The organism is Rathayibacter sp. VKM Ac-2754 (assembly GCF_009807095.1).
GTDB lineage: Bacteria > Actinomycetota > Actinomycetes > Actinomycetales > Microbacteriaceae > Rathayibacter.
The window spans coordinates 389,771-500,040 of the sequence record NZ_WUCC01000001.1 but is presented as its reverse complement, the minus strand read 5'-3'; the positions used below and the strand labels follow the sequence as shown (position 1 = coordinate 500,040).

Genomic DNA, 110,270 nt, shown 5'->3' with positions numbered 1-110,270 from the left:
TGGCTCCGCTGATCGACGGGGTCGAGGCGGTGCTCGCCACCGCGACCGCATCCCTCCTGCCGGCCGACGCCTCCTCCGCCGCGGCCGCCGCCCTGACCACCGCCGTCTGGGGTGCGGTGCACGGTCTGGCCGAGCTCGTCGTCGCGGGCCACATCACCGAGGCGGAGGTGGAGCCGGCGCTGCTCGCGCTCCTCGACCGCCGCTGACGTCGATCCGCCCGCGGATCATCAGCTGAGCGGCAGGGGTCTCCGCTGTGGGGCGAGGGACCGAGCTCCTGGCTGATGCTCTGCCGCCGTCACTGCCCGACGCGGCCGTCGACGCACTCGCGGAGCAGGTCGGCGTGCCCGCAGTGCCGCGCGTACTCCTCGATGCGGTGCACCAGCAGCTCGCGGATCGCGATGCCGTCGCGCCCGACCCGCTCGCCGAGATCGGGGTGCTGGGCGATCGCGGCGTCGGTGTCCCGCTGCTCCCGCTGCAGCGACGCGAGCGCCTCGTCCACGACCGCCTGCTCGCCGATCGCGCCGTCGAAGTCGTCGTCCCGGCCTCCGTAGAGCTTCGAGGGAGGCGCGTCCGTGCTCAGCCAGCCGCGCCAGTCCCGCTCGACCTCGGCCAGATGGCGGAGGAGTCCGAGCAGCGACATCGTCGACGGCGGGACCGAGCGCCGGGCCAGCTGCTCCGGAGTGAGTCCGTCGCACTTCATGATCAGCGTGTGGCGGTAGGCCGAGAGGTAGTCCTCGAGGGTCGCCGGCTCGCCGTCGGGGCTCGTCCCCTCGCGAGGGTCGTCCTCCGGGTCGGTCCACATGTCGGGCTGCGTCGTCGCGCGGGTCCACCGCTCGGGCTGGTCGCTCATGCGTCCATCCTGCGCCTCCGGACGGGAGCTGAGACGGCCCAGCGCCCGGTGGGCGCCCACTCGCGGCACGGTCCGACGCGACTGGACGCCCACCGGGCGCGGCGGGCCGTCGGAGACCCGTCCGGCGTCCACTCGGGCACCGAGCCAGCCGGGCCGACCGCAGGGCTCAGCCCACCGTCGACAGCACACCGCTGATGATCACGGCGATGATCGTCGTCCACGCGACGATCGCGATGCCCTGCCAGACCAGGATCCGCCCGCGGCCGACGCCCGCCGCCGCGAGCATCGAGGCGGTGAACTGCGTCGGCAGCAGCAGCGGCCCGAGCAGGCTCACCCCGGGGACCCCGTAGCGCTCGAACGCCCGCTGGAACTTGGCCTTGCGCGGCGAGACCGCCGGCCGCTCCGGTGCCCCGCCCGCCATGGCCGGCACCCGCGTGCGGTTGACGACCGCCTGCCGTGCTCCCGAGCTCAGCAGCACCACGAGGGCGACGCAGGCGAAGTTGCCGACGATCGCCGCGAGGACCGCGATGACCGGGTTCACCCCGCCGATGATGCCGATGGTCGCGGCGCCCTCGCCCTCGACGAACGGGACGGCTCCGGCCGCCGCGACGATGAGGGGCTGCACGATGTCGGGCACCTCGGCGACGAGGTCCTGGAAGGTGGTGATGACGCTCATGACGTTCTCCTGCTGGTCGGGGACCGGGTGGTCCGTCTCGTGAGTGACTCCAGTCCACCGGGGTCGCGGATCCGCGGGAAGTGCCCGTCCGTCACCGCCTCCCGGGTGCTTCGCACCTCGGACCCGTGACTTCTCTCACGCCCGTAGGGTGGCCTCGTGATCACCCGGACCGAGCCCGTGAGCGATGCCGAGCGGACGGCGCGCGGCACCCTGCAGCTGACCCGCAGCATCACCGCGACCTGGTGGTACACCGCCGGCGGCATCCTCTTCTTCGGCGTGATCCTGGTGCTCGTCTGGGTGCCGGCGCTCATCCTCTCGAGCCGGGGGACCGCCGCCGTGCTCGTGGTGGGCGTCGGAGGCGTCGTCTGGACCCTCGCGCAGGTCCCGCTGCTGCTCGACTACCGCAACCGGCGCGGAGAGCCGCTCTCGGTGCGCCGGCGCACTGCGTGGGCGCCGCTCGCCGTCGCCGTCGTCTACGGCGTCCTCGGCGGGGTCGCCTCGGGGATGTGGACCATCGCGGTCCTCCCGGTCGTGCAGATGCTCGTGCTGCTGCCCTGGGCCCCCGGCCTCCGCCGCCGGATCGTGCTCGCCGGGACGCTGCTGCTCGCCGCCCTCTGGTTCATCGATCTGCACGTCGCGCCGCTGACCGACGAGGGCGTGAGCAGCGCGCTCGTCGGCTTCTACTCGATCGCGCTGCCGTGGATGTCGGTGCTCTCGCTGTGGTGGTGGGACGTGCTGGTCTCGCTCGATCAGGCCCGTGCCTCCGAAGCGCGGCTCGGCGCCACGCAGGAGCGGCTGAGGGTCGCGACCGATGTGCACGACCTGCAGGGGCACCACCTGCAGGTGATCGCCCTGCAGCTCGAGCTCGCCGAGCGCCTGATGGCGCACGATCAGGAGGCGGCGCTCGCCCAGCTGCGCGCCGCCCGCACCAGCGTCGACGAGGCGCGGCAGGGTACGCGCGACCTGGCCACCCGGTTCCGCTCCGTCCCGCTCGGCGACGAGCTGGCCAACGCGGTCGATCTGCTGCGCGCGGCCGGAGTCGCGGCGGAGGCGGCCGTCGACCCCTCCGCCGATCTCGCCCCGGCCGACGTCCTCGGGCCGGTGGTGCGCGAGACGACCACGAACGTCCTCCGCCACGGCGGCGGCAAGTGGGCGCGGCTGTCGCTGCGACCGGAGGCGGGGGCCTGGCGGTTCACGATCGAGAACGACGCCGAGGCGGCGCCCGTCGAGGCCGACAACGGCGGCGGGGCGGGGCTCGAGGGCATCGGCCGCCGGGTCGCCGAAGCCGACGGCTCGCTGGAGGTGCAGCACGGGGCCCGGTCGTTCACCGTCGTCGTGACGGTGCCGGTGGCGGGGGCCGCACGATGATCCGCGTGCTGATCGCCGACGACGAGGCGATGATCCGCTCGGCTCTGGCGTCCCTCCTGGGGCTCGAGGACGACATCGAGGTCGTCGCGCAGTGCGCCGACGGCGAGGAGGCGCTCGTCGAGGCCGCCCGCCTCACCCCCGACATCTGCCTGCTCGACCTCGAGATGCCGGGGCTCGACGGCGTCGACGTCGCCGAGCGCCTGGTGCGCACGGTCGCGACGCGCTGCATCGTGGTCACCCGCCACGCTCGGCCGGGAGTGCTGCGGCGGGCGCTGGCCTCGGGGGTCTCTGGGTTCCTCCCCAAGTCGCGGGATGCGCACGAGGTCGCCGAGGTGATCCGCCGGGTCGCGGCGGGCGGCCGCTACGTCGACCCGGAGGTCGCGGCCGACGCGCTCAGCGACCAGCGCTGCCCGCTCACCGATCGCGAGCTCGACGTGCTCCGCGCGGGCCGCCGCGGCGAGACCACCGGCCAGATCGCGCGCGCCCTGTCGCTCGCCCCCGGCACTGTGCGCAACCACGTCTCGGCCGTGCTGGCGAAGCTCGCCGTCCGCACCCGCCAGCAGGCCGTCCTGCTCGCGGAGGAGCGCGGCTGGCTCTGACCGCGGCCTCCCGTCCGCTCGCACGACGCGAGGGAACCCGATCCGTCGAGGTGGCCACGGAGTACTGGCCCCCTCGACGGTCTGGGGATCCCGCGGTGGAGCCGCCGCCCTACTTCTTCTTCAGCGACGACTCCTTGTGCGCGGCCTTCGCGTCGGTCTTGTCGCTCTGGACGATCCAGTACGGCTCGTCGTCCGAGGCCTTGAACGTCTGGCCCTCGAACTGGAACTCCTTCGTCCTCTTCTCGACGAGCTTCCCGTGGGTCTCGCCCTGCGAGGTGTTCCAGCTGATCTTGTCGCCCTTCTTCATGAGGAGCGTCCCTTCTCTCAGTGCCGCGGAAACGCGGTCGTGGCATCGCGCGGGAGCGCGATCGTGGTGGTGACGTCGACGATCGCCGGGGCGGCCGGCGCCGAAGAGAAGCCGAAGCGCACGGGAGGCGACAGCGGCCGGAGCGACCCGAGGGCGACCCCGTCGAGCGACGCGTCGACCCCGAGCACGCGGCGGATCGTCCGCACTCCGTAGTACTCGCGGCGGCCGTTCCCGGCCGATCCGGCCGTGCTCACTCCGCGCACGAGCAGCGAGGCGGCCGGCGAGATCGCGGTCAGCCACGCGGGGTGCTCGGCGATCGCGCCCGGCACGATCCGCAGCAGGCGCCCGAGCGGAGTGAGCCCCCCGAGCCGCAGCGCCGCATGCAGCGGGCCGGCCGAGACCGACAGTCCGCCGTCGACCCGCCGCCACGAGACCGGTGCCACCCGCACGTCGTCGAAGGAGTAGGTCGAGGCGATGAACTCGGCGACGTCGTCCGAGGGGGCGATCAGCATCCGGTGCCCGTCGCCCCGCTCGATCATCGCGTCCGCGAAGGCGCCGTACGGAGTCGACTCCCAGAGCCCGAGCACCACGCGGGTGCCCGAGGCCGTGCCGAACCCCGCGATGCGCCCGCTGAAGCGCAGCCGCCGCGAGGCTCGGCCGGGCATCAGGCGGCCGAGCGCAGCAGCGTGAACGAGCCGTCGCGCACGATGAGCGTCGTGACCTCGCCCTCGACGACCTGGCCGGGATCGCTCGAGGACGCGAGCACCCACTCCTTGCCCGGCGCCTCCGGGACGGTGAACTCGACCCCGTTCTCGGCCGCGTTCATCAGCAGGGCGAAGGAGTCGCTGCCCTCGTGGGTGAACACGAAGGTGATGGAGCGCGCGTCGGGGTTGTCCCAGTCCTCGTCGGCGAAGCCGTTGGCATCCGAGCGGAGGATGTCGACCGCGTCGGGGCCACCCTCGCCCGGAGCGCGCCGGAACCACTTCGGGCGCAGGGCGGGCTCGGCCTTGCGCAGCGCGATCAGCTCGCGGGTGAAGGCCAGCAGCTCGCGGTCGGCGTTCTCCCAGTCGAACCACGAGATCTCGTCGTCCTGGCAGTAGGCGTTGTTGTTGCCGCCCTGGGTGCGGGCGATCTCGTCGCCGCCGAGGATCATCGGCACGCCCGCCGAGAGCAGGAGCGTCGCGAGGAAGTTCCGGCGCATCCGATCGCGGCGCTCGTTGACCGCCTCGTTCTCGGTCGGTCCCTCCGCACCGTTGTTGGAGGAGCGGTTGTCGCTCTCGCCGTCGTTGTTGTCCTCGCCGTTGGCCGCGTTGTGCTTGCGCGAGTAGGCGGTGAGGTCGGCGAGGGTGAAGCCGTCGTGCGCGGTGACGAAGTTGACGCTCGAGACGGGGGAGCGCTTGTCGGCCTCGTACACGTCGGGCGAGCCGAGGATCCGCTGCGCCGTCGTGCCGAGCACCGAGTCGGCGCCGTGCCAGAAGTCGCGCACGTCGTCGCGGAACTTCCCGTTCCACTCCGACCAGTCGGCCGGGAACCCGCCGACCTGGTAGCCGGCGGTGTCCCACGGCTCGGCGATCATCTTGACCGGTGCGAGCACCGGGTCCTGCGCGATCAGGTCGAGGAACGCGCTGTGCACCTCCGCCTCGCCGGTCTGACGGGTCAGCGTCGTGGCGAGGTCGAAGCGGAAGCCGTCGATGTGCATCTCGGTGACCCAGTAGCGCAGCGAGTCCATGATCAGACCGAGCGCAGCGGGGTGCGCGACGTTGAGGCTGTTGCCGGTGCCCGTGGTGTCGAAGTAGTTCGCGCGGTCCTCCTCGACGAGGCGGTAGTAGGAGCCGTTGTCGATGCCCTTGAATGAGAGGGTCGGCCCCTTGTCGTTGCCCTCGGCGGTGTGGTTGTAGACCACGTCGAGGATGACCTCGAGGCCCGCGTCGTGGAACGCCTTGACCATGGCCTTGAACTCGTCGACCTGCGAGCCGTCGTCGCCGGCGTGCGAGTACTCGTTGTGCGGCGCGAAGAAGCCGAGGGAGTTGTAGCCCCAGTAGTTGCGCAGCCCCTTCTCCTCGAGGTGCGAGTCCTGCACGAACTGGTGCACGGGCAGCAGCTCGACCGAGGTCACGCCGAGGTCGGTGAAGTGCTTGATCGCGGCGGGGTGGCCGAGCGCGCGGTAGGTGCCGCGGATGTCCTCGGGGATGTCGGGGTGCAGCTTCGTGAAGCCCTTCACGTGCACCTCGTAGATCACGGTCTCCTCGAGCGGGATGCGCGGCGCGACGTCGCCGCTCCAGTCGAAGGAGGTCGGGTCGGTGACGACGCAGCGCGGCACCGCCGCGGCGTCGTCGGCGTCGTTGCGCTTCTCGGCGTCCTCGTAGAACTGCCCGAAGACGTCCTCGGACCAGGTGTAGGAGCCCTCGATCGCGGTCGCGTGCGGGTCGAGCAGCAGCTTCGCGGCGTTGTGGCGGAGGCCGTTGGCGGGGTCCCAGGGGCCGTCGACGCGCAGGCCGTAGCGGGTGCCGACCGTCATGCCCTGGACGATGCCGTGGAAGACGTGGCCGGTGCGCTCGGTGAGCGTGACGCGGGTCTCGGCTCCGGAGTCGTCGAAGAGGCAGACCTCGACGCTGTCCGCGGTCTCGGAGTAGAGGGCGACGTTGGCGGACTCGCCGTCGCCGCGGAGGGAGACGCCGAGCGGATAGGGGAAGGAGCGGGGAGTAGCGGGCATGCGACCATCCTGACGGGGCGCCTCCGGGCGCTTCGCATCCTTGCCCGCACGGCTCGCGCCCGGTAACCTTCCGGACCCCTTCCGTGGAGGGATCTGTCCGGTGTCCGGGACTCTGCGGAGCGAGGGGGTCCGACGGGATCCGCTGCTTCGCCTCTGCGGTGGGGGCGAGAAGTGCCGGATGCCGGCGCTGGCCTCGCATCGGTTCGACGGAATCCGCCGCTTCGCAGCCGTGATGGGGGCGAGGAGCGTCCAGCGGAGGCGACCTCGCGGCCACAGCGGGTTCGCGGATGCCCTCCACTGGCGTCCACGCGCCCCGAGGGCATATAGTCAGCCGGCTGACTAAATCGAGGAGAGGCTCCGGCATGCGCAATCGCAGGTGGATCGGACTGGTCGTCATCAGTCTCGGCGTAGCGACGATCATCGTCGACTCGACCATCGTGAACGTCGCGATCCCGTCGATCGTCGCCGATCTCGGCATCACCTCGACGCAGGTGCAATGGGTGCAGGAGTCGTACACCCTCGTGTTCGCGGCCCTCCTGCTCGCCTTCGGCACCCTGGCCGACCGGTGGGGCCGACGCCGGATGCTGATCATCGGCATCTCGCTGTTCGCCCTGTCCTCGATCGCCGCGGCGTTCGCTCCCACCGGCGACCTGCTGATCCTCTCGCGGGTGGTGCAGGGCATCGGCGGCGCGATGGTGCTGCCGACCACGCTGTCGCTGATCAACGCGACCTTCCGCGGACGCGAGCGCGCCGTGGCCTTCGCCGTCTGGGGCTCGACCATCGGAGGCATGACCGCCGTCGGTCCGCTGCTCGGCGGCTGGCTCACGACCGACTTCTCGTGGCGCTGGGCTTTCGGCATCAACATCCCGCTCGGCATCGTCATCGTCGTCGGCGCGCTGCTCTTCGTCGACGAGTCGCGTCAGGCCGACGGCCGCCGGGTCGACCTCGTGGGCGCCCTGCTGTCGGTCGTCGCCTCCGCCGCGCTCGTCTTCGCGCTGATCGAGGGCCGCACGCTCGGCTGGTGGGGCGTCGACGAGCGCCTCTCGGCCGGCGACTGGAGCTGGCCGCTCGATCTCTCGCCGGTGCCGATCGCCTTCGCCGTCGCCGTGCTCGCCGGAGTCGCCTTCGTGCTCTGGGCCCGGGCGCGCGAGCGGGCGGGCCGCTCGGCGATGCTCTCGCTCGAGCTCTTCCGCCTCCCGTCGTTCCGCAACGGCAACGTGGCCGCGATGATCGTCTCGCTGGGCGAGTTCGGCATCATCCTCGCCCTGCCGATCTGGCTGCAGAACGTGCTCGGCTACTCGGCGGTGCAGACGGGGCTGGTGCTGATCGCCCTCGCGCTCGGCTCGTTCGTCGCCTCCGGGTTCGCGGGCGCCTACGGCAACCGGGTCTCGCCCGTGCTGATCGTGCGGGTGGGCCTCGCGGCCGAGATCGTCGGAGTCGCGGGCATCGGTGCCGTGATCTCCGACTCGACGCCGTGGTGGGCGCTCGTGCCGTTCCTCGCCGTCTACGGCTTCGGCGTCGGCCTGGCGACCGCACAGCTGACCGGAGTCGTGCTGCGCGACGTGCCGGTCGAGCGGAGCGGCCAGGGCTCGGGCACGCAGTCGACGGCGCGCCAGATCGGCTCGGCGCTCGGCATCGCAGTGCTCGGGACGGTCCTCTACGCCTCGACCGCCGCGACGCTCACGGCGTCGCTCGAGGAGCAGGGTCTGCCGGCCGCGCAGGTCTCGAGCACCGTCGACGCGGTCGTCGACTCCTCGGGCGCCGCCATCGCCGGGCTGGCCGCCTCCGACGCGACGGCCGACGTCGCCCGGGCGGCCGAGGAGGCGTTCTCGGACGGCACCCGATACGCCGCATTCGCCGCGGCGGGCTTCCTCGCGATCGGCTTCGCCGCGACCCTCTCCCTCGGGAGCGGTCGACCCGAGGAGGTCTAGGCCGTGTCGAACAAGATCCCGCGTGCTCCGCTCGTCCTCATCGCACGATCTGCGGCGTCGGGAATCTCGACCACTGCACCGCAGTGGCCTTCGATTCCCTCCTTGCAGCTCGCACGACCAGGCCGTGCTCGCGACGGCGGTCTCGTGCTCAACACGACCTGTCAGCTCAGCTGCGCCGAGTCGTCGGCCGTGAACACGATCTTCCCGTGGGTGCGGTCGGTGCCGGCGGCCCGGCGCTTCAGCACCTCGACGACGTCCTCGAGCGGATGCACGGCACCGGTCTCGGGCCGCAGGTCGCCGGAGGCGGCGAGCGAGACCGCGCGTCCGATCCGCTCGGCCGTCGCCGTGACGATCAGGTTCTGCACGCGCGGGCGGTCGCGGAGCACGACGCCCGCCGCCTGGGCGCCGAGTGCGGCGCCGCTGGGCACGAGGGTCGCGTAGCGGCCGCCGTCGGCCAGGAGCAGCGCCGCGTCGGACGCCGGCAGATGCCCGGAGACGTCGACCACGACGTCGAAGCGGCCCGCGAGCACGCCGAGGTCGAGCGCCCGGTAGTCGTGCGGCTCGGCGCCGAGGCCCCGCAGCAGGTCGGCGGAGGAGGCGGAGCCGGTCGCGGCGACCGTGCACCCCGCGCGCACCAGCAGCTGCACCGTCGGGTCGCCTATCGCGCCGGAGCCGCCGCCGACGAGCACCCGCTCGCCCGCGTGGACCCGGAGCGCATCGACGAGGCCGATGGCCGTGCCTCCCGACATCGCGAGCGTCACGCCCTGGACGAAGTCGAGGGAGTCGGGCAGCCGGACGAGCGCGGTGCTCTTCGCGATCGAGGCGTCGGCGAAGGCGTCGCCGTCGCGGGTCATCCCGACGACACGGTCGCCGATCGAGACGCCGTGGGCACCCGGGCCGAGCGCCTCCACGGTGCCGGCGATGTCGAGTCCGAAGCCGAACGGGCGCCGCCGGCCGACCTTCATGATGCGCGCGCTGCCCGAGAGGATCTTCTCGTCGGTCGCGTTGATGCTCGCCGCGCGGGTGCGGACGAGGACCTCGCCGCGGCCCGGCATCGGCAGCGCCGCGGTCCGCCACGAGAGGACGTCGGGCCCGCCGAAACGTTCGTAACCGAGTCGTCGCATGGTGCTCCCGTTCGCCTGGGCCGCCGTCGCGGCTCCGCGCTGCTCGTCCGGCCTGCGCCGCTGTCACGGCTCCGGACAAGCCTAGGCGGTGGCGTGGGAGAGGCGCTTGAGCTCCGTGTCGACCCCTCGGGGCGGAGGGATCGCCGGTGCTACCGTGCCCCCATGAGCGCAGACACGAGTCCCGAGTTCTCCGGCTGGAACGGCGAGGGCCTGAGCGGTGCCGACCCGAGCGGCGCGGGCGGCGCCAGGGCCCCCGACGACGTGCAGCCCGCCGACGCCGAGGTCGAGGAGAGCACGACTCCCGACGAGAGCCGCGACCCCGATCACGGCTACGACCCGATGGCCGAGAGCGGCTCCGAGAACGCGGCAGAGGACGAGGTGACCGACTCCGAGGACGAGGAGGGACTGCTCGCCCCCGGCAGCACCGCGGAGGGCAGCGGCACCTCCCTGGGCGCCGTCCCCTCGGAGCACGCCGAGCCGCTCCGAGCCGAGGGCTCCGCCGGCCAGCTCGCCGACGAGCGCTGGCGCGACAACGGCGTCGACCCGCTCGGCTGACCCGGATCCCCCTGTCGAGGGGCTGCCCGATGTCCAGGAACTACCCCGGTGGCTCGGAGGAGTCCCTCCGGCGCGCCCCGTAGCGTGCCGGGAGCGCGGCCGGACCGGTCGCGCGGACAGGGAGTGCCATGTCGTTGTTCCTGAACCGCACCCGGGAGGTCCGCTGGACCCCGGATGAACGTCGGGCCCTCGCCGAGGCCGTCGCCGAGGACCGCGCGGAGCTGTGGCGCGGGATCGGCGAGCTCGACCGCACCGTCGTCGTCTCGACCGAGGATCCCGGAGTCCGCGGCGGCGCCCGATGGCCCACCGATCACCGGGCGTTCCTCCGCGTCGATCGCGGCGCCTCCGTCGTCCTCGCCACCGACGGCCTGAGCGACCCGTTCGACCGGCTCGCCCGCCCCGGCACCGGTCTGGGTCTCGAGCTGTGCCTCGAGACGTCCGCCCTGCGCGGAGTGCCGACGGCCGAGCTCTCGAATCACTGGCAGTTCCATCTGCTCTACGAGTCGGCCCGGCTCGCGGCGCTGCAGGGCATCTGCTGCCGCGCCGGGATCGGCACCAGCCGGCTGACCGGCGTGGCCGCCCCCGGCTCCTGGACCGACGAGACCGGCGGTGTCGGGGTGCTCCTCGGTCTGCGCAGTGCGTGCCTCCCCGAGCGGATGGAGCTCGCGACGGGCCAGGCCGAGCTCGTGACCCTCACTCCGCTGTGGCCGGAGGAGTACGCGGTGGCGAGCGTCGACGCGGCGGCGTCCGCCGAGATCGCGGCGAGGCTCGGTGCGCTGCCGTGCGACGAGCTCGTGCACACCGCGCGACCCCGCGTGGTCTGAGCCGGGCCAGGGCTCAGTCGCCCTCGGGCTCCGGCCCGACGATCATCTCTCCCGTGTTGTTCGCGCTCGCGACGAACTGCTCGATCCAGACACGGTTGAGGCCGGGGCGCTTGCCCACCTGGAAGCGGAAGTGCAGCGGAGTCGTCGGGTGGATCCACACCGAGCTCCGGCCGAAGCCGGTCGCCTCGGGCTCCGACCACGAGAGGCTGAACGACTCGTTGCGGCGCATCTTGGTGAACATCGCGACCTTGAGATGCGCCAGAAGGCGGTCGTCGAAGTCGATCTCGAGTGATTGCGGCCCGTAGATCAGTCGTCCCATGCTGCCGAGCCTACCGATTCGGTTCGGCGCCGAGGGACACGGGCCCGGTGAACGCGGTCCGGTGAGTCGGGCCGTCACCGAGGAGAGACGACGAACGCCCCGCCGGCCGGATCCTGGGATCACGGCCGACGGGGCGTTCGCTGAGCTGGAGGGCTCGAAGTCGGAGAATTACTCGCCGACGCCGCGGATGTTCGCGGCCTGCGGGCCCTTGCGGCCCTGCTCGACGTCGTACTCGACGTGCTGGTTCTCGACGAGCTCGCGGTAGCCCTGCTTCGCGATGGCGGAGAAGTGCGCGAACACGTCGGCGCCTCCGTCGTCGGGAGCGATGAAGCCGAAGCCCTTTTCGGAGTTGAACCACTTAACGGTGCCAGTAGGCATGTCTTTTCCTTACGTGATGGTGACGCGGCCGGGGCCGACGTCGTCTAGATTCCGCACGAGTGTGCGGCACCCGACCGGCTCCGCCTCTGCGCGGATGAATCACGCGTCGGGAGGGAGTCGTTCGGGTAGTCATGGGGGCGGAGTGCGCTGCTCCCGAGGGAGGCAGGGACTCTGCGGGGGAGAACGTCCCGCGAGCCGACGGAGTCGGTGGGGCGGGGGTCGAACGAGGAACGGCGCGGCTTCCGCGGCGTCCTGTGAAGGGCGGTACCCGCGTGCGAGGCGGGCGTTCGAACCGTGCGATCAAGGCCTGAGCAGCAAGGCTCTGCGCCGTCGATCGCGGCGGTCTCTATCAGGGGCTGAGTCTCTTCGTCTTGCGACTTCTCAGCCGTGGAATTCGGGCGAATGCCCAGGAGATGTCTCCAGCCTACGCGATGGGAGCGGCCGAGCGCGACCGGGGGCCGCAACTCGGCGTCACGCGCCGCTCCGATGGTCCGGCTGGAGAAGGAGGAGTCAGCCCTACCGGAGAAGAGGAGTCGGCCCTGCCGGCGAAGAGGACTCGGCCCTCCCGGCGCGGAGGACTCGAGCCGTCCGTGCCGTCGTCCTCGGCGATGTGCCACGATGATCCCCCGTCCACCGTCTCCGTGCCGCTGCACCGCAGGGAGCCTTCCTCGCCGAGGTCTCCGTTGCCCGCTCCGAGAACCCGCGGCCGATCGTCCGGCACCGCGCTCCGCCGCGAGCAGGCCGACGTCGGGATCGTCTGCGCCCGGCTGGCGGGCGGGATCTTCACCGCCGCCTCCGCCCTGCACCTGCCCACGCTCGCCCCGCCCGGTCTGGCCGCCGCCGCGCCGATGCTGATCCTGCTCGCGCTCGCGACCGCCGTCCTCCTCGTCGGGCGCCGCCCGGGCCGCGCCGGCGCCCGCGCTCTGGTCGCCGGCACCGTCCTCGGCTTCGCGGGTCTCGTGGCCGCGCTCGCTCCGGGGATCGACGGCACCGTGCCCGCCGTGATCGGGAGCGTCACGATGATCGCGTCGATGGCGGTGCCGTCGGCGCTCTTCGCGATCGGATCGGCACGGCGCCTCCCGCTGATCGCCCTCGCGGGCATCGCGCCCGTCCTCGTCCTGGCCCTCGCCGCCACCTGGGAGTCGGGCCGCGGGTTCTTCGTCGCCCTCTCGGTCGTCGTCTGCTGGGCGGTGCTCGCGGCCGCGTCGCGCTGGCTCGCCGCGAGCGTCGAGCGCGCGCACACCGGCACGGAGCAGCTGCGCACGGCGCACGCCGCCGAGCGCCGCTCCAGCGAGAGCGAGGCCCGGCGCCGGTACGACGCGCGACTGCTGCACGACACGATCCTCAGCACCCTCACCCTCGTCGCGCACCGCGGCGAGGGGGTCGCTCCCGACACCATGAGGTCTCAGGCCGCCGCCGATCTCGAGCTGCTCCGGCGCCTGGACCGGCCGGGAGCGCACGAGGCCGCCCCGGCCGGCTCGGAGCCCGTCCCGCTGCCCGGGGCGTTCTCCGCGCTCGGGCGGCGCTACGAGGCGGTCGGACTCGAGATCACCTGGCACTCGGTGAGCGGGGCGGGCGCCTCGGAACCCGCGTCGCTCGCCGGTCCGGCGCTCTCGGGCCCCGCGCTCGACGCGCTCGTGCGCGCCACGGGGGAGTGCCTCGAGAACGTGCGGCGGCACGCCGGAGTGCTCGCCGTCGACGTCACCGTCGCGGAGGACCCGCGGAGCGTCCGGGTCGCCGTCTCGGATGCGGGGAGCGGCTTCTCGCCCGGCGAGGTCGCCTCCGACAGGCTCGGGCTCGCCGAGTCGGTCGCCGCCCGCATCGAGGCCGTCGGCGGCAGCGTCCGGGTGTTCTCGGCTCCGGGGGCGGGCACGACCGTGCTGCTGAGCGTGCCGCGATGAGCCGGCGCGAGCATCCGGCCGAGGAGGGCACGCTCCTCGAGCTCGTCCGTGCGGCCGAGACCGGGTCGCGGACGCTCGAGTCGGTCCGCGACCGGATCAGGCGGACGCACCGGCTCACCGCGAGCTACTTCGGACTCGGCTTCGTCGGGATGGCGGTGCTCATCGTGATCCGGGGGCTGGCCTCGTTCCTCTGGGCCCTCAGCTCGTTCGCGGTCACGTGGCTGAGCGGTCTCGCCTGGCTGATGGTGATCGCGGGGCTCGTGATCGGAGTGACGATCGCGCTCCTCCGGCGGGGCGAGCTGCCGAAGGGGGTGCTCGCCCTCGTCCTCGCGCTCGACACGGCCGCGCTGCTCCTCGAGTTCTCCGACTTCGGTCTGGGGGACCCGTCGCGGACGTACTACCCCACGGTCTGCGTGGGCATCGGAGCGACGGTGATGGCGCTGATCTCGTTCCAGCCGCTCTCGCGCACCTGGGTGGCGACGGGCCTCCTGGTGGGTCTGAGCGGGATCGGGATGCTCCTGCAGGCGCTGGTCGACCACCGCGGTCCCGGTCTGGCCGTCACCACCGTCCTGCTCGCGCTCGCCCCCGTCGTCGTGTGCGTCTCGCTGATCGCGACCCTCGATCGCCGCGTGGACCGCGCTCTCGACCGCTCCATCGCCGACAGCGTGGTGGACGGGCCGGGCACCGGGCCCGGCAGCATCGCCTCCTCCGAGATCTCGAGGGTCGACGCGCGGATCGGCGACCTGCTCGGGCAGGTGCGGACCCGGCCGATCGACGACGACCTCGGCGAGCGGGCCCGGCGACTCGGCGACGAGCTGCGCACCGCGCTGGCCCGCAGCCACGACCAGACCTGGCTGGGCATCGCGATCGAGGAGTCGGCGCACCTGTCCGAGACGGTGTCGCTCGAGGATCCCGGGAAGCTCGCCGCGGCGCTCGGCCCTCCCGCTCGCGGGCGGCTGCTGTCGGTGCTCTGGCTGCTCTCGGCGCCGTCGGCCTCGTCGAGGCGCCCCGCGATCGGGCTCACCGTCTCGGGGGCCGAGGGCGCGTCGGCCGTGACCCTCGTTCTGGAGGCACGCGGCGTGCGGTCGCGCGACCTGGACGCGGCGATCTGGGGCATCCTGAGCGAGCTGGGCGACTATCGGGTCGCCGCGGTCGGCGAACGCACCACACTCCGCCTCGACCACGCCGTCGGACGGAGGACCTCGCCATGAGCGACGCCGAGGCGACGGGCGCGGCAGACGTCGCGGATCCGGCCGAGATCGCCGTCGCGATCCTCGACGACCACCCGATCCTCCTGACCGCCCTGACCGACTGGATCCACCGCTCGGAGTCGCGCATCAGCGTCGTCGCGACGGCGAGCCGCTGGATCGACCTGCTCGCGCATCCCGCTTTCCCCACCGACGTCGTCCTGCTCGACATCGACCTGGGCGACGACCTCGACCTCGCGATGAAGATCCGCACCCTGACCACCGCGGGCGCCGCGACGATCATCATCAGCACGCACTCGCACCCCGAGGTGATCGCCCGCGCTCTCGACGCCGGGGCCTGCGGCTACCTCGTCAAGAGCGAGCCGACCGAGGTCATCATCGACGCCATCCGCAGGGCCGCGGCGGGAGAGCGGGTGCCGACCTCCGGGGCGCAGGCGGCGGTGACCGGAGGCGGCGCGGGTCTCCTCAGCGCGCGCGAGCGGCGGATCGTCGGCCTCTTCGTCGACGGGATGTCGCTGAAGCAGGTCGCGAGCGCCCTCGGGATCACGCAGGACGCCGCGCGGAGCTCGCTCCGCAGTGCGCGCGCCAAGTACCGGATCGACGGCAGGAGCGTCAGCACGAAGATCGCGCTGCGCGCTCAGGCGCTGCGCGACGGCATCATCCGCAAGCACTGACGGCGCAGGGGCTTCGGTGGCCGCGCACGGGATGCGCGGTGGACAGGGCAGGTCTCCGGCCGGAGGGCCTGTGCGGCGTATCGGGTCCGTCGCACGAGTGATGCTGCCACGCCTCCGTCCCCATTTCGAGGGTCCGGCATTAACGGGGGGCAGATGCCACCCTTGCGGGTGTCAGACGGTCTCGCGCCGCTTCTGCCGGGCGGGCTCGGCCGGCTGATCGGGCCCGTTCCAGATCGAGACGATGCCCCAGGCCACCGCCGCGATCGGCACGGCGAGCACGGCTCCGACGATGCCGGCCAGGACGGTGCCGATGGTCAGCGCGATCAGCACGATCAGCGGGTGCAGCTTGAGCGAGCGGGCCATCACGACGGGCTGGAGGAAGTTGCCCTCGAGCTGGTTGACCACGATGACGACGATGATCACGATCAGCGCGGGGCCTGGTCCGCCGTCGACGAGTGCGACGAGTGCGGCGAGGATCCCGGCGGCCGTGGCTCCGACGATCGGGATGAAGGCCGTGATGAAGACGATGACGGCGAGCGGGATCGCCAGCGGCACCTGGAGGATCGCGAGGGCGACTCCGATCCCGATCGCGTCGACGGCGGCGATGGTCGCCGTGCCGCGGACGTAGCCGCCCAGGACGTCGACCGCCTTGCCGCCGACGCGCTGGGCGCGGTCGTAGCTCGAGCCTGTGAAGGGGCGGAGGAGGAACTCCCAGATCTTGGGGCCGTCCTTCATGAAGAAGAAGAGGACGACGATCATCAGCACGAGGCCGGTGACGAAGTTCGCCGCAGCTGCTGCGCCCGCCAGAGCACCGGAGCCGAAGCTGCTCGAGGTGAGGAAGTCCACGACGCTCTGGCGCGCGTCCTCGATCTGCTGCTCGTCGATCTGGAACGGCAGGTGCTGCACGTAGTCCTGCAGCGACGAGATGCCGTCGGAGGCGCTGCTGACCAGCTCGTCCCACTGGTTGCGCACGGCGACGGTGATCAGCCAGCCGACGGCGCCGAGGATCGCGAGGAGGCCGAGGAGCGCGATCCAGGTGGCGAGGATCGACGGGACGCCCTTCCGGCGCATCCAGGCCAGCAACGGGTGGATCGCCGAGGCGAGGATGATCGCGATCATCACCGGGATGAGCACGATCGTGAGCTGCGTCATCGCGAAGACCAGCACGGTCGCGAGGGCCAGGACGATGATCACCTGGAGGCAGCGGAGCGCGAAGCGGCCCGCTCCGTCCCTCCACACCGTCGGTGCCGGTACCGGTGCCGGCGCCGGAGTCGGCTCGGGACGCGGCTCACGGTCGGGGGTCGCGGGTCGGACGGTGCGGTCGAAGAAGCCCATGGGGTGAAACGTAGTGGAGCGGGGGATCGGCCGCCGCGGGTTGACGGGGCGGACCGGGGCTGCGGGGCCGCATCCCGCCCAGCCGTCCGACGAGTCAGGACCTGTGCTGGATCCGTCGTCTCGACGACGTATCGCCGATGAATAACACCCCAGAGCGGGGCGATCGCACCGATCCGGTGCCGGATCAGTTGCTCTCGCGACGGAATGCGCACTATGGTCGCGATGTCCATGCAAGCGTATGGGGTGCGGCACCCGAAGCCGCACCGCAGCACTGCGCCTGCTCGCGATCGCCTCGACGGCCGGGGACCCGAAACTCCCGTCCGCACCGAGAACACCGCCCGCGTCGAGAACCCGAAGCTCTCGCGCAGCACGACAGGGAACCCGAAACTCCCGGTCGCGTCACGGCGGATCCCACCCCGGAACACCCGCACACCCTGGAGCTCTACCCCTATGTCCACCACCCCTCCGCGGGGTGACTCCGGCACGCCTGCGCGCCTGCCTGAGTCCTCCGCCGTGCCCGCAGGCACCCCGTCCACCGATCGCCGATCCCTCGTCCGCGCCGCGCTCTGGAGCACCCCTGTGGTCGCGATCGCGCTCGCCGCACCCGCTGCCGCCACCTCCGCCGCTCCCGAGCCGCCCGTGAGCCGCACGACGTCGACCCTCGTCTTCGACACCTGGCAGAACAACGCGCACTGGGACGGCTCCGGTCACCGCACCGGCATCGACACCCGCATCCAGGTGCAGAACCGGTACTGGTCGGGCTCCGACCACCCGATGGTGGGGGCGCCGGTGCCGACGCTGTCGGTCCGCGTGCGCTACCCGGCGTCGGCGCGGGTCGGCGCTCGCCCGGTCGCCCTCGCGGGCGAGGGCTGGAGCTGGACCACCGCGACGGCCGATGCCAGAGGCGCCGTCGAGTACGTCTTCACCTGGTCGGGGGCGGCGCTCGCAGCGTCGCGCTCGACTCCCGAGCTGACGTACACGCTCAGCGCCGACGTCCCCGGTCAGGTGCGGCTCTCGGCCACGGCCTCCGCGCCGAACGCCGAGACGGTCGCCGCCCCCTCCTGGGGCGACACCGCCTACTGATCCGTCGAGAGGCCGGTCCGGTACGCCGCGCGCGGCGTGTCGCGTACCGGAGCGGCCTCTCGCGGAGGGCAGCCCGGAGTCAGGCCGGAACGCGCACCGTGAGCCCGCCGGGCTCGATCCAGGTGCGGAACGCCGAGGTCGAGCCGAAGGGATCGCCGTCGAGCTCGATCTCCTGCTCGCGCTCGAGGCGCACGACGAGCTCGCGGCCCTTCACGTAGCGGAGGGCCGCGACCTCCTTCGTCAGACCCATCAGCTTCTGGCCGACCACGCCGGTGCGGCGCAGGACGCCGTTCTCCCAGACCACCTTGAAGATGATCTGGACCCAGCCGAAGAACCCCTCGGGCCGCAGCAGCACGATGTCGAACTCTCCGTCGTCGACCGCCGCGTCGGGCAGCAGCAGGATGTTCGCCGGCAGCGAGCCGCAGTTGCCCACGATGATCGTGTGCGCGCGCACCTTGCGGGTCTTCGAGCCGTCGAGGCGGTAGCGGAACTCGAGCTGGTTCTTGTCCAGCAGCGCCTTCCGCAGTGCGTCGACGTAGGCGAGCCAGCCGGCGCGCTTCTTGAGGTCGTCGTCGGTGTTCGCGAGCATCTTCGCGTCGATGCCGAGTCCGGCCATGACGACGAAGGCGCGCCGCTCGCGGCCGCCCCCGCTCACCTCGATGTCGATCATCCCGACGTCGATCGGGCGGTCCTTGCCGGTGAAGGCCACGGTCAGCGCGTTGTCGACGTCGTCGAGCGTGAGATCGAGGTTGCGCGCCAGCAGGTTGCCGGTGCCCGAGGGCAGCAGCGCGAGCGAGGTGTCGGAGCCGCGCAGCGCCTCGGCGACCACGCGGACCGTGCCGTCGCCTCCGGCCGCGATCACCATGTCGACGCCGGCCTCGAGGGCCTCGCGGGTCTGGCCCGCGCCCGGGTCCTCGACCGAGGTCTCGAACCAGAGCGTCTCGTCCCACTCCGCGAGCTGCTCGGCGCGGGCGACCGCGGCCTCGACGGCCTCGAGGTCGACCTTCACCGGGTTGTAGATCATCGCGGCACGGCGGCGCTCAGTCATCCGATCCGTCCTCGTCCTCGATGCGGCCCGGCCGCACGGCGGCGTCGTCGCGGATCTCGATGTGCGTGTCGCCCGCATCGGTCGTCGAGACGTCGATGCGGGGAGCGGCATCGGCCTCGGTCGCCTTCGGCGCACTGGTCAATTGGTCTCGGCGATCATCCGCCATCTGGTCGCTCATCCCTGGACGGTAGCAGTGCGCTCGCCGTGCCCGCGTGGGGTTGCGCGGGGCCCTCAGCGCTCGGAGCCGCGGGCCGCCTCGAGCCCCCAGAGCACGAGCGGGATCTGCAGCGGGAGGCGCAGGAGCGTGATCGCGCGGGTGCGCGGGCGCCGGGCGTCCCGGGCCATCTGCACGTTGCCGGGGAACACGGCGGCCATCAGCGCGGCGGAGGCGAGACCGCCCGCCGCCCGCGTCGGCGGCCACATCATCGCGGCGGCGCAGGCGATCTCGGCGACTCCGGAGACGAGCACCCAGCCCCGCGCGGAGCCGGGCATCCCTCGCGGCACGACCGCGTCGATGGTGCTCGGGTGCGCCAGGTGCACGACTCCCGATACGGCCATGGCCGAGGCGAGCACCAGGGGGCCGGTGCCGAGCGGCTCGCGGGTCACCGGTCCTCCGCGCCGCGCTCGAGAGGAGCGACGTGGTCGAGGATCCGCCGCCACTCGCGCACCACGGCGAGTCGGCCCGTGCCGTCGACGCTCGCCGTGCGGGCATCGGCGAGGCGGCCGCGGTACCAGCGGCCGTCCTCGGCACTCGCGACCGGGTCGGCGTCGCCGTGCACGATCAGGGCGGAGGCGGTCACCCGGTCGAGCTCGTCGGCCCACGATCCGTCGCGCAGCGCGGCGAGGTCGGTCGCCGCTCCGCTCGGACCCTGCCGCCAGCCCTCGCCGAGCATCCGCTGCAGGCGGTTGCGCAGCCCGCCGTGGCTCGCGAGGACGGGGTCGTCGGAGTCCACCCCCAGTGCGTCGAGGCCGGGCTCGCCGTCGGGGAGGCCGGCGGCGATCATCGTCGAGTCCTCGCCTTCGAGGATCTCGCGCCGCTCCCAGGCGTCGGTCGGGCGCACCAGCACGCCGGCCTGCGGAGGCGCGGGGGTGCCGATGATCGCGAGCCGGTCGACGAGATCGGGGTGCCGGGCCGCCAGCGAGAGGGCGAACGCGCCTCCCGAGCCCCAGCCGACCACGCCGACGCTGCCGAACCGGGCGCCGTCGACCATGCGCGCGGTGCGCTCCGACCGCCGCAGGTACTCCGCGAGGTCGTCGGCGCGGTCCTGCACGGTCGCCTGCGCGGCGCTGACCGGGTCGGAGGCGCCGTAGCCGGGCCGGTCGAGGATCAGCAGGTGCAGGCCCCACGGCCCGGTGACCAGCGGATCGGGGTCGAAGCCGCCGGCACCCGGGGTGGGGTGGCAGAAGACGACCAGCCGGTCGGCGATCGGATCACCCGCCGCCGAGACGCCGATCCCGCGGCCGGACCGCAGCTCGAAACGGTGGTTCGCCATGTCGCCTCCGTACGCGCCGCCGTCGATCGGCGGAGCAGCCCCCAGTCAAGCGGACTGCGGCGCCCCACGAGAGGGCCTTGTGCGAGGGGTGGACGGTGCGCGGGGTGGGCGGTACCTCCTCCGACGCCCCCGGCGTATCGTGACGGCATGGCTGATCAACGACCGATCGGATACTGGCTGACCCTCGTCGACCGCTTGATCGAGGAGCGCTTCGCGCTGACGCTCGAGGAGCACGGCGTGACCCGGATGCAGTGGCAGCTGCTCGAACTGCTGCGCCGCGCCCCCGCCGCGGTGGACGAGCTCGACAGGGCGCTCGCGCCCTTCCTGCGGTCGGCGCCGGCGGAGGAGCCCGCGAGCGTCGTCGAGCACCTCGCCGAGCTCGTCGAGAGCGGCTGGGTGACCGCCGAGGGCGAGCGCTTCGCGCTGACCGAGCGCGGCGGAGTCGCGACCGCCCGCCTCGAGGAGGTGGTCGGCGCGGCGCGGACCGCGGTGACCGAGGGCGTGAGCGAGGAGGACTACGAGCGCACCGTGGCGACCCTCCGCCGCATCGCCGAGAACCTGGGCGACGCCTCCTGACACCCGGCGCGCTCCTCCGCTACCCCCTTGCCCGGGCCGGTGGGGTCGGGAGGAGAGTGGGGGAGCCGGCAGGTCGCCGGCCGGAAGGAGAAGGCGCCATGGATCAGAACGACCGCACCACCGGTGAGGACATCGAGAAGACCGAGGAGCTGCCCGACGGCACGGGGACCGACACCTCGCCCGGTGGCGGCGACACGGACACGGTCTCGGGCGGCGACGCGGACGAGTAGCGCCCGCGCACGAAGAAGGGCGGGGCGGCGAACGCCCCGCCCTTTCTCGGTCCTCAGACCAGCGGTCCGTCGCTCTCGCTCGTGCGGCGGGTGACCTGCTCGCCGCTGGCCGGGTCGACGGCCGAGCGCGTGGTCGCCACGGACTGGCGGCGCCGGGTCATCAGCACGAGGCCGAGCACCAGGCCGATGGCGCCCGCCGCCATCAGGATGTAGCCGATCAGCTTCAGGTCGACACCCGACAGCTGCACGTCCACGGCGAACGCGAGGACCGCGCCGACGACGAGGAGGAAGATTCCTGCTCCGATGCTCATACGTGCTCCTTCTGCGAACGCCGGCGTGCGCGCGAGGGCGTGCATCCGCACCGGCGCCCCCACGGTAGACCCGGGCAGCGACGCCGCGGAGGCCCTATCGGAGGCCACCCGCCGCGGTGTAGGGCTCAGCGGTCGGAGAGACGCAGCATCACGCGCGTGCGGTCGCCGCGGGTCACGATCCCCTCGATGAAGAGGAAGACGCGGTACTCGAGCCGGTACTTGCGCGCGAAGACGCGGCCGAGCCGCTCGACGGTCTCCTCGTCCGAGACGATGCGGGCCGACGCCTCGACCACCGGCGCGCCCTCCTTCACGCGTCCCCGGCGGTCGCAGGGGACGAGCGTCACCCGCGGATCGTTCCGCAGCCGCTTCACCTTGCCGCTCTTCCGGGGCGTGGTGATGATCAGCTCTGCGCCGTCGCGGGCGATCCAGACCGGCGTCGAGACGCCGGCACCCGTCTTGCGGAAGGTGGTCAGCGAGACGAACGACTCGTCGGCGAGCGCGGCGAGGGCGGGGGAGAGGGTCATGTCTCGAAGCGTGAGCGACGCGGGAGGGCCACCGCAAGCCTCCTCGCCGCGAGTCTGCTCCCGCTTAGGGTGGGAGCATGACCGTTCCGACGCCTCTGATCGGCCGGACCGAGGCGCCCGAGCTGCACGCGATGACCTACAACATCCGTCGGCGCATGCCCCGGCTCACCGCCCGCGCGGTCGACCAGTGGGAGCACCGCCGCCCGCTGATCCGCCGGCTGCTCGAGGCCGAGCAGCCCTCGATCCTCGCGATCCAGGAGGCGCTGCCTGATCAGGCCGCGTTCGTGCAGGACGTGCTCGGCTCGTCGTTCGAGGGCATGGGCTTCGGCCGCGACCCCGATCGGGGCGGCGAGCGCGTGATGCTCTTCGTCGACCGCAGCCGGTTCGCCGTGCGCGACTGGTCGCAGATCGCGCTTTCCGCGACTCCCGACGTCGCCGGCTCGCGGAGCTGGGGCAACCGGATCCCGCGCACGGCCGTGATCGCCGAGCTGACCGATCACGCCACCCACCGCGACCTGACCGTCGTCTCGACCCACTTCGACCACCTCTCGCAGCGGTCGCGCCTGTGCTCGGCCGAGCTGCTCGCCCGGCGGGTGCTCGCTCTCGGGCAGCCCGCGATCGTGATGGGGGACGCGAACACCGACGCCGGGACGGCTCCGTACCGGGCGCTGCTCGACGAGGCCGGCCTGGCCGACTCGTGGGTGGTCGCCGGTCGCCACCTCAGCCACTCCTGGAGCACCTTCTCGAACTACCGACCGCCGAAGCCGGGCCGCCGCATCGACTGGCTGGTCGCGACAGCGAACGCCTTCGAGGTCGTCGCCGCCGGGATCAACGCGGTGCGCTACGACGGCGCGGCCGCCTCCGACCACGAGCCGGTGCAGGCGCTGCTCCGCTTCACGTCGCCGTGAGAGGCGTCGTCCTCGTCGAGACCTTCCTGGTGCCGCCGCGCACCAGGGGCGAGTGGTTCGCCGATGTGGTCCGCCTGGCCGGTGTGGCGAGCATGGTGGCGGCGGGGATCGGCTGGGGCTTCGTCGACGTGATGGTCTTCGCGCTGTCCGCGATCGGGCTCGTGATCCCGCGCTTCCTCGGCATCCGTCCCGCGCTCGACGCGGCGTTCGGCGTCGCGCTGCTGGTCGCCTCCTGGAGCAGCGTGCTCGACCTGTACCAGGCGTGGGCGTCGTGGGACGTGGTCGTGCACTTCGTGCTGAACGGCCTTGTCGCGGCGGTCGCGTACATCGTCGCGGCGCGGGCCGGAGTCGTGCCTGCCGTCGCCGGCGACCGCGGTCCGCTCGCCCCGGCGATCGTGCTCTGCGCCTGCTTCGGGACGACGGCGGGCGTGCTGTGGGAGTGGGGCGAGTGGGCGGGCCACCGCTTCGTCGACTCGTCGATCTTCGTCGGCTACGAGGACACGCTCGGCGACCTGGCCGCGGGCGCGGTGGGATCGCTGCTGGCGGGCGCGCTGATGCGCTTCTGGTCGGCGAAGTCGCGCGCGGCGGCACCGGTCGACGCCGGCGCCGGCGCGACTCGACGGGGTGCGTGACTGCACACCGCTACCGCACCGACACCGCAGGGTCCTCGGAGCGGCCTGTGCTGCAGATCGATAGCCGTGCGATGTTCATCGAGATCGCCTCTGCCGTCCACCCGGAAGGGGTGAGCGCGGGGTGTGCTTGAGGTGGGCCCGTCCGGGCCTCCGATCTCCAAGGAGAACACGACGTGTCACGACTTCTCAGCCCCGCTCGTCGCGGGCGCACCGCGGTGACCCTCGCGGCCATCGCACTGATCTCGGGAGCGGCCCTCGCCGCTCCGAGCATCGCCACCGCAGTCGGCTCCGCCGACCTCAGCGCCACCGGAGGCGCCGCGCGCATCTCCCCGGTCGACGCCGACCTCTCCGACGAGCTGCGCGCCGAGGTGAAGGAGCAGGACGCGAAGAACGTCATCCTCCTCATCGGCGACGGCATGGGCGACTCCGAGATCACCGTCGCCCGCAACTACACGTACGGCGCGGCCGGCCGCTTCCCCGGCATCGACGCCCTCCCCATCACGGGCCAGTACACGACGTACTCGCTGTACCGCGCCGACGATCCCGCCACCGGCGCCGTCAAGGGCGCTCCGGACTACGTCCCCGACTCCGCCGCCACCGGCAGCGCCTGGGCGACCGGCACCAAGACGTACGACAACGCGGTGTCGGTCGACATCGACCAGAACCGCGAGGACACGCTGCTGGAGATCGCGAAGGCGAACGGCCTGAAGACCGGCAACGTCACGACCTCCGAGATCCAGGACGCGACGCCCGCCGTGCAGGCGGCCCACGTCGACGCCCGCAGCTGCTACGGACCCGACAGCCCCACCTGCGGCAACGACGCGCTCGAGAACGGCGGACTCGGCTCGATCAGCGAGCAGATCCTCGGCACCCGCGCCGACCTCACCCTCGGTGGCGGCTCCGCCACCTTCGCGCAGACCGCGAAGGCCGGCGACTGGAGCGGCCGGACCCTGTTCCAGCAGGCCGACGACCGCGGCTACCAGGTGCTCGGCGACGCGACCACCGCCGGCACCGCCGCGGAGCTCGAGGCCCTGACCGTGGCCGACCAGGACGCCCCCGTCCTCGGCCTCTTCGGCTCGGGCAACCTGCCCGTCCGCTACGCACCGACCCCCGCGACGGTCGGAGGCGGCGACGCCGCTCCCCAGACCTGTGTCGCCAACCCGGCCCGTCCCGCTGACCAGCCCACCCTCCGCGCCATGACCGAGAAGGCGATCGACCTCCTCGACACCGGCGACAAGGGCTTCTTCCTCCAGGTCGAGGGCGCCAGCATCGACAAGCAGGACCACGCCGCGAACGCCTGCGGTCAGATCGGTGAGACCGTCGACCTCGACGAGGCCGTCCAGGCCGCTCTCGCCTTCGCGAAGGCCGACGGCAACACGCTCGTCATCGTCACCGCCGACCACGCCCACACCAGCCAGATCGTGGACAGCACGCCCCCCACGTCGCTCAGCACCGCGCTGAAGACCGCCGACGGCAGCACGATGAAGGTCTCGTACGGCACGGCCGCCGAGGGCGGCTCGCAGCAGCACACCGGAACTCAGCTCCGCGTCGCGGGCTACGGACCGGGCGCGGCGAACGTCGCCGGCCTCACCGACCAGACCGACACGTTCTTCACCATCTCGAACGCGCTCGGCCTCGACCGCGACATCCGCTCGCTGAGCTTCTCCGCGACCGCCGAGCTCTCGGGCACGTCGTTCGCGCCCGGCGAGAAGATCACCCTGACCGCCGACGGCTTCGACGGCGACACCCAGCTGATCGGCTCCGCTCCGATGTTCACCGAGCGCACCGCGACGCAGGATCTCGTCGACGGAGGCCTCACCGTCTCCGCGAAGGCGCCCACCACGCCCGGCGACTACACCGTCACCGTGACCGGTGCCCAGACCGGCAAGGCCATCAGCCTGGCGTTCACAGTCACCGAGTAGCACTGCAGCCTCTCCGTCGGGAGGGGTGAACGGAGGAGGGTCGTCCCGCGGGGCGGCCCTTCTCCGCGTCTCGGCGTGTCCGGGCGGCACGAGGTGGTCGCGTGCCGGGGTGAGGACTGCTGCGGCGGAGGCCCGGTCGAGGATGACGTCGGTCGTCGTCAGACCGTCGCGGGCAGCAGCTCGGCGAGCAGTGCCTCGACGCGCGCCTTGATGTCGTCGCGGATCGGGCGGACCTCGTCGAGCGACCTGCCCTTCGGGTCGGTGAGCTCCCAGTCCTCGTAGCGCTTGCCGGGGAAGATCGGGCAGACGTCGCCGCAGCCCATCGTGATCACGGCGTCCGACTCGCGGACCTGCTCGGTGGTCATCAGCGCCGGGACGGCCTGCGAGATGTCGATGCCCTCCTCCGCCATGGCCGCGATCGCCATCGGGTTGATCTGGTCGCCGGGCTCGGAGCCGCCGGAGAGCACCTCGACGGCGCCCCCGGAGAGCTGGCGCATGTAGCCCGCGGCCATCTGCGAGCGGCCCGCGTTGTGGATGCAGACGAACAGGACGGTGGGCTTCTCGGTCATGGGTGTTCCTTCCTCGAACACCCGAAGCATAGACCGCTGTCTATGTATTGCGCCAGGGGCTCAGGCTGCGGTCGCCTCGAGCGAGGCCAGCAGTTCGCGGACCCGCCCCTCGATGTCGTCGCGGATCGCGCGCACCTGCGCGAGCGGCAGGCCGACCGGGTCCTCGAGATCCCAGTCGAGGTAGCTGCGACCGGGGTAGATCGGGCACGCGTCACCGCAGCCCATCGTGATCACCACACCGGAGGCGCGGACCACCTCGTCGGTCAGCGGCTTGGGGTACTCGCCCCCGATCGGCACGCCGATCTCGTCGAGAGCGGTCACGATCACCGAGCGCACGGCGTCGGCGGGCGCCGAACCGGCCGTGCGCACCCGCACCCGGTCGCCCGCGAGGTGGCGGAGGATCGCGGCGGCCAGCTGCGATCGGCCGGCGTTCTGCACGCAGACGAACAGCACCTCCGGGACGCCCGAGCGTCCCGCGGCAGAGGCGTCGAGGGCGGTGAGGCGGTCGGTTGCGAACCGGGAGGTCAGCGAGGTGAGGTGCCGGGTCACGTGGCCGCGGTCGATGAGCAGATCGTGGCTCTCGCGGACGTAGCGCTCGACGGTCTCGGGCGAGAAGGTGCCGGCGAAGCGGGTGGCGAGGTCGGCGATGATCCGCTCGAGGACGTCGCCCTCGACGCGCGTCGGCGCCGGGGCATCACGGAGATACTCGGACACACGATCCAGCTGCTCCGGCACGATCGAGTACCAGACGTTCCGACCCTGGGGATCGCGCACCAGGAGTCCCTCATCGACCAGGACTCGGACGTGATGACTCACCGTGGGCTGCCGCAGTGCGAGCTCGGCGGCCATCCTCCCGACGAGCTGACGCCCGTCCGTGCTGTCGAGGATCATCGCCGCGATCCGGGCGCGCGTCGGATCGGCGAGCAGTCGCAGCGCGCTGGTCGACATCGCGGCATCCATAGATCGAAGTCTATGCGAGGCTGGGCGCGTGACCCCAGCCCCCGCAGCCCTCCTCCGCCGCGTCGCCGCCGAGTTCGGCGGCTCCGCCGCGCTGACCGCGATCGTCGTCGGCTCCGGCATCGCCGCGACCGGCCTCTCCGACGACGTCGGCGTGCAGCTGCTGATCAACGCCATCGCCACCGCGTTCGGCCTGTTCGTACTGCTAACGGTCCTCGGCCCGATCAGCGGCGCCCACTTCAACCCGGTCGTCTCGATGGTCGACCTCGCTCTCGGCCACCGCGGCGCCCGCGACATCGCACCGTACGTCGCCGCGCAGATCCTCGGCTGCGTCGCGGGCAGCGTGCTCGCGAACGTCATGTTCGACCTCCCGCCCGTCGCGTTCAGCGGCACAGATCGGATCACGCCGGGGCACCTCGTCGCCGAGGTCGTCGCGACCGCGGGGCTCGTCATCGTGATCTTCGTCCTCGCCGCCACCGGCCGGTCGGTCTTCGCGGCGGGGGCGGTGGCGGCCTACATCGGCTCCGCCTACTTCTTCACCAGCTCGACGAGCTTCGCGAACCCCGCGATCACCGTCGGCCGGATGTTCAGCGACACCTTCGCCGGCATCGCCCCCGGCTCCGCGCCACTCTTCGTCGCCGCGCAGCTCCTCGGCGCGCTGCTGGGCTGCGGAGTCGTCCGCGCCCTCGTCCCCCGAACGTCCCCCGCCGGGGTCCGATAGGCGCTGATCGGGCCCGCCCGCCGCCCGCCCTGCATGCTGGTCGAGTAGCCCCGCAGGGGCGTATCGAGACCCACCGGCTTCAGCGGATCAGCCCTCAGCCCTGGCCTGCTGACGGATGTGGATCTCGACACGCCCGCTGCGCGGGCTGCGGGCTCGATGAGCGAGGAGGGGGCGACGTGTACGGGGGCGATCCTCCAGAGACCCCCACCGTCGCCGCCTCACGCGCCGCACAACGAAGGCCAGCAGCCGCGAAGTCCCGGGAATCCAGGGTTTCGGCCCTTCCAGCCTCAGTTCTGCGGCAATGGCGCGCCGACCACCGGCCGCAGGGCGTCGAGCACCAGCGCCAGCGCCGGGTTCGCACCGCTCGAGCGGCGCCAGGCCGCGCTGACGATGCGCCTCGAGACCGGGTCGACCGCGGGAACGGCGACCACCGCCTCCGGGAGCGGCTCGCGGCCCAGCCGCGGCACCAGGGCGACGGCCGCCCCCGCCTCGACCAGCGAGATGTGCGTGCTGAAGTCCTCGTCGTAGAAGGCGATGTCGGGTCGGCGCCCGGTGCCGGCGAAGGTGCGCAGCAGCCATGCGTGGCAGATCGCGCCCGCGGGGATGCTCACCCAGGTCTCGTCGGCGAGGCGGCTCGACGCGATCTCGGCGAGGCCGGCGAGCGGATGATCGCGGTGCAGCAGCACGTCGGCCCGGTCCTCGAGCAGGGTCTCGGTCTCGATCGACGGCGGCAGGTCGAGCGAGAGTCCCGGCCAGTCGTGCAGGATCGCGAGATCCGCGGCACCCCGCTCGAGCCGCCCCGACGCCTCCCACGGGTCGAGCTCGTCGAGGGTCAGGCGCAGGCGCGGCGCCCGCCGCCGGATCTCGCCGAGCGCGGGAACGAGCAGCCCCCGCATCGCCGTCGAGAACGCGACGACGCGCAGCGTGCCGGTCACCTCCTCCGCCGGCGCCGCACCGAGGTGCTCGAGCGCCTCGAGCTCGGCCAGCAGTCGCTCGCCCCGCCCCGCCAGCGAGCGGCCGTGCTCCGTGAGGAACACGGTGCGCCCCGAGCGCTCGGCGACCGGCGCCCCCGACTGCCGCTCGAGCCGCTTGAGCTGCTGCGACACGGCGGAGGGAGTGAAGCCCAGCGCCTCCGCGGCCGCCGCGATCGTGCCGCAGTCGCGCACCGCGATCAGGGCGCGGAGGGCCGATGGCTCGATCATGCAGCAACGCTACCGAATCGCCGGTAGGAGCCTGCGCTAGTGCTGCCGGGTCGCCTGCGCGAGGCTCGACGCATGACCCGTCGGCACAGCCTCCTCGCCCTCCTCGTCGTCGTCCTCTGGGGGCTGAACTTCGTCGTCATCGACTCAGGGCTCGCGGATGTGCCGCCGCTGCTCTTCCTCGCGCTGCGGTTCGCGGTGGTCGCCGTCCCCGCGGTCTTCTTCGTGAAGCGGCCGGAGGCGCCGTGGCGCACCATCGCGATGATCGGCGCGTTCATGAGCTTCGGCCAGTTCGCGCTGCTCTACCTCGCCCTGGCGCTCGGGATGCCCGCCGGTCTCGCCTCGCTGGTCGTGCAGGCGCAGATCGTGTTCACGGTGCTGATCGCCGCCGTCGTGCTGCGCGAGCGGCCGTCGCCGAGGCAGCTCGTGGGCGTGGGAGTAGGGGTGGCGGGCCTCGTCGTCGTCGCCGTCTCGCACGGGGCGGTCGCGCCGTGGCTGCCGTTCGTCGTCTGCCTCGGCGGTGCGCTGTCGTGGGCGATCGGCAACGTGCTGACCCGCCGCGCGAAGGGCGCCTCCGGACTCTCGCTCGTGGTCTGGTCGGCGCTCGTGGTGCCCGTGCCGGCGCTGCTGCTGTCGCTGGTCGTCGACGGCGGACCGGCGGTCGCGAGCGCGCTGCAGGGTCTGTCGCTCGTGGCGGTGCTGAGCACGCTGTACACGGCGGTGTTCGCCTCGCTGATCGGCTACGGCATCTGGAACTCGCTGCTCGCCCGCTACCCCGCCGCGGCGGTCGTGCCGTTCACCCTGCTCGTGCCGGTGATCGGCGTGCTCTCGGCGTGGCTCCTCCTCGGCGAGACGCCGTCGGTGGGCGAGCTCATCGGAGGCGCGGTGATGGTCGCCGGTCTCGCCGTCGCCACCGTGCGCCGCCGCGGGGCTGTCCCGGAGGTCGCTCCGGCGTAGGGTGTGCGGCATGTGCGGACGCTTCGCGATGGACTCCGAGACCGACGAGCTGATCCGCGAGTTCGTCGCGGCGGGCGGCCGGGCGGCCGACTGGGCGCCCGACTTCAGCGTCGCGCCCACCGACTCCGCACCGATCGTCCGCGAGCGCATTCGTGACGACGCCGTCGAGCGCGAGATCGAGCTGGCCTCGTGGGGCTTCACGCCCTCGTGGTCGAAGGGCAAGGGGCCGTCGCCGATCAACGCCCGGCTCGAGTCGGTCGCGTCGAACGGCCTGTTCCGCAGCGCCTTCGCGAAGCAGCGGGCGATCGTGCCGATGCGCGGCTACTACGAGTGGGAGGCGCGCGAGGACGGCAAGCAGCCGTTCTTCCTCCACGGCGACGAGCCGATCCTCGCGGCGGCGGGCCTCTACACGGCGCGCAAGGTGGCGGAGGAGTGGCAGGTCTCGTTCACGATCATCACCCGCGAGGCGAGGGACGCCTCCGGCGACGTGCACGACCGGATGCCGGTCTTCCTGACACCGGATGTCCGCGACGAGTGGCTGGACCCGACACCCCTCGCGTCGACGGAGGAGATGCTCGCGACCCTCGACCGCGCCTCGGTCGCCGTCGCCGCCACGATCACCGCGTACCCCGTCGACCGCCGGGTCAACAACTCCCGAACGGTCGACCGGCACGATCCGGGGCTGCTGACGCCGCTCGCGTCCTAGCGCGAGGGAACCCGGAGCTTCGGCGAGCTACTTCGTTCCCGCGTGGCCCCTCCGGCGAAGCCGGTAGAAGGACACTCCCGGGTCATGCCGGATCATTTCGTTCCGGCATGACCCGGGAAGGGCTTGCCGTTGAGGGACACCTCGCTCGGGTCCACCTCGACCGTGCCGACGTCGTCCGGGCCGCCCGTGCCGGGCACGGTCGTCACGTCGGCCGAGCCCGACGTCTCCGTCCGGCTCGTCGTCGGGTCCTGGTCCTGCTTCGCCTCGGTCTCGCGCTCGCTGCCGGGCGACTCCGCGCGGTCCTTCTGCACCTGCTCGCTGCTCGTCGAGATGGCCGGGGCCGCCCCGTCGGGAGCGCCGATCGTCGAACCCTGCTCTGCGTCGTCCATGGTGGTCACCCTTCGTCGGAGCTCTCCACGCTACGTGCGGGCCCGGAGGCCGGCACCGGCTTGACAGCACCGAGCCCCGACTCCGCCAGCCCCACTCTCACACTGCGCCCCGAATGGAGGACGTACTACCCTGGGGCGGAGGTCGCACCCGGGGGCGCGCCGAACGCCCGCACCCGCGCGAGGAGGAACAGTGGCATCGCATCGAACGGGCGAGACCCGCGTGGTCGGCACGACCGTCGGCGATCGCTACACGATCGAGGAGCTGATCGGCAAGGGCGGCATGGCGACCGTCTACCGGGCTCGCGACGAGATCCTCGGCCGCTCCGTCGCCCTGAAGATGTTCGCGCCGGGCATCGACGACGCGCAGGACCTCCAGCGCAAGTCCTCCGAGATCCGGCTGCTCGCCGCCCTCAACCACCCCGCCCTCGTGACGCTCTACGACGCGGACGACGGCGGCGACGACACCGGCGGCCAGGCCTACATGGTCATGGAGCTCGCCGAGGGCCCGAGCCTGGCCGAGCGCCTCGCCTCCGGACCGGTCGCGCCGAACGACGTCGCCTCGATGGCCGCCGATCTCGGCGAGGCCCTGCACACCGTCCACGCGGCCGGAGTCGTGCACCGCGACGTGAAGCCGTCGAACGTCCTCCTCGTGCCCAGTCCGCTCACGAGCCGCGAGTTCCGGCCCAAGCTCGCCGACTTCGGCATCGCGTACCTGATCGACGCCACCCGCATCACCTCGCCGGGCACGCTGATCGGCACCGCCGCCTACCTCAGCCCCGAGCAGGCGCACGGCGATCCGCTCACCTCCGCGAGCGACATCTACTCGCTCGGTCTGGTGCTGCTCGAGTCGCTGACCGGGCGCCGCCCCTTCACCGGATCGGCGATCGAGGTGACGATGGCGCGGCTGCTCCGAGACCCCGAGGTCTCCGAGTCGCTCGGCGGCGGCTGGACGTCTCTCCTGAACTCGATGACCCACCGCGAGCCGGAGGAGCGCCCGACCGCGATCGAGGTCGCCGAGTCGGCGCGCAGGCTCATCGATCCCCGGAGGGACGGGCCGCCGACGGCGATCATCGTCCCCGATGTGGTCAGGGCCGCCGAGCCCGCGACCGAGCGGATGCCGATGACCGGGGCCGCGACCGAGCTGCTCCAGGAGCCGACGCGGGCCGCGGAGGCGATCTCCGCGACCCAGCTGCTCCCCGCGGCGACGGCGGTGCACCCGACGACCGGGACCCGCCCGATGCCCGCGGAGCCCGCTCCGACCCGGTCGGCCGCGGCCGCCGCGCCCCGTCGCCGCGGACCGAATCCCTGGCTCCTCGTCCTGATGCTCGCGCTGGTCGCGATCGCCGTCGGGCTGGCGGTCGTCCTGCTCGGGGGCGATCAGCAGACCCCGCTGCCCGCCGTCGACGGCGAGCTCGGGGAGAACCTGCAGCGCCTGCGCGAGAGCATCCGCTCGTGAACCGCCTCCGCGCCGGGATCGTCCTGGCCGCCGCCCTCGTGCTCTCCGGATGCTCCGCCGCCGATCCGGCGATCGACGACTCCACCGCGCAGACCCTCGACGACGGGGTCGTCGCGGTCGCCGAGCGCGCCTCCGCCGACGACTACGCCGGTGCGATGACCGAGCTCGACGCCCTGCAGGCGGCGCTCACCGAGGCCCTGAACGGCGGAGGAGTCACCGCCGAGCGCGCCGCCGCGATCCAGATCGAGGTCGACACGGTGCGCGCGGATCTCGCCGCCCTGGTCGCCGAGCCCGCCCCCGTCGAGACGCCGACCGAGGACCCCGTCCCCGAGGAGGAGACCCCGGTCGAGGAGGCCCCGGTGGAGGAGACGCCCGTCGAGGAGACGCCCGTCGAGGAGGCTCCCGTCGAGGAGGATCCCGCGCCCGTCGAGACCCCCGAGGAGGAGCCCGCGCCGAGCCCGGAGGAGACCGAGCCGGTCGAGGAGGAGCCGGCGCCTGTCGAGTCGGAGCCGGCCGAGGAGGAGCCCGGGACCGGCAACAACGGCAACGGCAACGGCAACGGCAACAACGGGAACGGGAACGGCAACGGCAACGGCAACGGGAACAACGGGAACGGGAACGGGAACGGGAACAACGGGAACGGCAACGGCAACGGCTGAACCGTCGCCGTGCCCGCGCGTCAGTCCCGAGTGGCGGTGACCGCGAAGGAGGCGTCGAGGTCGACGTCCACGTCGGTCCCGTCGGCGCGGGTCACCTCGACGTCGTAGGCGTGGTCGGCGTCATCGCTGCGCTCCGCCTCAGTCACGGTGCCGCCGCCGACCGCCGCGAGCGCGGCCTCGCTCGCGCGGGCGAGCTCGTCGCCGACGAGGTCGTCGGGGTCGACCGCCGGAGCGTCCGTGGGCGCGGAGGCTGCCGCCGTGCTGTCGCGGTCGTCGTCCGCGTCGACGACGATCACGCCGAAGGAGTCGTCGAGCCTCACGTCGTACTCGATGCCGTCGTCGCCGCGCAGCTCCAGCTCGTACCCGGTGGCACCGTCGTCGTCGCGCTCGGCCGAGGTCACGATCCCGCCGCCGATCTCGGCGATCGCGGCCTCACTGGCGCGATCGAGGTCGGAGCCGGTCAGCCGGTCCGAGCCCTCGAAGCCGTCCGTCGCCGCGTACGCGATCCCCGTGCCCGCACCGACCAGCACGATCACTCCGGCGATCCCCGTGATGATCTTCGTCTTCTTCTGCATGATCCGCTCCGTCTCCGGCGCCGCTCGTCGACGCCGCGCCCACTCTCGCCCGCCCCCGCTGAAGCCCCCCTGAAGCGCCGTCCCGCCCGACTACCTCCGGCTCGCAGAATCGCGTTCGGCTCGCCGAATCCGCTCGTTCTCGCGAGCCGAGTGTGTTTTCACGAGCCGAACTCGCCGTCCGCCCATCTCCGGCTCGCAGAATCGCGTTCGGCTCGCGGAAGCCGCTCGTTCTCGCGAGCCGAACCTGTTCTCACGAGCCGAACCTGCGCCCGCCACGAGCCCGCTCAGCGCTCGCGCGGCACCCGCAGCGTCACCCGTGCACCCCCGAGCGGCGACGCCTCGACCTCGACCGAGCCGCCGTGCGCCGCCGCGATCTCGGCCACGATCGCGAGACCCAGCCCCGACCCTCCGGCGTCGCGCGCACGCCCCTCGTCGAGCCGCACGAAGCGCTCCAGCACCCGCGCTCGCTCCCCGACCGGGATCCCCGGCCCGTCGTCGTCGACCGCGAGCACCGCCCACGCCCCCTCGGCGCGCGTCGCCACCGCCAGTCGCGAGTGCCGGTGACGCACGGCGTTGTCGACCAGGTTCCGCAGCGCCCGCCCGAGCAGTGCTCCGTCGGCCACGGCCTGCACCGGCGAGACCCCGCCCGCCTCGACGGCGACTCCGGAGTCGCGCAGCCGCCGCACCTCGCCGAGCGCCAGATCGTCGAGGTCGACCGGCGCGGCGACCACCGCCAGCCGTGCCTCGTCGGCGCGCGCGAGCAGCAGCAGACCCTCGATCAGCCCGCCCATCCGCACCGACTCCTCGGCCACCGTCGTGGCGAGCCGAGCGGAGTCGAGCCTGTCCGGGTGCGCGAGCGCCACCTCCGCCGTCTGCCGCAGCGCCGCGACCGGCGACCGCAGCTCGTGCGACGCGTCGGACACGAACCTCCGCTGCCGCGACTGCGCGCTCTCGAGTCGCTCCAGCATCCGGTTGAGGGTCTGCGCCAGGCGGTCGATCTCGTCGCCCGACCCCGGCTCGGCGACCCGCCGGTCCAGCGCGGAGGCGGTGACCGCGTCGGCCTCCGCGCGCATCCGGTCCACGGGGCGCAGCGCGCGCCCGACCACCACCGCGCAGACGACGGCGACGAAGAGCACGAGCAGCGGCACCGCCACCGCGAGCAGCGCGATCGTCGTCGCGACCGCCTCCGCCCGGCCCTCGTCGGGGACGCCGACGACCACGAGCGAGCCGTCGTCGAGCTGCTGCGTCGCCACGACGACGGGATCCTCGTCCTCGGGTGTCGCGGTGAACGGCTCGTCCACCTCGTCGGTCGCGAGAGGGGGGAGGTCCTCGGCGTCCTCGCCGGCCGCCACGACGCGCCCGTCGACCACCAGTTGCACCACGCCCTCCGAGGCCCGCACCGCACCGGCACCGCCGCTCTCGACCAGCGCGCCGATCCGCTCCGCCTCCGCCTCGGCCGAGGTCGCCGCGCTCGCCGCGAGAACGGACGAGAGCACGAGCACGAACGCGATCCCGCCGAGCACCGCCGCGAGGGCGACCACGGCCGTGGCCGCGAGCACGATGCGGGTGCGCAGCGACCGCCTCCTCACGGCGCCACCAGCGAGTAGCCCGCACCGCGCTGCGTGCGGATGGTGTCGACGCCGAACGGCCGGTCGATCTTGTTGCGGAGGGTGCGGATGTAGACCTCCACGATGTTGGGGTCGCCGTCGAAGTCGAAGTCCCAGACGGCGCCGAGCACGTCGCGCTTCGAGACGACGTCGCCGGCGCGCGAGACCAGGTACTCGAGCACGCTGAACTCGCGCGCGGTGAGCGCGATCGGCATCCCGCCGCGCTCGACGCGCCGCGCGGCCGGGTCGAGCACGAGGTCGCCCACCACCTGCACGGTCGGGCGCTCGGCGGCGCCGCGGCGGATCAGCGCGCGCAGCCGCGCCACGAGCACCGGGAACGAGAACGGCTTGGTGAGGTAGTCGTCGGCTCCGGTGTCGAGCGCCTCGACCTGGTCGAGGTCGCCGTCCTTCGCGGTCAGCATCAGGATGGGCGTCCAGTCCTCCGCGGCGCGGAGCCGCTCGCAGACCCGGAAGCCGCTGACATCGGGGAGCATCAGGTCGAGCACGATCGCGGCGTAGTCGGCCTAGCTCGCGAGCCAGAGCGCGTCGGTGCCGGTCGTGGCGGTGTCGACGGCGAAGCCCTCGGCCTCGAGCCCGGTCTCGAGCGCGCGCAGCAGGTTGATCTCGTCGTCGACGACCAGGATGCGGATGGCGGCCTCCCGAGGCTCGGCTCGCGCGCCCCGCGCGGCTCGGCCCAGGCTAGCGGCGACCCTGCTGAAGCCCGCCTGAAGCTCTGGGCACCCGATGTTTCCCCGCGTGCGGTACACACGGGGGATGACCGATCTGCAGCGCCGCCTCGGCACCGGCGACGCCGTGTTCATCGGGCTCGGCTCGATGCTCGGCGCCGGGCTCTTCTCGGCGTTCGCCCCGGCCGCCGCCGCGGCGGGCCCCTGGCTGCTCGCCGGCCTCGCGCTCGCCGCGCTCGTCGCCTGGGCCAACGCCTCCTCCTCGGCGCAGCTCGCCGCACAGCACCCCCGCTCGGGCGGCACCTACGTCTACGGCCGCGAGCACCTCGGCGAGTGGCCCGGGTTCCTCGCCGGCTGGGGCTTCGTCGTCGGCAAGACGGCCAGCTGCGCGGCGATGGCGCTGACCTTCGCGGCCTACGCGGCGCCTCCGGGGTGGGAGCGACCGATCGCGGCGCTCGCCGTGGCCGCCCTGGTCGCCGTGAACACGCTCGGGGTCACCCGGACCGCGCTCGCGACGCGCATCATCGTGTCGATCGTGCTGGTGGTGCTCGCGCTGGCGGTCGCCGCGTCGGTCGCGGGCGGCCCCGCGCCGGTCGGGGCGTTCACCGGCGCGTTCGACGCCTACGGGGTGCTGCAGTCGGCCGGACTGCTGTTCTTCGCCTTCGCCGGCTATGCGCGCCTGGCGACGATGGGGGAGGAGGTGCGGGATCCGTCCCGCACGATCCCGCGGGCGGTCCTCGGCGCCCTCGCGCTCGCCGTGCTCGTCTACGCCGTGATCGGGTCGTCGCTGCTCGCCGCCCTCGGCCCCGAGGGGCTGGCGGAGTCGACCGAGCCGCTCGTCGAGGCGACCGCGGCCTGGCCGTGGGTCGCCCCGGTCGTCCGCGTCGGCGCGGCGGCGGCGAGCCTCGGCGCACTGCTCGCCCTGATCGCGGGCATCGGCCGCACGACGCTGGCGATGGCACGCGAGGGCGACCTGCCGCGGACGCTGGCCCACGTCGATCCGGTGCGCAGCGTCCCGCGCCGCGCCGAGGTCGCCCTCGGCGCCGTCGTGATCCTCCTGGTGCTGACGCTCGACCTGCGCTCGGCGATCGGCTTCTCGTCGTTCGGGGTGCTGCTCTACTACCTGGTCGCGAACCTGTCGGCGCTGCGGCAGGAGCCGCCGTTCCGCCGCTACCCGCGCGCCGTCGCCGTCGGCGGGGCGATCGGCTGCGTGGTCCTCGTCGTCACGCTTCCGATCGGCTCGATCCTCGGAGGCGTCGCCGTCTTCGCGATCGGGGCGGTCTACCGCTTCGCGAGGCTGCGGCGCGCCCGCTCGCAGTGAGCGGGCGCGCCGAGGGTCACTCGTCGCGGTCGGTGTACTCGCCCTCGACGTCCGAGTCGGCGCCAGCCGTCTCGGTGTCGACGTAGCTGCCCTTCTCGTCGCTCTCCTCCTCGTGCGCGGAGGTGTCGACGTAGCTGCCCTGCTCGTCGCTCGCGGTGTGCGAGACGCCCTCGGTCGAGGTGTACTCGCCATCGGGAGTCGCGGTCGTGTCGGTCGCGGTCGTCTCGGTGTGCGCGGTCTCGTCCGCCAGGTGGCGGCCGCGGCGGGCGGCGCTGTCGGTCTCGGGAGTCTCGTCGTCGTGTGCCATGTCGGGTCCTCGCTTCATCGCGTCCGGAGCGGCGCGCCACCTGATCGGGGGCGCCGGGTTCTGCTCGTCCGACGATTCTGCATCCGGGCGGGCGGTGCAAGGTGTTGCGGCTGCACATCCGTGCCGGTCGCCCCCTGCGCAACTCCTGGTGGGGATCCGCCCTGCGGCCTAGCGTGAGCCGGGTGAGCGCACCGACCCGAACCCGCTGGAGTGTCATCGGACAGCTCGGCCCCCTCTTCGACGACGGCGGTCCGATGCTGCTCGTCGAAGCCCGCTCGGCCTTCGGTCGGCGGCCGATGCACCGGGCGAAGGCGCAGCTGCTCCTCTCGGCGCTGCGGCACCGCGGGCGCGAGCTCGGCGACCGGGTCGAGTACGTCCGCGCCGAGACGTTCGCCGAGGGCCTGGCGGGTCGCGACGACCTCGAGGTCATCGACCCGCCGACGCGCGGCGGACGCCGTCTCGCGCGCCGGATGGGCATGAGCGTCCTCCCCAGCCGCGGCTTCGTGACCGAGGAGGAGGACTTCCGCGAGTGGGCGCTCTCGCGGGCGGGGTCCCGCCTCCTGCTCGAGGACTTCTACCGCTGGAGCCGCGAGCGCACGGGGATCCTGATGCGCGGCGCCCAGCCCGAGGGCGGCAAGTGGAACTACGACCACGACAACCGCAATCCGCCGCCGAAGGGCGCGTCGCGGCTCGGCCTCCCCGACCCGTGGTGGCCCGAGGAGGACGACATCGACGAGGAGGTGCGCGCCGACCTCGCGAAGTGGGAGCGCGAGGGGGCTGTGCGCCTGGTCGGCGAGGACGGCCCGCGCCGCTTCGCCGCGACTCCGGCCGAGGCGGAGGCGGCACTCGCCGACTTCGTGTCGTCGCGCCTGGGCGACTTCGGCACCTACGAGGACGCGATGCTCTCGGGCGACTGGACGATGGCGCACTCGCTGCTGAGCGCGCCGCTGAATCTCGGACTGCTCGACCCCCGCACCGTCGTCGAGGCGGCCGAGGCCGAGTACGCGTCGGGAGGTGCTCCGCTCTCGGGCGTCGAGGGCTTCGTCCGTCAGGTGATGGGCTGGCGCGACTACGTCTGGCACCTCTACTGGCACCTCGGGCCCGACTACCGCGAGCGCAGCAACGCGCTGGGGGCGAGGACGCCGCTCCCGGAGGCGCTGCTCACCCTGGACCCGGCGGGCATCGAGGCGAACTGCCTGCACGAGACCCTCGACGACGTCAGCCGCCACGGCTGGGCGCACCACATCCAGCGGCTGATGGTGCTCGGCAACTGGGGGCTGCAGCGCGGCTGGGACCCGGGGGAGTTCAACGACTGGTTCGTCGACGTCTTCGTCGACGGCACGGAGTGGGTGATGCCGGCGAACGTGATCGGCATGTCGCAGCACGCCGACGGCGGCATCGTCGCGACCAAGCCGTACGCGTCGGGCGGCGCCTACATCAACAAGATGTCGGACTACTGCGGCGGCTGCCGCTTCAACCCGAAGGTGCGCCTCGGCGAGGACGCCTGCCCGGTGACCGCCGGCTACTGGTCGTTCCTCGACCGCGTCGAGCCCGCCCTCCGCGGCAACCACCGGATGGCGCAGCCCCTCGCGGGCCTGCGCCGCCTGTCCGACCGCGAGGCCGTCGTCGCCCAGGAGCGCCACCGCGAGAGCTACTGACGCCCCCCGCGCCTGCTCGCTGGTCGAGCCCGCAGCCCCGCAGGGGCGTATCGAGACCCACCAGCGTCAGAGATCGGCCTTCCGAGCCGGCCTTCCGACGCTGGTGGATCTCGATACGCCCGCTCCGCGGGCTACTCGATCAGCATGGGCCGGGCGGCCGGCGTGAGGTCCCTCTTCTCGGGCAGGAGGCGGCGCGCGCCGCCCTGCATGCTGGTCGAGTAGCCCCGCAGGGGCGTATCGAGACCCACCAGCGTCAGCAGTCCCGGCCGTTCCGCGAGGACGCCGACCCCCCCCGTCTACCGCGTGAACACCGACACCGTCACCGCGACCGTCACCGCGGTCTCCGCGCCGTGCCCCGCCAGCGCCCCCTCGAGCGCCGCCGCATCGACGTGGTGCGCGCTCGGCCCCATCAGCACCTCCGCCCGCAGCTCGTCCCGCGTCATCAGCACCCCGTAGTCGAGCTCGCGCCGCGCGGCGAGCGAGAACTCCGCCAGCTGCTCGTCGAGCCGCTCCGCCTTGCCCGCGTCGATCCCGAGCATCCCGAGCTCCGTCCGGATCTCGTGCAGGTGCCGCTCGCGCGGCGTGACCACGACCGCGACCCCGCCCGGCCGCAGCACGCGCAGCATCTCGGGCGCGTTCCGCGGCGCGAAGACCGTGAGCAGCGCGTCGGCGCTGGCGTCGGCGAGGGGGAGCGGCTGCCAGAGGTCGGCCGTCGCGATCGCCGCCCGCGGGTGCGCTCGCGCGGCACGGCGCGCCGCCGCCGCCGAGAGGTCGAGCCCGAGTCCCGACGCCCCGGGTCGCGCGTCGAGCACGGCCGCGAGGTAGGCCCCCGTGCCGCAGCCCAGATCGACGACGAGCCGCGCATCGCCCGGCACCGCCTCCGCCACCGCCGCCTGGATCGCCCCGAAGTGCCCGGTGGCGAGAAGCTCGGACCTCGCCTGCACCATCGCCGCGGTGTCGCCCGAGGTCGCGTGCCGGCCGCGCAGGAGCGAGACGTAGCCCTGCCGCGCGACATCGGCGCTGTGCCCGAGCGGGCAGCGGAGCACGGTCGGTCGCGGCAGCGCGTCCGGCGCGAGGGAGTCTCCGCAGACGGGGCACGCCAGAGCCGGCAGCACCACCGAGCCCGGCGCGACCTCGGGATCGAACGCGCTCACGGGGCCCGCATCGCGGTGACGGCCGCGTTCAGCGTCGCGATCACCGGCACCGCGAACAGCGCGCCCGCGAGGCCGCCCACCTCGAGCCCCGTCGCCACTCCGAGCACCACGGCGAGCGGATGCACCTTCACCGCCGTCCCGAGGATGAGCGGCTGCAGCACGTGCCCCTCGAGCAGGTGCACCACGATGACGACGCCGATCATCACCAGTGCGGCGACCGGCCCGCTGAACAGCAGCGCCACCAGCGCGGCGAGCGCCCCGGTGACGATCGCCCCGAGGATCGGCACGAACGACCCGAGGAACACCACGATCGCGATCGGCACGACGAGCGGCAGCTGCAGGGCGAGGGCGCCGATCCCGATCCCCACGGCGTTGATCGCCGCGACTCCGAGCTGGGCCCGCACGAACTGGCTCAGGGTGCGCCACCCGGCGGCGCCGCCGCGCTCGAGCGGCGGCCGGGCGCGCGGCGGCAGCAGGCGGAGGATCCACTCCCAGATGCGCCGCCCGTCGAGCAGCAGGAAGATCAGCGAGAACAGGGTGAGCAGGGCGCCGGCGAAGAGCTCGACGACCTGCGAGCCGACCGCGAGCGCCCCGGAGGCGATCGTCGCGGCCTGCATGTCGGCCCACGACACCGCCTCCTGCGCCCAGTCGCCGAGCTGCACGTCGGTGAACGAGAGCGGCGGGCCCTGCAGCCACGCCTCCACGTCGTCGACCGAGTCGAGCAGGCGCTGCCCGATGCCGCTGAAACCCGAGCGCGACTGGGCGACGACGAGGCCGATCAGGCCGAGGAGCGCCAGCAGCATCGCGAGGATCGAGACCAGCACCGAGAGCCAGCGCGGCCAGCGCAGCCGCTCGAGGCGATCGCGCAGCGGAGTGAGCAGCGCCGTCAGCAGCAGCGCGATCAGCACGGGGATGACGACGACGGGGACCAGGGCGACCAGGCGCACGACGAGGTAGAGCATCGCGGCGACGGCGAGGAACCGCCAGCTCCAGGCGGCGGCGAGGCGCATGCCGGGGGTGACGTCGGTGGAGTCCGCGGAGTCGACGGCGGCGGGCGCCGCGCCCGCGACGGCCCGGTCCTGCACTCGACGTCGCCGCATGGCCCCTCCGATCCCCTCCGCAGTGTAGAGCGGAGGGGCGACACGGGTCTGGGGCGTCGCCCGGCGCCCGTCCGTCGATCGACCGATTCGACGGATCCGGTTGCCTGCAGCGCCGATCGATGACCTAATAGAGGCACTATGCCCACCAGGACAACGGTTTTCGAACGTCAGGGGCCCGCGCCCTCCCTCGTCGACGACGCTCTCGCCGGCTCGCGGCGCGGCGTCTTCTGGCTCGAGGGCGCCCCCGCGCCCCGCCCTCCGCTGGCGGCCTCCGCGACCGCCGATCTCGTGATCATCGGCGGCGGCTACTCCGGATTGTGGAGCGCCCTGCGCGCCAAGGAGCGCGATCCCGAGCGGCGAGTGATCCTGCTCGAGGCGCGCTCGATCGGCTGGGCCGCCTCCGGCCGCAACGGCGGCTTCGTCGAGTCGAGCCTCACCCACGGCCGCGAGAACGGGCTGGCCCGCTGGCCCGCCGAGTCCGAGACGCTCGAGCGGCTCGGCGTCGAGAACCTCGACGGCATCCAGCGGACGATCGCGCGGTACGGCATGGACTGCGACTTCGAGCGGACGGGATCGCTCGCGGTCGCGGTCGAGGAGCACCAGGTCGAGTGGCTCGCCGAGGGTGACGAAGTGGCGGGCGGCCGATTCCTCGACGCCGAGCAGGTCCGCGGAGTCGTCGACTCACCCACCTTCCTCGCAGGCCTGACTGCGCCCGCCGAGCAGTGCGCCCTGGTGCACCCCGGCCGGCTCGCCCGCGAGCTCGCGCGGGTCGCCGAGGAGCTCGGGGTCGAGATCCACGAGGACAGCCGCGTCCTCGGCCTCGAGAGCGTCGGCGACCGCGTGCGGGTGCGCACCGAGGGGGGCAGCGTCACGGCGGCCCAGGCGATCCTCGGCACCAGCGCGTTCCCGTCGCTGCTCGCTCGGACCCGGCTGATGACGGTCCCCGTCTACGACTACGTCCTGATGACCGAGCCGCTCGACGCGGCGCAGCAGCGCGCGATCGGCTGGGAGGGGCGCGAGGGCCTGAGTGACGTCGCGAACCAGTTCCACTACTACCGGCGCACCGCCGACGACCGCATCCTGTGGGGCGGCTACGACGCCGTCTACCACCCGGGCGGACGCATCCGCTCGCGCTACGAGGAGCGGCCCGACACCTACCGCGCCCTCGCCTCGCACTTCCTGACGACCTTCCCGCAGCTCGAGGGGCTGGGCTTCAGCCACCGCTGGGCGGGAGTGATCGACACCAGCACGCAGTTCGCCGCCTTCTACGGCACCGCCCTCGGCGGCCGGGTCGCCTACGCCGCGGGCTACACCGGGCTCGGAGTCGGCACCACGGCCTTCGCCGCCGATGTGATGCTCGACCTCCTCGCGGGCGAGCGCACCGAGCGGACGGAGCTCGAGATGGTCCGGAGCCCGCCCCTGCCCTTCCCGCCCGAGCCGCTCGCGTCGATCGGCATCCAGGCGACCCGCTGGTCCCTGGACCGCGCCGATCACGACGGCGGGCGGCGGAACCTCCTCCTGAAGTCCCTCGACGCCCTCGGGCTCGGCTTCGACTCCTGACCCTCGACCCGGAAAGAGCCGCCGTGCCGCTCCTCGCCCAGCACACCGCCGTCCGCATCGCCGACGTCGCCCTCGAGCCCCTGGACGCGGGGGAGGGCGCCCCCGCCACGGGTGTGCGGGCGCTCGCCACCCTCGGCGGCCTCGAGATCGGAGTGTGGGAGATGGCGGTCGGCGAGGCCGTCGACACCGAGGCGGAGGAGGTGTTCGTCGTGGTCGCGGGTCGCGGGCGCGTCGAGATCGCCGGAGACGTCATCGAGCTCGAGCCCGGGGTGATCGTGCGACTCGCCGAGGGCGCTCGGAGCCGCTGGACCGTCACCGAGACGCTGCGGAAGGTCTACCTCACGGCCGGCTGAGCGCCTGCCGGCCGTCGATTGCCGCCGACGCGTCGGAGGCCGTCGGCGGCTGGGATACCGTGCTCACCGGACGGTGACCCCACGACCGGCGGCCCCGCAACAGCGAGTTCGGAACGGAGACGACCCATGCTCGACGCCCTTCTCGCGCTCGCCGGCTGGTTCGCGGGCGCGGTGCTCGTGGCGAGCGGCGCGCTGAAGCTCGGGCGGGCCGACGCGTTCCGCGACAGCCTCGGCGCGCTCGGTCTGCCGGCGCTCCTCGCGCGCGGTCCGCTGTTCGCGCGGCTCTTCCCCGTCGGCGAGATCCTCCTGGGCCTCGCGATCGTGCTGGCGCCCGCTCCGGCGCACCGGCTCGCGCTGGTGGTCGCCGCCCTCGTCTACGCCGTGTTCCTGGTCGTCGCGGTGCGCGCCTCCCGGGCGCCGGAGCCCGTCGACTGCGAGTGCTTCGGCGGTCTCGGGGAGTCGCGGATGACCGGCCGGACGGTCGCGCGCAACGCCCTGCTCCTGGCGCTCGCCCTCGCGGGACTCGCGGGCCCGGCACCCGCTGCGCTGCTCGGCCCCGTCGTCGCGTCGACGATCGCCTCGGGGCTCGCCGCCGCGCTCGTCGCCGTCGTCCTGGTGCTGGTCCGCGACCGCCGAGCGGCGCCGTCCCCCTCCGTCCCGGGCGCCGTCACCGACGGTCTCGAGCTGCGCACCTTCGCGGGGGAGCGGATCCCGCTGGCGGACTTCGCGCAGCCGCCGACCCACCTGGTGTTCTTCTCGCCGAACTGCATCTCGTGCCACGAGCTGGTCGCGCGGTTCCGCTGGTGGCCGAACGGGCTGCGCGAGGGCGAGGAGCTCGTGCCGGTGTTCCTCGGTGCGCCGGAGGCCTTCGCCGCGCACGAGGTCTTCGCGCCGCTGGTCGAGCACGCCCTCTACGACCCCGACCGCGCCGCGGCCGCCGCGCTCGGGCGCACCTCCACGCCCGGTCACGTCCTGCTCGATCCGCAGAACCCGCTCGGCGACGGCTGGACCTCGGGCTGGTTCGAGATCGAGCGCCGCGTCCTGCGCCCCGACTTCTTCGCCGACGTGCACGCCGGACGGATCGGTCCCGCCGCCGCCGAGCACGCCTCCTGACCCCGCCCCGGGTGCGCGACGATGGGATCCGCACCCGGACGAACGGAGACCGCATGACCCTCGGCTCGCTCAGCACCGCCCCCGCCGCAGACCGCCCCGACCTGCTCGCCGAGGCGGTCCGCGCCGGAGCCCAGCGCGACGGCCTGCTCGACCGGCTGGAGGTCGTCGAGATCGACGCCGCCGATTCCGACACTGCCGTCACGAAGGAGCGCTACGGGCTCGAGGACCGCGACCTCGCGAACTGCGTGGTCGTCGCCGGATCGCGGGCCGGCGACGAGCGGATAGCGGCGTGCGTCGTTCTCGCCGACTCCCGCGCCGACGTGAACGGCGCCGTCCGCCGGCTGCTCGACGTCCGCAAGGCGTCGTTCCTCGGGCTGGAGAGGGCGGTCGCCGAGTCGGGCATGGAGTACGGCGGCATCACCCCGATCGGCCTGCCCGGCGGCTGGCGCCTCCTGATCGACGAGCGCGTGCTCGAGCGCCCCGCCGTCGTGATCGGCAGCGGCGTCCGCCGGTCGAAGATCGTCCTCCCGGGAGCGGTGCTCGCCCGCCTCACCGGCGCCGAGGTCGTCGCGGGGCTCGGCCTCCGCCAACCCGCATGAGGCGCACCTCCTCCAGCCGTCGGGCGGTCAGGGTCACTGGTCTCGCTGCCTGCGTGCTCGCACTGGCAGGGACAGCGGGATGCGCGGCGGACGTGCCCGGTCCATCGCCGACGTCTCCGCTGGTGAGCAGGGAGCGCGTCGAGGCGTCGGCGCCGTTCGATGACGCGCTCGCGCTCTCGGGCACCGAAGGGATCGACGAGATCGCGCGGGCCAGGGCGGACTGGTGCTTCTCGGAAGGCGGCCCGACCGGTCTGACGCTGGGTCCCTCCGGGGCCGTGTACAGCACCGTCTGCCTGCTCGAGGGCGCGGTCGTGTACGCGGTGCAGGGTGCCGATCAGGCGGACGCCGCCCGGGCTGTCGACGCTTTCCTCGAGCGCAACGGGATCCACAGCGGTCAGGGAACGGTCGTCGACGGGCTGTCCGACCGCGACCTCCTGACCGGGCCCGCGCTCGAGGGAGGTGGCGGACGAGACCTCCCCGGCGGAGGGGCAGGCGGAGCCGTCTCGCTCTCGTGGGAGTTCGGCGACGCCGACCGGCTCGCGGTCGACGGTCTGCCCCTCGCCGACGGCTTCAACCGGGTGTCCTACGACGGCACCATCACCGAGGGGACTCCGGAGGACGTCCGTCAGTCGGGCGCTCGATACTCGCTCACCGTCCGGTTGATGTGGCGCTACTTCAGCGGGGCGGGCGACGGGGAGCTTCCGCGGTGACCTCGGTGCCTGCTGAGTCCGCGCGCACACTCGAGTCGCGGACACCCCGTAGCTGCCCGAAACAAAGGCGTCGTACGGTGGGCGCATGCGCGCAGAACTCACACTCGGCGCGGAGGAAGAGCTCCACCTGATCGACCTCGAGACGAGGCAGCTCTCCGCGCACGCACCCCAGGTGCTCGCGCGGTTGCCGCGAGAGAACTTCTCGGCAGAGCTGCAGCGGACGACGGTCGAGACGAACACACCGGTCGTCGACTCGCTCGACGGGCTCCGGGAGCAGCTCATCACCCTCCGCCAGGCGGTCATCGACGCGGCGGCCCCCGACGGCATCGGCATCGCCGCCGTCGGCACCGCACCGCGATCGGAGCACAAGGACTTCGAGCTCACCAGCACCGGCCGCTACGGCCGGATGCAGGAGCAGTACCGGATGCTCGTGGACGAGCAGCTGATCTGCGGCACCCAGATCCACGTCGGGGTCTCCGATCGCGAGCTCGCGATCCAGATCGCGCAGCGGATCGCCCGGGATCTGCCGGTGCTGCTCTCGGCGAGCGCCAGCAGTCCGTACTGGAACGGCCAGGACACCGGCTACGCGAGCATCCGCACGATCATCTGGCAGCGCTGGCCGAGCGCCGGGGCGACCGGACCGCTGGCCTCCGCGGCGGAGTACGACCGCCTCCTCGCCGACCTCATCGCGACCGGCGTCATCGCCGACTCCAAGATGGCGTACTTCGACGTGCGACCCTCCTCGCACGCGCCGACCCTGGAGCTCCGGGTCTGCGACGCGATGCCGATCGTCGACGACGCGGTCCTGGTCGCCGGGCTCTTCCGCGGCCTCGTGCGCGCGGCCGAGCTCGACATCGAGGCGGGACGCCCGTTCCGGCACACCCCGCCGCCGATCCAGCGCGCCGCCACCTGGCAGGCCGCGCGCGGCGGTCTCGCCGGGCAGCTCCTCGACCACACCGAGCACCCCCGTCCGGTCCCCGCGGCGGAGGCGCTGCGCAGCATGATCGCGCGCCTCCAGCCCGCGCTCGACGAGCTCGGCGACCTCGAGCAGGTGCGCGAGCTGACCGAGGCGCTGATCGCGCGCGGCAACTCCGCCGACCGTCAGCGCGCCGTCTACGCCGAGCGCGGCACCCTCGACGCCGTCGTCGACTCCGTGGTCGCCGAGACCCACGGACCCGCGAGCGGACCGATCCTGCCGGCGCCGAGCCTCCGCACCTACCGCGTGCGCGCCGGAGACGAGGCCGTCGCCACCGGCGGCCGCCCCCGCAGCGCCTACCAGCCGATCCTCGAGCACTTCCGCGATCTCGGCGCCGAGCGGCTCGGCGAGCTGCACGAGTCGCGCGACCGCCTGGTCGAGGCGGCCGGCATCACCTTCCGCGTCGAGGACGAGGACCGGCCCTTCCCGGTCGACCTCGTGCCGCGGGTCCTGCAGGCGCACGAGTGGTCGGAGCTGGCCGCGGGTCTCGAGCAGCGGGCGCGCGCGCTCGAGTGCTTCCTCCAGGACGCGTACGGCGAGAAGCGGGCCGAGCGCGACGGCATCGTCCGCACGCTCCGCGGATCCGCCGGCTGGCGCGAGGAGGGCACCCGTCTGCCTCCGGGCACCGTGCGGGGTGCCGTGATGGGCTTCGACCTCGTCCGCAACGAGTTCGGCGGATGGCGCGTGCTCGAGGACAATCTGCGGAACCCCAGCGGCCTGGCCTACGCGATGGGCATCCGCTCGCTCGTCGACGATCTGCTGCCCGAGCTGCCCCGGCCGGAGGGGCTGCTCGATCCGTCGAGCGCGTTCGCCGGGCTGCGGCGCACGCTCCTGCAGGGCGTCGCCCCCGAGGTCACCGAGCCCGTCCTGGCCCTGCTCTCGAGCGGAGCGTCGAGCTCGGCCTGGTTCGAGCACCGCGCCCTGGCCGACGGTGCGGGGCTCCTGCTGCTCGAGGCCGAGGACCTCGTCGTCGAGGGCGGGCGGGTCCGGGCGCAGGGCCGGACCGTCGACGCCCTCTACCTCCGCCTCGACGTCGAGCTGGCCGACCTGGTCGCCGACGACCGCGCGATCGGTCAACGGGTGCTCGAGGTCGCCGCGGCCGGCCACGTCTTCCTCGCCAACGCCCCCGGCAACGGCATCGCCGACGACAAGGCGCTCTACTGCGCCGTGCCCGAGCTCATCGGCTACTACCTCGACGAGCGGCCGCTGCTCGAGTCGGTGCCGACCTACCGCCCGGAGGACGAGGCGGAGCGCCGCATCGTGCTCGAGCGCGTCGGCGAGCTGGTCACCAAGCCGGTCGACGGCTGGGGCGGTCGCGGCGTGATGATCGGACCCTCCGCCGCTGCCGCGCGAGTCGCCGAGCGACGGGCCGCCATCGCGGCCGAACCGGAGGCGTGGGTCGCCCAGGAGGTCGTCCGCCTGTCGTCCCTGCCCTCCTTCTCGGGCACCGAGCTGCAGCCGCGGCACGTCGACCTCCGCGCCTTCGTCTTCGTCACGGGGACGGGGCCCGACGACGTCCGCCTCGCCGACCTCGCGCTGACCCGCGTGGCGGCCGAGGGCAGCATGATCGTCAACTCCTCCCGCGGCGGCGGCGCGAAGGACACCTGGATCGTGGGGCGCTGAGATGTGCGGACTGGGCGGTGAGATCAGGCTCGACGGCGCCCGCGCCGATGCGGCGGCGGTCGAGCGGATGACGGGCTGCATGGTGCACCGCGGACCGGACGGCGACGGCCTGTGGGCGCGCGGACCGGTCGCGCTCGGTCATCGGCGGCTCTCGATCATCGACCTCTCGCCCGCCGGATCGCAGCCGATGATCGATCCGGCCCTCGGGCTCTCGATCGTGTTCAACGGCTGCATCTACAACTACGAGCAGCTGCGCACCGAGCTCGAGGGCAAGGGGCACCGCTTCTTCTCGCACTCCGACACCGAGGTGATCGGCAAGGCCTACGCCGAGTGGGGTGCGGACTGCGTCGACCGGTTCCTCGGCATGTTCGCCTTCGTGATCGTCGAGCACGTCTCGGGGCGCGTCGTGATGGCGCGCGACCGCCTCGGCATCAAGCCCCTCTACCTCGACGAGACGCGGGAGCGGATCCGCTTCGCCTCGACCGTGCAGGCGCTGCTCGCGGGCGGAGTCGCCGACACGACGATCGACCGCACCGCGCTGATGTTCTACCTGAGCTTCCACTCGGTCGTGCCGGCGCCGCGCACGATCCTGTCCGGAGTCACGAAGCTGCCGCCCGCGACCGTGCGCGTGATCGAGCCCGACGGCACGAGTCGCGAGCACGTCTACTGGGAGCCCGTCTTCGCCCGCGATCCCTCCCGCACCGACTGGAGCGAGCAGGACTGGCAGGAGGCGCTCATCGCGTCGTTCCGCACCGCCGTCGAGCGCCGCATGGTCGCCGACGTGCCGGTCGGCGTGCTGCTCTCGGGAGGCATCGACTCGAGCCTCGTCGTCGCGCTGCTCGCCGAGGCCGGCCAGACCGGGCTGCAGACCTTCTCGATCGGCTTCGACTCGGCGGGCGGGGAGTCGGGGAACGAGTTCGAGTTCTCCGGCCTCGTCGCCGAGCGCTTCGGCACCGATCACCACCGCATCGCGATCGACTCCGCGCGCCTGCTGCCCGGGATCGACGGGGCGATCGCCGCGATGAGCGAGCCGATGGTCTCGCACGACGCCGTCGCCTTCTACCTGCTGAGCGAGGACGTCTCGCAGCACGTCAAGGTCGTGCAGTCGGGCCAGGGCGCCGACGAGGTGCTCGGCGGCTACGACTGGTACCCGCCGCTCGCCGGGGTCCCGCGCGAGAGCGCCGCGGAGGCGTACGCGTCGGTCTTCTTCGACCGTCGCTTCCCCGAGCTGCAGGCGCTGCTCACCCCGGACTGGCGCGGCGCGGATGCGGCGACCGCCTTCATCGCCGAGCGCTTCGGCCGCCCCGGCGCCGAGACGTCGGTCGATGCGGCGCTGCGGAACGACACGACCGTGATGCTCGTCGACGATCCCGTGAAGCGCGTCGACAACATGACGATGGCGTGGGGCCTCGAGGCGCGCGTGCCGTTCCTCGACCACGAGTTCGTCGAGCTCGTCGGCCGGATCCCACCGGAGCTCAAGCTCTCCGACGGCGGCAAGGGCGTGCTGAAGCGCGCCGTGCGCGGCATCGTGCCCGACGAGGTGATCGACCGCACCAAGGGCTACTTCCCGGTGCCCGCGATCCGCCAGCTCGAGGGCCCGTACCTCGAGCGCGTCCGCGCGGCGCTGACCGACCCGTCGGCCCGCGAACGCGCGATCTTCGACCCGGCGACGGTCGACGCGCTCCTCGCCGACCCGAACGCGACCCGCACCCGCCTCGGCTCGAACGAGCTCTGGCAGCTCGCCCTCCTCGAGATGTGGCTCCAGGAGCACGGCGTCGGCTGACCGCGCCCCTCGCTGATCACCTCCGGCTCGCGAGACGTGCTTCGGCTCGCGGAATCCGCCCGTTCTGACGAGCCGACCGCGATCCTGCGAGCCGGAGGTGAGCCCGGAGTCGCGTCGGCTCTCGATCGTTCGCGCCGCGTTCGCCCGGCGCGGAACACGCGCACCGACCGGTGCAGAAGGATGGAGGCATGACCCTCCTCGCACCCGACCGGCTCGCCGCTGCCGAGCGGCTCGGTCTCGCACTCGCGCACGCCTGGGGCAGCTGGGGTCCCACGATGACTCCCGACGCCGCGCGCACCGCCTTCATCAGCGACCGCGGAGGCTCGCCCGAGGTCTGGGTGCAGGACGTCGCCGCCGCGGGAGAGCCGCCCGCCGCGCACTGCATCCGCTTCACCGACGACCCCGTCCTCTCCGTCTCGTGGTCCGCCGACTCCGCCTGGCTCGCCTGCCTGGTCGCGACCGACGGAGGCGTCCGCACGCAGGTCTGGGTGGTCCGGCCCGACGGCTCCGACGCCCGCCGCATCGCAGGCTCCCGCGACGCCCACGCCGAGCTCGGCCCGTGGACGCGGAGCGGGCACCACGTCGTCGTCACCGTGCCCTCCGCCGAGCCCGAGCAGCCGACGCGCTCCTTCCTCGTCGATCCCGCGTCGGGTGAGCGCCGGCCGCTCGTGGACGGCGACCTCATCTCGGTGCTCGACCTCTCCGTCGAGGAGCGGCTCGTGGTCGTCCGCGACGGCCAGCGCGGACACCAGTACTGCGTCGTCGTCGACCGCCTCACCAACGAGAACCACGCGCTGCTGCCCGACTCGGGCACCGGGTCGACCGACGTGGCGCTGCTGCGCCCCTCCGCGCCGAACGACAACGAGAGCCCGATCGTGGCCTACCTCGCGACCGACGTCGACCTCCCGCGTCGCCAGCTCGTCGCGATGCCGCTCGGGCCCGACGGCTGGCGCGGCCGGATCCGCCGGCTCGCCGCCCGCGACGACGCCGAGCTCGAGGGCCTCGACGCCGACGACGCGGGGCGCCTCCTCCTGCTTGTCTGGAACGTCGCCGGCTCGAGCGAGATCGAGCTCTTCGACACCACGACCGGTGCGCGCGTCCCCGTCTCGGGGCTGCCGGGGCTGGTGGCGACCACGCCGGTCCTCTCACGGGACGGCGGGAGCGTCGTGCTCGGCGTCGAGGGGCCGGAGCGTCCGCGGGAGCTCTGGCGGATGGACACGGCGACCCACGAGTGGTCGCGGCTCACGCAGGTGCCCGCGCTGCCGGCCGAGCCCCTCGTGGTCCCGACGCTCGAGCGCTTCGCCGGCCGCGACGGGCTGGCGCTCTCGGGCTGGCTCTACCGCGCCCGGGGAGTGCCGACCGGCGGTCCGGCGATGCTGAGCCTGCACGGCGGGCCGGAGTCGCAGGAGCGGCCGACCTTCGCCGCGCAGCACCAGGCGGTCGCGGCGTCGGGGATCACGGTCTTCGCGCCGAACGTCCGCGGCTCCTCGGGCTTCGGACGCGACTTCGTGCACGCCGACGACGTCGAGAAGCGGACGGACGCGTTCGCCGACGTGCTCGCGGCGGCCGACTTCCTGGTCGACTCCGGCATCGCCGATCGGGCCCGCATCGCGGTGACCGGCCGCTCCTACGGCGGCTACCTGACCCTGGCCTCGCTCGCGTTCTCGCCCGGCGTGTTCGCCGCCGGTGTGGACATCTGCGGCATGTCCGATCTGCGGACCTTCTACCGCGACACCGAGCCGTGGATCGCCTCGGCCGCCGTCACCAAGTACGGGCACCCCGAGCACGACGTCGACCTGCTCGAGCGGCTCTCGCCGCTGGGGAGCGTGTCGGCGATCGACGTGCCGCTCCTGGTGGTCCACGGCGAGCTCGACACGAACGTGCCGATCGGCGAGGCCGAGCAGATCGTCGCGGCGCTGGAGGAGCGGGGCCGGCCGGTCGAGTACCTGCGCCTCGAGGGCGAGGGCCACGAGTACCGGCGCTCGGAGTCGAAGGAGCTGCTGCTCCTCGGCCTGCTGCGGTTCCTCGGCGACGCTCTCACGGGCGAGGAACGGGCCGCGGACGACCGCTCCGCGTGAGGGCGCGGGTCAGCGCGCCTCGAACTCCTCCGCCAGCGATCCGTGGATCGGATTCGCCGGGTCGTCGCCGACCGCCTGCGCGGGATCGTCGATCTCGGCGGCACGCAGATCGCCGAGCCCCTCGGCCGACTCGGGACCGCCGCCCGGGGCGCCGCCGCCCTCGTCCTCGGCGAAGTCCGCTCCGAAGTCGTCCGTGCCGCTCAGGATGTCGTCGGCGACGCGGCTCGAGAGGCCGCTGCGCTCACCCGGTCCGGGGTCGCCCGTCGGATCCGCGGGAGAGGCGGACGCCTCGCCGATCCCGGTCGCCCGGTCCTGCTGCCTCGCCGACATGTCCACTCCTGACTCGCTCCCGGCCGCGGTCCGCCGGAGCGGTCGGTCGCGACGGGTCGCCTGCCCCGAGCGTAGGGCGTGTTGAACACGATCCCGCGTGCTCCGCTCGGCCTGATCGCTCGATCTGCGGCGTCGCGGATCTCGTCCCATGCCCGCATGGGCCTTCGATCCGCTCCTTGCAGCTCGCACGATCAGGCCGTGCTCGCGACGGCGGTCTCGTGTCCAACACGCCCTGGCGACCGTCCCGTCAGTCGGGCAGGACCCACGCGTGCGGCCCCACGGTCACGCCGCCGACCGTCACCGTCTCGTCACCGAGATTGAGGGCCAGGCGAGCCGTCTCGCCATCGGGACCGTCCGCGATCAGCAGGACGGCGGTGTTCGAGAGGTCGACCGTCCTGGTGCGCGACCGGGCGAGCCACGGGTGCCGCCGCCGGAAGGCGATGACCTCCTGGTGGGTCCGGTAGGCGTCGCCGCGCGGCCACTCGCCCGGGTCGGCCGGGAACTCGGGGCGGATCGCGTCGTCGCCGCCCGCGCGCTCCTCCTTCACTCCCTCGAGCCCGCGCTCGTCGCCCGAGTACACGCTCGGGACTCCGCCGACGAAGCCGAGGATCGCGGTCGCGTGCCCGTGGTGCCTGCTGTCCGAGATCGCGCTCGCCAGTCGGGTCACGTCGTGGTTGCCGATGAAGGTGAGGGGGAGGAACTCGTCGAGGAACCCGCCGTGCCGCTGCAGCGTCCAGTCGAGCTCGAAGAGGTTGCCCTGCTCGATCGACGAGCGCACCGACTTCCACAGCTCGTACTGGGTGACGGAGTCGAGCCCCGACTCGCGGACGTACTCCGAGTAGTCGCCGTGGATGACCTCGCCGACGAACCACGCCCCGGGGAAGCGCTCGCGCAGCGGATCGATCGCGGCGCGCCAGCTGCTCGGGTCGACCGCGTAGGCCGCGTCGAGCCGCCACCCGTCGATGCCGCGCTCGAGCCAGTGCGCCATCACCGAGGACACGTACTCGGCGACCTCCGGATTCGCGGTGTCGAGCTCGACGAGCGCCTCGTGCCCCTCGAACACGTCCACCGGCAACCCGTCGACCTCGCGCGCCGACGGCCCGCGCGAGAACCGCGCCGCGGCGGCGGAGCCGGCACCGGCGGCGACGGCCTCGCGCCACCACGGGTGGTCGCGGCCGACGTGGTTGAAGACGCCGTCGAAGAGCACGCGGATCCCGCGCTCGCGGCACGCGGCGATCAGCTCGTCGAGGTCGCGCTCGTCGCCGAGGCGCGGGTCGACCGTGAAGTGGTCGATCGTGTCGTACCCGTGGGTCATCGACGAGAAGACCGGGCCGAGCAGGAGGCCGTTGCAGCCCACCGCCAGCAGGTCGTCGAGCCAGGGGAGGATCGAGCGGAGGCGGTGCCGCGGCTCGTCGCCTGGACCAGGGCCCTCGGCGGCCGTGGCCTCCGCGCCGGTGAATCCGAGGGGGTACACCTGCCACCAGATGGCTGTCGTGATCCAGTCGTTCGTCGTCTGCGTCATCGTCGCGATCCCTTCGGCGAGCTCGGGCGCGCGCCGGAGGGAGTGTAGCGACGCCGACTGACCCGTCCCCGGGCATCGTCACGCCGCTCCGGGCCGCTGGGCCGCGAGCCAGACCAGCACCTCGGCCGCCCCTCCGATCGACGCCGGCACCGTGACGGAGGCGACTGCGAGCCCGAGCAGCGCGCAGACGAGCCCGACGGCGCCCGACCGGCGCTCGCCGCGGTGCAGCAGCGCCACGGCCCCGACGACCACGCCGGCGACCCCGGTGCCGACGGACGGGAGGGCCCAGAGCGGATGCACCGCCGAGGTCACGGCGAGGAGCCCGAGGGCGAGCGCCGCGAGCCCGGGCTCCCGCGGCGACCGTCTCCTGAGGCGGGCGACGGGCGGGCGATCGAGGGCGGGTGGCGGCGGGAGAACGGCGGCGGGGGCGAGGAGGAGGATCGACATGCCACGATCCTCACGAGCCGCCGAGCTCGGTGGGCCGGGGGAGCGCGGTTCGGTGGAGGGGTCGGCCGAGCGCCCCCTGTGGAGGACGATCGGCGCGATCGGACCCTTCCTCGAGCGCGGATCGGCGTCGTTCCGGGCTTCGCGGGGCGTGATTCGCGAGGAATCGGGGATCGGGCTGGTAGGTTACGGACGGTCCGACCGGTCGAGGGCGTCCGTCCCCGACCGAGGACGATCCACATTCACCAGCTGTTCTCAACAGCGCGAACGTCCTGGGAGGACACTCCAATGGCTGACAAGTCGCTCAACCGCACCGAGCTCGTCGCGAAGATCGCCGCGGACTCCGGCCAGAGCCAGGCCGCCGTCAACGGCGTCCTCGACTCGCTCTTCACCACCCTCGCCGACTCCGTCTCGAACGACGTGAAGGTGACCATCCCGGGCTGGATCGCCGTCGAGCGCACCTCCCGCGCCGCGCGCACCGGCCGCAACCCGCAGACCGGTGAGACCATCCAGATCGCCGCCGGCCACTCGGTCAAGGTCTCCGCGGGCACCAAGCTCAAGGCCGCCGCGAAGTAGTCGCTGCGACCCGGCCGTCTCCGACGGCCCTCCGACGACGGCCCCGGTACGCGCCGGGGCCGTCGTCGTCCGCAGTCGCGGCTCCCGATCAGCCGCGAGAACGTAGGCTTGACGGGTGAATCGAACCGTCCGGATCGTCGGCCCGGCGCTGCTCCTGGTGGCCGCCGCCCTCGTCGCGCTCCTGGCAGCGCTGGCGTTCGGCCGCGGTGCCGACGCGCAGGCCATCAGCGATCCCGGCCCCGTCGTCCGCTACGGCCTCCCGCTCGCGAAGCTCGCCGTCAACCTCGGCGCCGCCGGGATGATCGGCTCCCTCGTGCTGACGCTCTTCGCGCTCAGCCCCCGCGCCGTCGCGCGCGCGGCGGCCGATCGCAGGGTCCTGGTCGGAGCGGGCGCCCCCGTCCGCGAGGCCCGTCCCGAGCCCGCCGCCGCCCCGGAGCCGCGCACCGAGTTCACCGTCGCCCTCGACGTCGCCGCCGCGAGCGCCGCGTTCTTCGCCGCCGCCTCCGCCGTCACGGGCTTCTTCACCTTCCTCAACGTCACGCAGACGCCGCTGAGCCTCGACCGAGACTTCGGCACCAAGCTCAGCTACTTCATCGGCAGCATCCCCGTCGGCCAGTCCTGGCTCATCACGACCCTGCTGGCGGCGGTCGTCACGGTGCTCTGCTTCGCCGTGCGCAACCAGACCGCGCTCGTCTTCGTGACGGGCATCGCGCTCCTCACCCTCCTGCCGATGGCGCAGCAGGGCCACGCCGCGGGCGCCAGCGGGCACGACGCCGCCGTCACCGCGCTCGGCCTGCACCTCGTCTTCGCCGCGATCTGGCTCGGCGGGCTGATCACGATCATCGTGCTGCGCCCCCTCCTCGCCGGTGCGCGCCTGCTCCCCGTGATCGAGCGCTACTCGAGCCTCGCTCTCGTGAGCTTCGTGGTCGTGGCCGCCTCCGGCTACGTCAGCGCCGAGCTCCGCCTCGCCACGCTCGACAACCTGCTGACGGGCTACGGCGTCCTCGTCCTCGTCAAGGTCGCCGTCCTCATCGCGCTCGGACTCTTCGGCGTGCTTCAGCGCCGCGTCCTGATCGCGCGCATGCGGGCCGCGGGCGGCTCGGGCGGGCGCAGCTTCTGGTGGCTGGTCGCCGCCGAGCTCACCTTCATGGGCATCGCCTCGGGAGTCGCGGCGGCCCTCGCCCGCACCGCGACGCCCGTCGACCAGGTCGCGGCGTCGCAGCTCACCAACCCGACCCCCGCCGAGCTGCTGACCGGCGAGCCGCTGCCGCCGGCTCCGAGCGCCCTGAACTTCGTCACCCTCTGGAACGTCGACCTGGTCTGGCTGCTGTTCTGCGCCTTCGGCATCGCCTTCTACGTCGCGGGCGTCGTCCGCCTGCACCGCCGCGGCGACAGCTGGCCCGTCCACCGCACGGTCCTCTGGATCGCCGGGATGCTCCTGCTCGCCTACATCACGAACGGCGGAGTGAACGCCTACGAGAAGTACCTGTTCAGCGCGCACATGCTCTCGCACATGGTGCTGACGATGGCCGTCCCGCTCCTGCTGGTCCCCGCCGCGCCGGTGACCCTCATCGCTCGTGCCGCGACGCGCCGGACCGACGGCTCCCGCGGACCCCGCGAGTGGGTCCTCCTCGCCGTGCACTCGCGCTTCGCGACGGCCGTCTCGCACCCGATCGTCGCCGCGCTGCTGTTCGTCGGCTCGCTCTGGGGCTTCTACTACTCGCCGCTGTTCCGCTGGGCGACCACCGACCACATCGGGCACGAGTGGATGATCGTGCACTTCCTGATCACGGGCTACCTCTTCGTGAGCGTGCTGATCGGAGTCGACCCCAGCGTCCACCGCGTCCCCTACCCGATGCGCCTCCTGCTGCTGCTGGGCACGATGGCCTTCCACGCGTTCTTCGGCCTCGCCCTGATGACCGGCACGGGCCTCCTCCTCGCCGACTGGTACGGCGCGATGGGCTGGGGAACCGATGCGCTGGCCGACCAGCAGGCGGCCGGCGGCATCGCGTGGAGCATCGGCGAGATCCCGACGCTCGCCCTCGCGATCGTCGTGGCCATGATGTGGAGCCGCTCCGACGACCGCGAGACCAAGCGCCGCGATCGCCAGGCCGACCGCACGGGCGAGGCCGAGCTCTCGGCCTACAACGACCGCCTGGCGACCCTCCAGAAGCGCGGCTGAGTGGGGGTTGTCCCCCCTTTTCCCCTGAGCGCACCCCCGCATCGCACGATCGCGGGCCGGGAGCCCCAGAGCCCTTCCTAGGCTGGCCCCGCCGCTCGACCCGGCCCGTGCCGACGCGGGTCCGAGGTGCGAGGCGGCGTCCGACCAGAAGGGGGATCCATGATCGAGGCACGAGGACTGACGAAGAGGTTCGGGGCGAAGACGGCTGTCGACGCGATCGACTTCACCGTGGCGCCGGGGAAGGTGACGGGGTTCCTCGGACCCAACGGGGCCGGCAAGTCGACGACGATGCGGATGATCGTGGGGCTCGACCGGCCGACCGCCGGCTCCGTGCGGGTGAACGGCCGCCCCTACGCCGAGCACGCCGCGCCGCTGCGCGAGGTGGGCGCCCTGCTCGACGCGAAGGCGGCGCACCGCGGGCGCTCGCTCCGCGACCACCTGCGCGTCATCGCCGCGACCCACCGCATCCCGCGTGCGAGGGTCGAGGAGGTCATCGAGTTCGTGGGCCTCGAGAGCGTCGCCCGCAAGCGCGTCGGAGGCTTCTCGCTCGGCATGGGCCAGCGGGTCGGCATCGCGACGGCTCTGCTGGGCGACCCGCAGACACTGCTGCTCGACGAGCCGGTCAACGGCCTCGATCCGGAGGGGGTGCGCTGGGTCCGCGACTTCGTGCGCTCGCAGGCGGCGGACGGCCGCTGCGTGCTGCTCTCCTCGCACCTGATGAGCGAGATGGCGCAGACCGCCGACCACATCATCGTCCTCGGGCGCGGCCGGGTCCTCGCGGATGCCCCGCTGGCCGACTTCCTCGCCGAGTCCCGGCCGCGCGTGCGCGTCGAGAGCCCGGAGGCGCCGCGTCTCGCGGAGCTGCTCGCGCTCCGCGGCGCGCACGTCGAGTCGGTCTCCGGCGGGCTCGACGTCGACGGGATGGACGCGCCGACGATCGGCGACCTCGCGCTCGGCAGCGGGATCGCCCTGCACGGCCTCACCCCGCTCACCCGCTCGCTCGAGGAGGCGTACACCGCCATGACCGCGGACGCGCTCGAGTACTCCACCCCCGCTTCGCAGCCCCTGGAAGGAGCGGCCCGATGACCGCGCAGGCCCCCGCCGTCCGACGTCCCGACCTCGACGGCGTGCGCCTGCGCGCCGGAGGCGTCATCGCCTCCGAGGTGCTCAAGCTCGCCACCGTCCGCTCGACCTGGTGGTCGTTCGGCATCTGCATCGTGCTCGCCCTCGGGCTCGCGCTGCTCCTGGGCGCCAGCTTCACACCCGACACCGCGTCGGTGCTCGGCGCCCCTACACTCGTCGTCAGCGGAGCGACCGCCCATCTGCAGTTCGTCGGCCTGGTGGTCGCGGTGCTCGGGGCGCTCTCGATCGGCGGCGAGTACTCGACGGGCATGATCCGCTCGACCTACACCGCGGTCCCGAAGCGCCTGCCGTCGCTCCTCGCCCGAGGGGGAGTGGTCGCGATCGCGTCGTTCCTGGTCGGCGTCGTCACCACGGTCGGCTCGTTCCTGATCATCGCGGCGATGCTCGCACCCGAGGGCGTCGACGTGTCCCTGTTCGACGACGGGGTGCTCGCGGGGCTCCTCGGAGGCGCCTTCTACCTCGCGGTGATCGGCGCGTTCTCGGTCGGCCTCGCCGCGCTCGTGCGCAGCACCGCCGCGGCGATCGGCCTGTCGGTCGGTGCGCTGTTCGTGCTTCCGATCGTCGCCTCGCTCGCGGGGGCGCTGCTCGAGGCGCGCTGGATCGACGACGCGAGCCCGTACCTGCTGTCGAACCTCGGCCTGACGCTGTCGAGCCTGCCCGGCCAGGGGCTGATCGAGGCTCCCGCGGCCGCGCTCGCCAGCGTCGCGTGGGTCCTCGCCGTCTGGATGCCCGCCCTGCTGGTCACCCGCCTGCGCGACGTGTGACCCGAGCGCTCCTCCCCAGGCCCGCTCCGCGCGGAGCGCCTGGGGAGGAGCGCGGCGCGCCCGGGAGGGCTGGGTACAGTGGACCGGTGACGAACCCGACCCTCTCCGACGAGCAGCAGCGGGTGTTCGACCTCATCGAGAACACCCGCGAGCACCTCTTCGTCACCGGCCGTGCGGGCACCGGCAAGTCCACCCTCCTCAACCACCTCAGCTGGAACACCGAGAAGCAGATCGTGATCTGCGCCCCGACCGGAGTCGCCGCCCTCAACGTGGGCGGCCAGACCATCCACTCCCTGTTCCGCCTGCCGATCGGCGTCATCGCCGATTCCGACCTCGATCAGCCGCCCGAGCTGCGCAAGCTCCTCAACACCATCGACACCCTCGTGATCGACGAGATCTCGATGGTCAACGCCGATCTGCTCGACGGCATCGACCGCAGCCTCCGCCAGGCGCGGCAGCGGCGGTCCGAGCCGTTCGGAGGCGTCCAGGTCGTCCTCTTCGGAGACCCGTTCCAGCTCGCGCCCGTTCCCGGTGATCCGGAGGAGCGCGCCTACTTCGCCGACCGCTACCGCTCGCTGTGGTTCTTCGACGCGCTGGTCTGGCAGGAGGCTCCGCTGCGGATCGTCGAGCTCGGCCGGATCCACCGCCAGAGCGACGAGCGCTTCAAGTGGATGCTCAACGCCGTGCGCTTCGGGATGGTCACGAAGGAGATCGCCGACGTCCTCAACGAGGCGGGTGCGCGCACGCCTCCGGACAACGACGCGATCACCCTCGCGACGCGCAACGACACCGTCAACCGGATCAACCAGACCGCGCTCGCCCGACTGAAGGGCCCGCTCAAGACGGCCACCGCCGAGATCAGCGGCGACTTCGGCGGGCGCACCTACCCGGCCGATCAGAACCTCGAGCTCAAGATCGGCGCGCACGTCATGTTCCTCCGCAACGACGCGGAGCAGCGCTGGGTCAACGGCACGATCGGCCGCGTGACCAAGGTCGCCGGCACGGTGTGGGTCGAGGTCGACGGCGAGGTGCACGAGGTCGAGCCCGCGACGTGGGAGCGCTACCGCTACTCCTACTCGGCGGCCACCAAGAAGCTGACGCGCGAGATCGTGGCCGAGTTCGCGCAGTTCCCGCTGCGGCTCGCCTGGGCCGTGACCATCCACAAGTCGCAGGGCAAGACCTACGACGCCGCCGTCGTCGACCTCGGTCAGCGCGCGTTCGCGCCGGGGCAGACCTACGTGGCGCTCAGCCGGATCACGAGCCTCGAGGGTCTGTACCTCACCCGGCCGCTGCGGCCGAGCGACATCATCGTCGACAAGGACGTGCTGCGCTTCATGTCCGAGCGCCGCGCGGAGCCCGCCGCGATCGCCGACACCGCGCCGACCGAGGCGAGCTGAGTCTCAGGCCGCCATCCGCGAGCGCGCGAGCTCGCGGAACAGCTCGCTGGTGAGCCGGTACGCCTCCGCCACCTCGGCGATGACGCGATCGCGCTCGGCGTCGTCCCACCCCGCCGCGTCGAGCTGCTCGCGGTAGACCGCGCGGAAGGCGGAGGGCGCGGCGATCTCGGCGTACAGGAAGAAGCCGACGCCGTTCGTCTCGAAGCCGAAGCGGCGCTGGAGGAGCGTCCGCACGATGGCGCAGCCCGACAGATCGCCGAGGTAGCGCGTGTAGTGGTGGGCGATGAAGCCGCCGCTCCAGCCGTCCGCCACCGTGCGGATCCGCTCGACGTACTCGGCGGTCGAGGGCAGCGGAGCGATCCGCTCGCGCCAGTCCTCGCCGACCAGGAAGCGCAGGTCCTCCGCGATCGCCGGCAGGCGGGTCAGCTGGGGGGAGAGGAAGACGGCGGCGACCGGATCGTCGGCCATCGAGTCGGCGACGGCCTCGAGCGCCTCGTAGACGAAGTAGTGCTGGGAGATCATCGCGATGTAGTCGTCGCGGCTGCCGGAGCCGGTCATCAGGGCGGTCATGAAGGCGGCGCCCTCGTCGTCGGCTCCCGACTGGCCGATCCGCTCGCGCAGCGCCTCCGAGAACGGGATCACGTTCGACACGGTGGCCTCCGTCCGGTTTCTTAGGATGGCCTTACCGTAGCCGAGCCGACCGGCCGCTGCCAGGGGCGGAGGCGATTCAGTGCCCGTGCCCGCCGTCGACGCTGCTCATCATCCCGCCCATGTCGCCCGTCCCCTCCGACGAGGCCGCGAGGGCCGGAGTCGCCAGCGCCGAGACGGTCAGCGCACCGGCGAGCAGGCCGATCACGGCGCGCGAGGCCGGCACCGAGCGCTCGGGCGCGCGCGGCGCCCTCAGCGTCCGGGCGACGACGGCCGCGGCGGCGAGCAGCAGGGCTCCCGCGGCGATCAGGGGGAGCGGGTCGCGGAGGAGGCCCGCCGCGATCACGAGGACCAGGCCCGCCGTGGCGATGGCGGCCACCGAGAGAGCCGTCCGGGGCAGCGGGAAGCGGCCGAGCGCGAGGACGGCGACGGCCCAGGCCAGCTCGACGACGCCCAGCGCGGCCAGGGGCACGGCGGCCGCGTCGCCCCGGCCCGCGGCCGACGAGACGTGCACGAGCCCCGCGCCGAGAGCGGCGAAGGCGGCGTTGCAGCGGGCGACGGTGGACATCTCTCGGCTCCAGGGGCGGCGGCTCCCGGGGGAGCGCGGAAGGAGGCCCCGGATCGACACACCGCATCGTGTCGTCCGGGGCCGTTCGGTCCGTCCGCCGCGGAAAACGGCGGGCCCGCGGCGGACGGAGTCTGTGGGGGCGGCGAACCGCCCGGGTCATGCGGTCGCGGTGCGTGCTCCCGAGCGCTTCTCGAGGCCGAGGCCCGCTCCGAGGAGCACCAGGGCGCTGGCGAGGTGCAGGAAGTGGTCCGCGGTGTTGAGCGCGAGCACGTTGAGCGACGTGTTGACGAGGAAGAAGCCGACGACCCCGAGGAGCAGGTACAGGCCCCCGACCGTCGCGTTGACGGTCTTCGCGGCCGGCGCCGTCGAGAGCCCGGCGATCAGCAGCGCGCCGCCGATCAGCAGGTGCGCGACGTTGTGGAGAGGATTGACCTCGAAGATGCCGAGCAGGAGCCCGCCGTCGGTGGCGAGGAACTGCACTCCGCCGGTGACGACGAAGCCGAGCAGCCCGACGACGACGTAGACGGCGCCGAAGACCGAGGCGATCAGACGATTGGGTGAACCGGTCATGGTCTCGCAGCCTCCTCGAACCGGCGGCCTCTCGCCGCACATCCTCTCTTCGGAGCACCGGCCCGAGCGGTTTGGAGCGATCCGCGTCACGGTCCGGACACGAATGGCCCGTGCCGCGCCGGGGGCCGCCCGGTCGTCGAGGCGGCGCCCGTACAGTGGAGGGCATTCCACAAGGCGTCCGGGGGGATTCGAGGGCATGGCTCTGCAACTGAAGGCCGTGCCGTCGACGGCCGTGCTGCCGAAGGGCCTGCGGGCGAGGTCCTCGCGCCTCCTCGCTTCTGCACTGGTCCTGGCGCTCGCCGGGTGCACCGGCGGCACCGCCTCCTCGGTGCCCGCCGCGCCGGACGGGCCGGTCCCGGACGAGCTCGCGACCGCGCTCTCGGGGTTCCTCGGCGAGGCGCAGGCCGCCTCCGGTGCCACCGGAGCCGTCGCCGGCGTCTGGTCGCCGTGGGCCGGCGGCTGGGAGACCGCGATCGGGGTCGTCGGCGACGCCGACCCGACTCCGCTGACCACCGACGCGCACGTGCGCCTGGGCACAGGCGGCACCGAGGCGATGACCTGCGACGTCGTGGTCGCTCTCGCCGAGGAGGGGCGCGTCGACCTCGACGCCGACGTGGGGGAGTCGCTGACCTCGCTCCCCGGCATCGAGGGGCTCACCCTGCGCCAGCTCTGCGCGCACACCTCGGGTCTCGCCGACTTCCGCTCGGCGCTCTGGCCGACCGTGATCCAGAACCCGATCCGCGAGTGGCCGACGATGGAGCTGATCTCGGCCGCCCAGGTCCGCTCGCCCACCGCCGCCCCCGGTGCGGCGTGGTCCGACTCCTCCACAGGCCCGCTGCTCGCCGGGCTCGTGATCTCGGAGGTGACGGGGCGCAGCGTCGCCACCCTCTACGACGACTACGTGGTCCCGCGGTACGGCCTCCGGAGCACCCGGCTGCCCTCGGCGCGCGACGTCGACCTGCCCGCGCCCGCGCCGCGCGGCTACTCGGCCGCCCTCGCCCCCGACGGAGGCGTGCGCTGCGACGTCCGCCGCGACGTGGGCACCGCCTCCCCGTCGGCTCTCGGCGCCGCGGGAGGCGCGGTCACCGACCTCGAGGACCTCCGCCGCCTGGCGTTCGGGCTCGCGGCCGACCCCGCGGGCGACGCCGTCTGGGCCGACGCCGTCCCGCAGGGCCAGGGGCGCCCCGACTGGCTGCTCGCCGGTCTCGGCGGTCACCAGGCCGGTCCGCTGCGCGGGTTCTCGGGAGTCGCACCCGGCTTCGTCACGGCCGCCTACTCGGATCCCGAGTCGGGCCTCACCGTCGCGGTCTCCCTGAACAGCTCCACGCCCGGCCCCGACTTCGCGGCGAACGTCGCGCGCGGACTCGCGGCGATCGCCGTGGCGCAGGCCGGCGAGGGCACCGCGCCCGGTCTGCCGTGGACGGTCGACAGCGAGCGCACCGCGATCCTGACCGGCTACCCGCGCTGCTGACGCGTGGCAGGCGAGCGGTGCCGGCTGTCCGTCCGGTGCCGCCGCCCTCCGGCGGTGCGCCCTACCCTGGAGCCATGCCGATCGTTCCCGACACCAAGGACTGGACGTGGGCGGCCGAGCGCCCCTGCCTCGAGTGCGGCTTCGACGCCTCGCTGGTGGAGCCTGCCGCCGTCCCCCATCTCATCCGCGAGAACGCGGCCGGCTGGCCGTACGTCCTCGAGCGCGACGACGCCGCCGGTCGGCCCGACGACGAGACCTGGTCGCCGCTCGAGTACGCGGCGCACGTGCGCGACGTCCACCGCATCTACCGCCTGCGCCTCGGGCTGATGCTCGAGGGCGACGACCCGCTCTTCCCCAACTGGGACCAGGACGTCACCGCCGTGGAGGACCGCTACTCCGAGCAGGACCCCGCGGTCGTCGGGCGGGAGCTGGTCGACGAGGCCGAGCTGATCGCGGCCGCCTTCGAGGGGGTATCGGGCGACCAGTGGTCTCGCCCGGGCCGCCGCAGCGACGGAGCGGCCTTCACGGTCGCGACGATGGCGCGCTACTACCTGCACGACGTGGTGCACCACCTGCACGACGTCGACGGCTGAGCCGGCTCGTCAGTAGTCGATGAGCTGCGGATTCAGGAACGACAGGGTCCGCGCGTAGGCGAGGGCCGCCGAGGCGGGGCTGACCGCGTCGACGAGGTTCCCGTTGGCGAAGTGCCGCCCCGCGCCGGGGTAGGTGTGCGCCGTGACGGGGGTGCCCGCGTCCTTGAGCCGGCCGACGAACGACTCCGGATCGTCCCCCTCCGTCCACTCGTCGTGCTGCGCGTAGTGCAGGAGGGTCGGGCACGGGACGAGGGCGTGCTCCTCGCGTCCGAGGGTCGCGTAGTAGGCGACGACCGCGTCGACCAGACCCGTGGCGGCCGCGAGCAGCCCGAGGCGCCCGCCGAACCCGAACCCGATGATGGCGCTGCGCTCGGCACCCGCTGCCGCCCCCGAGCGCACCGCCTCGGTGACGGAGGCGAGCGCGCGGTCCTCGGCGGCCATCGCGGCCAGGTCCTCCGCGTCCTCGGGAGCGAGGGTCGCCCAGCCGTCGTAGAGGTCGGGGACGAGCACGTGGTAGCCGTGCTTCGCGACGGCCTCGGCGAACGGCTCCATCCAGGGGAGCCGGCCGTGGACGTCGTGCAGCACGACCACGACCGGACGACCGGGGCGCCCGAACTCGAGGGCGATGCCCGGCGACGGGATCTGGACCAGCTCTGTCACGGTCCCAGCCTGCACCGTGGAGGCCCCGGATCCGCGTGCCTGCGCCGATCCGCCCGGCGTGTCGGGCTCGGAGGACGCTCCGGCACCACCTGGCGACGTCACCCGCGGATGCACGAGATTGTCGACAATTCAGGTTAGCCTGCCCTTATGAACTCGACCTCCTCGGCCCGCCCGCTCCTCCGCTCAGCCTCGACGGTCGCCGCCGCGGTCGTCGTCCTCGCCCTCAGCGCCGGCTGCAGCGGTGCGACGGCGGCGAGCCCGGAAGCCGGAGGAGTCACGGTCGAGACCGTGCTCGGCGAGGTCACCGTGCCGGACCGCATCGAGTCGGTCGTCGTGATCGAGGGGCGCCGCGATCTGGACATCGCCCTGTCGCTCGGGCTCCCCGTGGTCGGCTTCCCGCGGGAGGAGGAGGGGGCCCTCGAGCTCGAGTCGCCGCTCGCCGGTGCCCTCGACGCCGCGGTCGCGAGCGGCGCGGAGCCGCTGTTCCTCGCCGACGAGATCAATGTGGAGGCGATCGCCGCCGCAGCGCCGTCGCTCATCATCAGCCGATCCGACGACGTCGAGCCGATCCTCGAGGAGCTCCAGGTCATCGCTCCGGTGCTGGCGATCGGCGAGCAGGACGTCTCGACCTGGCAGGACGATCTCAGGCTGGTCGGCCGGGCGACCGGCACGCTCGATCGCGCCGACGAGCTGATCGCCGAGTACGAGGCCGCGGTCGCCGAGGTCTCGAGCACCTACGCCGACGTCATCGCCGCGCACGCTGTCGCGCCGATCGGCATCGACTCCGACGGATCGCAGGTGCGGCCGAACCGCCTGCTGTCCACGGTGCTGCGCGATGTCGGTGCGATGCCGACCGCGGCCTTCGCCGAGGCCGTCGAGTCGGGCGAGGGTGTCGAGTACGGCCCCGAGCAGCTGTACGACGCGCACAGGGATGCGGACGGCATCGTGGCACTCGTCAACGTCGCCGACGAGTGGGCCGCCGTGCAGGAGAACCCCCTCTGGTCGCAGCTGCCGGCGGTGCAGGCCGGCCACGTGGTGCGGTCGGACAAGTCGACGCACGAGGGCGGGCCGATGACGGCGATGCACGCCATCGAGGTCGTCGAATCGCTCTACGCCTCCTTCTGAGCGCAGTGCCGGTGGGCAGGGTCGCGCCTGGTGCGTCAGTGCGCCACGGAGTCCTCGTCGCGGCCGCCGTCGTCGGCGCGGTGCTCGTCGCCGCCGTCGCGAGTCTGCTGACGGGCACTCGCGGGCTGGATCCGGCGACGGTCCTCGCGGCGCTCTCGGGGCACGCAGGAGCGGAGGCGGAGGCGATCGTGCTCGGCCAGCGGGTGCCGCGCACGGCGATCGGCATCGCGGGAGGCGCCGCGCTCGCCCTGGGCGGGGCGCTCGTCCAGGCCCACACTCGGAACCCGCTGGCCGACCCGGGGCTGCTCGGAGTGACGGCCGGATCGGCGCTCGCCGTCGTGACCGCCGTCTCGGTGCTCGGCGTCAGCACCCCGGCCGGACACCTCTGGTTCGCCTTCGCCGGTGCCGCGATCGGCACCGTCCTCGTCGCCGCCTTCGGCGCGACCGCGCGATCGCGCCGAGACAGCGGCCCCGCCTCCCTGGTCCTCGCCGGAGCCGCGGTGTCGGCGCTGCTCAGCGCCGCCACCGGCGTGATCCTCCTCCTCGACACCGCCGCACTCGACGAGTACCGCTTCTGGACGGTCGGATCGCTCGCCGGAGGCCGCGGCGAGGAGGTACTCGGCGCGGTCCTCCCGTTCCTCCTCCTCGGAGCGGTGCTCGCCGTCTCGCAGGGCTCGACTCTGAACGCCCTCGCGCTCGGTGACGACGTCGCGGCGTCCCTCGGCCGGTCCGTCGTCGCGAGTCGGGTGGTGGGGCTGCTGGCGGTCGTCCTGCTCGTGGGAGGGGCCGTGGCCTGCGTCGGCTCCCTCGGCTTCGTGGGCCTGGTCGCCCCGCACCTCGTGCGTCGGTTCGCCGGAGGCGACCAGCGTCGGATCCTGCCCCTGTCGGCCGGAGCGGGAGCGCTGATCGTCCTGGCGGCCGACATCGTCGGGCGGGTCCTCGTCGCTCCCGCCGAGCTCCCGGTCGGTGTGACGCTGGCCGTGCTCGGCGGCCCGGCGTTCCTCGTCATCGTCCTCCGGTCGGCTCGTCGTCGTCGGCCTGACGCGGTGATCCGATGACGGGAGCGCGACGCCCGCGTCTCGTCGCGGCCACCGCCTCGATCCTGGCGGTCGGGATCGCCGTGCTCTCGCTCGGCGTCGGCGACGTCCCGCTGCCTCCGGACCGAGTGGTCGGGATCCTCCTCGGCGGCGGGAGCCCGCAGGAGGAGCTCATCGTGCTGCAGCTCCGGCTCCCGCGCGCCGTCCTGGGCCTGCTGATCGGGCTCGCACTCGGAGTCTCCGGGGCGATCGTGCAGACCACGGCGCGCAACGCTCTCGCCAGCCCCGATCTGCTCGGGGTGACCGCGGGGGCCAGTGCCGGGGCGGTCGCGGTCATCGTGCTCGGCGGCTCCAGCGGGCGGGTCGCCGGGGTCCTGAGATCAGCGGGGATCCCCGTCGCCGCCGTCGTCGGCGGCCTGCTCGCGGCCGCCCTGGTCGCCGCCGTCCTGCGCATCGTCGACTCCGGTGGTGTCCAGCCGCTTCTCGTCGGTGTCGGTGTCTCCGCCTTCTTCAGCGGGCTCGTGAGCTGGATGCTGATCGCCGCGGACATCGACGACGCGGCGCGGGCCAACGTCTGGCTCACGGGGTCGCTGAACAACCGCGGCTGGACGGAGTCGCTCGCGGTGGCAGTGGTCGTCGCCCTCGTGATGCTCGCCCTCGCCCCCCTCGCGACGAGGATCCCGGCGCTGACCCTGGGTCTCGAGGTCGCCCGGACGCTCGGCGTGCGGACGCTCCCGACCGTCGTCGCGCTCCTGGTGCTCTCGGTGCTGCTCGTGTCGGCGGCGACGGCCGCGGCCGGACCGATAGCGTTCGTCGCTCTCGTCGCGCCGCACCTCTCCCGGATGCTCGCGCGGGCCTCCCGGGCGCCGCTCCCGGCCGCCGGCGCGATCGGCGCCGTCCTGGTCGTCGCGAGCGATCTGCTCGCCCGGATCGCACTCGCCCCTCTGATCCTGCCGGTCGGTGCGGTGACCGCCGCCATCGGCGCCCCGTTCCTCCTCTGGCTCCTCGTACGCAGAAGGACAGCACTCCGATGACCCCTCCCGCCTCCGGATTCGAGATCCGCGACCTCACGGTGTCGTACGGCCGTCACCGCGCCGTCGACAGCGTGAGCGCCCGCATCCCCGCCGGCGCGATCACCGCGGTCATCGGTCCGAACGGCTGCGGCAAGTCGACCCTGCTGCGCTCCCTCGCGGGTCTCGTCCGCGGTCCTCGGGGTCACCTCCTGCTCGACGGCCGCGACCTCGCGGACCTCCCACCGCGGCTCTACGCCCGAGAGGTCGCGATGCTGCCCCAGGCGCCCCTCGCTCCCGACGGGATGACCGTCGCCGAGCTCGTCTCGCGGGGGCGGGACCCGCATCGGAGGCTGTTCCGGCCGTGGTCCGCGGAGGACGAGAGCGTCGTGCAGGAGACGCTCGCCGCCACCGGGCTGACCGACCTCGCGCAGCGGCCGCTCGACTCGCTGTCCGGCGGTCAGCGTCAGCGCGCCTGGATCGCGATGACGGTGGCGCAGCGGACGCGGGTGATGCTGCTGGACGAGCCGACGACCTACCTCGACGTCGCGCACCAGCTCGAGGTCCTGGCTCTGATCGAGGAGCTGCACAGCCGCTCCGGTGCGACCGTCGTCATGGTGCTGCACGAGCTCAGTCTCGCCGCGCGGCACGCCGACCACCTCATCGCGATGAAGGACGGCCGCATCGTCGCGGCAGGCCCTCCCGCCGACGTCGTGACCGAGCGCGTGCTGGCCGACGTCTTCGGGATCGAGGCCGAGATCCTCGCCGACTCCCGGACCGGCCGGCCGGTCGTGGTCCCGCTCGGGCCGGCGGGAGAATGGCGGTCGTGACCTCCTCGCCCCCTGATCCGGCCCGCTCGGACGCCTCCACCGCCCGGCCGAGCGACGCGGTGCGGCGGATGATCACCTCGGGCGCGCTCGCGCCGGGGACCCGGGTCACCGAGGCGATGCTCGCGGGAGTGCTCGGCACGTCGAGGTCGCCGGTGCGCGAGGCGCTGCGCGTCCTCGAGCAGGAGGGTCTGCTCGTCTCCCTCCCGAATCGCGGAGTCACCGTCGTGCAGCTCACGCCGCAGGACGTCTACGAGATCTCGACGCTGAGACGGACCCTCGAGGAGATGGCGGTCCGGATCGGCGTTCCGGTCACCGCGCCCGAGCGCCTGCGCCGGGTCGAGAGCGCCTTCGAGCTGATGCAGGAGCACGCCGTCGCCGGGCGGGAGGAGACGGCGGCCGAGGACAGCTACCGCTTCCATCTCGCCGTCGTCGGGCTGGCGGGCCACGGCAGGCTCGAGCGGGCGTACAGCTCCCTCGCCCTGCAGCTCGCGATGGATCTGAATCGTCGCGCCCGCTCCAGCAGGGAGACGCTGATCGAGCGGGCGGAGCGGCACCGGCCGGTCCTGCAGGCGATCCGGCGGGGAGACCCGGCCGCGGTCGTGGAGGCGCTCGGAGAGGAGGCGGCTCTGCTGCCCGTTGCGCGGGCGGGTCGGCCTGCGGCGCTGACTCCCGAGGCCGCGGCCTGGTTCGACCGAGCGCGGGAACTGGGCGAGGGCCGTCTCTGGAGCGAATGACGGGAATTCTGGAGCGAGTGACGGGAATCGAACCCGCGCCATCTGCTTGGGAAGCAGAAGTTCTACCATTGAACTACACTCGCGCGGCGCCGTTTCGGGCGCGTCTCCCATCGTAGCAAGGCGTGCGGGAGGGCCGGAACGCGGCCGCGGCTAGGATCGGCTCGTGCTGCTCTCCGACCGCGACATCAAGTCCGAACTCACCTCCGGCCGCGTCGGTCTGGCGCCGCACGATGCATCGATGATCCAGCCGTCGTCCGTCGATGTGCGCCTCGATCGGTTCTTCCGGCTGTTCGACAACCACCGCTACCCGTACATCGATCCGGCGGAGGACCAGCCCGAGCTGACCCGGCTGGTCGAGACCCCCGCGGGGGAGGCGTTCATCCTCCACCCCGGTGAGTTCGTGCTCGGCTCGACCTACGAGGAGGTCTCGCTGCCGGACGACATCGCCGCGCGACTCGAGGGCAAGAGCTCGCTCGGGAGGCTCGGGCTCCTCACCCACTCGACCGCGGGGTTCATCGATCCGGGCTTCACCGGGCACGTGACACTCGAGCTGAGCAATGTCGCGACGCTGCCGATCATGCTCTGGCCGGGCATGAAGATCGGTCAGATGTGCTTCTTCCGCCTCAGCTCACCGGCCGAGAAGCCGTACGGCTCCGCCGAGTACAGCTCGCGCTACCAGGGCCAGCGCGGCCCGACCGCGTCGCGGTCGTCGCTGAACTTCCACCGCACCGACGTCTACTCCGACTGACCCCGGGCCCCGTCGGTCGGCTCAGCCGAGCAGGCGGGGGAGCTGCAGGACCAGCCAGGGGGAGAACGCCCACGGGGCCGCGCGGACCGCGGCGAGCGTCGCCTCCGGGTCGACCCACTCGTAGTCCATGACCTCGTCGGGCTGCGGGTTCAGCGCCTCGCGGCTCGAGAGCGTCGCGGTGTAGACGGGGCAGATCTCGTTCTCGACGACTCCGGAGGCGTCGACCGCGCGGTAGCGGAAGTCGGGCAGGGCGACCTCGAGCGACTCGAGGCGCGCGCCGAGCTCGCGCTCGGCCCGGCGCACCACCGCGTCCTCGATCCGCTCGCCGGGAGCGGGGTGGCCGCAGAACGAGTTGGTCCAGACGCCCGGCCAGGTGCGCTTCTCGAGCGCCCGCCGCGTGACGAGCAGCGCGCCGTCCGGAGCGAAGACGTGGCACGAGAAGGCGAGGTGCAGGGGAGTGGCGGTGTCGTGGACCGTCGCCTTGTCGGCGACGCCGATCGCGCCGCCCGTCTCGTCGAGCAGCACCACCTGCTCGATCTCGTCGGTCAGCACCGCGATTCCTCCCGAAGTCATGACGGTAAGTCAAGCACGCTCCGGTAACTCAGCCGGCTTATTGCTAGAGAAGCGAGTTTGTTAGCCTCAGCACGTGGATACGCGAGACTCCGTAGTTCTCTCCCGGCGACGGCAGGAGCACGTCGACGCCGTGCTCGATCGCTTCTTCTCGCTGGCGCGCGCCAGAGCGGGCCGCCTCGGCCCCCGCTACCTCACGCTCTGGCAGACCCTCGAGGCCAACACCCGCGGCGGCAAGCGCTTCCGCCCCCTGATGGTCATCTCGGCCTACGAGGCCCTCGGCGGCACCGACCCTGAGGCGGCGGCCCACCTCGGCGCCGCGTTCGAGCTCCTCCACACGGCCCTGATCGTGCACGACGACGTGATCGATCGCGACTTCGTCCGCCGCGGCGGCCCGAACGTCTCGGGGAGCTACCGCGACGAGGCCACCACCGCCGGGCTCTCCATCCCGATCGCCGAGCACCGCGGCACCTCGGTCGCCGTCATCGCGGGCGACCTGGCGCTCACCGGCGCCCACCGTCTCGTCGAGGGCGTCGGAGCCGACGACGCCGTGCGCGCCCGGCTCCTCACCCTGCTCGACGAGGCCGTCTTCGCCTCAGCCGCGGGGGAGCTCGCCGACGTCGACTTCTCGCTGATGCCCGGCATGCCCACCGTCGACGAGGTGCTCGAGATGGAGCGCCTGAAGACCGCGGTGTACTCGTTCGAGGCGCCGCTGCAGGCCGGCGCGATCCTCGCGGGGGCCGACGACGAGGTCGTCGCGGCGCTGGGCGAGTTCGGCCGCTGCATCGGCATCGCCTACCAGATCGTCGACGACCTGCTCGGGGTGTTCGGCGAGGAGGTGCAGACGGGCAAGACCACGCTCGGCGACCTCCGCGAGGGCAAGCGCACCGTCCTGATCGCCCACGCCGCGGGGACCGACTGCTGGCCCGACATCGAGGACCTGATCGGCGACGAGCATCTGAGCGGCGAGACGGCCGAGCGCGTGCGCCGGATCCTCGTGGAGTGCGGGGCCCGCAGCTACGCCGAGAACCTCGCCGACGACTTCGCGACCCGGGCCTGGCAGGCGCTCACGGTGCCCGCTGTCCCGGAGGCGTTCCGCACCGAGGTCCGCCCACTGGTCGCGAGCGTCGTGGGACGCACCCGATGAGCGCCCGCAGCACGGCCCGCGGACTCCGCCACGCGCGGACCGTCGCCACGATGCCGCACGCCGCGCCCCGCCGACGTACGGTGGCACGATGAGCCGGCAGAGCGAACTGTACGACCGCGTCGCCCACGAGGCGTCGGCGCAGGTGATCCGCCGCTACTCGACGTCGTTCGGGCTGGCCACGCGTCTGCTCGGCCCGGGTGTCCGCGAGCGGGTCGAGGACGTCTACGCGCTGGTCCGCGTCGCCGACGAGATCGTCGACGGCGTCGCCGAGGAGGCGCGGCTCGACCGCGCCGCCGTCGAGGAGGCGCTCGACGCCTTCGAGGCCGAGACCGAGCGGGCTCTCGAGACCGGCTACAGCGCCAACCTCGTCATCCACGCCTTCGCGAGGACCGCGCGGGCGACCGGTTTCGGCACCGAGCTCACGGCGCCGTTCTTCGCCTCGATGCGCGCCGACCTCCGCGAGACCGAGCACACTCCCGAGTCGTTCGAGGCCTACGTCTACGGCTCGGCCGAGGTCGTCGGGCTGATGTGCCTGCACGTGTTCCTCGCGGCTCCGGATGCGGGTCTCGTCTCCCCCGCGCAGCGCGAGCGTCTCGTCGCCGGCGCGCGCCGCCTGGGCTCGGCGTTCCAGAAGGTCAACTTCCTCCGCGATCTGGCGGCGGATGTCGACGGGCTCGGACGCAGCTACTTCCCGGGCGTCGACCCGCGCGACTTCTCCGAGCAGGACAAGGCGATCCTCCTCGCCGACCTCGACGCCGACCTCGAGGCGGCCGCCGCGATCGTGCCCGAGCTGCCCCGCTCGTCGCGCCGGGCCGTGCGTCTCGCGCACTCGCTGTTCGAGGCGCTGGCGGACCGCATCCGCGAGACGCCCGCCGAGGAGCTCCTGCGCGCCCGCGTCAGCGTGCCGACCGCGACCAAGGCCGCGCTCGCCGCCCGCGCGGCGGTCTCGACTCTCGGACCGCGACTCGGTCAGGGACCCGCCCGTGCCGCTCGCTCGCAGTCCGGATCGCACCGCGCGGTCGTGATCGGCGGCGGGATCGGCGGTCTCGCCTCCGCGGCTCTGCTCGCCCGCGACGGCTTCGACGTCACCCTGCTCGAGGCGAAGGACGTCGTCGGCGGTCGCGCCGGCTCATGGGAGAATGACGGCTTCCGCTTCGACACCGGACCCTCGTGGTACCTGATGCCCGAGGTGTTCGACCACTTCTTCCAGCTGATGGGCTCGAGCGCCGCGGAGCGCCTCGACCTCGTCACGCTCGACCCGGGCTACCGGGTCTACAGCGAGGGGATCGAGGAGCCGATCGACGTGCTCGCCGACCTCGAGTCGAACCTCGCCCTGTTCGAGCGCATCGAGCCCGGCGCGGGCGAGCGCCTGCGCTCCTACCTCGACTCGGCCCGGGACACCTACGAGGTCGCGAAGCGCCGCTTCCTCTACACGAGCTTCTCGTCGTTCCTGCCGCTGCTGCGCCGCGACGTGCTGAGTCGCACGAGCACGCTCGGGCGCCTGCTCCTCACTCCGCTCGACACCCTCGCCGGCAAGACGGTCACCGACAACCGGCTCCGCCAGATCCTCGGCTACCCGGCCGTGTTCCTCGGCTCCTCGCCGTTCAGTGCGCCGAGCATGTACCACCTGATGAGCCACCTCGACCTGGCCGACGGCGTGCTCTACCCGATGGGCGGCATCACGACGCTGATCGACGCCGTGCGGGACGTCGCCGAGGAGGCGGGGGTGCGCATCCGCACCTCGTCGCCGGCCACGCGGATCCTCACCGCCCGCGCCCCGCGCGGCAGCCGCTGGGACGCCGAGGTCGTCGGCGTCGAGTTCGAGGGGCCGGAGGGGACCGGGCAGATCGCCGCCGACCTCGTCGTGAACGCCTCCGACCTCTTCACCACCGAGCAGTCGCTGCTGCCCGACGAGCTGCGCACCTACCCGCCGTCGTACTGGGAGAACCGCGAGCCCGGCCCGAGCGCCGTCCTCGTGCTGCTCGGTGTGCGCGGGGAGCTGCCCCAGCTCGAGCACCACACCCTGCTCTTCACGCAGGACTGGCGCGACAACTTCGGCCGCATCTTCGGCGAGAACCCCTCGGTGCCGGACCCGGCCTCGATCTACGTCTGCCGCCCGAGCGCGACCGACCCCTCGGTCGCTCCGGAGGGGCACGAGAACCTGTTCGTGCTCGTGCCGATCCCGGCCGACACCTCGATCGGGCACGGCGGAGTCGACGGCGCGGGCGATGCGCGCGTCGAGGCCATCGCCGACGCCGTGATCGAGCAGATCGCGACCTGGACCGGAGCGACCGACCTCGCCGAGCGCATCGTCGTCCGCCGGACCATCGGCCCGGCGGATTTCGAGAGCGACCTCGGCGCGTGGCGCGGCTCGATGCTCGGCCCGTCGCACGTGCTCTCGCAGAGCGCCTTCTTCCGCGCCGGCAACATCAGCAAGCACGTCGACGGCCTGCTCTTCGCGGGAAGCTCGACGATCCCGGGCATCGGCCTGCCGATGTGCCTGATCAGCGCCGAGGTGATGCTCAAGCGGGTGCGCGGCGACGTCTCGACCGAGCCGCTGCCGGTGCGCGACGCCCCGGCGGCGCCCGTCGCGCCCGACGTGACGGAGGCGTCCCGCGTCCCGGTCGCGGTCGCGGGGGAGTAGCCGGTGGGGTTCCTCTACCTGCTGGCGCTCGCCGTCTCGATCACCGGGATGGTCGTGCTCGACAGGCGCCTGCGCCTGTTCTTCTGGGCCGACGCGCGGCGCGCGGCGATCGTGCTGCCGGTCGGCGTCGTCTTCTTCCTGATCTGGGATCTCGTCGGCATCGGTCTCGGCGTGTTCTTCCGCGGCGAGACGCCCTACATGACCGGCATCCAGCTCGCGCCGGAGCTGCCCATCGAGGAGGTCCTCTTCCTCACCCTGCTCTGCTACCTGAGCATGGACGTGCACGGGTTCCTCTCGAACCGCGCCGCCCGGCGACCGGAGGTGCGCGCATGACCTACCTCCTCCTCAACGCCGTCTTCCTCGCGGTCGTGCTGGTGGTCGTCGCGATCGCGTGGCGGCGCCTCCGCCCCGCCGCCGTGCTCGGCACGCTCGCCGTGCTGCTGGTGATGACCGCCGTGTTCGACAACGTGATGATCGGGGTGGGACTCCTGGTCGCCTACGACGACGAGCTGATCTCGGGCATCCGGATCGGAGTGGCCCCCATCGAGGACTTCGCCTACGCGATCGCCGCCGCGCTCCTGCTGCCCGCGCTCTGGACCCTCCTCCCCGCGCGTCGACGGAGCGCCTCGTGAAGCGGCTGCGCGCGCTGTTCGTCTCGAGCCGCCCGCTGAGCTGGGTCAACACGGCGTACCCGTTCGCGGCCGCCTACCTGCTGACCACGCGCGAGATCGACCTCGCCTTCGTGCTCGGCACGCTCTACTTCCTCATCCCGTACAATCTCGCGATGTACGGCATCAACGACGTCTTCGACTACGAGTCCGACCTCCGCAATCCTCGCAAGGGCGGAGTGGAGGGAGCGGTCCTCGACCGCGGCGAGCACCGCGCGACGCTGATCGCCGCGGTCGTGACGAACGTGCCGTTCCTCGTGGCCCTGGTCCTGCTCGGCTCGCCGGTGTCGTGGCTGGTGCTCGCGATCAGCGTCTTCGCGGTGATCGCCTACAGTGCTCCAGGGCTGCGGTTCAAGGAGCGCCCGTTCGTCGACTCGCTGACCTCGGCCACGCACTTCGTCAGCCCCGCCGTGTACGGCATCGCGCTGGCGGGCACGGTCGTGAACCCGCCGCTCGTGGCGCTGCTCGTCGCGTTCTTCCTCTGGGGGATCGCGAGCCACGCCTTCGGCGCGGTGCAGGACATCCTCGCGGACCGGGCGGGCGGTATCGCCTCCATCGCCACCGTCATCGGGGCGAGGGCGACCAGCCGCTTCGCGATCGCCGCGTACGTCGCGAGCGGGCTGCTCCTGCTCCTGCTGCCGTGGCCGGGCACCCTCGCCGCGATCCTCGCGGTGCCGTACGCAGTGAGCGTCTGGCCCTACCGCTCGCTCACCGACGCGGAGGCCGAGCGAGCGAACGCCGGCTGGAAGCGCTTCCTCGCGCTCAACTTCCTGACCGGCTTCCTGGTCACCCTGCTGCTGATCGTCTTCTGGCTCGCCACCTGACCCGGCAGGCGGGGGTGGGCTCCGGCGCCGACTTCCCCCATGCTGGTCGAGTAGCCCCGCAGGGGCGTATCGAGACCCACCAGCTTCAGGAGATGAGGCGCCTGACCGGGTCTTCTGATGGACGTGGATCTCGACACGCCCGCCTCCCCTCAGAAGAGGTGGTGCGGCGCGACGATCAGGACGATGACGACGGCGAGGCCCGCGAGCAGGGCGAGGACGAGGGCGGCGTAGCCGACGCGCTTCGCCAGGCGCCGGGCACGCGCGGCTCCCGAGGACTTGCGCTTCTTCTTGACGCGGATCGACGCGGGGCGGTCGGGGACGCTCGTGGGCCCCGCGGCGGGCGCGGTCGGCCACTCGGACGAGGGGCTCGTCGACGGCGCGTCGACGGCGGGCTCGGAGGTCCGGGTGTGCCGCTCCGGGCCCCGGGGTGCCCCGTCGCGCTCGTGCGTGTCCTGTCGCGCCATCGCGTGCTCCTCCATCCGGCCGGGGCCGATCGTGCTGTCGCCGCGGCGAGCGGCTCGGTCACTCTAGGGGAGGGCCGAGGCGTCGCGCTCGGTCGGCGCGGGAGTCGCGGAGGCGGTCGGCGGGCGCTTGACCGGGAGCAGCAGCACGAGCCCGACGGCGAGCACCAGGACCAGGCCGAGGATGCCCCAGTACTGCACGTTCGCCTCGTCGCCACCGGAGGCGACGGCGGCGATCGACACGAACGCCGCGAAGGCCGCGGGGGCCAGGAACGACGCGGCGCGTCCGGTGGTCGCGTAGAGGCCGAAGATCTCGCCCTCCCGCCCCTCGGGGATCAGGCGGGCCAGATAGCTGCGGCTCGCCGACTGGGCGGGGCCGACGAACAGGCAGAGCAGGAGTCCGAAGATCCAGAACACCGTCTGGCCGCCGTCGTGCAGCACGAACACCGCGGTCCCGCAGATCACCAGGCCCACCAGGGAGGCGACGATCACGGCCTTGGGCCCCACGCGGTCGTCGAGCGCACCGACCGAGATGGTCGCCACTCCGGCCACCAGGTTCGCCGCGATCGCGAAGAGGATCACCTCGCCCGGGCTGAAGCCGAAGGTGCCCTGGGCGAGGACTCCGCCGAAGGTGAACACTCCGGTCAGTCCGTCGCGGAACACCGCGCTGGCGATGAGGAAGGCGACCGTGCTGGGGCTCTCGTGCCAGAGCGCCCGGATCTGCCGGAAGAGCGCGCGATAGGAGGCGATGATGCCGACCCTGCTGGCTCCGGAGGCGGTGGCCGGCGTCTCGGGAACCGCCAGGAGCACCGGCAGGGCGAAGACGGCGAACCACACGCCCGCGAGCAGGATCGAGACCCGCACGTCGAGGCCGTCGTCGCCGGTGACGCCGAAGAGCCCCACCTCGGGCGAGATGAAGCCGAAGTAGACGATGAGGAGCAGGACGATGCCGCCCACGTACCCCATGCCCCAGCCGAAGCCCGAGACGCGGCCGATGCTCGCGCGCGTCGAGACCTGCGTCAGCATGGCGTTGTAGTTGACGCTCGCGAACTCGAAGAAGACGGTGCCGACGGCGAGCAGCAGCAGGCCGAGCCAGAGGAACGCGGGGTCGGGGCGCACGAAGAACATCAGCAGGATGCAGACGACGACCACGGCCGAGTGGATGCCGAGCCACAGCCTCCGCCGCCCGCCGAGATCGGCCCGTCGCCCGGTGATCGGCGCGATCAGCGCGACGACCAGTCCGGCTCCCGCGAGCGACCAGCCGAGTGCCGCGGAGACGCCGGTCGAGGTGCCGAAGAGCCCGTCGCTGGTCAGGTAGACCGTGAAGACGAAGGTGGTGACGACCGCGTTGAAGGCCGAGCCGCCCCAGTCCCAGAGAGCCCAGGCGACGACGGGCCAGCGACGGGTGCGGTCTGTCATGCGATCACCGTAGGGCGCCCGGGTGAACTGCGGGTACCGGGCGGCACCGCTCCCTGAGAGTTGAGCCGACTCCGCTCAAGTTCTGCGCCGTCGACTTGACTCGACGGAACAGCTGCGTAAACTTGAGCGTGCGGGGCTCAACTCCCACCGGGTCGATTCCGGCGGGGCCCGAGCCCGCAACAGTCTTCCCGCAGTCCCGCAGTCAACTGAACGGCCCGACGGCCGCTCGCGAAGGAGAAACACGCATATGTCCCGTGCCGTAGGCATCGACCTGGGAACCACCAACTCGGTCGTGGCCGTCCTCGAGGGTGGCGAGCCCACCGTCATCGCGAACGCCGAGGGCTTCCGCACCACCCCGTCCGTCGTCGCGTTCACCAAGGACGGCGAGGTGCTCGTCGGCGAGACCGCGAAGCGCCAGGCCGTCACCAACGTCGACCGCACCCTCGCGTCCGTCAAGCGCCACATGGGCACCGACTGGACCTTCGCGGTCGAGGACAAGAAGTACACCCCGCAGGAGATCTCGGCCCGCATCCTCGGCAAGCTCAAGCGCGACGCCGAGCAGTACCTGGGCGAGAAGGTGACCGACGCGGTCATCACCGTCCCGGCCTACTTCAACGACGCCGAGCGCCAGGCCACGAAGGACGCCGGCGAGATCGCCGGTCTGAACGTCCTCCGCATCATCAACGAGCCGACCGCCGCGGCGCTCGCCTACGGCCTCGACAAGGGCAAGGAGGACGAGCTCATCCTCGTCTTCGACCTCGGTGGCGGAACCTTCGACGTCTCCCTCCTCGAGGTGGGCAAGGACGACGACTTCTCGACCATCCAGGTCCGCTCGACCTCGGGCGACAACCGCCTCGGCGGCGACGACTGGGACCAGCGCGTCGTCGACTACCTGGTCAAGCGCTTCAAGGACTCGACTGGCGTCGACGTCTCGAAGGACAAGATCGCCCGTCAGCGCCTCAAGGAGGCCGCCGAGCAGGCCAAGAAGGAGCTCTCCTCGAGCACCTCGACGAGCATCCAGCTGCCCTACCTCTCGCTCACCGAGAACGGCCCCGCGAACCTCGACGAGACGCTCACCCGCGCCAAGTTCGAGGAGCTCACGAGCGACCTGATCGAGCGCACCCGCAAGCCGTTCACCGACGTCATCGCCGAGGCCGGAGTCAAGGTCGACGACATCGCGCACGTCGTGCTCGTCGGCGGCTCGACCCGCATGCCGGCCGTGGCCGAGCTCGTCAAGAAGCTCACCGGCGGCAAGGAGCCCAACAAGGGCGTCAACCCGGACGAGGTCGTCGCCGTCGGCGCCGCGCTCCAGGCCGGTGTCCTCAAGGGCGAGCGCAAGGACGTCCTGCTCATCGACGTCACGCCGCTCTCGCTCGGCATCGAGACCAAGGGAGGGATCATGACCAAGCTCATCGAGCGCAACACCGCGATCCCGACCAAGCGCTCCGAGACCTTCACCACGGCCGACGACAACCAGCCGTCCGTCGCGATCCAGGTGTTCCAGGGCGAGCGCGAGTTCACCCGCGACAACAAGAACCTCGGAACCTTCGAGCTGACCGGCATCGCGCCCGCCCCCCGCGGGATCCCGCAGGTCGAGGTCACCTTCGACATCGACGCCAACGGCATCGTGCACGTGTCCGCGAAGGACAAGGGCACCGGCAAGGAGCAGTCGATGACGATCACCGGCGGCTCGTCGCTGCCGAAGGACGACATCGAGCGCATGGTCCGCGAGGCCGAGGAGCACGCGGCCGAGGACAAGGCCCGCCGCGAGGCGGCCGAGATCCGCAACAACGCCGAGACCCTCGCCTACTCGATCGACAAGCTGATCAAGGAGAACGAGGACAAGCTGCCGGAGGACGTGAAGACCGAGGTGCAGGGCGACGTCGACGCGCTGAAGACCGCGCTCGCCGGCGACGACGACGCGGCCGTCAAGACCGCGTTCGACGCGCTGAACGCCTCGCAGACCAAGATCGGCCAGGCCATCTACTCGCAGCAGTCGGCCGACCAGGCCGCCCCTCAGGACGCCCCGGCCGAGGACGAGAAGAAGGACGACGAGGACATCGTCGACGCCGAGGTCATCGACGACGACGAGCCGAAGGACACGAAGTAACGATGGGCAAGCACAACCTGCCGCACGACGAGGGCACACCCGAGGAGCCCACCGAGGGCACCGGACCCGCCGACGGGACCGAGGCGGCCGCCGCCGCCCAGGACTCCGAGGGACTGATCGAGGCCGAGGGGCCCGACGTCGAGACCAGCCTCTCCGACGCCGACCTCTCGTTCCTCTCGGGACAGTCCGACGCCGAGACGCTCGCAGCGGAGCACCTCGCCGACCTCCAGCGGGTGACCGCGGAGTACGCGAACTACCGCAAGCGCACGGAGTCGAACCGCCAGGTCGAGAAGGAGCGGGCCATCGGCGACGCGGTGAAGGTCATACTGCCCGTGCTCGACGACCTCGATCGCGCCGAGAAGCACGGCGACCTGGCCGAGGGCGGGCCGTTCACCGCCATCGCGCAGAAGCTGCGCGGCGGGATGGAGAAGCTCGGGCTCGTGAAGACCGGCGCCGTGGGGGATCTGTTCGACCCGAACATCCACGAGGCGATCTTCCAGCAGCCCACTCCCGGCGCCGAGACCTCCACGGTCGCCGACGTCGTCGAGTCGGGCTACTACCTCGGAGGCTCGCTGCTGCGGGCCGCCCGGGTGGTCGTGGCCGTCCCCGCCGACTGACCCACCTCCGCACCACCGCGAGGGACCCCGCCCGCCAGGCACTGCAGGGCGGCCGGGGTCCCTCGCACCACACGACACAGGAAGAGGCGCATGGCCAGCCAGGATTGGTTCGACAAGGACTTCTACAAGGTCCTCGGCGTGCCCAAGGACGTGTCCGAGGCGGATCTGAAGAAGACCTACCGCAAGCTCGCCCGGCAGTTCCACCCCGACTCCAACCCCGGGGACGCCAAGGCGGAGGCGCGGTTCAAGGAGATCAGCGAGGCGTACACCGTCCTCTCCGACACCGAGCAGCGCAAGGAGTACGACCAGATCCGCGCGATGGGCGGCGGCGCCCGCTTCACCGCGGCCGGCGGCCAGCCCGGCGGCTTCGACGATGTCTTCGGCAACGTGTTCAACCAGGCCGGCGGTCGGTCCACCTACAGCACCCAGCAGGGCCCGCCCGCGGGCTTCGAGGACATCCTCGGCGGCATGTTCGGCAACGCCGGCGGCGGCCGCTTCGGCCAGCCGAGCGGCGGGTTCCGCGGCTTCGGCGGCCCGCAGAAGGGCGCCGACGTCACGGCCAGCACCACCATCGACTTCCGCACCGCCACGCGCGGCGACACCGTGCAGCTCCAGACCGGGGAGGGCCGCGCGCTCTCGGTGCGCATCCCCGCCGGAGTGGCCGACCAGCAGAAGATCCGCGTGCGCGGCAAGGGCCGCCCGAGCCCCGACGGTGGCGAGCCCGGCGATCTCGTGCTGACCGTCGCCGTGCGCAAGCACCCGGTCTTCGAGCGCGACGGACTGAACCTCCGCGTGAACGTGCCCGTCACCTTCGTCGAGGCCGTCTTCGGTGCGACGATCGAGGTGCCCACCCTCGGCGGCGACCCCGTGAAGCTCCGGGTGGCCCCCGGCACGCCGAGCGGCCGAGTGCTGCGCGTGAAGGGCCGCGGAGTCGCGACGGGCAAGGGCACCGGTGATCTGCTCGCGGTGATCCAGGTCGCCGTCCCCGACCACCTCTCCGCCGCCGCCAGGGACGCCCTCGAGGCGTTCGCGGCCGCCGAGCCGGGGGAGAACCCGCGCGAGGACATCCTGGAGAAGGCCCGCTACTAGGGTCCGACCCGCCAGCAGGGTCCGATCCGCCGACGAGAGGCTGGGACGTGGACGAGAACACCCCGGTCTTCGCGATCGCGGTCGCCGCCGACCTCGCGGGGATGCATCCGCAGACCCTCCGGCAGTACGACCGGCTGGGCCTCGTGCGCCCGACGCGGACGGCCGGCAAGTCGCGCCGCTACTCGATGCGCGACGTCGTGCAGCTGAGGGAGGTCGCGCGACTGTCGTCCGAGGGCGTGTCCCTCGAGGGCATCGCGCGCATCCTGCAGCTCGAGAACCAGGTGCAGGCGCTCTCGCAGCGGGTGCGCGAGCTCGAGGGCGCGCTCGCCGACGAGCTCCTCAACCGGCCCGGCCGCCGCGTGTTCGCCGCGGGCCTCGAGGGCGACGTGGTCACCCTGCGCCACGGGACCCGCGCGCAGCGCCGCACCGAGGTCGTCGTCTGGCGGCCCCTCCCTCGATCGCACGACAGCGACACCGACTCCCCATGAGGGGGGTACGCTGACCTGACGTCCGGCAGAGCAGCCGCGGCGTCCGCTCCGTCCGCCACGGTGCGGCGAGACGGAGGAGGCCCCGTGAACGACGAGCGCAGTGCGAACGAGCACGACGACGACCGGGCCGCCGACGACGAGAGGGCACCGGAGAAGCGCGCGCCCGTCGTCCCCGACAACGGCTACACCCGCGAGGAATACGCCATCCACGCCACGCGCAGCGAGCTCCCGCTCTTCTCCGACGCTCTCTCCGGCCGTCGCGACGACGCCGAGTGGCTGTCGTCGCTCAAGGGAGTCCTCGGCGGAGGCAAGCCGGACGCCGCCGCCTCCGCCGCGGAGTCCGCGATCGAGCGGCGTCGGCGCCCGGCGGACGATGCCGGAGCCGCCGACGACGCCTGAATCCCGCGCGGTCAGTCGCGCGCGTGCGACTCGACCAGCACGCCGCCGACGCGCCCGCCGGACACCCGGCTGAGGAACTCCGTGCCGAACGGCACCGCGCCGAGCAGGGTCCGCGCACGCACGCGCTCCTCGTCGGAGTAGCCGAGCACGATGTACAGGCCCACGACCGCGATCGCGGCGATCGTCGCGACGCGCGCCGGGATCTGGTCGACGACTCCGCCGCCCCCGTCGGCCGGCTCGGCCAGGGTGACGCACATCAGGAAGATGGTCGCGTAGACCGCGAGGTGCCGGTGGGCGCTCTGCCAGGGGCGCGAGAGCGCGGCGATCGGCAGGATCCACAGCGCGTACCAGGGGTGGATCGCGGTCGACGCCGTGACGAACGCCAGCAGTGCTCCGGTCAGCCGGGCCAGCGGATCGATCGCGCGCTTCGAGAGCAGGAGCGCGGCCGCGACACCGGCCGCGACGGCGAGGGCGAGCACCTTCACCAGGGTGATGGCCGCTCCGGGATCGTGTCCGGTCAGCTCGACGGCGCTCGACACGACGACCGTGACGAACGACATCGGCGCGTACCAGTGCAGGATCGATCCGGGCACGACCATCGCCACGACCCAGCCGACGCCGACGCCCGCCGCCAGGCCGATCGCGACGACCAGCGCGAGCGCGCCGGCGCCGGTCCACGCCCAGAGCCGCACCCGCTCGCGCAGCGTCGCGTCGTGACGGAGCCAGAGCAGCGCGAGCACGGGCAGGGCGATGACGGCGACGGGCTTGACCGCGATCGCGGCGCCCATCAGCAGCACGGCCGCCACGCGGCGATCGGTGTGGCCGTAGTAGAGCGACGCGAGGATCAGGGCGAGCATCACGGAGTCGTTGTGGCCGGCGACGACGAAGAGCACCAGGGTCAGCGGGTTCGCCACGATCGTCCACGCGGTCAGCGAGGTCGAGAGGCCGCGGAGCCGCGCGAGGCGGATCGCGTAGACGGCCAGCACCGCGACTCCGGCGACCGAGAGCGCCCGCAGCATGGCGATGGACAGCTCCGGCGAGGTCCAGCCGGCCAGCTGCACGGCCGTCTTCTCGGCCAGCAGGTACAGCGGGCCGTACGGGGTCGGCGTGTCGGCCCAGAGCGGATCGACGCCGAGCGCGAACCAGCCGGGGAGGGTCGCGACTCCGTGCGTGTAGGGGTCGACGCCCTGGGTCATCAGGCGGCCCTGCGCCACGTACGAGAACATGTCGCGGCTGAACAGCGGAACGGCGACGAGCAGCGGTGCCGCCCAGGCGAGGGCGGCGACGAGGATCGCGCGGAGCGAGCCGGGGCGCCCGTCGAGCGCGACCGAGCGCAGCCGGAGCCACGCGACGAGCAGGAGCACTCCGCCGCCGACCACCGCGATCGCGCTGAGCTCGGTGAGCCAGCCCGTCGCGCGCATGGTCGAGATCAAGGGCCAGTCGCGGAGCGATGAGTCGCGCGGGAGGAAGCCGACCCCGAGCGATCCGACCAGGATCGCGGTCGAGGCGAGCGTCCCCATCGCGAGCGGAGCGACGTGGCCGGCTCGGAGGAGCGACCAGCGCGAGCGCCGCGAGGCAGCTGCTCCCGAGGGGCCGACCCCGTGGAGTCGTTCCGTCGTCCCCCGAGATGCCGCCATTGTCCACACGCTAGGCGAGCGCTCTCCGAATCCGGTGGACGGGCGGTGAACGCCCGACCACGAGGCTCTCAGGAAGTGGTCGGCTGCGGTGCGGGCTCGGCGAAGCGGAGCTGATTGCCGAAGGGATCGATCAGGTCGAGCGCGTAGCCGAACGCCGATCTCGTGATGCGGGGATTCAGGTACGGGTACGCCTTCGCGTCGAGCTCGGCGTGCAGCTCGCGGACTCCGCGGAGGGCCAGGTGCACCGCGGCTCCGGGGCTGCCGTCGCGGTGGTGCTCGCTGAGGTGCAGCCGGAGCCCCGAGCGCGACACCTGCAGGTAGAGCGGCGAGTCGCGGCTCGCGCGGTGCTCCCAGTCGACCGCGAAGCCGAGGTAGTCGACGTAGAACTCGCCCGCCTTGGCGACCGAGAAGATGCGCAGGATCGGCACCGCCGCCTCCATCCGCACCGGCTCGAGCCCCCGGGCGTCGTCGCTCCCCGTCCTGTCCCTGGCGCGTCGTCTGGTCTCCACGGCACGAGGGTATCCGGCCTCGGAGGTCGCCGCCGCCGACGGCGTCAGTCGACGAGGTCGAGGGCGCGGAGCCTCTCCAGCGTCGCGACGCCGGCGGGCGGGCAGCGGTGGGCGTCGGCCGTGCCGATCCAGTGCAGGGAGTCGATCTCGCCGGTCGGGCGCGGTTCGTCGGCCAGCTCGGCGGCGAACACCGTCATGTGGACCTCGCGTCCCTCCGGCTCACCGTGCGCCTGCTCCCGAACCGTGAAGAGCTCGTGGAGGCGGGTCGGTGACGAGCCCAGCTCCTCCTCGGCCTCGCGCGCGGCCGCCTCGACGCCGCTCTCGCCCGGGTCGACCTTGCCGCCCGGAAGGTAGACCACCTCGCGCCCGCGTGCGACGACCATGAGGACCCTCCGGTCGCGGATCACGGCGACGGCGGAGACGAGGAGGGGCGGGAGGCTGCTCATCCCGCCATCATGCCCGCGGCTACCATGGTCGGACACCAGAAGGACGCGCGCAGCCGGCGTGCGCCAGGGCCCCGTGCGCCCGAACAGCTGAGGAGCTCCCCGTGGCAGAACCCACCACCACCCTCGACAAGGTCATCACCCTCGCGCAGCACCGGGGGTTCGTCTTCCCCTCGGGAGAGATCTACGGCGGCACCCGCTCCGCCTGGGACTACGGGCCGCTCGGCGTCGAGCTCAAGGAGAACATCAAGCGCCAGTGGTGGAAGGCGTTCGTGCAGGGCCGCGGCGACGTGGTCGGCCTCGACTCCGCCGTGATCCTCCCGACCGCGATCTGGAGCGCCTCCGGCCACGTCGGCGTCTTCTCGGACCCGCTGACCGAGTCGCTGATCACGCACAAGCGCTACCGCGCCGACCACCTCTTCGAGAAGTACGAGGAGGACAACGGGCACCCGCCCGTGAACGGCCTCGCCGACATCCCCGACCCGGAGCACCCCGACAAGGTCGGCCAGTGGACCGAGATCAAGCAGTTCTCGGGGCTGATGAAGACCTACCTCGGCGTCGTCGACGACGAGTCGGGACTGCACTACCTGCGGCCCGAGACCGCGCAGGGCATCTTCACCAACTTCGCGAACGTGCTGCAGAGCGCCCGGAAGAAGCCGCCGTTCGGCATCGGCCAGATCGGCAAGGCGTTCCGCAACGAGATCACGCCCGGCAACTTCATCTTCCGCACCCGCGAGTTCGAGCAGATGGAGCTCGAGTTCTTCGTCGAGCCCGGCACGGACGAGGAGTGGCAGGAGACCTGGATGAAGCTCGCCTGGGACTGGTTCATCGACCTCGGGATCAAGGCGGACAACATCCGCCAGTTCGAGCACCCGAAGGACAAGCTCTCCCACTACTCCAAGCGCACCGTCGACATCGAGTACCGCTTCAGCTTCGCCTCGGGCGAGTGGGGCGAGCTGATGGGAGTCGCGAACCGCACCGACTTCGACCTCAAGACGCACATCGAGCACTCGGGCAAGGACCTGTCGTTCTTCGACCAGAACAAGAACGAGCGCTACGTGCCGTTCGTGATCGAGCCGTCCTTCGGCCTGACGCGCGCGCTGATGGCGTTCCTCGTCGACGCCTACGAGGAGCAGGAGCTGCCGCCGAACGCCAAGGGCAAGGTCGAGACGCGCACGGTGCTGCACCTCGACCCGCGGCTCGCGCCGGTGAAGGTCGCCGTGCTGCCGCTCTCGCGCAACGAGGCGCTGTCGCCGCTCGCCCGCGAGGTGGCCGACCGGCTCAGGAAGCTCTGGAACGTCGACTTCGACGACTCCGGCGCGATCGGCCGCCGCTACCGCCGCCAGGACGAGATCGGCACGCCTTTCTGCGTGACCGTCGACTTCGACTCCCTCGAGGACGACGCCGTCACGGTCCGCGACCGCGACACCATGAAGCAGGAGCGCATCCCGCTCGCCGACCTCGAGTCGCACCTCTTCACGGGCCTGCGCGGCGCGTAGCGCGCGGGCGCCTGTCGGCCGACTGCCGGCAGGGCCCACCCGGGCTGGTCGAGCAGCTCCGGAGGGGCCCACCGTGCTGGTCGAGCAGCTCCGGAGGGGCCCCACCATGCTGGTCGAGTAGCTCCGGAGGGGCCCCACCATGCTGGTCGAGTAGCCCCGCAGGGGCGTATCGAGACCCATCAGCGTCAGCAGGTCAGGCCGATGATCCGGTCTTCTGACGCTGGTGGATCTCGATACGCCCGCTGCGCGGGCTACTCGATCAGCGAGGACCGGGCCACGGGATCTGCGAAGACCGGGCTGCGGGCTCGATCAGCGAGGAGGGTGCGCTCTGCGACTGCGCGAGGCAGCACGGCCTCCGGTCGGCACCAGCGCGTCACACCGCGCCGCGCTCGCGCTCCAGCAGGGCGTAGACGAGGGTCGAGGTCCACTCGCCCTTGCAGTGCTCGTCGTCGACGTGGTGCGCCTCGAGGCGCATACCGAGTCGCTCGCAGAGGCGGGCCGAGGCGGTGTTGCGCGCATCGAGCTGCGCCACGACGCGGTGCGCGTCGAGCCGGTCGAACGCCAGCGCGAGGAGCGCTCGGGCGCCCTCGGTCGCGTAGCCGATGCCCTGCGCCTCCGGGAGCAGCACCCAGCCGATCTCGACGGTCGCCTGCGGGGCGGAGGCGGCGATCAGCGTGAGGTCGCCGACGACGTGCCCCGCGAGCGGCCCGTCGGTAGGCACCATCGCCAGAACGACGACGTCGCCGTCGGCCGCGAGGCGGTCGGAGGGGAGTCGCACTCGCAGGTGCTCTCGCGACTCCTCCGGCGTCCTCACCGGCCAGCGGAGGTGGCGCACCGCCTCCGGATCGCCCTGGTAGCGCGCGTGGTCGTCGGCGTCGTCGAGACGGAGCGGACGCAGCAGCAGCCGTTCGGTGCGGATCGGCTCGGCCTCGTACGGGAGCCGGAGCGCCGGGCTCACGCGGTGGCGGCCGTGCCGTCGACGGGCCGCGCCGCGACGGGCTCGGCCGGCACCGCGATGCCGAAGAGCGCCTCGAGCCCGGTGAGGTACGCCTCCTGCTCGCCGTTGCGGGCGTAGTCGCGCGCCCGCACGCTCGGGGTGTGCAGCAGCACGCCGGCGAGGTGGCGGAGGGCCTGCTCGGTGCGTCCGTCGTCGTCGCCGCGGGAGCGGGCGCGCTCGATCTCGGCGTCGAGGGCGTCGAAGACGTGGGCTCGGAGGGCGACGACCGCGGGGGTCAGGCTCTTCTCGTCGGCGACGTCGGAGAACTTGCGGACGGCCTTGTCGACCAGCGCGCGCGCCTGGGTGGAGGCGTCGAGCACCTCGAGCGGCGCGTGCAGGCTGATCGTCTCGAGATCGAGCAGTTCGACCCCCGAGAGGCCGGTGACGTCGCCGGCGACGTTGCGGGGGAGCCCGAGGTCGATCACGAGCTGACGCTCGCGGAAGGCGGTGAGCCGGCGCCCCTCGGCGAGGAGCGCGGCGTCGAGCACCGGCTCCTGCGTGGTGGTGCAGGTGATCAAGACGTCGGCGGCGACGGCCTCGGCGGCGAACGACGCCCCGTCGATCGCGCGGAGCGCACGGCGGGCGGCGAAGCCCTCGGCGCGGCCGGAGGGGGAGTGGACGGCGATCTCGACGACTCCGCGATCGCGCAGCGCGGCGACGGTCGCGCGGGCGTAGCTGCCGGTGCCCACCAGCAGCACGCGGGCGGCGCGCCAGTCGGTGATGCGGCTGGAGGCGAGGTCGAGGGCGAGGCGGACGATCGAGCGTCCGGCGCTGCCGAGCCCGGTGCGGTTCTTGATCCCGCGCGAGGTCTGCGACGCCCGCTGGAACAGGCGCTCGAGCTCGGACGACGTGGTGCCGAGGCGGCGCGCCTCCTCGAGCGAGCGGCGCACCTGGCCGGCGATCTCGCCCTCGCCGACGACGACCGACTCGAGCCCGCTCGACACGGCGAAGAGGTGCTCGGCGACCCGGTCGCCCGAGACGACGTCGACGCTCGTGCGGAGGTGCTCCTGGTCGACACCGGTCGCCGCGCTCACCGCTGCGGTGGCGGCCTCGACGGCCACGGCCTGCGCAGCGGTCAGCGGCTCGTCGATGTCGAGATAGGCCTCGAAGCGGTTGCAGGTCGCGACGACGACGGCCCCCGAGACGAAGTCGATGCCGTCCGCCAGAGCGGACGCCACGACGGAGGAGTCGACGGAGAGCTTCTCGAGGAGATCGAAGCTGGCGTTCTTGTGCGACGCCGTCAGACACAGAAGCACCCGAGCAGTCTACGCGCGCTCTCCGAGGCCCCGCCCCGGAACGGGGGAACAATGCACGGATGCGCCTGGAATAATGCCGCGGTGACCTCCCCCACCACCGGCCTGCTCGATCCGTCGCACCCGCTCGCCTCCGGGCGCACCGCGGACTCCTCCCTCGTCAGGGCCTACCGCTCCGACCGGCCGGAGTCGACCCCCGTCTGGTTCATGCGCCAGGCCGGCCGGAGCCTGCCCGAGTACCGGGCGCTGCGCACGGACACGCAGATGCTCGACGCCTGCCTCGATCCCGCGCTCGCCAGCGAGATCACGCTGCAGCCGGTCCGCCGGCACGAGGTCGACGCCGCCATCTTCTTCAGCGACATCGTCATCCCGCTGCGACTCGCGGGCGTCGGTGTCGACATCGTGCCCGGCCGGGGCCCCGTGCTCGAGAAGCCGGTGCGCACCTCCGCCGACGTCGACGAGCTGTGCGCGATCGACCCCGCCGTGCTCGACGAGACCCTCGAGCCGATCCGGGAGGGTGTGCGCCGGACGGTCGCCGGACTCGGCGACACTCCGCTGATCGGCTTCGCCGGCGCCCCGTTCACCCTCGCGGCGTACCTCGTCGAGGGCGGACCGTCGAAGGACCACATCCGCGCCCGCACCCTGATGCACGCCGACCCCGAGGCGTGGTCGCGCCTGATGGAGTGGACCGCCGAGGTCACCGGCCGCTTCCTCCGCTCGCAGGTGCTCGCCGGCGCCAGCGCCGCCCAGCTCTTCGACTCGTGGGCGGGTGCGCTGTCGCTCGCCGACTACACGGCCCACGTGGCCCCCGCCTCCGCCCGGGCGCTGACGCACGTGCGCGACCTCGCCTTCGATCACGGCGGGGCGGGCGAGGAGGCGACGCGCCGCAATGTGCCGATCGTGCACTTCGGGGTCGGGACGGGCGAGCTCCTCGGCGCGATGCACGGCATCGGCGTCGACGTGGTGGGCGTCGACTACCGGATCCCGCTCGACGAGGCGAACCACCGGCTCGGCGGCTTCGTCCCGGTGCAGGGGAACGTCGATCCGGCCCTGCTCTCGGCCCCGTGGAAGGTGCTCGCGGCGCACGTCGACGACGTGCTCCGCCGCGGGCTCACCGCACCGGCCCACGTCCTCAACCTCGGCCACGGCGTGCCGCCCGAGACCGACCCCGACGTGCTGACGCGCCTCGTCGCGCACGTGCACGCCTGGCGGCCGTGACCGAGGAGCGGACGGGCGAGCCCACCGCCGCCTACGACGTCGCCGTCGTCGGCGGGGGAGTGGCGGGCCTCGCCGCCGCCGCGCACTGCCTCCGCATCGGCCTGCGCGTGGTCGTGCTGGAGGCGGGCGAGCGGGTCGGCGGCTCCCTCGCCCCGCTCGAGCTCTCGGGAGTCGTGCTCGACGCCGGCGCCGAGAGCTTCGCCACCCGGGGTGGCCACGTCGAGGCCGCACTCGCCTCGCTCGAGGTCGACGGCCGCCCGCTGTCGGAGTCGGTCGTCGAGCCGAGCACGGGCGGCTCCTGGCTGCACCTCTCGGGCGGCCGCACCGTCCCATCGCCGCGCGCCGGCCTGCTCGGGATCCCCGGAACGCCGCTCGCCTCGGACGTGGTCCGCGCGATCGGACGCCGCGGCGCTGCCCGGGCCTGGCTCGACACGCTGATGCCGGTGCTGCGCATCGGGCGCGCGCACTCCCTCGCCGAGCTCGTCCGCACCCGGATGGGCGTGCGCGTGCTCGAGGACCTGGTGGCCCCGGTCGTGTCGGGCGTCTACTCCTCCCGTCCCGAGGACATCGACGTCGACCTCGCCGCGCCCGGTCTGAACGGGGCGATCACGCGACGCGGGTCGCTGGCCGGCGCCGTCGCCTCCCTCCGCGCGAACCTCCCGGCCGGTGTCGCGGTCCGCGGGATCGACGGGGGGATGCACCGCCTCGTCGACGCGCTCGTCGAGCGGATCGACTACCTCTCGGGCGAGATCAGCACCGGAGTCGCCGTGTCGGCGCTCGAACGCGACGGCGACGCCTTCCGCCTGTCGCTCGGCGACGGGACCCTGTCGGCCCGTGCCGTGATCGTCTCGACGCCCGAGCGCGACGCCCGCGCCCTGCTCGCCGGGCTGGTGCCCGCTGTCGCCGATGCCGACGAGCGCACCGACGGCGACTCCGTCGAACTCGTGACCCTCGTCGTCGACGACGCGCGTCTGGACGCGGCCCCGCGCGGCTCCGGAGTGCTCGTCGCGCCGACCGCCGGCGACGTGACCGCCAAGGCCCTCACGCACGCGACCGCGAAGTGGGAGTGGCTCGCCCGCTCGCTGCCCGCCGGTCGGCACGTGCTCCGCCTCTCCTACGGCAGGCCGGGCGAGCGCCCGCCGCTCGAGGGGGCGAGCGATGCGGAGGCGGCGGCCGTCGCGCTCCGGGACGCGTCCGTCCTCCTCGGGATCGCGCTCGACCCGGCCTCGCTCGTCGACTCCGCGCGGGTGCGCTGGGCGAACGTCCGCCCGGCCGCCGCCCTGGGGCGCCGTGAGCACCTGGAGGCGTTCCGCGAGGCCCTCGCCCCGGTCGAGGGAGTCGTGGTCACCGGCACCTGGCTCGCCGGGACCGGGCTCGCCTCGGTGCTTCCGCACGCGACCGAGGCGGCCGCTCTTATCCGCCGCCGGTTGGCGCGTCAAGGCGTCGGCATTCCGCGCGAAGGATATGACGGCGACGACTACTCTGGGTCGCAGGCATCCGCGTGAGTGCGGTGTGCCCCGACACGAGTGGTCATCGACCGCGTAGGCGAGCCGCACGAGCGGCTCAGGACGAGGAGTAGGCGTGAAGGGCAAGATTCTTTTCGTGGCAGGAGCCGCAGCCGGGTACGTGCTGGGAGCACGGGCCGGTCGCAAGCGGTACGAGCAGATCGCCGCGGCGGCGAACCGGTTCTGGCAGACGCAGCCGGTCCAGGACGTGGCCGGCGCGGTCGGCGGAGCGGCGAAGACGCAGCTCAGCACCGTCTCGGACAAGGCCTACGAGGTCGTCCGCTCGGTGGTCGTCAAGGCCGTCTCCGGCGGCAAGAAGAGCCAGGGCGCGAGCGACGCCGAGGCGACCGCCGCCGCCCGCAAGGCCGCGGCCAAGGTCGACGAGGCCGCTGCCGCTGCAGGCACCTCGCCGTCGCCCTCCTCCAGCAAGGCCTAGTCCGCATCCCTTCGGCCCTGCTCGGCTCCGCGCCGGCACGTCCCACCCTCGAGGAGCTCCCGTGGTGAACGAACGCAATCCGAAGAACGCCCGGTCACTGGGCGAGCTGGTCGGCGACCTCCCCGGTCTCGTGATCGAGCTCGTCAAGGCCGAGGTTGCCTCGCTGAAGAACGAGCTGACGGGCAAGGCGAAGAGCGCCGGCGTCGCCGTCGCCCTCTTCGCCGTGGCGGCGTTCTTCCTGATCACCGCGTGGGCGACGCTCGTCGCGTTCGCGATCATCGGCATCGCCTCCTGGCTGCCCGCCTGGCTGTCGGCGCTGATCGTCACCGTGTTCTTCCTGCTGGTGGCCGTGGTCCTCCTCCTGATCGGCGTCAAGTCGATCAAGAAGGCCGTGCCGCCGGTGCCGCAGGAGTCGATCGAGAGCATCAAGAAGGACGTGCAGGCGTTCAAGGGAGTCGGGAACTATGACAACTGACCGCGCAGTCTCGACCACCACCCCCCGCTTCGTCGACCCCGCAGAGCTCAAGCCCGGCCAGCTGAAGGCCGACATCGAGCGCGCCCGCGCCGAGCTCGCTGCGACGCTCGACGCCATCGAGTACAAGGTCAACGTGCCGCGCAAGTTCCGCAACGCCCAGCGGACCATCGAGCGCAAGGTCCAGGTCGTGCGCCGGCAGAACCCCTCGGCGCTGATCGCCGGTGCCGTGGGCGCCGCGGCCGCCGTCGGCCTCGTCGCCTGGGGCGTCGTCCGCGCGATCACCGAGGACTGAGCGGTTCCTATCGCTAGCGCCCCGGGGCCCGTGGCGCCAGAGCCTCCGCCGCTTTTGTGCATCGGCACGGGCGGAGGGATGATGGAGCAATGACCGATCAGACCGCCGACTCGGCGGGTCCCGTTCAGTCCGCCCCCGACACGAGCGCCGCCGCTCCGGCGACGCAGCCCCCCGCCGATCAGGCTCCCGCCGATCAGGCCCTGGGATACACGCTCTGGGCGGTTCTCCGCAGGGATCCCGCACGTCCGTTCACCCTCTCCGACGAGGCCGTCGCGCCCGCCGTGGAGCAGTACGAGCACACCGTCGCCCGGCTCGCCGGTGAGGGCGTCACCGTCCGGGGCACGTACGACGTCTCCGCCCTGCGCGCCGACGCCGACCTCATGCTCTGGCTCACCGGATCCGAGCCCGAAGAGCTGCAGCGCGCCTACCGCGAGCTGCGCCGCACCGAGCTGCTCGTCGGCCTGCTGCCGACCTGGAACGCGATGGGCGTGCATCGCGACGCCGAGTTCAGCTCGAACCACCTGCCCGCCTACATGCGCGGCAAGGCGCCCGCCCGCTGGCTCACGGTCTACCCGTTCGTCCGCTCCTACGAGTGGTACATCCTCCCCGAGGAGGAGCGCCGCGCGATGCTCGCCCAGCACGGCCGTCAGGGCTCGCGCTTCCGCTCCGTGCTCACCAACACCGTCGCCTCGTTCTCGCTGGGCGACTACGAGTGGATCCTCGCTCTCGAGGACGAGGAGCTCGTCAACCTCGTCGACCTCATGCGCGACCTGCGTGCGACGGACGCGCGCATGCACGTGCGCGAAGAGGTCCCGTTCTACACGGGTCGGCGCATCGACGCCGACCAGATCGCAGAGGTGCTCCGATGAGCGACACGACCCCCGACTCCCCGCAGATCCTCGTCCGCGGGGCGACCCCCGGCGCCGCCTCGGGACCCGAGCACGTGACGGAGCCCTTCGCCTACGACGCGATCCTCCTGGCCGGCTTCGGCGGACCGGAGGGGCAGGACGACGTCATCCCCTTCCTCCGCAACGTCACCCGCGGCCGCGGGATCCCCGAGGAGCGCCTCGAGGAGGTCGCGCACCACTACCGCCACTTCGGCGGTGTGAGCCCGATCAACGCGCAGAACCGCGCGCTGAAGGCGGCCCTCGAGGCCGAACTCGCGAACCGCGGGATCGACCTGCCCGTGATCTGGGGCAACCGCAACTGGGAGCCCTACATGAAGGACGCGGTCGCCGAGGCGAAGGAGCGCGGCTTCTCGAACCTCATCGCGATCGCGACCAGCGCCTACTCCTCCTTCTCGTCCTGCCGCCAGTACCGCGAGGACTACGCCGCGGCGCTGGACGCCACCGGCCTGGAGGGCGAGCTGCGGATCGACAAGGTGCGCCAGTTCTTCGACCACCCGGGCTTCGTCATGCCGTTCGTGAAGGCGCTGCACGACGGTCTCGAGGAGCTGCAGGGGCGCCTCCCGGGTCTCGACCTCGCCACCGAGGTGGAGGTGCTGTTCTCGACGCACTCGATCCCGATGGCCGACGCCGAGCGCAGCGGACCGCACGAGCGTCACGAGGACGGGACCGTCGTCGACGTGCACGGCTTCGGCGCCGGCGGAGCCTACGAGGCCCAGCACCTCGCGGTCGCCGAGGTCGTCATGGCCGCGGCCACGACCGCCGACATCCCGTGGCAGCTGGTCTACCAGTCGCGCTCGGGGCCGCCCACGCAGCCCTGGCTCGAGCCCGACATCAACGACGCGATCGCCGAGCTGCCCGCTCGGGGCCGCAAGGCCGTCGTCATCGTGCCGCTCGGCTTCGTCTCGGACCACATGGAGGTCATGTGGGACCTCGACAACGAGGCCCTCGAGACGTCGGAGGAGAACGGGCTGGTCGCGATCCGCGTCGCGACTCCGGGAACCGACCCGGCCTACGTGGCCGGGCTCGTCGACCTCGTGATGGAGCGCGTCAACGGCACTCCGGTCGAGGACCGTCCGTCGTTGACCGCCCTCGGCCCCTGGTACGACGTCTGCCGACCGGGCTGCTGCGAGAACGTCCGGGCCGGGTTCAAGCCCGCCCTGGCCGGAGTCGCCCCGTGACCCGCGGCACCGCTTCGTGAGCATCCGCGTCGGCACCCGCGCGAGCGCTCTCGCAGTGGCGCAGACCCGGATGACGGCCGACCTGATGGCCGCCGCGGCGGGCGTCCCCGTCGAGCTGGTGCGCATCGAGTCGGACGGCGACCGCATGCGCGGCTCCCTCGCCTCCCTGGGCGGGACGGGCGTGTTCGTCAGCGCCCTGCGCGATGCGCTGCTCGCCGGCCGCTGCGACGCCATCGTGCACTCGCTGAAGGATCTGCCGACCGCTCCGGTCGAGGGGCTCCTGCTCGGCGCCGTTCCCGAGCGCGAGGATCCGCGCGACGCCCTGTGCGCGCGCGACGGCCGCACCCTCTTGACGCTGCCGGCCGGCGCCCGCGTGGGCACCGGCTCGCCCCGTCGCCGCGCCGCCCTGCTCGCCGCCCGACCCGACCTCGAGGTCGTCGACATCCGCGGCAACATCGACACGCGCCTGCGCCGGGTGACCTACGAGAGCGACGCTCCGCTGGACGCGATCGTCCTGGCGGTCTCGGGCCTTCGCCGACTCGGGCGCACCGAGGCGATCACCGAGCTGCTCGACTTCGACGTCTCGCCGCACGCACCCGGGCAGGGTGCGCTGGCGATCGAGGTGCGCGACGAGGAGCCGACGGACGAGCTGCGGGCCGCCCTCTCGGCGGTCGAGCACGTCGGGACGCGGGCGGCCATCACGGCCGAGCGCGCCCTGCTGTCCGTGCTCGAAGCGGGCTGCGCTGCGCCGATCGGAGCGAGCGCGACCGTCCGCGACGACGAGGTGGCGCTGACGGCCGTCGTCTTCGCGACCGACGGATCCGCGTCCCTCGCACGGGAGGTCGCGGAGCCGATCGATAACGGTTCGGTCGGCAGAGGTCGACATCGTGCGGATTCGCAGTATGGTGGTCGCGAACTGCCCGTCGTCGAAGCCGCGTTCCGCTGCGGCTCCGTGCTCGCTGACGCGCTTCTCGGTGCCGGTGCCGCCGACCTCGCACCCCTGGGAGCCCCTTCGTGATCGTCCCCGCCGCCTACTCCCAGTGGGAGAAGCCGCTGCAGGGGTGGCGCGTCCTCGTCCCCCGTGGAGGCCCCTGGGGTGATGGAGTCGCCGCCGCGCTCCGCGCCAAGGGTGCGTCTCCGGTGGTCGCGCCGATGATCAACTTCGCGCCGACCGACGACTATCCGGCGCTCGAGCGAGCGCTGGCCGACCTCCAGGCGGGTGCCTTCGACTGGATGACCGTCACGAGCGCCACCACGGTCGACGTGCTCTCCCTCCTGCGCACGACCGTGCCTGCGACCACGAACGTCGCCGCGGTCGGCGAGACGACCGCCGCCGCGCTCGTCGCCGCCGGCTACGCGGTCGACCTGGTCCCCTCCGAGGACAACTCCGCCCGCGGCCTGCTCGCCGAGTGGGCGGAGGCGACCGGCGGCCGCCACCCGCTGCGGATCCTCACGCTGCGCTCCGAGATCGCGAAGCCGCTCCTGACGGAGGGTCTCAAGCGCATCGGCCACGACGTGCGCTCGGTGGTCGCGTACCGCACCGTCGGCGTCCCGGTCGAGGACCGCGTCGTGGCCGACGTCGCGAGCGGTGCCGTGCACGCCATCCTCGTCACCTCGGGGAGCGTCGCCGAGCAGGTGCAGCGTCAGCTCGGCCCCGTCCCCGAGACGACGCTCGTCGCCGCCATCGGTCCGCAGACCGCGAAGGACGCGCGGGCCTCGGGCCTCCGCGTCGACGTCGTCGCCGACGAGCGCTCGGCGTCGTCGCTGATCGACGCGGTCGCCCGCGTCGCCTCGGAGCGCGCGAACCGCTGAGCCCGTCGGCTCGCTGAATCCGCTTCGGCTCGTGGAATCCGGTCCGGCTCGCTGGATCCGACGATTCCGGCGCGCCGAAAACCGATTCTGCGAGCCGAAGATGCTGCCGAGGGGCCGTCCAGACGGCCCGGCCTAGGCTTGAGGGCATGACCGCCATTCGTCCTCGGCGACTCCGCACGACCCCGGCCCTGCGCCGGCTCGTGCAGGAGACGCGCATCCACCCGGCCCAGCTCGTCCTCCCGCTCTTCGTCGCCGAGGGGATCACCGAGCCCCGCGCGATCGGCTCGATGCCGGGGGTGCTGCACCACTCGCTCGACAGCGTGCGCGGCGCCGTGACGGAGGCGGCGGAGGCCGGCATCGGCGGTGTCATGCTCTTCGGCGTGCCGATGACCCGCGACGCGGTCGGCTCCGGTGCCACGGATCCCGACGGCGTGCTGAACGCGGCCACGCGCGCCGTGGTGGCCGAGGTCGGCGACGACCTGGTCGTGCAGACCGACCTGTGCCTCGACGAGTTCACCGATCACGGGCACTGCGGCGTGCTGGATGCGCGCGGGCGAGTCGACAACGACGCGACGCTCCTCCGCTACGAGGAGATGGCGCTGGCGCAGGCCGATGCGGGATCCCAGCTGCTCGGCCTCTCGGGGATGATGGACGGGCAGGTCGGCGCGATCCGCACCGCGCTCGACGCCGCCGGGCGCCTCGACACCGCGATCCTCGCCTACTCGGCGAAGTACGCCTCGAGCTTCTACGGGCCGTTCCGCGAGGCGGTCCAGTCGACGCTCGAGGGCGACCGGCGCACCTACCAGCAGGATCCGGCCAACCGCCGCGAGGGCCTGCGCGAGGCGACCCTCGACCTGGCCGAGGGTGCGGACATCGTGATGGTGAAGCCCGCGATGAGCTACCTCGACGTGCTGTCGGACGTCGCCGCCGTCTCGGACGTGCCGGTGTGGGCGTACCAGGTGTCGGGGGAGTACGCGATGATCGAGGCCGCCGCCGCGAACGGCTGGATCTCGCGCGAGCCCGCGATCCTCGAGTCGGTCACCGGCATCCTTCGTGCGGGCGCCGACGCCGTGCTCACCTACTGGGCGGTCGAGATCGCCAGGGACCTCCTGAAGTAGCCCGCCCGGGATCCGCTGAGGTACGCCCCGTATCGTGGAGTCGTGACTGCCTCCGCGAACGACACCCTGTACGAGCGTGCCCGCCACGCGATCCCCGGAGGCGTGAACTCGCCGGTCAGAGCGTTCCGCTCGGTCGGCGGCACCCCGCGCTTCATGGTGTCGGCGGCGGGACCGTACATCACCGACGCCGATGGTCGCGAGTACGTCGACCTGGTCTGCTCCTGGGGTCCGGCCGTGCTCGGCCACGCCCACCCCGAGGTCGTCGCGGCGGTGCAGGAGGCGGCCGCGCGCGGTCTCTCGTTCGGTGCGTCGACGCCCGCCGAGACCGATCTCGCCGAACTGGTGGAGGCGAGGATCACCGCCGGCGGTGTCTCGCCGATCGAGAAGCTCCGTCTCGTGTCCACGGGCACCGAGGCGACGATGACCGCGATCCGCCTCGCCCGCGGTGTGACCGGGCGCGACCTGCTGGTCAAGTTCTCCGGTCATTACCACGGCCACTCCGACGGCCTGCTGGCCGACGCCGGCTCGGGCCTCGCGACGCTCGCTCTGCCCGCCTCCGCCGGCGTGACCGCGGCCACGGCTGCGCAGACGATCGTCCTGCCCTACAACGACCTCGAGGCAGTGCGGGCGGTGCTGGCAGAGCGCGGCTCCGACATCGCCGCCGTCATCACCGAGTCGGCCGCCGCGAACATGGGCGTCGTCGCTCCGGAGCCCGGTTTCAACGCCGCCCTCGCCGACCTGGTCCACGCGAACGGCTCGCTGCTGATCATGGACGAGGTGCTGACCGGCTTCCGCGTGAGCGCCGGCGGCTGGTGGGGGCTCGAGAACCGCGACGCCGAGGAGCCCTACCGCGCCGACCTCTACACGTTCGGCAAGGTCATCGGAGGCGGCATGCCGGTCGCCGCGCTCGGCGGCCGCGCCGACGTGATGGACCACCTGGCCCCGCTCGGGCCGGTCTACCAGGCGGGCACGCTGTCGGGGAACCCGGTCGCTGTCGCAGCGGGGATCCGCACGCTGCAGCTGGCCGACGACGCGGTGTACGCGGCGCTCGACGCCACGGCGCTGACCCTGCAGCGCGAGGTGTCGGCGGCGCTCTCGAAGGAGGGCGTCGCGCACACGGTGCAGACCGCGGGCAACCTGTTCAGCTTCGTGTTCTCGGACCTCGGGCGTCCGATCCGCGACTACGCGGAGGTGCAGGCGCAGGAGGCGTTCCACTACCCGGCGTTCTTCCACGCGATGCTCGACGCCGGCGTCTCGCTGCCGCCGTCGGTGTTCGAGGCGTGGTTCGTCTCGGCTGCGCACGACGACGCGGCGATCGGCCGGATCGTCGACGCGCTGCCCGCCGCCGCGAGGGCCGCGGCGGCAGCGACGGCGTAGCCCCGGCGCTCAGCCCCGCCGCGCCACCGACTTCGGCAGCACGAACACGAGCGCGAAGGCCGCGACCGCCATCAGCGCGCTGACGAGCATCGCCGGCGCCGCGGCATCGAGGAAGCCGGAGGCGACCGTGTCGGGCCCGGTGATCACGAGCCCGCCGAAGAGCACGCTGCCGATCACGGCGATGCCCACGGCCGAGCCGATCCGCTGGATGGCCGAGATCACTCCGCTCGCCGCTCCCGCGTCCTGGGGGTCGACGGTCGCGACGATGAACTGCACGTTCGGGGCGATGAAGAAGCCGTTGCCGAGCCCGGCGATCAGCAGCGGAGCGAGCAGCTGCCAGTTGGTGATCGAGTCGGGAGTCGCATTCAGGAGCACCAGCCACACCCAGAGCAGGCCGATCGCGACCAGGGCGCTGCCGATCACGAGCACGTTGCGTCCCAGGCGGGCGGTGAGGCGGTTGCTCTGCGACGAGCTGATGATGCTGCCGATCGCGAACGGGATCGAGACGAGCCCCGACTCGAGGGCGGAGTACCCCAGCCCCGACTGCCAGAGCAGCGAGATGGTGAAGAAGATGCTCGTGAACGCCGCGAAGTAGACCAGCGCGAGGATGACGCCCCCGGTGAACGCCGGGTGGCGGAAGAGCGACGGCGGCACGAGCGGAGTGCGCCCGCGGCGCGTGTAGACGAGCTCCCAGGCGCCGAACGCCGCGAGGAGCACGACGCCGCCGATGATCGAGAGGATCGTCCAGAGCGGCCAGCCCTCGTCCTCGCCCTGGATGAGCGGCACGAGCAGCGCGACGAAGCCGGCCGAGAGCAGCACGAGACCCAGCCAGTCGACTCCGCCGCTCTTCGCGCGCTCACCGGTGGCGAGCTCGCGGCGGGCGGGGAGCAGGATCGCCGCGGCGATCAGCGTGACGATCCCGATGGGCAGGTTCACCCAGAACACCAGGCGCCAGCCGTTCTCGTCGCCGAAGGCCTGGATGATGAGGCCGCCGATGATCGGACCGAGCGCCGACGAGACTCCGAGGACCGCGCCCATGACGGCGAAGGCCTTGCCGCGCGCGGGCCCGCGGAACAGGAGCTGGATGTACGCGTTGACCGCGGGCACGAACATGCCGCCGGCGAGGCCCTGCACGACGCGGGCGATCACGAGCTGCACGTCGTCGGCCGCGAGACCGCAGGCGAAGCTCGCGACGGTGAACAGCGCGACTCCGCTGACGAAGACCCACTTGTGGCCGAACCGGTCGCCGAGGCGGCCGGCCGGGATCAGGGCGAGCCCGAACGCGAGCGCGTAGCCCGAGATGATCCACGAGAGCGTCGACTCCGAGGCGTCGAGCGTGGTGCGGATGGTGGGCAGCGCGACGTTGACGATCGTCGTGTCGAGCAGGGCGATGAACATGCCCGCGAGGAGCACCACGAGGGATCGCCAGGCGCGGCGGTCGGGAGCGGGAGGGGCGCCGGCAGCGGCGTGCTCGGTCGACGTCTCGGTCATGCGGAGGGTGCCTTTCGAGCGGAGGGGGAGGTGCAGCGCTCAGCGCCCTCCGTTCGAGGGGCGGCAGCCGCATGTGAACTCTCGCAGGACTAGCCGCGATTCGCGCAGTCGCCACCTGTGCTCGTGCTCAGGCGGGCTCGGACAGGGCCTCCTCGAGGGTCGTCGTCGGGCGGCCGAGCAGCTCGCCGAGCGTCGGATCCACGATGCCCAGCCGGCGCTGCCGGGAGGCGCGGACGATGCCGAGCATCATGGCGGCACCGAACTCGGGGACCCCCGCGGCGACGAGCCCCGCGAGGTAGTCGTCGTCGCTCACCTGCTCGTGGCGGATCGGTCGCCTGAGCACCGCGGAGGCGGTCGCGACGAGCTCGGCGAGGTCGGCCGAGCGGTCGGAGGTGAGCGTGACCACCGGCTCCGCGAGCGACTCGTCGAGCAGGAGGGAGGCGATCCCCGGCGCGAGGTCGCGGTGGAAGGTCCACGACACGGGTGCGTCGACGGGGACGCTCAGCACGCCGGTCTCGGCGGCGGTGCTCAGCAGGCGGAGGGGAGTGTCGGCGTAGAAGCCGTTCCGCACCGCGGTGAACGCGAGCCCGCTGTCGCGCAGCATCGTCTCGGTCGCCGCGTGCGTGACGGCGGGCGGGAAGGGCGAGAGCGCGTCCGAGCCGACGTGGCTCGTGTAGAGCACGCGACCGACACCGGCGGCGCGGGCCGCCTCGATCGCGGTGCGGTGCGCGTCGAGCGCTGCCGTGCCGTGGCGCGGGGCCGAGACGACCAGCACCCGATCGGCGCCCTCGAAGGCCGAGGCGAGGGACGCCGGGTCGTCGTAGTCGCCGCGCCGCACGCGCACACCGCGCTCGGCGAGGGCGGACAGCTCGTCGGGCCGGGTGGTGCTGACCCCTATGGTGCTCGGGTCGGTGCGCTCGAGCAGCGCGTCGACGACGGCGCCGCCGAGACGGCCGCCGGCTCCTGTGACGATGATCATGAGGTCCTCCTGGTAACTGCGCTACCCAGGTGAGTGGTAGCGCTGTGATCACGACGCTACCACTCTGATCGGTAGCATGGGAACCATGACGTCGGACGCGCCCTCCGCCCACGAGCGGATCCTCCGCGCCGCCCTCGAGCTGCTCGACGAGGGCGGAGCGGAGGCGGTCTCGACCCGCGCGGTGACGGCCCGCGCCCAGGTGCAGGCCCCCGCCCTCTACCGGCTCTTCGGTGACAAGGAGGGGCTGCTCGACGCGGCCGTCGAGCGCGTCCACGCCGACTGGGTCGCCGCGAAGAGCACGCGGACCCTGCCCGAGGACCCGGTCGAGGCGATCCGCGTCGGCTTCGACGACGCGGTGCGGTTCGGTCTCGACCACCCCGCGGCGTACCGCCTCGCGCAGGCGCGGGCCGATCCCGGAGCGGCGATCGCCCTCGGCATCGCGATGCTGCAGGAGAAGGTGGCGACGGTCGCGCGAGCCGGGCGCCTCCGCGAGACTCCGGAGCGCGCGAGCGCTCTGCTGCACGCGGTCGGCCGCGGAGTGACGCTCTCGCTGCTCGACACGCCTCGCGAGCAGCGCGACCTGCGGGTGGCCGAGGTCGCCCGGGAGTCGGTGATCGCAGCCGTCACGATCGAGGCGCCCCCCGGCGACCGCGTCACGCTGACCTCGACCGCGGTCGCTCTGCGCGCCCTGCTGCCCGAGGCGGAGGCACTGCTGCCGGCCGAGCGTCAGCTGATGGAGCTCTGGTTGGAGCGCATCGCGAACGTCTGACGCCCCGGATCGCGCAGAACGCGCCGAGGGCGCTGTTTTCGATTATTTCGAATATTCTCGGAGAATGCTCGCCTCAGAGACCTCCCGTCGGACTCCCCGCACCTTCCTCCCGCCCGACGGGTCGCAGCGACGCGACGTCGTCGACTTCGCGCGCCGGCTCTCGATCAGCGGATCCGGGGGTCACGACACTGCCGTCCTCATCTCGCCCGACGGTGAGTCGGTGCGGATCCCCGGAGAGATCTTCGACGCGCTCGTCACGGTGGCCGCGGCGCTCGCCAACGGCGACGGAGTGACCGTGATGCCGTCGCGGGCGCGGCTGACGACGCAGGAGGCCGCTGACTTCCTCGGAGTGTCCCGGCCGACGTTCGTCAAGATCCTCGAGGCCGGCGGTCTCGAGTTCGAGCTCGTCGGCAGGCATCGGCGGGTCATGCTCAGTGCGCTGGTCGAGTACCAGGAGCGGATTCAACGCGACCGGCTGCGTGCTCTGGCCGACCTGACCGCATCGTCGCAGGAGCACGACCTCTACGGGGCCGACCTGCCCCCGTTCGAGCGGGCCTCGCCGAGCGAGGCGTAGTCGCCAGTGCGGTTCCCGGTCTTCTTCGACACGAACGTCCTCTACAGCGCGAGTCTCAACGACTTCCTCCTCCGGCTGGCAGCGCGCGGGGCCTTCCGGCCACTCTGGTCGGCAGACGTGCTGGACGAACTCGGACGGAACCTCCGGCGCAGTCTTCCTCCGCGGGCCGTCGACCGGCGGATCGACGCGATGCGGCAGCACTTCCCGGACGCGATGGTGTCGGGCTACGACTCCCTGATCGGGGTGATGAGGAACCATCCGAAGGACCGGCACGTGCTCGCCGCGGCGGTTCGAGCGGACGCCGCGGTCCTGGTCACGTTCGACCTCGCAGACTTCGGCCCTGCTTCGGTCGTCGGTTTCGACCTCGAAGTGAGGCATCCGGATGCGTTCCTCCTCGATCAGCTCGATCTTCTGCCCGAACTCGTGCTCGAGGCGCTCCACGAGTGGTCCGACGCCTGTTCGGCTCCTCCGCTCACTCCCCTTCAGCTCGTCTCGGCACTGGAGAGAGCGGGCGTCCCACGATTCGCGAGGATGATGCGGCAGGCTCTCGAGGAGTGATCCTGAACTGCTGACGCCGGCTCACCGCCGCCGCGACTCCGCGAGGCGGGCGCAGTCGATGCAGAGCTCGGCGGTCGGGCGGGCCTCGAGGCGGGCGGCGCCGATGGGGCGGCCGCAGTGCGCGCAGACGCCGTAGTCGCCGGCGGCGAGACGCTCGCGGGCCGACGCGAGTTCGCGGCCGGTCAGGGCGAGGGCGTCGCGCACCCCGGCCATCCGCGACCATTCGGCCGAGAGCGGGGTCCCCTCCGGGTCGTGCTCGTCGTCGGCGGTGCCGTCGCCGCGGGCGAGCAGCAGGTCGGTGAGCGCCTCCTCCAGACGCTCGGCCTCGAGCCGGGTCTGCGCCTGCTTCTCGACGAGCATCGCGTCGAGGAGGCGCTGCTCCTCCTGATCCATCGGCATCCGACCATGCTCCCATCGCGGGGCGCGGAGGACGATCGGTCCGGGCAGACTAGGGGCATGCCCGTCGTGACCGTGCTCCCCGACCGCCTCGAACTCCGCCTCACCCCGGCCGAGCGGATCCTGGCCTTCCACCGCGGCGATGTCGTGGTCGACCGCTCGAGCATCCGCTCGGCGACCGTCACGGAGGATCCGTGGATCTGGGTCCGCGGCATCCGCGCCCCAGGGACGGCCGTCCCGCTGACGATCGCGGTGGGGACCTGGAAGTTCCACGGCGGCAAGGACTTCCTGCTGATCAAGCGCAGGCCGTCGGCCGTCGTGATCGATCTGGCCGACGAGGACTACTCGCGCCTGATCATCAGCACCCGCCACGCGCAGGAGCTGATCGCCGCGCTGCAGCTCGGCACGGGGACGGCGGCGATCCCGGTGATCGAGACGGACGACCTGGTGATCGTGCCCGAGGTCGCCGAGCAGGCCGCGGCCCGTGTCGCGGCGGCGAGCGCGAACGCGCAGGAACCGGCGGCGGAGCCGACCCCGGAGCCGACCCCGGAGCCGACCACGGAGCCGACCCCGGAACCGACTCCGGAACCCGCCCCCGCCCCGAAGGCGAAGAAGAAGCCCGCCACCCCGCGCACCCGCACTCCGCGTCCCGACTCCTCCGTCGGTCACGCCTCGGCCGAGCCCAGCGGAGCGACCGAGGCTGCGGAGTAGAGCCCCCAGGGCCTCAGCGCCTCACAGCTTCAGCCGCACCGCTGTCTCGAGCGCCGCCTCGATGCTGAGCCGCCAGCCCTGCGCCAGCCGTTCCTTCGTGCCGGAGTAGAGGCTCGCGCCATCGACGAGGTTGCTCGAGCACGCGCAGACCATGCCGGCCCGGAGCCCGCGGAGCCGTGCCACGACGTAGAGCGCGCTCGACTCCATCTCGACGTTGAGGATCCCGTGCTTCTCGAGCGTCGCGATCCACTCCGGAGTCTCGGCGTAGAACGCGTCGTCGCTCGCGTTGATCCCGGAGTGCACGGGCACTCCCTCGCGCTGCGCGATCTCGCGGGTCGCGGCGAGCAGCGCCGAGGTCAGCTCGAGGTCGGGCACCGCCGGGAAGCCCGGGTGCGCGTAGGCGGCGCTCGTGCCGTCGTTGCGGAGCGTCCCCTCGCTCACGAGGAGCGCCCCCGGCTCGATCCCGGGCTGCGTCGCGGCCGAGCTGCCCACGCGGATGAACGAGGTGACGCCGACGCGCGCGAGCTCCTCGACGGCGATCGCGGTCGACGGGCAGCCCATGCCGGTGCTCGTCGCCGTGATCGGGTGGCCCTTGTAGGTGCCGATCATCGTCAGATGCTCGCGGTTGGGCGCGATCTCGCGGGCGTCGTCGAGGAACTCGGCGATCATGGGCACGCGGAAGGGGTCGCCCGGCAGCAGCGCCACCGTCGACACCTCGCCCGGTGCGATCCCGATGTGGTACCTGTGCTCGTCTTCTATTGGCGCTCGCCGATGCCGGCTGCGGTCTTGTCGACGGTTGTGCTCATCCCGCGACCCTACGCAGGCGCTGTTTCGCGCCCGTTTCGGCGAGACGCCCGTTTCGACCTGTGAATCAGGCGCGGACGTCGACCAGGGTGCGGCCGCGGACCCGCCCGCCGAGGACGTCCTCGGCGATCTGCAGTGCGCCTCCGAGCGACACGGTCGACGTCAGCGCGTCGAGCAGGTCGAGGTCGAGGTCGTGGGCGAGGCGGCGCCAGGCCTCCTCGCGGAGCTTGCGCGGAGCCTCCACCGAGTTGATGCCCGCGAGCGTGACGCCGCGCAGGATGAACGGCATCACCGTCGCGGGCAGGTCGGCGCCCTGCGCGAGACCGCAGGCGGCGACGGTGCCGCCCCAGCGGGTCTGCGCGAGCGCGTTGGCGAGGGTGTGCGAGCCGGCGGAGTCGACGACTCCCGCCCAGCGCTCGGACTGCAGCGGCTTGCCCGCCTCCTGCAGTGCGGCGCGGTCGACGACCTCGGCGGCGCCGAGACGACGGAGGAAGTCGCCGTGCTCGGCGGCGCGGCCGGAGGAGGCGACCACCTCGTGGCCGAGTCGCGCGAGAAGGGCGATCGCGACGGATCCGACCCCGCCGGCGGCTCCCGTGACGAGGACGGGCCCCTCGCCCGCCCGGACGCCGTGGCGCTCGAGTGCGAGGACGGCGAGCATCGCGGTGAACCCCGCCGTGCCGATCGCGCCGGCCCGCGCCGACGAGATCGCCCCGGGGACGCGCAGGAGCGACTCCGACTCGACACGGGCGCGCTCGGCGAACCCTCCGTCGTGGCGCTCGCCGAGACCCGCACCGTTCAGCACCACGCGGTCGCCGGAGTCGAAGCGCTCGGCCGCGGCGCCGTCGGCGTACTCGACGGTGCCGACGACGTCGATCCCGGCGATCAGCGGCGTGCGGCGGACCACTCCTGGGCGGCCGGCGAGCGCGAGCGCGTCCTTGAAGTTGACGCTCGAGTACTCGACGGCGATCGTCACGTCGCCGTGCGCCCGATCGGGTTCGTCGCGATCGACGAGTCGTGCGCGGTTCGGGGTCTCGGAGGAGTCGTGCCGTTCGACGACGATGGCTCGGAACATGAGCCCACGCTACGCCCGAAGGGCCCCGCGGATCAGGGTCAGTTCAGGTCCTCGTCAGTTCAGCGCCCGCGTCCCCTCGGGCAGCGCGCCGCCGGCGTAGAGAGCCTCCGCGGTCTGCTGCAGCGCCGTCAGGGCGACGCGCTGGGTCCACGGGCCGTAGGAGATCCGGGCGAGGCCCAGCTCCTCGAAGCGGGCGGGCGACTGCGAGCCGGGGACGCCGATCACGCTGACGCGCTGGCGGCCGAGCGCGGCGACGAGGGCCTCGAGCTCGGCGTCCTGCAGCAGACCGGGAACGAAGAAGCAGGTGGCTCCGGCGTCGAGGTAGGCGCGGCCGCGCTCGATCGCGTCGGCCAGCACCTCACCGCGGTCGCGGTCGCCCGCCTTCACGAAGGCGTCGGTGCGGGCGTTGAGCGCGAAGGGGACGGCCTCGGCCTCGGCGGCCGCGACGGCCTTCTCGACCGCGCGCAGCGCCTCCGGGAGCGGCTTCAGCTGGTCCTCGAGGTTCGCGCCGACGACGCCCACCTCGATGGCGCGGCGGACGGTCTCGCCGGCGTCGCCGTAGCCCGCCTCGAGGTCGGCCGACACGGGCACCTCGACCGCGGCGACGATGCGCGCGATCATGCTCAGGTGCAGGTCGAGGGGGATCCGCTCGCCGTCCTCGTAGCCGAAGCTCGCGGCGATGGAGTGGCTGGCCGTGGCGAGCGCGCGGGTCTCGGGGAGGGCCGCGACGGTGGTCGCCGAGACGGCGTCCCAGACGTTCACCACGCTCAGCAGCTCGGGGGCGGTGTGGAGGTCGACGAGGGTGCGTCCGCGCGCTTCGATGCTCATGAGGCGAGCGTACGGCTCGCATGCACGGCACAGGCGACGGCGTCGCAGCCTTGACAGACCACGAGCTGGGTTCGGCACGACGGATCGACGCAGTTGCGCATCCGGCTCGTCGGCGCCTCGCAGGCGGTGCAGCGCCCGATCACCTCGGCATCGGGGGAGAAGGTGAGCGAGCCGCGGCCGTCGAAGACGTAGAGCGCACCCCGCCAGTGGCCGGCGTCGCGCCGGGCCTCGGCGTAGCGGACGATGCCGCCGTCGAGCTGGTACACCTCGCCGAAGCCGCGCGCGGTCATCAGGCTCGACAGCACCTCGCAGCGGATCCCTCCCGTGCAGTAGGTGACGACGGGGCGCCCCTTGAGGTGGTCGTAGGCGCCGGAGTCGAGCTGCTCGACGAACTCGCGTGTGCTCGAGACGCCGGGCACGACGGCTCCGTCGAACCGGCCGATCTCGGCCTCGAACGCGTTGCGGCCGTCGAAGAAGACGACGTCCTCGCGCTCGGCGACCAGCGCGTCGACCTCGTCGGGCTGGAGCCTCGTGCCGGTGCCGACCACTCCGTCCGCGTCGACGCGGAGCTCGCCGGGCGCACCGAACGACACGATCTCGTCGCGGACCTTCACCGAGAGCCCCGGGAAGTCGACGCTCCGGCCGTCCTCGTCGAGGCCCGAGCCCTCGCTCCACTTGACCTCGAGCCCGTGGAAGGCGGAGTGCTCGCGGGTGCGGCGGACGTAGCGCTTCAGCGCCGTCATCTCGCCGCCGAGGGTGCCGTTGATGCCGTCCTTCGAGAGCAGGAGGCGACCGCGCAGACCGAGGGACTCGCAGAGCTCGCGCTGCCACAGCCGCATCGTCTCCGGGTCGGCCAGCGGCACGAAGCGGTAGAACAGCAGGATCTTGGGCAGCACCGGCACAGCCTACGAGGGTGCCGACCCCGGGCGAAACGGCGGCGCAACATGCCTGTGCCAGCATCGTCGGATGTCCGACGCCACCAGCACCGTGCCGCACTCGCGCGTCGAGGACGTCTTCGGACTCGTCACCGGCGCCTTCGTCGTCTCGTTCGGCCTCTTCCTGCTGCGGGCGAGCGAGGCGGTGACGGGCGGGACGGCCGGACTCGCGCTCCTCCTCGGCTACCCGCTGCCGATCCCGTTCGGCGTGATCCTCGTCGTGGTCAACCTGCCGTTCCTCGCGCTGTCGCTGTGGAAGAAGGGCTGGCGGTTCACCCTGCGGACGATGTTCTCGATCGTGCTGGTCTCGGTGCTCGCGGGGCTGCACCCGCTCGCGTTCGGGTCGCTCCGCATCGACCCGGTCTACGGGGTGCTGACGGGCGACATCCTCGCCGGGATCGGCCTGCTGATCCTCTTCCGGCACGGCTCGAGCCTCGGCGGCTTCAGCATCGTCGCGCTGATCGCGCAGGAGCGCCTCGGCTGGCGGGCGGGCTACGTGATGATGGCGCTGGACGCCTGCGTGGTGGCGGCTGCCCTGCTGGTGGTGCCGCCGGTGAACGTGCTGATCTCGGCGGCGGGGGTCGTCGTGCTCAACCTCGTGCTCGCCTTCAACCACCGGCCTGGGCGCTACCTGGGGTCGTGATCGCAAGCCCTGGATCGGCGGCCGCCCCTTCGTAGGCTGGTCGAGGCTCGCGGATCGCGCGCCCCCCTCGAACGGAGAACCGGATGTCCGACTGGAACTACGACCCCTACGCCCGACTCGGCGAGGTGCCGACCTTCGCCCTCACCAGCGACGACATGGCCGACGGCGAGCCGCTGGCGGCGCGCCACTACGGCGAGGGCGCGGGCGGCGAGGACGTCTCGCCGCACCTGGCCTGGTCGGGAGCGCCGGAGGGCACGAAGAGCTTCGCCGTCACGGTCTTCGACCCCGACGCGCCGACCGGCTCGGGCTTCTGGCACTGGGCCGTCTACAACCTCCCGGCCGACACCGCCGAGCTGCCGACCGGCGCCGGGTCCGCCGGCTTCGAGCTGCTGCCGGCCGGCGCGCAGACGCTGCCGAACGAGATGCGGCTGCGCCAGTTCATCGGAGCGGCGCCGCCGGACCGCGAGCACCGCTACTTCTTCGCCGTGCACGCCCTCGACGTCGAGGCGCTCGAGCTCGACCCCGAGTCGACGCCCGCGATCCTCGGCTTCAACGTGCACTTCCACACGCTCGCGCGCGCCGTGATCGTGCCGACGGCGACGCCCGGCGGCGCCTCCTAGAGACGCCGATGCCGCGGAGGCGCGCTACCCGAAGAGGGTGCGCGCCTCCTCGTAGCGGTAGTCGGGCACCGTCTTCAGGGTGCCGAGCGCCTCGGCGAAGTCGACGTGGTAGATGTCGGTGCCGCGCAGCGCCACCATCC

The 110,270-nt window shown here is 72.8% G+C and carries 118 protein-coding genes, 1 tRNA gene and 1 pseudogene (2 of these 120 running past the window's edge); 71 read left to right on the top strand and 49 right to left on the bottom strand.

What is annotated here, in order from left to right; all coding sequences use genetic code 11:
* Positions 1-206, top strand: partial view of a TetR/AcrR family transcriptional regulator gene (locus GRS92_RS02510; RefSeq protein ID WP_235021777.1) — the 3' end only. Its footprint begins 379 nt before the window's first position; only the last 206 of its 585 coding nucleotides appear in the window; the start codon falls outside the window, past its left edge; the stop codon is at positions 204-206.
* 89 nt (positions 207-295) lie between these two features.
* Here GRS92_RS02510 and GRS92_RS02505 read toward each other — a convergent pair whose 3' ends face one another.
* On the bottom strand, positions 296-850 hold the full coding sequence (locus GRS92_RS02505) for a DinB family protein (RefSeq protein ID WP_159852963.1): 555 nt from the start codon (positions 848-850) through the stop codon (positions 296-298).
* Positions 851-1,016: 166 nt separating this feature from the next.
* Positions 1,017-1,526: a small multidrug efflux protein gene (locus GRS92_RS02500; protein WP_159852962.1), complete on the bottom strand. Its 510-nt coding sequence runs from the start codon at positions 1,524-1,526 to the stop codon at positions 1,017-1,019.
* Positions 1,527-1,682: 156 nt separating this feature from the next.
* On the opposite strand from GRS92_RS02500, the gene GRS92_RS02495 reads away from it, so the two are divergent.
* On the top strand, positions 1,683-2,894 hold the full coding sequence (locus GRS92_RS02495) for a sensor histidine kinase (protein ID WP_235021776.1): 1,212 nt from the start codon (positions 1,683-1,685) through the stop codon (positions 2,892-2,894).
* On the top strand, positions 2,891-3,493 hold the full coding sequence (locus GRS92_RS02490; RefSeq protein WP_159852961.1) for a response regulator transcription factor: 603 nt from the start codon (positions 2,891-2,893) through the stop codon (positions 3,491-3,493). Before GRS92_RS02495 ends, GRS92_RS02490 begins: the two co-directional genes overlap by 4 nt.
* Before the next feature lie 109 nt (positions 3,494-3,602).
* Here the strand turns inward: GRS92_RS02490 and GRS92_RS02485 are convergent, their stop codons facing one another.
* From GRS92_RS02485 to glgX, 3 genes are read right to left on the bottom strand one after another with little or no spacing between them, the layout of a single operon-like run.
* On the bottom strand, positions 3,603-3,800 hold the full coding sequence (locus GRS92_RS02485) for a DUF2945 domain-containing protein (protein ID WP_159852960.1): 198 nt from the start codon (positions 3,798-3,800) through the stop codon (positions 3,603-3,605).
* Positions 3,801-3,817: 17 nt separating this feature from the next.
* On the bottom strand, positions 3,818-4,465 hold the full coding sequence (locus GRS92_RS02480) for a hypothetical protein (RefSeq protein WP_159852958.1): 648 nt from the start codon (positions 4,463-4,465) through the stop codon (positions 3,818-3,820).
* Positions 4,465-6,513, bottom strand: a complete 2,049-nt coding sequence (glgX, locus tag GRS92_RS02475) for a glycogen debranching protein GlgX (RefSeq protein ID WP_159852956.1) — start codon at positions 6,511-6,513, stop codon at positions 4,465-4,467. The genes GRS92_RS02480 and glgX overlap by 1 nt, the downstream gene beginning before the upstream one ends.
* A 362-nt stretch (positions 6,514-6,875) precedes the next feature.
* Between glgX and GRS92_RS02470 the strand changes: the two genes are divergently transcribed.
* Complete coding sequence (locus GRS92_RS02470) at positions 6,876-8,444, top strand: DHA2 family efflux MFS transporter permease subunit (protein WP_159852954.1); 1,569 nt, start codon at positions 6,876-6,878, stop codon at positions 8,442-8,444.
* Positions 8,445-8,605: 161 nt separating this feature from the next.
* Here the strand turns inward: GRS92_RS02470 and GRS92_RS02465 are convergent, their stop codons facing one another.
* Positions 8,606-9,568: an NADP-dependent oxidoreductase gene (locus GRS92_RS02465; RefSeq protein WP_159852952.1), complete on the bottom strand. Its 963-nt coding sequence runs from the start codon at positions 9,566-9,568 to the stop codon at positions 8,606-8,608.
* A gap of 162 nt (positions 9,569-9,730) precedes the next feature.
* Between GRS92_RS02465 and GRS92_RS02460 the strand changes: the two genes are divergently transcribed.
* A complete protein-coding gene (locus GRS92_RS02460; RefSeq protein WP_159852950.1) occupies positions 9,731-10,123 on the top strand; it encodes a hypothetical protein in 393 nt (130 codons plus the stop codon).
* A 128-nt stretch (positions 10,124-10,251) separates the two neighbouring features.
* Entirely contained in the window at positions 10,252-10,947 is a 696-nt protein-coding gene (locus tag GRS92_RS02455) for a hypothetical protein (protein WP_159852949.1), read from the top strand.
* Between the two features lie 13 nt (positions 10,948-10,960).
* Here the strand turns inward: GRS92_RS02455 and GRS92_RS02450 are convergent, their stop codons facing one another.
* Both GRS92_RS02450 and GRS92_RS02445 read right to left on the bottom strand, forming a co-directional pair.
* A complete protein-coding gene (locus GRS92_RS02450; protein ID WP_159852948.1) occupies positions 10,961-11,266 on the bottom strand; it encodes a DUF7882 family protein in 306 nt (101 codons plus the stop codon).
* A 168-nt stretch (positions 11,267-11,434) separates the two neighbouring features.
* Entirely contained in the window at positions 11,435-11,644 is a 210-nt protein-coding gene (locus tag GRS92_RS02445) for a cold-shock protein (RefSeq protein ID WP_055786246.1), read from the bottom strand.
* A 683-nt stretch (positions 11,645-12,327) separates the two neighbouring features.
* Here GRS92_RS02445 and GRS92_RS02440 point away from each other — a divergent pair.
* Genes GRS92_RS02440 through GRS92_RS02430 form a run of 3 tightly spaced genes read left to right on the top strand, consistent with a single transcriptional unit; the run spans position 12,328 to position 15,427 of the window.
* The gene (locus tag GRS92_RS02440) at positions 12,328-13,545 is read left to right on the top strand and encodes a sensor histidine kinase (protein ID WP_159852947.1); all 1,218 of its coding nucleotides are present in this window, start codon (positions 12,328-12,330) and stop codon (positions 13,543-13,545) included.
* Entirely contained in the window at positions 13,542-14,756 is a 1,215-nt protein-coding gene (locus tag GRS92_RS02435) for a hypothetical protein (protein WP_159852946.1), read from the top strand. Before GRS92_RS02440 ends, GRS92_RS02435 begins: the two co-directional genes overlap by 4 nt.
* On the top strand, positions 14,753-15,427 hold the full coding sequence (locus GRS92_RS02430) for a response regulator (protein WP_159852945.1): 675 nt from the start codon (positions 14,753-14,755) through the stop codon (positions 15,425-15,427). Before GRS92_RS02435 ends, GRS92_RS02430 begins: the two co-directional genes overlap by 4 nt.
* Positions 15,428-15,598: 171 nt before the next feature.
* On the opposite strand, the gene GRS92_RS02425 is transcribed toward GRS92_RS02430, so the two are convergent.
* Complete coding sequence (locus GRS92_RS02425; RefSeq protein ID WP_159852944.1) at positions 15,599-16,762, bottom strand: AI-2E family transporter; 1,164 nt, start codon at positions 16,760-16,762, stop codon at positions 15,599-15,601.
* A gap of 513 nt (positions 16,763-17,275) precedes the next feature.
* Here GRS92_RS02425 and GRS92_RS02420 point away from each other — a divergent pair.
* Positions 17,276-17,845 carry a hypothetical protein gene (locus GRS92_RS02420; protein ID WP_235021775.1) on the top strand — a complete coding sequence of 190 codons (570 nt, stop codon included), beginning with the start codon at positions 17,276-17,278 and terminating at the stop codon, positions 17,843-17,845.
* Positions 17,846-17,924: 79 nt separating this feature from the next.
* On the opposite strand, the gene GRS92_RS02415 is transcribed toward GRS92_RS02420, so the two are convergent.
* From GRS92_RS02415 to GRS92_RS02400, 4 genes are read right to left on the bottom strand one after another with little or no spacing between them, the layout of a single operon-like run.
* A complete protein-coding gene (locus GRS92_RS02415) occupies positions 17,925-18,893 on the bottom strand; it encodes a diacylglycerol/lipid kinase family protein (protein WP_159852942.1) in 969 nt (322 codons plus the stop codon).
* Positions 18,886-19,071 (bottom strand): multidrug transporter, encoded by a 186-nt coding sequence (locus GRS92_RS02410; protein ID WP_159852941.1) that lies wholly within the window; start codon positions 19,069-19,071, stop codon positions 18,886-18,888. The genes GRS92_RS02415 and GRS92_RS02410 overlap by 8 nt, the downstream gene beginning before the upstream one ends.
* A 53-nt stretch (positions 19,072-19,124) precedes the next feature.
* Positions 19,125-19,499, bottom strand: a complete 375-nt coding sequence (locus GRS92_RS02405) for a DoxX family protein (RefSeq protein ID WP_235021773.1) — start codon at positions 19,497-19,499, stop codon at positions 19,125-19,127.
* Complete coding sequence (locus tag GRS92_RS02400; RefSeq protein ID WP_159852939.1) at positions 19,496-20,386, bottom strand: alpha/beta fold hydrolase; 891 nt, start codon at positions 20,384-20,386, stop codon at positions 19,496-19,498. The genes GRS92_RS02405 and GRS92_RS02400 overlap by 4 nt, the downstream gene beginning before the upstream one ends.
* A 147-nt stretch (positions 20,387-20,533) precedes the next feature.
* On the opposite strand from GRS92_RS02400, the gene GRS92_RS02395 reads away from it, so the two are divergent.
* Together GRS92_RS02395 and GRS92_RS19100 are read left to right on the top strand one after the other, a co-directional pair.
* Positions 20,534-20,962: a MarR family transcriptional regulator gene (locus GRS92_RS02395; RefSeq protein ID WP_159852937.1), complete on the top strand. Its 429-nt coding sequence runs from the start codon at positions 20,534-20,536 to the stop codon at positions 20,960-20,962.
* Positions 20,963-21,060: 98 nt separating this feature from the next.
* A complete protein-coding gene (locus GRS92_RS19100; RefSeq protein ID WP_268817131.1) occupies positions 21,061-21,192 on the top strand; it encodes a hypothetical protein in 132 nt (43 codons plus the stop codon).
* A 53-nt stretch (positions 21,193-21,245) separates the two neighbouring features.
* Here GRS92_RS19100 and GRS92_RS02390 read toward each other — a convergent pair whose 3' ends face one another.
* Together GRS92_RS02390 and GRS92_RS02385 are read right to left on the bottom strand one after the other, a co-directional pair.
* On the bottom strand, positions 21,246-21,503 hold the full coding sequence (locus GRS92_RS02390; RefSeq protein ID WP_159852935.1) for a DUF6458 family protein: 258 nt from the start codon (positions 21,501-21,503) through the stop codon (positions 21,246-21,248).
* 125 nt (positions 21,504-21,628) lie between these two features.
* Positions 21,629-22,027 (bottom strand): PPOX class F420-dependent oxidoreductase, encoded by a 399-nt coding sequence (locus GRS92_RS02385; protein ID WP_159852933.1) that lies wholly within the window; start codon positions 22,025-22,027, stop codon positions 21,629-21,631.
* 77 nt (positions 22,028-22,104) lie between these two features.
* Between GRS92_RS02385 and GRS92_RS02380 the strand changes: the two genes are divergently transcribed.
* From GRS92_RS02380 to phoA, 3 genes are all read left to right on the top strand, one after another.
* On the top strand, positions 22,105-22,935 hold the full coding sequence (locus GRS92_RS02380) for an endonuclease/exonuclease/phosphatase family protein (protein WP_159852931.1): 831 nt from the start codon (positions 22,105-22,107) through the stop codon (positions 22,933-22,935).
* The gene (locus GRS92_RS02375) at positions 22,932-23,567 is read left to right on the top strand and encodes a hypothetical protein (protein WP_159852930.1); all 636 of its coding nucleotides are present in this window, start codon (positions 22,932-22,934) and stop codon (positions 23,565-23,567) included. The genes GRS92_RS02380 and GRS92_RS02375 overlap by 4 nt, the downstream gene beginning before the upstream one ends.
* 173 nt (positions 23,568-23,740) lie before the next feature.
* Positions 23,741-25,489, top strand: coding sequence for an alkaline phosphatase (phoA, locus tag GRS92_RS02370; RefSeq protein ID WP_159852929.1), 1,749 nt, complete (start codon positions 23,741-23,743; stop codon positions 25,487-25,489).
* 158 nt (positions 25,490-25,647) lie between these two features.
* Here the strand turns inward: phoA and GRS92_RS02365 are convergent, their stop codons facing one another.
* Together GRS92_RS02365 and GRS92_RS02360 are read right to left on the bottom strand one after the other, a co-directional pair.
* A complete protein-coding gene (locus GRS92_RS02365; protein ID WP_159852928.1) occupies positions 25,648-26,058 on the bottom strand; it encodes an arsenate reductase ArsC in 411 nt (136 codons plus the stop codon).
* A gap of 60 nt (positions 26,059-26,118) precedes the next feature.
* On the bottom strand, positions 26,119-27,018 hold the full coding sequence (locus tag GRS92_RS02360) for a metalloregulator ArsR/SmtB family transcription factor (RefSeq protein ID WP_235021772.1): 900 nt from the start codon (positions 27,016-27,018) through the stop codon (positions 26,119-26,121).
* A 28-nt stretch (positions 27,019-27,046) separates the two neighbouring features.
* On the opposite strand from GRS92_RS02360, the gene GRS92_RS02355 reads away from it, so the two are divergent.
* The gene (locus tag GRS92_RS02355; RefSeq protein ID WP_159852927.1) at positions 27,047-27,736 is read left to right on the top strand and encodes an aquaporin; all 690 of its coding nucleotides are present in this window, start codon (positions 27,047-27,049) and stop codon (positions 27,734-27,736) included.
* Between the two features lie 287 nt (positions 27,737-28,023).
* Here the strand turns inward: GRS92_RS02355 and GRS92_RS02350 are convergent, their stop codons facing one another.
* Positions 28,024-28,938 carry a LysR family transcriptional regulator gene (locus GRS92_RS02350; RefSeq protein WP_159852926.1) on the bottom strand — a complete coding sequence of 305 codons (915 nt, stop codon included), beginning with the start codon at positions 28,936-28,938 and terminating at the stop codon, positions 28,024-28,026.
* A gap of 72 nt (positions 28,939-29,010) precedes the next feature.
* On the opposite strand from GRS92_RS02350, the gene GRS92_RS02345 reads away from it, so the two are divergent.
* Positions 29,011-29,892, top strand: coding sequence for an EamA family transporter (locus tag GRS92_RS02345; RefSeq protein WP_159852925.1), 882 nt, complete (start codon positions 29,011-29,013; stop codon positions 29,890-29,892).
* A gap of 10 nt (positions 29,893-29,902) precedes the next feature.
* Positions 29,903-30,598, top strand: coding sequence for an SOS response-associated peptidase (locus GRS92_RS02340; RefSeq protein ID WP_159852924.1), 696 nt, complete (start codon positions 29,903-29,905; stop codon positions 30,596-30,598).
* A gap of 92 nt (positions 30,599-30,690) precedes the next feature.
* Here the strand turns inward: GRS92_RS02340 and GRS92_RS02335 are convergent, their stop codons facing one another.
* Positions 30,691-30,987, bottom strand: coding sequence for a hypothetical protein (locus GRS92_RS02335; protein ID WP_159852923.1), 297 nt, complete (start codon positions 30,985-30,987; stop codon positions 30,691-30,693).
* A gap of 190 nt (positions 30,988-31,177) precedes the next feature.
* On the opposite strand from GRS92_RS02335, the gene GRS92_RS02330 reads away from it, so the two are divergent.
* Both GRS92_RS02330 and GRS92_RS02325 read left to right on the top strand, forming a co-directional pair.
* Positions 31,178-32,443, top strand: coding sequence for a serine/threonine-protein kinase (locus tag GRS92_RS02330; protein WP_159852921.1), 1,266 nt, complete (start codon positions 31,178-31,180; stop codon positions 32,441-32,443).
* Positions 32,440-33,102, top strand: a complete 663-nt coding sequence (locus tag GRS92_RS02325) for a hypothetical protein (protein WP_159852919.1) — start codon at positions 32,440-32,442, stop codon at positions 33,100-33,102. The genes GRS92_RS02330 and GRS92_RS02325 overlap by 4 nt, the downstream gene beginning before the upstream one ends.
* Before the next feature lie 20 nt (positions 33,103-33,122).
* On the opposite strand, the gene GRS92_RS02320 is transcribed toward GRS92_RS02325, so the two are convergent.
* From GRS92_RS02320 to GRS92_RS02310, 3 genes and pseudogenes are all read right to left on the bottom strand, one after another.
* Positions 33,123-33,677: a PepSY domain-containing protein gene (locus GRS92_RS02320; protein ID WP_159852917.1), complete on the bottom strand. Its 555-nt coding sequence runs from the start codon at positions 33,675-33,677 to the stop codon at positions 33,123-33,125.
* A 284-nt stretch (positions 33,678-33,961) separates the two neighbouring features.
* Positions 33,962-35,266, bottom strand: coding sequence for a sensor histidine kinase (locus GRS92_RS02315; protein WP_159852915.1), 1,305 nt, complete (start codon positions 35,264-35,266; stop codon positions 33,962-33,964).
* Positions 35,263-35,934: pseudogene (locus GRS92_RS02310) on the bottom strand (response regulator transcription factor). Before GRS92_RS02310 ends, GRS92_RS02315 begins: the two are co-directional and overlap by 4 nt.
* A gap of 124 nt (positions 35,935-36,058) precedes the next feature.
* On the opposite strand from GRS92_RS02310, the gene GRS92_RS02305 reads away from it, so the two are divergent.
* On the top strand, positions 36,059-37,291 hold the full coding sequence (locus tag GRS92_RS02305; RefSeq protein ID WP_159852913.1) for an APC family permease: 1,233 nt from the start codon (positions 36,059-36,061) through the stop codon (positions 37,289-37,291).
* A gap of 16 nt (positions 37,292-37,307) precedes the next feature.
* Here the strand turns inward: GRS92_RS02305 and GRS92_RS02300 are convergent, their stop codons facing one another.
* Positions 37,308-37,598, bottom strand: coding sequence for a hypothetical protein (locus GRS92_RS02300; protein WP_159852911.1), 291 nt, complete (start codon positions 37,596-37,598; stop codon positions 37,308-37,310).
* A 182-nt stretch (positions 37,599-37,780) separates the two neighbouring features.
* Between GRS92_RS02300 and GRS92_RS02295 the strand changes: the two genes are divergently transcribed.
* The gene (locus GRS92_RS02295; RefSeq protein WP_235021771.1) at positions 37,781-39,256 is read left to right on the top strand and encodes a cryptochrome/photolyase family protein; all 1,476 of its coding nucleotides are present in this window, start codon (positions 37,781-37,783) and stop codon (positions 39,254-39,256) included.
* Positions 39,257-39,552: 296 nt separating this feature from the next.
* On the opposite strand, the gene GRS92_RS02290 is transcribed toward GRS92_RS02295, so the two are convergent.
* Positions 39,553-40,410, bottom strand: a complete 858-nt coding sequence (locus tag GRS92_RS02290; RefSeq protein ID WP_159852909.1) for a methyltransferase domain-containing protein — start codon at positions 40,408-40,410, stop codon at positions 39,553-39,555.
* Positions 40,407-41,510, bottom strand: coding sequence for an AI-2E family transporter (locus GRS92_RS02285; protein WP_159852907.1), 1,104 nt, complete (start codon positions 41,508-41,510; stop codon positions 40,407-40,409). The genes GRS92_RS02290 and GRS92_RS02285 overlap by 4 nt, the downstream gene beginning before the upstream one ends.
* Before the next feature lie 138 nt (positions 41,511-41,648).
* On the opposite strand from GRS92_RS02285, the gene GRS92_RS02280 reads away from it, so the two are divergent.
* The 8 genes from GRS92_RS02280 (at position 41,649) to GRS92_RS02245 (ending at position 52,305) form a co-directional block, all read left to right on the top strand.
* Complete coding sequence (locus GRS92_RS02280) at positions 41,649-43,070, top strand: NAD(P)/FAD-dependent oxidoreductase (protein ID WP_159852905.1); 1,422 nt, start codon at positions 41,649-41,651, stop codon at positions 43,068-43,070.
* A 23-nt stretch (positions 43,071-43,093) separates the two neighbouring features.
* Positions 43,094-43,423, top strand: a complete 330-nt coding sequence (locus GRS92_RS18935; RefSeq protein WP_159852903.1) for a cupin domain-containing protein — start codon at positions 43,094-43,096, stop codon at positions 43,421-43,423.
* Positions 43,424-43,549: 126 nt separating this feature from the next.
* Positions 43,550-44,536 (top strand): MauE/DoxX family redox-associated membrane protein, encoded by a 987-nt coding sequence (locus tag GRS92_RS02270; protein WP_159852901.1) that lies wholly within the window; start codon positions 43,550-43,552, stop codon positions 44,534-44,536.
* 53 nt (positions 44,537-44,589) lie between these two features.
* Positions 44,590-45,135: a YbaK/EbsC family protein gene (locus GRS92_RS02265; RefSeq protein WP_159852899.1), complete on the top strand. Its 546-nt coding sequence runs from the start codon at positions 44,590-44,592 to the stop codon at positions 45,133-45,135.
* A gap of 122 nt (positions 45,136-45,257) precedes the next feature.
* Positions 45,258-45,845, top strand: a complete 588-nt coding sequence (locus GRS92_RS02260) for a hypothetical protein (RefSeq protein WP_159852897.1) — start codon at positions 45,258-45,260, stop codon at positions 45,843-45,845.
* A gap of 85 nt (positions 45,846-45,930) precedes the next feature.
* Positions 45,931-48,444 (top strand): glutamate--cysteine ligase, encoded by a 2,514-nt coding sequence (locus GRS92_RS02255; RefSeq protein ID WP_159852895.1) that lies wholly within the window; start codon positions 45,931-45,933, stop codon positions 48,442-48,444.
* A 1-nt stretch (position 48,445) separates the two neighbouring features.
* Positions 48,446-50,227 (top strand): N-acetylglutaminylglutamine amidotransferase, encoded by a 1,782-nt coding sequence (locus GRS92_RS02250; protein ID WP_159852893.1) that lies wholly within the window; start codon positions 48,446-48,448, stop codon positions 50,225-50,227.
* 188 nt (positions 50,228-50,415) lie between these two features.
* Entirely contained in the window at positions 50,416-52,305 is a 1,890-nt protein-coding gene (locus GRS92_RS02245; RefSeq protein ID WP_159852891.1) for a S9 family peptidase, read from the top strand.
* Positions 52,306-52,314: 9 nt separating this feature from the next.
* Here the strand turns inward: GRS92_RS02245 and GRS92_RS02240 are convergent, their stop codons facing one another.
* The 3 genes from GRS92_RS02240 to GRS92_RS02230 all read right to left on the bottom strand — a co-directional run bounded on the left by GRS92_RS02240 (position 52,315) and on the right by GRS92_RS02230 (position 54,604).
* Positions 52,315-52,635 (bottom strand): hypothetical protein, encoded by a 321-nt coding sequence (locus tag GRS92_RS02240; RefSeq protein WP_159852889.1) that lies wholly within the window; start codon positions 52,633-52,635, stop codon positions 52,315-52,317.
* 247 nt (positions 52,636-52,882) lie between these two features.
* Complete coding sequence (locus GRS92_RS02235; RefSeq protein WP_159852887.1) at positions 52,883-54,157, bottom strand: alpha-amylase family glycosyl hydrolase; 1,275 nt, start codon at positions 54,155-54,157, stop codon at positions 52,883-52,885.
* Between the two features lie 78 nt (positions 54,158-54,235).
* Complete coding sequence (locus GRS92_RS02230; protein ID WP_159852885.1) at positions 54,236-54,604, bottom strand: hypothetical protein; 369 nt, start codon at positions 54,602-54,604, stop codon at positions 54,236-54,238.
* Positions 54,605-54,889: 285 nt separating this feature from the next.
* On the opposite strand from GRS92_RS02230, the gene GRS92_RS02225 reads away from it, so the two are divergent.
* From GRS92_RS02225 to GRS92_RS02205, 5 genes are all read left to right on the top strand, one after another.
* On the top strand, positions 54,890-55,177 hold the full coding sequence (locus tag GRS92_RS02225; protein ID WP_056037903.1) for an HU family DNA-binding protein: 288 nt from the start codon (positions 54,890-54,892) through the stop codon (positions 55,175-55,177).
* A gap of 115 nt (positions 55,178-55,292) precedes the next feature.
* Positions 55,293-57,359, top strand: a complete 2,067-nt coding sequence (locus GRS92_RS02220) for a cytochrome c oxidase assembly protein (protein ID WP_204162343.1) — start codon at positions 55,293-55,295, stop codon at positions 57,357-57,359.
* A gap of 159 nt (positions 57,360-57,518) precedes the next feature.
* Positions 57,519-58,445, top strand: a complete 927-nt coding sequence (locus GRS92_RS02215) for an ABC transporter ATP-binding protein (protein ID WP_159852883.1) — start codon at positions 57,519-57,521, stop codon at positions 58,443-58,445.
* Positions 58,442-59,266, top strand: coding sequence for a hypothetical protein (locus GRS92_RS02210; protein ID WP_159852881.1), 825 nt, complete (start codon positions 58,442-58,444; stop codon positions 59,264-59,266). Before GRS92_RS02215 ends, GRS92_RS02210 begins: the two co-directional genes overlap by 4 nt.
* An 86-nt stretch (positions 59,267-59,352) precedes the next feature.
* On the top strand, positions 59,353-60,663 hold the full coding sequence (locus GRS92_RS02205) for an ATP-dependent DNA helicase (protein ID WP_159852879.1): 1,311 nt from the start codon (positions 59,353-59,355) through the stop codon (positions 60,661-60,663).
* Between the two features lie 3 nt (positions 60,664-60,666).
* On the opposite strand, the gene GRS92_RS02200 is transcribed toward GRS92_RS02205, so the two are convergent.
* The 3 genes from GRS92_RS02200 to GRS92_RS02190 form a co-directional block, all read right to left on the bottom strand.
* Positions 60,667-61,314, bottom strand: a complete 648-nt coding sequence (locus tag GRS92_RS02200; RefSeq protein ID WP_159852877.1) for a biliverdin-producing heme oxygenase — start codon at positions 61,312-61,314, stop codon at positions 60,667-60,669.
* A 76-nt stretch (positions 61,315-61,390) separates the two neighbouring features.
* Positions 61,391-61,879 carry a hypothetical protein gene (locus GRS92_RS02195; protein WP_159852875.1) on the bottom strand — a complete coding sequence of 163 codons (489 nt, stop codon included), beginning with the start codon at positions 61,877-61,879 and terminating at the stop codon, positions 61,391-61,393.
* A gap of 156 nt (positions 61,880-62,035) precedes the next feature.
* Complete coding sequence (locus GRS92_RS02190) at positions 62,036-62,449, bottom strand: DUF4383 domain-containing protein (RefSeq protein ID WP_159852873.1); 414 nt, start codon at positions 62,447-62,449, stop codon at positions 62,036-62,038.
* Positions 62,450-62,645: 196 nt separating this feature from the next.
* Here GRS92_RS02190 and GRS92_RS02185 point away from each other — a divergent pair, with 196 nt between their 5' ends.
* Positions 62,646-63,920 (top strand): serine hydrolase domain-containing protein, encoded by a 1,275-nt coding sequence (locus tag GRS92_RS02185; RefSeq protein WP_159852871.1) that lies wholly within the window; start codon positions 62,646-62,648, stop codon positions 63,918-63,920.
* A gap of 74 nt (positions 63,921-63,994) precedes the next feature.
* Positions 63,995-64,513 (top strand): DinB family protein, encoded by a 519-nt coding sequence (locus GRS92_RS02180; RefSeq protein WP_159852869.1) that lies wholly within the window; start codon positions 63,995-63,997, stop codon positions 64,511-64,513.
* Between the two features lie 9 nt (positions 64,514-64,522).
* Here the strand turns inward: GRS92_RS02180 and GRS92_RS02175 are convergent, their stop codons facing one another.
* A complete protein-coding gene (locus GRS92_RS02175; protein ID WP_159852867.1) occupies positions 64,523-65,173 on the bottom strand; it encodes a dienelactone hydrolase family protein in 651 nt (216 codons plus the stop codon).
* 147 nt (positions 65,174-65,320) lie between these two features.
* On the opposite strand from GRS92_RS02175, the gene GRS92_RS02170 reads away from it, so the two are divergent.
* Genes GRS92_RS02170 through GRS92_RS02150 form a run of 5 tightly spaced genes read left to right on the top strand, consistent with a single transcriptional unit; the run spans position 65,321 to position 69,909 of the window.
* Complete coding sequence (locus GRS92_RS02170) at positions 65,321-66,298, top strand: ABC transporter substrate-binding protein (protein WP_159852865.1); 978 nt, start codon at positions 65,321-65,323, stop codon at positions 66,296-66,298.
* A gap of 38 nt (positions 66,299-66,336) precedes the next feature.
* Complete coding sequence (locus tag GRS92_RS02165) at positions 66,337-67,356, top strand: FecCD family ABC transporter permease (RefSeq protein ID WP_204162342.1); 1,020 nt, start codon at positions 66,337-66,339, stop codon at positions 67,354-67,356.
* On the top strand, positions 67,353-68,369 hold the full coding sequence (locus GRS92_RS02160; protein WP_159852863.1) for a FecCD family ABC transporter permease: 1,017 nt from the start codon (positions 67,353-67,355) through the stop codon (positions 68,367-68,369). The genes GRS92_RS02165 and GRS92_RS02160 overlap by 4 nt, the downstream gene beginning before the upstream one ends.
* Positions 68,366-69,175, top strand: a complete 810-nt coding sequence (locus GRS92_RS02155) for an ABC transporter ATP-binding protein (protein WP_159852861.1) — start codon at positions 68,366-68,368, stop codon at positions 69,173-69,175. Before GRS92_RS02160 ends, GRS92_RS02155 begins: the two co-directional genes overlap by 4 nt.
* On the top strand, positions 69,172-69,909 hold the full coding sequence (locus GRS92_RS02150) for a GntR family transcriptional regulator (RefSeq protein ID WP_159852859.1): 738 nt from the start codon (positions 69,172-69,174) through the stop codon (positions 69,907-69,909). The genes GRS92_RS02155 and GRS92_RS02150 overlap by 4 nt, the downstream gene beginning before the upstream one ends.
* A 9-nt stretch (positions 69,910-69,918) precedes the next feature.
* Here GRS92_RS02150 and GRS92_RS02145 read toward each other — a convergent pair.
* A tRNA-Gly gene (locus GRS92_RS02145) sits at positions 69,919-69,992 on the bottom strand.
* 80 nt (positions 69,993-70,072) lie between these two features.
* On the opposite strand from GRS92_RS02145, the gene dcd reads away from it, so the two are divergent.
* The gene (gene dcd / locus GRS92_RS02140) at positions 70,073-70,657 is read left to right on the top strand and encodes a dCTP deaminase (protein ID WP_159852857.1); all 585 of its coding nucleotides are present in this window, start codon (positions 70,073-70,075) and stop codon (positions 70,655-70,657) included.
* 21 nt (positions 70,658-70,678) lie between these two features.
* Here dcd and idi read toward each other — a convergent pair whose 3' ends face one another.
* Positions 70,679-71,206: an isopentenyl-diphosphate Delta-isomerase gene (idi, locus tag GRS92_RS02135; protein ID WP_159853282.1), complete on the bottom strand. Its 528-nt coding sequence runs from the start codon at positions 71,204-71,206 to the stop codon at positions 70,679-70,681.
* Between the two features lie 97 nt (positions 71,207-71,303).
* Between idi and GRS92_RS02130 the strand changes: the two genes are divergently transcribed.
* The 5 genes from GRS92_RS02130 (at position 71,304) to GRS92_RS02110 (ending at position 76,510) form a co-directional block, all read left to right on the top strand.
* Entirely contained in the window at positions 71,304-72,374 is a 1,071-nt protein-coding gene (locus tag GRS92_RS02130; protein WP_159852855.1) for a polyprenyl synthetase family protein, read from the top strand.
* 88 nt (positions 72,375-72,462) lie between these two features.
* Entirely contained in the window at positions 72,463-75,018 is a 2,556-nt protein-coding gene (gene crtI / locus GRS92_RS19155; protein WP_159852853.1) for a phytoene desaturase family protein, read from the top strand.
* Between the two features lie 3 nt (positions 75,019-75,021).
* Positions 75,022-75,351, top strand: coding sequence for a lycopene cyclase domain-containing protein (locus tag GRS92_RS02120; RefSeq protein ID WP_159852851.1), 330 nt, complete (start codon positions 75,022-75,024; stop codon positions 75,349-75,351).
* Positions 75,348-75,650 carry a lycopene cyclase domain-containing protein gene (locus GRS92_RS02115; RefSeq protein ID WP_159852849.1) on the top strand — a complete coding sequence of 101 codons (303 nt, stop codon included), beginning with the start codon at positions 75,348-75,350 and terminating at the stop codon, positions 75,648-75,650. Before GRS92_RS02120 ends, GRS92_RS02115 begins: the two co-directional genes overlap by 4 nt.
* Entirely contained in the window at positions 75,647-76,510 is an 864-nt protein-coding gene (locus GRS92_RS02110) for a prenyltransferase (RefSeq protein WP_159852847.1), read from the top strand. The genes GRS92_RS02115 and GRS92_RS02110 overlap by 4 nt, the downstream gene beginning before the upstream one ends.
* Before the next feature lie 149 nt (positions 76,511-76,659).
* Here the strand turns inward: GRS92_RS02110 and GRS92_RS02105 are convergent, their stop codons facing one another.
* Positions 76,660-76,974: a hypothetical protein gene (locus tag GRS92_RS02105; RefSeq protein WP_159852845.1), complete on the bottom strand. Its 315-nt coding sequence runs from the start codon at positions 76,972-76,974 to the stop codon at positions 76,660-76,662.
* 63 nt (positions 76,975-77,037) lie between these two features.
* On the bottom strand, positions 77,038-78,390 hold the full coding sequence (locus GRS92_RS02100) for an MFS transporter (protein ID WP_159852843.1): 1,353 nt from the start codon (positions 78,388-78,390) through the stop codon (positions 77,038-77,040).
* Between the two features lie 247 nt (positions 78,391-78,637).
* Between GRS92_RS02100 and dnaK the strand changes: the two genes are divergently transcribed.
* The 5 genes from dnaK to GRS92_RS02075 all read left to right on the top strand — a co-directional run bounded on the left by dnaK (position 78,638) and on the right by GRS92_RS02075 (position 83,093).
* Positions 78,638-80,500, top strand: coding sequence for a molecular chaperone DnaK (dnaK, locus tag GRS92_RS02095; protein ID WP_159852841.1), 1,863 nt, complete (start codon positions 78,638-78,640; stop codon positions 80,498-80,500).
* A gap of 2 nt (positions 80,501-80,502) precedes the next feature.
* On the top strand, positions 80,503-81,117 hold the full coding sequence (locus GRS92_RS02090) for a nucleotide exchange factor GrpE (RefSeq protein ID WP_159852839.1): 615 nt from the start codon (positions 80,503-80,505) through the stop codon (positions 81,115-81,117).
* Between the two features lie 90 nt (positions 81,118-81,207).
* Positions 81,208-82,206 carry a DnaJ C-terminal domain-containing protein gene (locus tag GRS92_RS02085; RefSeq protein WP_159852837.1) on the top strand — a complete coding sequence of 333 codons (999 nt, stop codon included), beginning with the start codon at positions 81,208-81,210 and terminating at the stop codon, positions 82,204-82,206.
* Between the two features lie 47 nt (positions 82,207-82,253).
* On the top strand, positions 82,254-82,694 hold the full coding sequence (locus tag GRS92_RS02080) for a heat shock protein transcriptional repressor HspR (RefSeq protein ID WP_159852835.1): 441 nt from the start codon (positions 82,254-82,256) through the stop codon (positions 82,692-82,694).
* A gap of 84 nt (positions 82,695-82,778) precedes the next feature.
* Positions 82,779-83,093: a hypothetical protein gene (locus tag GRS92_RS02075; RefSeq protein WP_159852833.1), complete on the top strand. Its 315-nt coding sequence runs from the start codon at positions 82,779-82,781 to the stop codon at positions 83,091-83,093.
* An 11-nt stretch (positions 83,094-83,104) separates the two neighbouring features.
* Here GRS92_RS02075 and mptB read toward each other — a convergent pair whose 3' ends face one another.
* From mptB to GRS92_RS02060, 3 genes are all read right to left on the bottom strand, one after another.
* A complete protein-coding gene (gene mptB / locus GRS92_RS02070; protein WP_159852831.1) occupies positions 83,105-84,730 on the bottom strand; it encodes a polyprenol phosphomannose-dependent alpha 1,6 mannosyltransferase MptB in 1,626 nt (541 codons plus the stop codon).
* A 68-nt stretch (positions 84,731-84,798) separates the two neighbouring features.
* Positions 84,799-85,239 (bottom strand): glyoxalase superfamily protein, encoded by a 441-nt coding sequence (locus GRS92_RS02065; RefSeq protein WP_204162107.1) that lies wholly within the window; start codon positions 85,237-85,239, stop codon positions 84,799-84,801.
* 44 nt (positions 85,240-85,283) lie between these two features.
* Entirely contained in the window at positions 85,284-85,685 is a 402-nt protein-coding gene (locus tag GRS92_RS02060; protein WP_159852828.1) for an NUDIX domain-containing protein, read from the bottom strand.
* 101 nt (positions 85,686-85,786) lie between these two features.
* On the opposite strand from GRS92_RS02060, the gene GRS92_RS02055 reads away from it, so the two are divergent.
* Positions 85,787-87,181 carry a glycine--tRNA ligase gene (locus GRS92_RS02055; RefSeq protein WP_159852826.1) on the top strand — a complete coding sequence of 465 codons (1,395 nt, stop codon included), beginning with the start codon at positions 85,787-85,789 and terminating at the stop codon, positions 87,179-87,181.
* A gap of 373 nt (positions 87,182-87,554) precedes the next feature.
* Here the strand turns inward: GRS92_RS02055 and GRS92_RS02050 are convergent, their stop codons facing one another.
* Complete coding sequence (locus tag GRS92_RS02050; protein WP_204162341.1) at positions 87,555-88,139, bottom strand: GNAT family N-acetyltransferase; 585 nt, start codon at positions 88,137-88,139, stop codon at positions 87,555-87,557.
* Positions 88,136-89,434 (bottom strand): glutamyl-tRNA reductase, encoded by a 1,299-nt coding sequence (locus tag GRS92_RS02045; RefSeq protein WP_159852824.1) that lies wholly within the window; start codon positions 89,432-89,434, stop codon positions 88,136-88,138. The genes GRS92_RS02050 and GRS92_RS02045 overlap by 4 nt, the downstream gene beginning before the upstream one ends.
* Before the next feature lie 51 nt (positions 89,435-89,485).
* On the opposite strand from GRS92_RS02045, the gene hemE reads away from it, so the two are divergent.
* The 11 genes from hemE (at position 89,486) to hemL (ending at position 99,750) form a co-directional block, all read left to right on the top strand.
* The gene (gene hemE, locus GRS92_RS02040; protein WP_159852822.1) at positions 89,486-90,649 is read left to right on the top strand and encodes a uroporphyrinogen decarboxylase; all 1,164 of its coding nucleotides are present in this window, start codon (positions 89,486-89,488) and stop codon (positions 90,647-90,649) included.
* Positions 90,646-92,154 carry a protoporphyrinogen/coproporphyrinogen oxidase gene (locus tag GRS92_RS02035; protein WP_268817130.1) on the top strand — a complete coding sequence of 503 codons (1,509 nt, stop codon included), beginning with the start codon at positions 90,646-90,648 and terminating at the stop codon, positions 92,152-92,154. Before hemE ends, GRS92_RS02035 begins: the two co-directional genes overlap by 4 nt.
* A 97-nt stretch (positions 92,155-92,251) precedes the next feature.
* Entirely contained in the window at positions 92,252-92,590 is a 339-nt protein-coding gene (locus tag GRS92_RS02030; RefSeq protein WP_159852820.1) for a hypothetical protein, read from the top strand.
* Between the two features lie 61 nt (positions 92,591-92,651).
* A complete protein-coding gene (locus GRS92_RS02025) occupies positions 92,652-93,065 on the top strand; it encodes a phage holin family protein (protein WP_159852818.1) in 414 nt (137 codons plus the stop codon).
* Entirely contained in the window at positions 93,055-93,357 is a 303-nt protein-coding gene (locus tag GRS92_RS02020; protein WP_159852816.1) for a DUF3618 domain-containing protein, read from the top strand. The genes GRS92_RS02025 and GRS92_RS02020 overlap by 11 nt, the downstream gene beginning before the upstream one ends.
* An 89-nt stretch (positions 93,358-93,446) precedes the next feature.
* Positions 93,447-94,226 carry a hydrogen peroxide-dependent heme synthase gene (hemQ, locus tag GRS92_RS02015; protein WP_159852814.1) on the top strand — a complete coding sequence of 260 codons (780 nt, stop codon included), beginning with the start codon at positions 93,447-93,449 and terminating at the stop codon, positions 94,224-94,226.
* Positions 94,223-95,443 carry a ferrochelatase gene (locus tag GRS92_RS02010; protein ID WP_159852812.1) on the top strand — a complete coding sequence of 407 codons (1,221 nt, stop codon included), beginning with the start codon at positions 94,223-94,225 and terminating at the stop codon, positions 95,441-95,443. The genes hemQ and GRS92_RS02010 overlap by 4 nt, the downstream gene beginning before the upstream one ends.
* Before the next feature lie 16 nt (positions 95,444-95,459).
* Complete coding sequence (gene hemC / locus GRS92_RS02005; RefSeq protein ID WP_159852810.1) at positions 95,460-96,461, top strand: hydroxymethylbilane synthase; 1,002 nt, start codon at positions 95,460-95,462, stop codon at positions 96,459-96,461.
* Positions 96,461-97,255 carry a uroporphyrinogen-III synthase gene (locus tag GRS92_RS02000; protein ID WP_159853274.1) on the top strand — a complete coding sequence of 265 codons (795 nt, stop codon included), beginning with the start codon at positions 96,461-96,463 and terminating at the stop codon, positions 97,253-97,255. Before hemC ends, GRS92_RS02000 begins: the two co-directional genes overlap by 1 nt.
* Positions 97,256-97,401: 146 nt before the next feature.
* Positions 97,402-98,373: a porphobilinogen synthase gene (gene hemB / locus GRS92_RS01995; RefSeq protein WP_159852808.1), complete on the top strand. Its 972-nt coding sequence runs from the start codon at positions 97,402-97,404 to the stop codon at positions 98,371-98,373.
* Positions 98,374-98,415: 42 nt separating this feature from the next.
* Positions 98,416-99,750 carry a glutamate-1-semialdehyde 2,1-aminomutase gene (gene hemL / locus GRS92_RS01990; protein ID WP_159852806.1) on the top strand — a complete coding sequence of 445 codons (1,335 nt, stop codon included), beginning with the start codon at positions 98,416-98,418 and terminating at the stop codon, positions 99,748-99,750.
* A 9-nt stretch (positions 99,751-99,759) separates the two neighbouring features.
* Here hemL and GRS92_RS01985 read toward each other — a convergent pair whose 3' ends face one another.
* Entirely contained in the window at positions 99,760-101,241 is a 1,482-nt protein-coding gene (locus GRS92_RS01985) for an MFS transporter (protein WP_159852804.1), read from the bottom strand.
* Between the two features lie 127 nt (positions 101,242-101,368).
* The gene (locus GRS92_RS01980) at positions 101,369-102,220 is read right to left on the bottom strand and encodes an NAD(P)H-binding protein (RefSeq protein WP_159852802.1); all 852 of its coding nucleotides are present in this window, start codon (positions 102,218-102,220) and stop codon (positions 101,369-101,371) included.
* Between the two features lie 85 nt (positions 102,221-102,305).
* Between GRS92_RS01980 and GRS92_RS01975 the strand changes: the two genes are divergently transcribed.
* The 3 genes from GRS92_RS01975 to GRS92_RS01965 all read left to right on the top strand — a co-directional run bounded on the left by GRS92_RS01975 (position 102,306) and on the right by GRS92_RS01965 (position 104,121).
* Positions 102,306-102,989: a TetR/AcrR family transcriptional regulator gene (locus GRS92_RS01975; protein WP_159852800.1), complete on the top strand. Its 684-nt coding sequence runs from the start codon at positions 102,306-102,308 to the stop codon at positions 102,987-102,989.
* Positions 102,990-103,053: 64 nt separating this feature from the next.
* Positions 103,054-103,563: an excisionase family DNA-binding protein gene (locus tag GRS92_RS01970; protein ID WP_159852798.1), complete on the top strand. Its 510-nt coding sequence runs from the start codon at positions 103,054-103,056 to the stop codon at positions 103,561-103,563.
* 6 nt (positions 103,564-103,569) lie between these two features.
* On the top strand, positions 103,570-104,121 hold the full coding sequence (locus GRS92_RS01965) for a PIN domain-containing protein (RefSeq protein WP_159852796.1): 552 nt from the start codon (positions 103,570-103,572) through the stop codon (positions 104,119-104,121).
* Between the two features lie 21 nt (positions 104,122-104,142).
* Here GRS92_RS01965 and GRS92_RS01960 read toward each other — a convergent pair whose 3' ends face one another.
* The gene (locus GRS92_RS01960; RefSeq protein ID WP_235021770.1) at positions 104,143-104,520 is read right to left on the bottom strand and encodes a TraR/DksA family transcriptional regulator; all 378 of its coding nucleotides are present in this window, start codon (positions 104,518-104,520) and stop codon (positions 104,143-104,145) included.
* Positions 104,521-104,577: 57 nt separating this feature from the next.
* On the opposite strand from GRS92_RS01960, the gene GRS92_RS18815 reads away from it, so the two are divergent.
* Positions 104,578-105,228, top strand: a complete 651-nt coding sequence (locus GRS92_RS18815; protein WP_204162106.1) for a hypothetical protein — start codon at positions 104,578-104,580, stop codon at positions 105,226-105,228.
* 21 nt (positions 105,229-105,249) lie between these two features.
* Here GRS92_RS18815 and GRS92_RS01945 read toward each other — a convergent pair whose 3' ends face one another.
* The 4 genes from GRS92_RS01945 to trhO form a co-directional block, all read right to left on the bottom strand.
* On the bottom strand, positions 105,250-105,933 hold the full coding sequence (locus GRS92_RS01945; protein WP_159852794.1) for a nucleoside phosphorylase: 684 nt from the start codon (positions 105,931-105,933) through the stop codon (positions 105,250-105,252).
* Between the two features lie 166 nt (positions 105,934-106,099).
* Positions 106,100-107,104: an MDR family oxidoreductase gene (locus GRS92_RS01940; protein WP_159852792.1), complete on the bottom strand. Its 1,005-nt coding sequence runs from the start codon at positions 107,102-107,104 to the stop codon at positions 106,100-106,102.
* Between the two features lie 54 nt (positions 107,105-107,158).
* Positions 107,159-107,932 carry an isocitrate lyase/PEP mutase family protein gene (locus GRS92_RS01935; protein WP_159852790.1) on the bottom strand — a complete coding sequence of 258 codons (774 nt, stop codon included), beginning with the start codon at positions 107,930-107,932 and terminating at the stop codon, positions 107,159-107,161.
* A complete protein-coding gene (trhO, locus tag GRS92_RS01930; protein ID WP_268817133.1) occupies positions 107,929-108,825 on the bottom strand; it encodes an oxygen-dependent tRNA uridine(34) hydroxylase TrhO in 897 nt (298 codons plus the stop codon). The genes GRS92_RS01935 and trhO overlap by 4 nt, the downstream gene beginning before the upstream one ends.
* A gap of 73 nt (positions 108,826-108,898) precedes the next feature.
* Between trhO and GRS92_RS01925 the strand changes: the two genes are divergently transcribed.
* Positions 108,899-109,510 carry a YitT family protein gene (locus tag GRS92_RS01925; RefSeq protein WP_159852788.1) on the top strand — a complete coding sequence of 204 codons (612 nt, stop codon included), beginning with the start codon at positions 108,899-108,901 and terminating at the stop codon, positions 109,508-109,510.
* A gap of 83 nt (positions 109,511-109,593) precedes the next feature.
* Positions 109,594-110,130 carry a YbhB/YbcL family Raf kinase inhibitor-like protein gene (locus GRS92_RS01920; RefSeq protein ID WP_159852786.1) on the top strand — a complete coding sequence of 179 codons (537 nt, stop codon included), beginning with the start codon at positions 109,594-109,596 and terminating at the stop codon, positions 110,128-110,130.
* Between the two features lie 24 nt (positions 110,131-110,154).
* Here the strand turns inward: GRS92_RS01920 and GRS92_RS01915 are convergent, their stop codons facing one another.
* Positions 110,155-110,270: the final stretch of a 6-phosphofructokinase gene (locus tag GRS92_RS01915; protein WP_159852784.1), read on the bottom strand. It continues 913 nt past the right edge of the window; 116 of the gene's 1,029 nt are visible here — the last part of the coding sequence; its start codon lies beyond the right edge, outside the window; its stop codon occupies positions 110,155-110,157.

Coding starts and splice junctions, on each gene's coding strand:
- GRS92_RS02340 (WP_159852924.1), top strand. CDS start 29,903: ATGTGCGGACGCTTCGCGATGGACTCCGAGACCGACGAGCTGATCCGC.
- GRS92_RS02155 (WP_159852861.1), top strand. CDS start 68,366: ATGACCCCTCCCGCCTCCGGATTCGAGATCCGCGACCTCACGGTGTCG.
- GRS92_RS02350 (WP_159852926.1), bottom strand. CDS start 28,938: ATGATCGAGCCATCGGCCCTCCGCGCCCTGATCGCGGTGCGCGACTGC.
- GRS92_RS02415 (WP_159852942.1), bottom strand. CDS start 18,893: ATGACTGAGCGCCGCCGTGCCGCGATGATCTACAACCCGGTGAAGGTC.
- GRS92_RS01935 (WP_159852790.1), bottom strand. CDS start 107,932: ATGAGCATCGAAGCGCGCGGACGCACCCTCGTCGACCTCCACACCGCC.
- GRS92_RS02195 (WP_159852875.1), bottom strand. CDS start 61,879: ATGTCCACCGTCGCCCGCTGCAACGCCGCCTTCGCCGCTCTCGGCGCG.
- GRS92_RS02505 (WP_159852963.1), bottom strand. CDS start 850: ATGAGCGACCAGCCCGAGCGGTGGACCCGCGCGACGACGCAGCCCGAC.
- GRS92_RS02385 (WP_159852933.1), bottom strand. CDS start 22,027: ATGACCCTCTCCCCCGCCCTCGCCGCGCTCGCCGACGAGTCGTTCGTC.
- GRS92_RS02210 (WP_159852881.1), top strand. CDS start 58,442: ATGACCGCGCAGGCCCCCGCCGTCCGACGTCCCGACCTCGACGGCGTG.
- GRS92_RS02020 (WP_159852816.1), top strand. CDS start 93,055: ATGACAACTGACCGCGCAGTCTCGACCACCACCCCCCGCTTCGTCGAC.
- GRS92_RS02335 (WP_159852923.1), bottom strand. CDS start 30,987: ATGGACGACGCAGAGCAGGGTTCGACGATCGGCGCTCCCGACGGGGCG.
- crtI (WP_159852853.1), top strand. CDS start 72,463: ATGAGCCGGCAGAGCGAACTGTACGACCGCGTCGCCCACGAGGCGTCG.
- GRS92_RS02250 (WP_159852893.1), top strand. CDS start 48,446: ATGTGCGGACTGGGCGGTGAGATCAGGCTCGACGGCGCCCGCGCCGAT.
- GRS92_RS02460 (WP_159852950.1), top strand. CDS start 9,731: ATGAGCGCAGACACGAGTCCCGAGTTCTCCGGCTGGAACGGCGAGGGC.
- GRS92_RS01975 (WP_159852800.1), top strand. CDS start 102,306: ATGACGTCGGACGCGCCCTCCGCCCACGAGCGGATCCTCCGCGCCGCC.
- hemE (WP_159852822.1), top strand. CDS start 89,486: ATGCACGGATGCGCCTGGAATAATGCCGCGGTGACCTCCCCCACCACC.
- GRS92_RS02455 (WP_159852949.1), top strand. CDS start 10,252: ATGTCGTTGTTCCTGAACCGCACCCGGGAGGTCCGCTGGACCCCGGAT.
- GRS92_RS02245 (WP_159852891.1), top strand. CDS start 50,416: ATGACCCTCCTCGCACCCGACCGGCTCGCCGCTGCCGAGCGGCTCGGT.
- GRS92_RS02490 (WP_159852961.1), top strand. CDS start 2,891: ATGATCCGCGTGCTGATCGCCGACGACGAGGCGATGATCCGCTCGGCT.
- mptB (WP_159852831.1), bottom strand. CDS start 84,730: ATGGCGGCATCTCGGGGGACGACGGAACGACTCCACGGGGTCGGCCCC.
- GRS92_RS02485 (WP_159852960.1), bottom strand. CDS start 3,800: ATGAAGAAGGGCGACAAGATCAGCTGGAACACCTCGCAGGGCGAGACC.
- hemB (WP_159852808.1), top strand. CDS start 97,402: ATGACCGCCATTCGTCCTCGGCGACTCCGCACGACCCCGGCCCTGCGC.
- GRS92_RS02170 (WP_159852865.1), top strand. CDS start 65,321: ATGAACTCGACCTCCTCGGCCCGCCCGCTCCTCCGCTCAGCCTCGACG.
- GRS92_RS02445 (WP_055786246.1), bottom strand. CDS start 11,644: ATGCCTACTGGCACCGTTAAGTGGTTCAACTCCGAAAAGGGCTTCGGC.
- GRS92_RS02180 (WP_159852869.1), top strand. CDS start 63,995: ATGCCGATCGTTCCCGACACCAAGGACTGGACGTGGGCGGCCGAGCGC.
- dnaK (WP_159852841.1), top strand. CDS start 78,638: ATGTCCCGTGCCGTAGGCATCGACCTGGGAACCACCAACTCGGTCGTG.
- GRS92_RS02450 (WP_159852948.1), bottom strand. CDS start 11,266: ATGGGACGACTGATCTACGGGCCGCAATCACTCGAGATCGACTTCGAC.
- GRS92_RS01985 (WP_159852804.1), bottom strand. CDS start 101,241: ATGACCGAGACGTCGACCGAGCACGCCGCTGCCGGCGCCCCTCCCGCT.
- GRS92_RS01960 (WP_235021770.1), bottom strand. CDS start 104,520: ATGCCGATGGATCAGGAGGAGCAGCGCCTCCTCGACGCGATGCTCGTC.
- GRS92_RS02410 (WP_159852941.1), bottom strand. CDS start 19,071: ATGAGCGACCAGATGGCGGATGATCGCCGAGACCAATTGACCAGTGCG.
- GRS92_RS01925 (WP_159852788.1), top strand. CDS start 108,899: ATGTCCGACGCCACCAGCACCGTGCCGCACTCGCGCGTCGAGGACGTC.
- hemQ (WP_159852814.1), top strand. CDS start 93,447: ATGACCGATCAGACCGCCGACTCGGCGGGTCCCGTTCAGTCCGCCCCC.
- GRS92_RS02430 (WP_159852945.1), top strand. CDS start 14,753: ATGAGCGACGCCGAGGCGACGGGCGCGGCAGACGTCGCGGATCCGGCC.
- GRS92_RS02365 (WP_159852928.1), bottom strand. CDS start 26,058: ATGACCGAGAAGCCCACCGTCCTGTTCGTCTGCATCCACAACGCGGGC.
- GRS92_RS02090 (WP_159852839.1), top strand. CDS start 80,503: ATGGGCAAGCACAACCTGCCGCACGACGAGGGCACACCCGAGGAGCCC.
- GRS92_RS01980 (WP_159852802.1), bottom strand. CDS start 102,220: ATGATCATCGTCACAGGAGCCGGCGGCCGTCTCGGCGGCGCCGTCGTC.
- GRS92_RS02085 (WP_159852837.1), top strand. CDS start 81,208: ATGGCCAGCCAGGATTGGTTCGACAAGGACTTCTACAAGGTCCTCGGC.
- GRS92_RS02400 (WP_159852939.1), bottom strand. CDS start 20,386: ATGGCGAACCACCGTTTCGAGCTGCGGTCCGGCCGCGGGATCGGCGTC.
- GRS92_RS02320 (WP_159852917.1), bottom strand. CDS start 33,677: ATGCAGAAGAAGACGAAGATCATCACGGGGATCGCCGGAGTGATCGTG.
- GRS92_RS02305 (WP_159852913.1), top strand. CDS start 36,059: ATGACCGATCTGCAGCGCCGCCTCGGCACCGGCGACGCCGTGTTCATC.
- GRS92_RS02265 (WP_159852899.1), top strand. CDS start 44,590: ATGACCCTCGGCTCGCTCAGCACCGCCCCCGCCGCAGACCGCCCCGAC.
- GRS92_RS02360 (WP_235021772.1), bottom strand. CDS start 27,018: ATGGATGCCGCGATGTCGACCAGCGCGCTGCGACTGCTCGCCGATCCG.
- GRS92_RS01920 (WP_159852786.1), top strand. CDS start 109,594: ATGTCCGACTGGAACTACGACCCCTACGCCCGACTCGGCGAGGTGCCG.
- GRS92_RS02240 (WP_159852889.1), bottom strand. CDS start 52,635: ATGTCGGCGAGGCAGCAGGACCGGGCGACCGGGATCGGCGAGGCGTCC.
- GRS92_RS01940 (WP_159852792.1), bottom strand. CDS start 107,104: ATGTTCCGAGCCATCGTCGTCGAACGGCACGACTCCTCCGAGACCCCG.
- GRS92_RS02395 (WP_159852937.1), top strand. CDS start 20,534: ATGGCTGATCAACGACCGATCGGATACTGGCTGACCCTCGTCGACCGC.
- GRS92_RS02215 (WP_159852883.1), top strand. CDS start 57,519: ATGATCGAGGCACGAGGACTGACGAAGAGGTTCGGGGCGAAGACGGCT.
- GRS92_RS02280 (WP_159852905.1), top strand. CDS start 41,649: ATGCCCACCAGGACAACGGTTTTCGAACGTCAGGGGCCCGCGCCCTCC.
- GRS92_RS02270 (WP_159852901.1), top strand. CDS start 43,550: ATGCTCGACGCCCTTCTCGCGCTCGCCGGCTGGTTCGCGGGCGCGGTG.
- GRS92_RS02105 (WP_159852845.1), bottom strand. CDS start 76,974: ATGGCGCGACAGGACACGCACGAGCGCGACGGGGCACCCCGGGGCCCG.
- GRS92_RS02435 (WP_159852946.1), top strand. CDS start 13,542: ATGAGCCGGCGCGAGCATCCGGCCGAGGAGGGCACGCTCCTCGAGCTC.
- GRS92_RS18815 (WP_204162106.1), top strand. CDS start 104,578: ATGCCCGTCGTGACCGTGCTCCCCGACCGCCTCGAACTCCGCCTCACC.
- GRS92_RS02300 (WP_159852911.1), bottom strand. CDS start 37,598: ATGGCACACGACGACGAGACTCCCGAGACCGACAGCGCCGCCCGCCGC.
- GRS92_RS02425 (WP_159852944.1), bottom strand. CDS start 16,762: ATGGGCTTCTTCGACCGCACCGTCCGACCCGCGACCCCCGACCGTGAG.
- GRS92_RS02500 (WP_159852962.1), bottom strand. CDS start 1,526: ATGAGCGTCATCACCACCTTCCAGGACCTCGTCGCCGAGGTGCCCGAC.
- GRS92_RS02185 (WP_159852871.1), top strand. CDS start 62,646: ATGGCTCTGCAACTGAAGGCCGTGCCGTCGACGGCCGTGCTGCCGAAG.
- GRS92_RS02225 (WP_056037903.1), top strand. CDS start 54,890: ATGGCTGACAAGTCGCTCAACCGCACCGAGCTCGTCGCGAAGATCGCC.
- GRS92_RS02470 (WP_159852954.1), top strand. CDS start 6,876: ATGCGCAATCGCAGGTGGATCGGACTGGTCGTCATCAGTCTCGGCGTA.
- GRS92_RS02060 (WP_159852828.1), bottom strand. CDS start 85,685: ATGAGCAGCCTCCCGCCCCTCCTCGTCTCCGCCGTCGCCGTGATCCGC.
- GRS92_RS02230 (WP_159852885.1), bottom strand. CDS start 54,604: ATGTCGATCCTCCTCCTCGCCCCCGCCGCCGTTCTCCCGCCGCCACCC.
- GRS92_RS01970 (WP_159852798.1), top strand. CDS start 103,054: ATGCTCGCCTCAGAGACCTCCCGTCGGACTCCCCGCACCTTCCTCCCG.
- GRS92_RS02480 (WP_159852958.1), bottom strand. CDS start 4,465: ATGCCCGGCCGAGCCTCGCGGCGGCTGCGCTTCAGCGGGCGCATCGCG.
- GRS92_RS02010 (WP_159852812.1), top strand. CDS start 94,223: ATGAGCGACACGACCCCCGACTCCCCGCAGATCCTCGTCCGCGGGGCG.
- GRS92_RS02345 (WP_159852925.1), top strand. CDS start 29,011: ATGACCCGTCGGCACAGCCTCCTCGCCCTCCTCGTCGTCGTCCTCTGG.
- GRS92_RS02380 (WP_159852931.1), top strand. CDS start 22,105: ATGACCGTTCCGACGCCTCTGATCGGCCGGACCGAGGCGCCCGAGCTG.
- GRS92_RS02160 (WP_159852863.1), top strand. CDS start 67,353: ATGACGGGAGCGCGACGCCCGCGTCTCGTCGCGGCCACCGCCTCGATC.
- GRS92_RS02390 (WP_159852935.1), bottom strand. CDS start 21,503: ATGAGCATCGGAGCAGGAATCTTCCTCCTCGTCGTCGGCGCGGTCCTC.
- GRS92_RS02235 (WP_159852887.1), bottom strand. CDS start 54,157: ATGACGCAGACGACGAACGACTGGATCACGACAGCCATCTGGTGGCAG.
- GRS92_RS19100 (WP_268817131.1), top strand. CDS start 21,061: ATGGATCAGAACGACCGCACCACCGGTGAGGACATCGAGAAGACCGAG.
- GRS92_RS02190 (WP_159852873.1), bottom strand. CDS start 62,449: ATGACCGGTTCACCCAATCGTCTGATCGCCTCGGTCTTCGGCGCCGTC.
- glgX (WP_159852956.1), bottom strand. CDS start 6,513: ATGCCCGCTACTCCCCGCTCCTTCCCCTATCCGCTCGGCGTCTCCCTC.
- GRS92_RS02465 (WP_159852952.1), bottom strand. CDS start 9,568: ATGCGACGACTCGGTTACGAACGTTTCGGCGGGCCCGACGTCCTCTCG.
- GRS92_RS02285 (WP_159852907.1), bottom strand. CDS start 41,510: ATGCGGCGACGTCGAGTGCAGGACCGGGCCGTCGCGGGCGCGGCGCCC.
- GRS92_RS02255 (WP_159852895.1), top strand. CDS start 45,931: ATGCGCGCAGAACTCACACTCGGCGCGGAGGAAGAGCTCCACCTGATC.
- GRS92_RS02115 (WP_159852849.1), top strand. CDS start 75,348: ATGACCTACCTCCTCCTCAACGCCGTCTTCCTCGCGGTCGTGCTGGTG.
- GRS92_RS02100 (WP_159852843.1), bottom strand. CDS start 78,390: ATGACAGACCGCACCCGTCGCTGGCCCGTCGTCGCCTGGGCTCTCTGG.